The sequence below is a fragment of the Fictibacillus nanhaiensis genome, assembly GCF_023715445.1.
In the GTDB taxonomy this organism is placed as follows: Bacteria; Bacillota; Bacilli; order Bacillales; family Fictibacillaceae; genus Fictibacillus; species Fictibacillus nanhaiensis_D.
Window position 1 is genome coordinate 1 of record NZ_JAMBOD010000007.1, and the last position, 115343, is coordinate 115343.

The window sequence follows — 115343 nt, forward strand, 5'->3', positions numbered from 1 at the left end:
ATCTGTCCCAAATGTAGAAAATCGAGTTGATGTATCCATATGATATCCCCCTTCTGGAATAAAAGATGACTTGATTATCACATGAAAGAACATCCAGAAAGAAGGTGTCATTTAATTGACGCTTACAATTAAGCTCACTTCTGGTGAAATTATTTACCTGACTTCTAAATTGGACACAAAACTCGCTGTGATTAAGTATTAAATTTCAAAACAAACCTCTTTCAAACAAATAAAAAGCTTTTATAGCTTCATTTTTGATAAACTATCTTCAAATACACAAAAAATAGCGGATTACTATCTTAACAGAACTCTCAAATGAGTAGGAGGAAGCACACATGTATCTACCGTCATTCTCGTTAAAAGGAAAAACCGCGCTTGTAACAGGAGCGGGCAGAGGAATCGGACGCGCGATTGCAATCGGTTATGCAGAAGCGGGAGCTGACGTTGTAATTGTATCAAGAACGCAATCCGATTTAGAAGAGGTTGCAGATCAAATCCAGCAAGCGGGCGGAAAAGCGTATACATTTGAAGCTGATGTTACAAACAAAAGACATATCGAAACAATCTTTGAGAAGCTGGACACTCAAAATGTAAAGATCGATATTCTCGTCAACAACGCTGGGATGAATATTCGATCAAAAGCACTCGAGGTATCTGATGAAGAGTGGGATACGATAATGAACACAAATCTCCGTTCCGCTTTCTGGTTTTCACAAAAAGCAGGTGAAAGGATGAAAGAAAACCGCGGGGGTAAAATTATTACGATTTCTTCAGTTGCAGGTCATGTGGCACTCCGTACGGGAGTAGTCTATGCATCTACGAAAGCAGCGATTATTCAGATGACAAAAAATCTGGCGCTTGAATGGGGACAGTATGGGATTAATGTAAACAGTATCGGTCCATGGTATTTCAACACGCCCCTGACAGAAAAGCTGCTCTCAGACAAAGATTACTTGAATGATATTTTAGCTGTAACCCCTCAAAAAAGAGTGGGTGAACTGCCCGATCTTGTTGGGCCGGCTGTATTTTTAGCAAGTGATGCAGCAAGCTATGTTAATGGCCAGACGCTGTTTGTTGATGGAGGTATGACAATTCAAGGATTTTAAATAAAGAATTACTAAACTATATAAATATTTTCGGAATTTTGTATCTTCCTGTATGGAATCTTCATTATCTGTTAATAATGGAGCTACACAAGCAATAATTTTTAATGTTTGAAGGGAGATATCTATAATGAAAAAAATGGATTTAGTAGATGCAGTACGTAATGCAACAAGTATGAACAAAAAGGAATCAGCACTTGCTGTTGATGCAGTGCTAAACGCAATTACAGATGCTTTGAAAAACGGAGAGAGCGTACAGCTTATCGGTTTCGGAACATTTGAAACACGTAACCGCAACGCGAGAAAAGGACGCAATCCTCTGACTGGTGAAGAAATCATGATCCAAGCAAGCAATGTACCTGCTTTTAAACCAGGAAAATCACTAAAAGAAGCTGTAAAAGCCGTATAATTGTAAGTCATTTTTAAGAGACGTCTTCCGTTAGGGAGACGTCTTTTTATACGCCCAACACATCAAAATTTGTCGACATGGTGATGATTGAAGTTATAACAAGTTGAGAATATAGTACAAGTACATTTAAAGATCCATTGAAAAAACTGTCGCAGCTAAGGTGTCTTTGTCATATTTAGGCGAAATACCGAAAAATTTGACGTGCGAATTATCAAAAAATTTGAAGGAAACTAGACCCTTTTATTTAATAATAGAACTAAGAAGTTTTAGTAAAAGGGTGGATAAAAATGAAAGCAATAAGCCAGGACGAACTACCTGCAGTTGCCACTTTTAAAGAGATGATCGATGTCCTGCCTGAATTTGTTTGTATAAAATATCCTGATGGAACATGGGCAGAAGCAAACCAATTCGCGTTAAATATCTATGGAATATATGATAATGAATACAAAGGAAAAAGCCTGGAAGAAATGCAGACCAGACTTTCGAACGAAGTGATAGAAAGGTGCAGTCTATCGGATCAGAAAGCCTGGGAAACCAGAAAACCTACTAAAACAGCAGAAAAGATCCAAATGAAAAGCGGCCGTACGATTATGCTTGAATTGATAAAGCAGCCTACTTTTACAAAAGACGGAAAGCCTCAAGTACTTGTTGTAACTGGGAGGGATATTACACCACATAAGCAAAAGGAAGAAGAGTTGAGTGTTGCGCTGGATCTTTTAGAATCGGTTCTTAAAGGTACGACAGACGCAATTCTAATTTTAAATACAAGACAAGAAGTAATAAAAGTAAATGATGCATTTGTTCAAATGTTTGGATGGGGTGAAGAAGATTTCTCTGAAGAAAATGAAAGTATTCCTGTTATTACGCCTCCAAATCTACAGGATGAATCCAAAGAAATTATTAACCTACTAAAGCAGGGCCAATCTGTTCCTCTTCATGAAACACAGCGAATTCATAAAGATGGAACAGTATTTGATGTGTCTGCTTCTTTTTCAAACATATGCGATATGGACGGAAAAATAATGGGGTTTGTTATCGTTTACCGTGATATTACTTCACAGAAAAAAGTAGAGCGAGCCCTACGTGAAAGTGAGGCGAAATATCGGTTGATCGCAGAACATTCAACGGATTTAATTTCGGTTATCGAGCCTTCAGGATTAATTCAGTATGTATCTCCCTCCCATTTCACAGTTTTAGGCTATGATGACGGGGAAATAAAGGGGGCTATTCTTGAACTTGTTCATCCTGACGATACTGAAGGGCTATCCGATCATTTTATGAAGGCACTCGTTAAAAAAATTCCTTTTCAGACCGAATTTCGGTTGCGCCATAAAAACGGTGGCTGGGTTCTGTTAGAGGCAAGAGGGGTACCTGTTATGACTAAGGAAGGTCATGTAGAAAGTTTAGTTACTTTCGCCAGGGATGTTACGAAAGCAAAACAGACGGAAGAATTGATGCTTAAATCTGAAAAGCTCTCGGTACTGGGGGAGCTTGCTGCGGGAGTTGCCCATGAGATCCGAAATCCGCTTACTTCTTTAAAAGGATTTACGAAGCTTTTATCAGATGCAGATGATGTTATCCGGTTAGAATATTTAAGAATCATGGAATCCGAGCTGAATCGGATCAATGATATTGTCGGTGAATTGATGCTTGTAGCGAAACCACAAGCAGTAAGCTTTGAACATACGAATATAAAAGATCTGATTTATAGCGTTGTAAGACTATTAGAAACACAAGCAATCATGAGAAATATTCAAATATGGGTAAATATCGCAGACAAAATTCCTCCTGTTTACGGAGTGGAAAATCAGTTGAAACAGCTTTTTATCAACTTGTTAAAGAATGCGATCGAAAGCATGGATTCAGATGGGGAGATTCACATTAAGATTGGCACTAATGATGGTAAAGTCACGATTGAATTAAAAGACCAGGGTTGTGGAATTCCTGCTGACCGTCTGAAGACATTAGGAGAACCTTTTTATACGACCAAAGAAAAGGGGACAGGGCTAGGCCTAATGGTATGTTTCAAGATTATTGAAGAACACGGCGGCGCCATTCATTTTTCGTCTGTTGAAGGTCAGGGAACACGTGTAGAGATTGAATTGCCGACAGCTCCAGTTCATATCATTTAAATGTTTAATTCATAGCAAACCCGACCACACTGTGAGTAAGGGAGTGTGGAGGCAATGGGAAAATACCGAATTTTTTTTGTATATCGAATAAAGGATTTAAATTATGTACATGTACATGGTATGAACATGAAAGATAAAAAATTATTTACAGTCTTAGTCGCATCACCCAATGACAAAATCGATTTGGCTCATCATCATGAACAGCTGCCTGATGAGTTGCTTTCCGTGCTCGAAATGGAGAGCAGCCGTATTAATGCAGGACTCTATGATCTGGCCCATTGGGAACCTTATACGTATAGTTAAAACTCCTTTCCATTTTGTTGAAAGGAGTTCTTTTGTGTAAAATGTTCCTAAAAGGATAAAAGGAGATTTCAGATGACACAAGATGAAATCGTCGATCTGTTAACAGGAAAGATTAAGCTTGTCCGGACAGAACTTGGATATACACAGGATAAAATGGCAGATATATTAGGAATTTCGAAAAAAACCTTAGTTCAAATCGAGAAAGAGAGAATTAAAGCCAGCTGGACGGTGATTGTTGCTCTTTGTGCTCTTTTTCGAAACTCTGAAATTCTGTATAACTCACTTGGAGGCGATCCGCTTGATGTGATGGAAGTTGTGGTTCATGAATATGTGGCACCACCAAAAGAAAAGACTTGGGGCGGACATGTCTGGTGGAAAGAAGTACATAAACAAAATGGTTACAGGCTTCAGCAAAATGTCATCACCCAGCATTATCGGATTCTCGATAAAAATGATCATCGAATCTACAGTTCCTTTGATGAAGAAGAAGTAAGGAACCGTTTAAAAGAAATATAAAGTTCATTACTAAAATATTTAATTTTACTGTAAAACTGCCTCTGCTAATTGCTCGGGCAGTTTTTTTATTGTGAGTCCATTTCAGACTGGATGATAGATAAAAAGTTTTGCCTAAAATAATCACTATACTTAACCGATAAAAAGTGTGGGACACGAGACTATCGTTTACCGCCGAAATACCTAGAAAAGGAGCAAGTGTGATGTCACTTAGCACTCAAACTTTGAAAATTGTTATCGTTTCAAATGGAGAAGAAGAGTACGGTTTACCGATTGAGCATGTAGCATCCATTGAACGTGTCATGGATATTACACCAATGCCAGAAATGCCTCAAGAAGTATTAGGGGTTATTCATTTAAGAGGAAATGTTATACCAGTTATTGATTTCGGTCAGCTTATTGGAAATGAAAAAATTTCGATAACCGATTCTTCTAGAATGGTTGTTTTGCAAAATGAGAATGGTTTTTTAGGTCTTTTAACTGAAGCAGCAACAGATGTTATTGATATTGAAACAAGCTCTATACAGACACCAGGCAGCTTCAATCGAAAAGAGGATTCATTGATTCAGGGTGTTGCAAAATATAAAGATCATCTTATTATCATTTTAAATTGCCCGATTATTTTAAATAACAGAAATTTTTAAAGAAGAGGTGACACATGAAACTAACTTTAAGAAAAAAATTAGTAGGTTCATTTTTGACAGTTGCTGTTTTATTTGCTGCTACATGCGGTATTTTCTTCTATTTCTTAAAAGATATGCAGAATACCTACAGCGAACTACTAGACAGAAGAGCAGTCATACATCAAAATGCGAAAGAAATTGAACTTAATGCAACGATCCAAAATAACAGTGTACGTGAGTTTTTATTGGAACAGTCCTCAGACAGTAAAGCAAAGTTGTTAGAGTCTACTGAAAGAATTGAAGCTCTTGTTAATGCAACAATGAAGCTTGTTCAGGATCAAAAAGACAAGGAAAGACTTGAAAAAATCTATTATTTAAACAATGATTACAGAACAGAATCAGATCGTGTATTACAGAATTCGATAAGCAGTATGGAAGCGGCGAATGAGTATGCGAAGACGTCATTGTTTCCATTAGGAAAAGAAATGCGTGATGTTACGTTTGAGATGGCTCAGAGACAATCGAACCTCATGGATGAAGGTGAGATAGAGGTAGCAGCAGAAGAGAAGTTTGTTGTAACCCTAGTAACCATATTAGGCGTCGTAATTGTAATTGCGGCCTTAGCGATTGGATTCATCATTTCACGCATGATTGCCAGACCTGTTGTGAAAATGGCTGATATGCTTAACGAAATTGCAGATGGTGATCTGACAATGGATCCGATCCAGGTAAAAAATAAAGATGAAATCGGTTTGCTTGCAGATGGCATCAATCACATGGGAGCAAATCTGGCGAACCTTATCAGACAAGTAAGAGTAACATCAGAACAAGTTGCAGCCTCTTCAGAAGAATTGACAGCAAGTGCTGAACAAACAAGCCATGCTACTGAACAAATTGCTCAAACGATTCAGCAAGTTGCAGGCGGGTCACAAGAACAAGTTAGAACTGTTGAAGACATTGTAGAAGCGATGAATCAGCTTTCTGCAGGTATCCAGCAAATCGCAGTAAGCATGCAGAACATGTCCGAATCGTCTTCAAGATCTCTCTCAGTTGCTGAAGGAGGAAATGAAACGATTCAAAAGACAATTGGACAAATGGATGCCATTCACACTTCGATCTCGAATACATCGCAAGTAGTTAAAGACTTAGGAGAACAATCACAGGAAATTACTAAGATTGTTGATGTTATCACAAACATTTCCGGACAGACGAACCTGCTCGCGTTAAATGCAGCGATCGAAGCGGCACGTGCCGGAGAACAAGGTAGAGGATTTGCAGTAGTTGCTGATGAAGTAAGAAAGCTTGCAGAACAATCATCTGTATCAGCACAGCAAATCGGCCAGCTGATTATGGGTATTCAGGAACTGACAGAAAAAGCAGTTATAGCAATGGAAAGCGGAACTGCAGAAGTGAATGGCGGAAGAGAACTTGTTTATCGTTCAGGTGAAGCATTTAAGAGTCTGTACGAAAGCGTAGAGGAAGTATCGAATCAGGTTGGAGAGGTATCCGCTGCAACTCAGCAAATGTCTGCTAGTACAGAACATGTAGCAGGTGCGATTGATGTCATCTCCACAATGGCAGAAACGGCAGCGTCTTCTACACAAGAGGTTTCTGCGTCAGCAGAAGAACAGCTAGCAAGCATGGAGGAAATCTCATCATCATCTAATGCTTTATCACAGCTTGCCGAAGAAATGAACGAAACGATCAATCGATTCAAGGTGTAATTAATTAAGGGAAGCCGCCAGTTTGGCGGCTTATTTTCATAAAACTTCGCGAGCGCGGATAAAACTTCGCGAGCGCGCATAAATCTCCGTGAGCGCGCATAAAACTTCGCGAACGCGCAAAAAACTCATCGATCGTGCAGAAATCCCCGTAAAGCCCCGAATATTCCACCAGAACTAGCTATGACGATAAATAAAAACATGCTGGCCAAGAGAAATTGACTCTATGCCAGCAGTTTCACATTATTCTTTCTTATAAAATCTATCCCCAGTATCCGGATTGTAATAGACACGTTCTTTTTTGCCTGTAGCTGGATCAATGGATATTTCTTCCGTCCAAATATAGCCTGAAGGAACTTTTGTTTCGCTTTTTTTATAGCGTTTATCGTAATAAAGCCAAGATAATACCGCAAGAATTATTAATATTAAAATTGAGACCACTTGCCAGCCAATTAAAATATTTAACCAGTTCATATTTTCTCAGCAACAACGGCAGTTCCATAAGCGACAATTTCACTCATGTTATTGCCCATTTCACCTGAGTCAAATCGCATCATAACGATTGCGTTAGCGCCCATTTCAGAAGCATTTTTCACCATGCGGTCAACGGCTTGCTTTCGGGCATCTTCCAGCATGCTCGTATATTCTTTGATCTCGCCGCCCAGGATTCCTCGGAGTCCTGCCATTATATCTCCTCCGATACCGCGGGCACGTACAACAACTCCAAATGCGGATCCTTTTACCTCAGTTATTTCGTAACCTTTAATGTTTTCTGTTGTTACAACGATCATAATGAAGACCCCCTATTGTTTATACAACTTCTTACGAAAGATACAAGCCTATAGTTTCATTATTTATACGATGATTTTACCTGGATTTAAAATGTCATTTGGGTCTAATTGTTTTTTAATACCGGTCATAATTGGCAAGGTATCTGCGTGTTCTTTTGCCAAATACTTAGCTTTTCCGATTCCGATCCCGTGTTCACCGGTACAAGTGCCGCCTTTATGTAAGGCGTATTCCACGATACTTGAATTAACCCTGTCTGCTTTTTCGCGCTCTTCTGCAAGAGAGGGATCATACATAAGGATGGCATGGAAGTTTCCATCACCTACATGGCCTAAAACAGCTCCTGGTACACCGATGGTATCCATGGTCTCTCTTGCATGTACGATTGCACCTGACAGTTCAGATAAGGGCAGGCAAACATCTGTGAACATCATGGCTTTACCAGGGTATCCATGCTTAAAGGCATATGCCAGATGATGACGTGCCTCCCAAAGCTTTGCACGTGCTTTTGAATCACGTTCCTCTACCCATTCGACGCCGCCGAAGCTCTCTAGCAGTTCTTTCGTTAAGGAGGCTTCGTATGTAACACTTGCTGGGTTGCCATGGAATTCTAAAAATAGAGTTGGTGCTTCTGTATATGAGGTGTCACTGTTGTTATTTACCTGTACAATAGAACGTTCATCAACTAGTTCTATCCGAGCGATGCCTGTCCCGGAACCTAAAACTGCTGATGCTGCATCTACTGCAGATTGAACGGTAGGGAACGTACAGCGTGCTGCCAAAACAGCTTCAGGAATTCCATACACTTTCAGGGTAATTTCGGTAAAAACGCCAAGTGTTCCTTCTGATCCTACAAACATGCCAGTCAGGTGATAGCCTGCAGAAGATTTTGCGGCCATTCCTCCTGTTTGAATAACTTGTCCATCAGCTAAAACCACCTGAAGGTTGCGGACCTGATCGCGCATAATACCGTATTTAACGCTTGTTGTACCACTTGCGTTTGTAGCAGCCATGCCCCCAATCGTGGCATCTGCTCCTGGATCCACAGGAAAGAACAAACCATGTTTTTTCAAAGCAAGATTTAACTGGGTACGAGTCACACCTGGCTGTACTTTTACCAAAAAATCATCAGGACGGATTTCGAGAATCTGACTCATCTCTTGAAAGTTGAGGGAAATACCACCTTTAACCGGGATACAATGCCCCTCGAGGCTAGAACCTGCTCCAAAAGGCACAACAGGAATTCTGTGTTCATTTGCGAATGACATAATAGAAGAAACCTCTTCTGCTGAGGAAGGGTATACGACTACATCCGGCAAAACAGGGCTGTGATAGGACTCATCACTGCTATGCTGCCGGAGAATTGTTTCATTTTGTGTGGCACGTTTTTCAGATGTCCGTTTTTTCATTTCTAGCAATAGATCGGCATGTGCAATATTCAAGGAATACACGCTCCCTTTTTGATGTGTTATAACTCTATTTTACATAAACAAAGCCGGAAATCCTTTTTTAACATGAAAATCATCATAAATGCCCAAACTAACTTATGAGGTGATAAGGGTGCCAAAACGAAAACATGTATGGAGTGTTATACTATTCATAATATGCATTTCAATAGTCATGTCGGGCTGCGGAAAAGCTGACAGCTCAAACCAACCTGAGGGGAGAGAAGAAGCTGTGATGGGTGACGGGAAACAAGATGGTAAGAAAAAACGACCGGAAGATGGTCAAAGCGGGATTGTAGCAGGAAGTATAGAATCTTCCTTAAAAGTGCTAGAGCCACAGAATGAAAAAGGCATTTTATTTCGTTATGAATTAAAAAATCAAACCGAAAAAGAAAAGGTATTTGAGTTTTCGACAAGCCAGAAGTTTGATTATGTGATCAAGGACAAAAACGGTAGAATTGTTTATCAGTACTCGAAGGACCATATGTTCATGCAAGTGTTAACTTCATTAAGATTAAAGCAGGCTGACACATTCAAGCAGGATATATTAGTCAAAGACTTAGAAGCCGGAACGTATAATTTAGAGGTTTGGCTGACTCCAAAAGGTGAAACTGAAGATTATCGGCAAAAAATTACTTTTAATTGGAACTAAATTGGGGAAGAGATGAGTTAAGAGCTCATCTCTTTTTAGTTTTATGTAAACTCTGCATTTTGGGAGTGGTTGATTTCCGCTCCAGGTGCTCGCTTTCCGCGGGGTGTGCGGTGAGCCTCCTTGGCACTTTGCACCCTTAGGAGTCTCACCTTTCCCAATGATCCCGCAGGAGTCACACACCTTGCGCTCCAATCAACTTGTCAACGAGGGGTCTTCAAAAAAATATCCAAAAATTGTAGTGAAACAAAATACTTGAAAGTCAAAATAGGTCAAAGTATAATATGAGTAAAGATGAAAGGTCAAAGAAAGTCAAAGTCAAACTTTCATCAAAAAATATAATTTGCAAAGCGTTATCGCAAGTTAAATAAAATAATTTGAGGGGGTTACAAGTATGCGTTGTGAACAATGTGAAGTTAATCCTGCTACGATCCAAATGAGTATTTCAATGAATAAAGAGAAAAAGCAATTTGTGCTTTGTTCTGATTGTTACCATAAAGTAAAACAAGAGATGAACACTGGGGGAGGAATGAATATGAATTTTTCTTCTTTCGATGATATCTTTCAGCAAATGATGAGTGGTCAGGCGTTTACGGACCAGCACGCCAGCCATCATCAGCATCAAACTCAAAAGGGAAAACGAGGCGGAGGCTTCTTAGATAAATTCGGCCGCAATTTAACTGATGCAGCCAAAGCAGGTATTATCGATCCGGTTATCGGGAGAGAGAAAGAAGTACGAAGAGTAATCGAGATCTTAAACCGACGTACAAAAAACAATCCTGTTTTAATCGGGGAGCCAGGTGTAGGTAAAACGGCTATTGCTGAAGGACTGGCTACTAAGATTGTAGAAGGCAGTGTACCGGCAAAACTTTTAAATAAAGAAGTATATCTGTTGGATGTAGCGTCGTTAGTAGCAGATACAGGTGTAAGAGGTCAGTTTGAAGAACGTATGAAACAATTGATTGCCGAACTTCAAAAACGTAAAAATGTCATCCTATTTGTGGATGAAGTACACCAGCTAGTTGGAGCGGGTTCAGCTGAAGGGTCAATGGATGCAGGGAACATTTTAAAACCTGCTCTTGCCCGCGGAGAACTACAGATGGTTGGTGCTACAACCTTAAAAGAATACCGTCAGATCGAAAAAGATGCTGCACTAGAACGCCGATTCCAGCCGGTAATTGTAAATGAGCCAACTGCAGATGAGGCATTAGAAATTTTAAAGGGCCTTGCACCGCGCTACGAAGAATATCATCAAGTTAAATTTACGGAAGATGCCTTAAGAGCTTGTGTGCAGTTGTCACATCGTTATATCCAGGACAGATTCTTACCAGATAAAGCGATTGACCTAATGGATGAAGCAGGTTCTAAGAGCAATCTTCAGCACATTACGATCGAAAAGTCATCTATTGAAGAGCGACTTGAAGAGATTGTTAAAGAGAAAGAAAAAGCAGCTGCAGATGAGAACTATGAATTAGCTGCAAAACTGCGTCAAGAAGAATTAGTGCTTGAGGAAAAACTCAATACACAAGAAGAAGATAAGAAATCAGCAATCGTACAAGTGGAAGACATTCAAAACATTGTAGAGCAAAAGACAGGTATTCCAGTACGTAAGCTCCAAAGTGATGAACAATCAAAAATGAAAGAATTAGCTTCGAAACTTTCTGCACAAGTCATCGGACAAGATGAAGCTGTTGAAAAAGTCGCTAAAGCAATTCGCAGAAGCCGTGCAGGTCTAAAGGCTAAGAAACGTCCAATCGGATCATTCTTGTTTGTCGGTCCAACAGGTGTTGGTAAAACCGAACTAACGAAGACACTTGCAAAAGAGCTATTCGGTGATGAAGACAGCATGATTCGTCTTGATATGAGTGAATACATGGAGAAACACGCTGTCTCTAAATTGATTGGTTCACCTCCAGGTTATGTAGGACATGAAGAAGCTGGTCAGCTAACTGAACAGGTGCGCCGCAAACCATACAGCATTCTGTTATTGGATGAGATTGAAAAAGCACATCCTGACGTACAGCATATGTTCCTGCAGATCATGGAAGACGGAAGGCTAACAGACAGCCAAGGCCGTACGGTAAGCTTTAAAGATACAGTCATCATCATGACAAGCAACGCCGGAGCTTCTGTTAAACAAACGAAGAAACTTGGATTCAACACAGAAGACATTGAAAAAGAAACACACATCTTAGATTCTTTAGGCGGCTATTTTAAACCGGAGTTTCTTAACCGTTTTGACAGCATCGTACAGTTCCAGTCATTAAAAGAGGAGCATCTTGTTAAGATTGTTGATCTGATGCTTGATGAACTATCAGAACAGCTTATAGAACAGAACATCGAATTAACAGTTACAACGGCTGCTAAACAAAAGCTGGCGAAGTTAGGTTACCACCCATCATTCGGTGCGAGACCACTGCGCCGCATCATCCAAGAACACATCGAAGATAAGATCGCTGACGTTCTGCTGGATGAAGAAAATGTAGATAAATTGGCAGTGAATGTAGCAGAAGGTCAGATCGTAGTTAAAAAAGCGTAAAACAGAAAAACCTTGCTTAGGAGTATATCTCCGGCAAGGTTTTTGTTTTACAATTCAAATAGAGGGGCAATTCTATTCCATAGATGTCAATCCGAAAAAATAAGCCATGCACCGCCGGCATGGCAGAATCTGAAAAAAATATTTCTCTATTCTTTAGGAGTTGTCTTTGGAGCGGATAATGGTAAGAACAAGCATTGAAAAACCGATCATTAGAGACATAGCTTCAAATACTGTCATCCCAATCCCTCCTTATAATAATAGGCAAGACTCGTACAAGAAAAAGAGAAGGAAAAGTATTGTATGTTTTCCATTTTATCCCGAATGATGGATTTGAACAAGAATCGGATTAACTATTTCTTATAAATTGAATTAGGTCAATAGGTTTAATTTACCAATATTATAATGCGATATTTCTATTTTTAAATTCTGTTTAGATATCTGACAGGCGAAAAGACCTAGAAATACTACAATTTCAATTTAAAAAACAGGTGAAGCAATAAACATAGTCAGAAGGAAAATGAACACGCCTATTAAAAAGACTAAACACTTTTTAATCATTTTTATTCAATCCCCCTTGTGTAATTCAATGTATAAGAAAACAGGGTCCTTCATGACAATTATTCAAGAAAAATTTTCGAGGAGGAACAATGCTTGGATACATCTTATGTGTGGTACGTAAGTTATGGATCAAATCTGATGGAGCACCGCTTTTTATGCTATATTCTTGGCGATCAGCCGGAAGGTTCTTCACAAAAAGAGAGAGGCTGCAGAAATCCTGCAATGCCATTGAAGAACGGAAAAACAGTTCTTCCATATCCTCTTTACTTTGCAAGAGAACGAACAAAATGGGGAGAGGGTGGAGTCGCTTTTATCGGTCATGAGAGAAACGATAAATTCAAAACGTATGGAAGAAAATATTTAGTTACGGTTGAGCAGTTTATGGATGTGACAGCACAGGAAAACAGCTGTGACGAAATAGAAGCAGATCTCGAAGAAGTGATTGAAAAAGGCTATATCCATTTTGGTACAGGGTGGTACAGCCGCATGGTATACCTCGGTGAAGAAGAAGGATATCCGATGGTAACATTCACATGTAATTTAGATCTTCATGAGCAAAATCTAAACCCTCCGCCAGCGACTTATTTAACGACAATCGCCAAAGGACTCAGTCAGATTGGCCTCGCTTGTGATGAAGCTGTAAAATACTTTGGTGAAAAACCTGGTATATCCGGAAATATGAATGAAGAAAAGATTGAGAGTATTATCTGCTCGCTCTTTTAATGTGCCAAAAGTTTTAGGATTGGGCCGAACATTAGGGGAATTACCGATAATAGGAATGGACATAGGTCAACCGTTATATGACTTATGGAGCTTTTATAAACGTAGTATAGGTGAGATAATAAAGTCCCCTATACATAGAGAGGTGCTTCTAGTCAACGAAGCACCTCTTTTTTGTTGTTGATTCATAAGATGCGAATCTCTTCCTCTATTTGTTCATTTTAATTTCCTTTATAGAAATGATAGCAGCGGGGCAGTTGAATTGTTCCGCAATTAATTTTGTCACTTGATCATGGAGATTTATTTTTCCAGGGTTGATATTCACAATAACGATATTGCCTTGAGTTATTTTTTCCTGGCCTTGGCTGAGTTCAAAGTCTACAAGAATTTTAGCCATTTTATCTCTCCTTTAAATGTTTGGCATTATACTATTTGTAGAGATATTCGACATTATTCTGAAGATTCCGTCTATATGAGCAGGAAAAGGGCGTAAAGTATCGCACTTTTGCATCATTAGTTTACTTTTCTTACTTTTTTCACAGGTAATTCCATCGTCTCATCGAATTTAATAGGTAGATTGTCAGGTGAAGGGGGATACCTGTGGAGGGAGCACTTCAGAAAAAAAATATTCGTAAAAGGATCACATGGAAAAAAAGTTTGATCATGATCGGTGTTGCACTTGTTATTGTATTAGCAGCTGCAGCGGGTACGGCGTATTTTTTATTGCAAAAAAGCAAACCTCAAATAAATGGGACTCTTGCCATTAATGGTTTAACTTCAAAAGTAGATGTATACAGAGACGCTAATGGTGTTCCTCATATTGAAGCTGCCTCAATGAAGGATCTGTTCATAGCACAGGGATATGTAACAGCACAGGATAGAATGTTTCAAATGGATCTTAGCCGAAGACAGGCTTCTGGAAAGCTGAGTGAGGTTATTGGTGAAAAAACACTTACAAGGGATCGTTTTTTTAGAACTTTAGGTTTACGAAGAGCTGCGGAAGCCTCTTATAATGAATACTCTTCTGAAGCTAAACAATATCTACAATGGTACGCAGACGGAGTAAATGCTTATATCGAAAAAGCAAAACAAGATAATACCTTGTCCATTGAATTCCTGCTAGTAGGATATAAGCCGGAAAAATGGACTCCGGTTGATTCTCTTGTTATCGGTAAATATATGGCTTTCGACCTTGGCGGACATTGGGAAGGGCAAGCCTTTCGCTATTATTTAATAGAAAAGTTCCCAAAGGAAAAAGCGCTTGATCTTTTTCCTGGTTATCCAGCGGAAGCCCCAGCGATTTTAGAAGATATAAAGGAGAGCGGTCTTGATTATGAAAGAAGCTTTGCAGACGCTGTGATTCCGAACTTTCATAATGGAAGCAACAACTGGGTAGTTTCCGGCAGTAAAACAGGGTCAGGAAAACCATTACTTGCAAATGACCCTCATCTTCAGCTTGGGACGCCGTCTATTTGGTATCAAACTCATTTAACTGCTCCTGATTATGAAGTCAGTGGAGTTGTTTTTGCTGGCATTCCAGGAATTATTGTAGGTCACAACAAACAAATCGCATGGGGTGTGACGAATGTTGGACCAGATGTTCAGGAGTTGTATGTAGAAAAGAGGAATCCGGATAATCCATATGAATTTCAGTATATGGCCAACTGGGAGGAAGCAGATGTCATAAAAGAAGTCATTGAAGTAAAAGACAAACCTGATGTTGAGCATGAAGTTGTTATTACGAGGCACGGTCCCGTTATTTCCGAATTTGCACATCATGATAAGCCGGGAACCGCTCTAGCTTTAAAGTGGACAGCTCTTCAGCCTTCAAAAGAACTTGAAGCTGTTATTCAGATGAACCGTTCAGAAAATTGGGAGCAGTTCGAAAAGGCTCTTGAATCTTTTCATACACCTGCACAGAACTTTGTTTTTGCAAGTATAGATGGAACCATCGCTTATAAAGCAAATGGATTAATACCTATAAGAAACCAGAAATATTCCTCTTTGCCTGTACCAGGATGGAATGATCAGTATGAATGGAAAGGTTATATACCTTGGGACAAACTGCCGACAACGATTAATCCTGAAAAAGGGTATATCGCGACAGCAAACAACAAAGTAGCATCCGATTCTTATCCATATCATATATCAGATACATTTGCGCAGCCTTACAGACAACAAAGAATTATGGAAGTACTGGAAACGAATCGAAAATTAACGGTAAAAGACATGCAAGCTTTGCAATTTGACCAGGTGAATAAACAAGCTGAGGAATTGCTGCCTATTCTGTTAGAGCAGGTGATGAATACCCCTTTGTCTGAAAAGGAAGAACAAATAGTTTCAGTCTTAAAAAAATGGAACAAAAAAGACAGCAAGGACAGTGCGGCTCCACTTATTTTTCATATATGGATGGAAACTTTCAGCAACGAGCTCTTTAAAGAGGAGATCAGTGAAGATATGATGAAGATGTTTGACGGTCGTGAGCAAGTGGTCGATGAACTGATCCGAAAAGCATATGCAGGAAAACCGGGTCCTTGGATTGAGCAGCACGGAGGACTTGAAAAAGCAGCTCAGAAATCTTTTGCGGATATGGTTGCTAAACTTACTGATAAATATGGCGGCGATATCTCAGAATGGAGATGGGGAAGCTTTCATACTCTTACATTTGAACATCCTTTATCTGCTATTAAACCGCTGAACCTTTTGTTCAATCCTGAAACAGAAGAGATGGGTGGAAGCCGTGTTACTGTCGGAGTTGCTGGTTGGAACCGTGAGACAGGCAACATTACTCACGGCGGCGCATGGCGTATGGTCATTGATATGGATGACACTTCAAAAGCTTATCACGTAGTGGGTCCTGGACAGTCAGGTCATGTTCTAAGTCCCTGGTATAAGGATCAAGTAAAGGATTGGGCAACAGGTAAGTATCATGTTACGAAATTAACGGCAAAGAAGAACGAGAATAACAGCGAACATCTCGTTTTGCAGCCATCGGGAGAAAATTAATTCATCAGGGACACTTGTCTCTGTCAAATTAACGGGTTGGACATATGGTGTAGAGAAAGGCAAAATCAAGCTGGGAGGTTTCCCCTTTGTCCTACCAAATATATCACCTGTGCCGCCAATGTTTAGGAAGATCTGTGTATATCGATTGCCACTGCGGAACAAGGTATCACGGTGTCCTTAAACATGTAGACGATAAGAAAGCATATATACTGCCATACAGTACAGACCAAGATGAAAACAGCGACCGTTTTTTTGCACCTGCATTAATCGGTTTAACACTCGGCACAATTGCGGGTCTGGCGCTGGCACCAAGACCGTATCCGATTTATCCTGTTTATCCCCCATATCCACCGTACCCTTACTATTAATTGCGAAGAGACTGCTCCCAAAAAAAGAAGCAGTCTTCTTTTTATCTATTTTTCTTTAATAATAAAGCAGGAAATTAAATAAGATTAATGGAAAGTAACGTATACACAAAATAGATGCGAATAGAATTTAAGACATACTCATTGAATTTTTTATGAGGGGGTTCTGTTATGAAGCTTGCATTTTTGTTTCACCCGGTAAAAGATTTACAAGAATCACAAAGATATTACGAAGGGCTTGGCATGACGGAGGCATGGCGCGAAGGTAACCAGGTGCTGGGATTATCCATGCCAGATTGTGAAGTTCAGCTAATGATTGAAGAAGATGAACTTGATCTAGGCCCCGGCGGAGTATTTGTAGTCGACAGTGTGGATCAATTTTTTGAGGAAAACGAGACAAGACTCCATTTTGTAAAAGAACCATGCACCATTCCGCCTGGAAGATATGCAATCTACAAAGACGAAGCCGGAAATCCAATACGAATCATTGATTTTACGAATAAAGATTAATAAATGGAAAAGCGCAAGGAATGTAATTCCAGGCGTTTTTTTGTTAGTAATAAAAGTTCTGATCTTCGTTTAAAGCAGGATCATGCAAATCTCCTATGTAATTTATAAGACTTTCACCTTCGTAAAAATAGGGTTCTGTGTCCTCAAGCCAGCCTTGGTATTCTTGAAAATCATGATCAAAGTTTCCTGAATAGAATCGGTGTGCTACTTCATTTGTTAAAGTATCGATAATAACAATGCCGCGATATGTCTGGCGGTCAGGTTCATCATAATCACAAGCTATATAATAAGCCATAGAAATTATCTCCCTTTTAATAATGTACTACTCCTAATGTTGCAATTTAGTACTTTTTTCATACCATTATTTTTCGTTTCTCTCATAAAGATTAAACGGTAAGCTATAAAATTCTTACATGCCGTTTAAACGGTCTTTACATTTTACCTGTAAGATAAAATTGAGGCGGATTGAAAAGAGGGAAAAGAAGTATGAAAACATATTTCATGGTACAAGAAAAAATTAAACCCGCGTGGATTCATGAAATGGTAGCAAAAGCGAATGAATTTGAAAAGTGCCAGATTTTTTTAGAGTGTAATGCCTTGAGAATTAATGCAAAAAGTCATCTGAGCATGAGTTTGTTGAATGGCATGCAAGGAGTATGCTGTGTGTCGGCACAAGGTGAAAATTGCAGGATAGCGGTTGATGAGCTGCGGAGTTTGGGAACAAGAATCCTGAACTAGTTCATACAAGAGTTTTATTCAGAAAAAATTAAAAGGCCGGTTCAAAGAACACATTCGTTCTTTAGAGCCAGCCTTTTTGTCATTATTTTTTATCTCTTTTTTCTTTGCTGGTCCTGCTAGTAGATATAAGTTTTTGCAACAGAACGTCTTGTACCGCTGATCGTGCCAGATCAGCTTCTTTATGCTCCTGCAGCGCTTTTTGTTCAATCGCTTTAATATCAGTTGAGTTGTGATGACTCAATATATTGTCCACCTTTCTGCTTTTTCACATAATGTGTTTTCCCGCAAAAAGAGATGAACAGGGCCCTATTCCTCTAAAAAGGAGAAATTATAATAAATCTATGCAGCGCTATATTAAAATATGTTTCAGACAGTGCCTAAGATATATACTTGCAATCTAATCAAAAGGGTCTAAAATGGATGATGGATATGACGCACTAGGAAAAGAAGGGATTTGGATTGCAAAAAGTAATATGGTTTACAACAGGGGCTTTCTTGCAGGGACTTTCAATGGCTGTCTTTTTATTTCCGCATGCAATACCGTCAGGCGGAGTAGCGGGGATTGCAATTTTAAATAATTATTTTTTTCAAATACCACTGGCCCTGACATTATGGATAATAAATTTTGGTTTGTTATTGCTTGCTGTAAAAAAGCTTGGAAAACAAACGGCGTTATGGACAATATATTGTGTAGCGGTAACTTCTGTCACTGTTGATTGGCTGTCATCACTGATACAAAGTCCTGTTAATAACATGCTCTTTGATGTCATTTATGGAGCCTTAATCTTTGGTACAGGCGTGGGGATTTTATTTCGTTTTGGGGCTTCTTCCGGTGGAATGGATATTCTGGCTTTAATATTGGCAAAGTGGATGGGAAAGAAACCAGGAGTTATTTTATTCTGGATAAACAGTATTGTGCTTCTTTTGACAGCTCTTACAGTGGGGTTTGAAATCATTTTGTTTGCCCTTATGTGCCAGTGGATTGTCACAAGGATCATTGATTATGTACGTACTGCACAATTTCAGAAAAAAACAAAGCAGTATATGTAAAAAGGGTACGGTTATAAAAACCGCACCCTTTATTTAGCGCGTATAAATTAGCAATCTTTGCCTATATGCGCCCATGTCGTACCAACGATAATGAGAAGGATGAATAGAACGACTATGATCGCAAAACTCTTACCATGACCATAACCGCCTCCACAATAACCATATCCGCCACCACCATATATTGGTGCGTTTGCCATTGAAGCATTTACCGGTGAATTTGCATACATTCTAAAACTCCTCCTTACATTTTGTACTTACGACTTCGATACAGTATATGTGGCAGTAGAAAAGCGTGTATGGACAAATGTTTAGTTTTTTAGGAATTAGGCGTATGTAATATTTTTGAAAAGAAAATGAGATGTTAGGTTTTGTGTAAAGTGGGGTAAATTTAAGCAAAGGAGGCGTTATATATGCAAACTGCAACCCAAATGAAAACAACAAACAAATTATTTAAAACTCAATCATGGGCTTTGATCGGCCTTGGTACAGGTGCATTGGTCTGGCTCTCTTTTAAACCAAATCGTATAAGAACTAAAATGAAAATTAAAGACATTAAACGCAGAGTGCGTCCTCATCATATTGAGCGAACTCAGCTGCCAATTAATAAAGCAGGTCATCCAGATCCAATGGATATCGATGACAATAAGATGGTAGAAGAAGGCGCTATGTACTCCGTGAATTACTATAACGACAAAAAGCAATAAAGGATGGGTGCACCCCATCCTTTTTTGTGTTGTATGATTTATGGTGTGAGTTTAGCATTTGCTCAGATGCTAAGTCGATTTCCTCACCGTTTTTTAAAAAAGAAAAGCTGGATTTCTGCCGTTCATTTCATCTTTTTTTTCTTTAGAGAATTTTCTCAGCACTCTTCCTCTCTTTTATGGGTCATTTTCCACTCTAATATTGAAACATGTATTCAAAGGAAAGTTCCAAGAAAGTAGACGAATGTGGCTGAATAATGGTTAACTCTGTACCTAATCTTGGGTCTTTATGACGATATTCGATGTAAAAAAATGTCCACTTTTGTAACATTACTTCTTCTTTTGCGGAAACTATTTTCAAGTCGGAAAAAAGCCGTCATAATAAGCGAGAAGTACTAAAATTACAAAGGGGAGCCGATTTTCGTGGAGAAAAAAGAATGGAATAACTCTCTTCTAATGGAATGTATTAAAGAAAAAAAAGAAAAGCTGGTAGAAGTTGCAGACCGTAAAGGTTTAACCAGCAAGGAAACTGTAAAGTGCAGCCAAGAGTTAGATGTCTTATTAAATGTTTTTCAAAGACAAGCCACTTTCTAATTACCGTTTATTGAAGATGAGTTCATCTGTTAGTTGATCGATACGAAGTAATATGGCCTTTTTTGTTACTAAAGGATAATTGCAGTGAAATTCTGTTAACAATTCTCGAATTTCCCGAATAAGGGTAATTTCCTGATCAGGCAAATGCTTTGTTGATTCTTTTTTTGTTTTAAAATGAATCAAATTGTCCTTCACACTAACACCCCATTTAATAAATTGTGTTGGATACTACTTCCATAGAAGGATTTAAATCCCTTCTAAAAGTCGAAATGTTTCCTTTCTACAGCAGAATATGACAATATCTTTTTATAAGTAAAAAAGATACGTAGAAATGGAGGCTAATAAACAGATGACAGCGATTAAAAGTTTGCAGGATACTACCGTATTACATAACGGAGTAAAGATGCCTTGGTTCGGCCTTGGAGTATTTAAAGTAGAAGAAGGACAAGAAGTCATTGATTCTGTTAAATGGGCAATCGAAGCTGGATACAAAAGTATCGATACAGCAGCGATCTACAAAAACGAAGAAGGCGTTGGACAAGCGATCAAGGAAGCTGGGGTTCCCCGTGAAGAGTTGTTCATTACAACGAAAGTCTGGAACAAAGACCAGGGGTATGAGAGTACGCTTGCAGCTTTTGAAACCAGCAGGGAGAAGCTTGGTCTTGAATATCTCGATCTTTATTTGGTTCACTGGCCTGTTAAAGGAAAGTATAAGGAAACTTGGCGTGCTTTAGAAAAGCTTTATAAAGATGGAAAAGTAAAAGCGATAGGTGTTTCTAACTTCCAAGTCCACCATTTAGAAGACATCTTAGCTGACTGTGAGATCAAACCGATGGTCAATCAGGTTGAATATCACCCGCGTCTTGCACAAAAGGAACTGCTTCTATTCTGTAAAGACAATGACATTCAAATGGAGGCATGGAGTCCTCTAATGCAGGGAGAACTGCTGAATGAGCCTGCATTAGTTGAACTGGCGGAAAAACACGGAAAATCTGTAGCCCAGATCATCCTTCGCTGGGACCTTCAAAACGGTGTTGTTACGATTCCAAAATCAATCAAGCAGCATCGTATTGTTGAGAATGCAGATATCTTTGATTTTGAGTTATCTCTTGAAGATATGGCCAAGATTGATGCTCTGAACGAAGATCGACGCATCGGTCCCGACCCAGACAACTTCGACTTCTAAAAGGGGTCTGACCCCAAACAAATACAAAAGTTTACTTTTTGTCCACGTGGAAAATACATTTCGCGTGGACTTTTTAGTTGGATGCTGCCGTGCCGTTTCCAACTTATGATTAAGGGTAAAGGCTAAGTATGTAAAGAATCGTACATAATTATGATGAGATTAAAGAGGAGTAAACAATTATTTTACATATAAATTTAGTTACTTGACAAAAGTAAGTTAAGTTTTATATACTTAACTTACAAAAAATAAGTGAATTAATTTGAAAGGATGTAATCTATTATGACGATGCATACAACCGGAATACATCATATTACAGCTATTGTAGGTAACCCTCAAGAGAATGTTGATTTTTACGCAGGGATTCTTGGTCTTAGATTAGTTAAGAAAACCGTCAATTTCGATGATCCGGGAACATACCATCTCTATTTTGGTGATGAAGGAGGTAAGCCTGGTACTATCATGACATTCTTTCCTTGGCCGGATGCTTATCGCGGCCGTGTCGGCAGCGGGCAAGTTGGTACAACAACATTCGTTGTTCCAGAAGGAGCACTTTCATTTTGGGGGGAAAGACTTCTTCAATTTTCAGTAGAATACAAGAAAACGGTCCGCTTTCAAGAAGAATATTTGGAATTCATTGACCCACACGGACTTCAGCTTGAGATTGTTGCCCGACGTGAAGGTGAAAACAGCTCGTGGTCATTTGGTAAGGTGACACCAGAATACGCGATAAAAGGGTTTGGAGGAGCTGTATTATTGTCAGCGGCACCTCATCAAACGGAGAAAGTGTTAACAGAAGTTATGGGGCTAGAAAAAGTTGCTCAGGAAGGAGACTTTCTTCGTTTTAAAGCCACAGGTGATCTGGGAAATGTTATTGATATAAAACTGTTTCCAGAGGCAAGAGGTGTGAGCGGGGTAGGAACCGTTCATCATATCGCTTGGCGTGCAAGCAGCTACGAAGAACACAAAATGTGGCAACAACATGTGAAAGAAAGTAATTTTCATGTTACTGAGATCATTGATCGCCAATATTTCAATGCGATTTATTTCCGCGAAGAAGGTCAAATTCTTTTTGAAATCGCAACCGATCCTCCTGGATTCACGAAAGACGAAACAGAAGACGAACTAGGCAAAAGTTTATTGCTTCCGCCATGGCTGGAACCGCACCGTGAACAAATTCAAGGTCATCTTTTGCCAGCAGAGGCAAGAATTCTAAAGGAGGACAAATAAATGAAACATTTGTTTAAAAAAGGGACAAATAAAAGCAAACCAGTCCTGCTTTTATTGCATGGTACTGGAGGAAATGAAGAAGATCTATTGCCACTCGCCCAGATGATCTCTCCGGATTCTTCCGTATTAAGTGTACGGGGGAATGTTTCAGAGAATGGAATGCCGCGTTTTTTCAGAAGGCTTGCAGAGGGTGTATTTGATGAGGAGGATCTGATTTTCCGTACAAAAGAACTCAATGATTTCATTGAGGATTCAGCTAATAAATATAATTTCGACCGAAAGAATATTGTAGCTGTAGGCTATTCAAACGGAGCTAACATTGCAGGAAGCCTTATCTTTCATAATGAAAATGCCTTAAAAGGTGCTATCCTTCATCATCCGATGGTGCCGAGGCGGGGTATTGAGCTCCCTGATCTGGCTAATCTTCCTGTTTTTATTGGAGCAGGGAAGAATGACCCGATCTGTCCGCCTGAAGAAACTGAAGAGCTTGAGAAAATTCTTACAAATGCCGGTGCATCCGTTCATGTAAAGTGGGAGAATATGGGGCATCAGCTTTCAAGAGCTGAAGTAGAGGAAGCTGCAGAATGGTTCAGCCGAAATTTTAGCTAAAGAAGGTGAGATAATTGAAATCTATTGATCCAGAAACATTATCGGTAAAAGAAAATTATAAATTTCTTACTGGAAGCATCATCCCTAGACCAATTGCTTTTGTCAGCACATTATCAATGGAAGGGGTTCTTAATGCAGCGCCGTTCAGCTATTTTAATGCACTGACTTCTAATCCTCCTTTGATTGCGATATCTATAGGCAGAAAAGATGGTGTTCAGAAAGATACCTCACGAAACGCGGAAACGCTCGGAGAATTTGTTGTTCATATACCGGATGAAACCTATATTGAAGCTGTGAATACAACAGCAGCAAACCTTGGGCCAGATGAAAGTGAAGTTGATCTTGCAAAATTAACGGCTGTCGATTCGGTAAAAGTCAAGGTTCCGGGGATTGCGGAATCTAGAATCCGGATGGAATGCGTTGTAGAACAAATTTTGCCGCTTGGCGGAACAGCGGATAAGCCTGCAACCGACTTACTAATCGGGAAAGTAGTTCATTATCATATCGCTGATGAGTTATACAATGAAGGAAAAATAGATGCTGAAAAGCTGCGGCCTGTTGGCAGACTGGCCGGAACAAACTATGTAAAACTAGGAAAAACATTCTCATTAGATAGACCTGAATAATTTAACAAATCTCTCTCTTTATAGAGGGAGATTTTTTTTATGTCATAAAACGACAAAGATATACACAACTAAAACAATAAGCCTACTTAGAGATATATCCTTTGAGATATTAGAGATATATCTTTCCTGGGTAGAATATCTCGTCTTACCAAAAATTTCATAGGTATTTTGTAGAGGATAATTACTCTTGTCAAATTGATAGATATAATTCCACCAAGACTTTAAAGAAATAACAGAAGAAAATATTGGAAGAGTAATAGAAAGTTAGTAGCAAGAAAAGAAGGTCATAATTCACATTTTTTTACAATGGTTCCTTATTTCACAAAAATAAGTTCATTTGACATGTGACGAATGATGGTATTTTGCAAAATAATTTGATGTCTTAAAAATTTTCTTAAACAAAAGTCATAGAAATACGAATATTGTCTCAGACGAAGGATTTATTTTCCAATTATCAGGTAAAAAAGCGACATATTATTACATTTATTTACAGTAGTAATTCTTTATCCTTTAAATAACAACACAGAATTACTTGAATTTATAAAATTACAGGAGGTGTGACAAGGATTTACTTTTAACTGGTTTGATCTGTACGACAAAAAAGAATAGGGAGGGAAAGCAACATGCGCAAAAAACGGAAAAACGTAAGATGGCTATCTATCATTTTAGCTTTTTTAATGGTTGTTCCATTGATGTTCCCGTCTCAAGCTAATGCCGTATCAAAAGACAAACCTTCTACATCAGCAAAAAAGGCAGCACTCGAAGGTGGAAAAAGTAAGGTCTCCGAAAAACTCAATGAACAGTTCAGCAAAAAAGATAAGGTCACTTTCCTTATTAAGTTTAAAGAACAGGTGGACACAACGGAGGTAGCAAAAAAGGCTGCAAAAGAGGCTAAAACTCAAAAACTATCTGCGAATCAATCGAAGCTCATGAAGCGTTCCACAGTTGTATCCTCTCTTCGCGCAAAAGCGCTTGAAACTCAACAGCACACAAAAAATTACTTAGAAAAACAACAAAAAGCTGGAAAAGCAGCAGACATTCAGTCTTTTTATGTCGTTAACGGTATGGCTGTAACGGCTACAAAAGAAGTTATGGAAGAAATCGCAGCTTTTCCTGAAGTTGAAAAAGTCCTTCCAAATGAAACAAGACAGCTTATTCAGCCTGTAAGTACTGTAAAACTTCCAGAGAAACCACAGGAAAAATCATCTTTACAGGTTGAACCGAACAATGAAACATCATCCATAGAATGGAATATCGAACGTGTAGGTGCTCCTGCTGTTTGGAATATGGGAATAGACGGTGCTGGTACTGTTGTAGCATCCATTGATACTGGTGTACAGTGGAATCACCCAGCCCTGAAAGAGAAGTATCGCGGTTTTGATCCATCAAACCCTGACACTGCGAATCACGAGTATAACTGGTTCGATGCAGTTGGCGGACAAGCGGCGGCATACGATGATCTGGGACATGGTACACACGTAACGGGTACGATGGTAGGTTCTGAGCCTAGCGGGGCAAACCAAATTGGTGTGGCACCTGGTGCAAAGTGGATTGCTGTAAAAGCATTCTCTGCGTCTGGAGGATCTGATGTTGATTTGCTTGAAGCAGGTGAATGGATCCTAGCTCCAAAAGATGCAGCCGGAAATCCTCACCCGGAAAAAGCGCCTGACGTTGTTAACAACTCATGGGGCGGCGGTCCTGGACTTGATGAGTGGTATCGAGAAATGGTTGCAGCATGGCGTGCAGCTGAAATATTCCCTGAATTCTCAGCTGGTAATACAACAATCTTTAACCCAGGCGGTCCCGGCTCTGTAGCGACACCTGCAAATTATCCTGAATCTTTTGCAACGGGTGCTACAGATATCAATGACCGTCTAGCAAGTTTCTCACTTCAAGGTCCTTCGCCTTATGACGAAACGAAGCCTGAAATCTCTGCTCCAGGGGTAAATATTCGTTCTTCTGTTCCTGGAAGTGCCTATGAGGGCGGATGGAACGGTACTTCAATGGCAGGTCCGCACGTATCAGCTGTTGCAGCTCTGCTTCGTCAAGCTGATGCAAGCCTAACTGTAGAAGAGCTTGAAGAGATTTTATTAACTTCGGCAACACCATTAACAGATGCAGCTTTCCCTGAATCTCCTAACAATGGCTACGGACATGGGCTTGTAAATGCTTTTACAGCGGTATCCTCTGTTGTTTCAGGATTAGGAAGAATCGAAGGGACTGTTACAAAAGAAGGAGAAGATACAGAAGCTCCTGCTATCACGCATGAAGCGCCAAGTGAATCTTACAAAGAAATGCCTTTAAATCTTGAAGCACAAGCATCAGATAATATTAGTGTAACTTCTGTTCTATTAAGCTACCAAAACGAGGATGGAAGCTGGACACAAGCTGCTGCTGAACGTATAGTCGGCGACTATAAGTCTGGTACGTATACAGCAACGATTCCTGGGTCTGCATTAACCGGTGATCAGATTGTTTACAAGTGGATTGTTAACGACTTCGGCGGTAATGAAGTTTCCACAGATAACTATACTGTACCGTTGCTCCCTGGAGTTTCAACAGGCTACGAGGAAGGTTTTGAAGGAAATCCTGCAGGATGGACTTCTTACGGCGCGAACAATAGCTGGGAAGTTGGTGTACCAACTAGCGGACCAGGAGCAGCACATTCTGGTGAAAAGGTGTATGCGACTAACCTTGCAGGAAACTATGCAAACAGTGCTAACATGACGCTTGTTATGCCTCCAGTTGATCTGCCAGAGGGCAACAGCTATCTGCAGTTCAAACAATGGCATGACTTAGAACGCAACTATGATTATGGACATGTGTTTGTTTCTACAGATATGGAAAACTGGACACAGAAACTGCGTGTTAACTCAACTTCCGGAGGATGGATCGATGGGGAAGTAGACTTAAGCGAGTACGCTGGTCAGCGCATTTATGTAGCATTCAATGTTACTACTGACGGTTCAGTTGTAAAAGCAGGCTGGTATTTGGATGATGTGAAATTGATGGATCAGCCATTAGCCCCTGCGCAAAAAGCAAAATTAGGTAAAGGTTCAATTGATAAAGCTCCTTCTTTAGAGGCGAAGCCAAAGGTAGATCCAGCAAAAATTTTACCAATGAAGCCTACGGAAGAAAAAACACCATCCAAGGACAGTGAAGCAGCACCGATGGCACTTCCAATGCGAGCACAAGTAAGTGTACTCGAGTCTGGAAGATCGGTTTACACTAACCCTCAAGATGGCTCTTATGGGCTTACACATGCAGCAGGAACTTACACTGTTATGGCTGAAGCTTACGGATTCCGCTCAGCGACTCAATCAGTCAATGTTGAACAGGATGGAACCGCAACAGCGAACTTTACGCTAGAAGAAATTCCAAGAGGTACAGTTTCAGGTACAGTTACGAACGAAGTAACAGGTGAACCAGTTGCAGGCGCTACTTTGATGCTCATGGAAGACGCTGCTATAGCTCCTGTTCAAACAAACGAAGATGGTTCATATGAAATTGAAGCTTATGAGGGGGATTACACACTAAAAGTTGTTGCACCTTCATACTATAGTGAAGAAGCTTTAGTTACGATAACTGGTGGAGAAAATGCAGAACAAAACATCGAATTAAAACCTTTCATCGGTTACCCGGGTGAGATCGGCTATGACGATGGAACGGCTGAAAACGCACGTGCATTCTATGATGCAGGAAATGGCTGGGCAGTAAAAATGTCTCTTGCTGAAGGGAATGAAAAAGCAGCCGTAACTGGCGGATTGTTCCGATTCTGGGATACTGAATGGCCGGTTCCAGGCGGAACGGATTTCCAAGTAGCCGTTTATGATGCCAGCGGTCCGGATGGTACTCCAGGCAAGAAGCTTGCAGGACCGTTTGATGCAACCGCACTTCGAAACGGTGAATGGACACATGTTGACTTAAGTGAACATGGCATCATGGTAGAAGGGGATTTCTACATGGTGTATATTCAAAGTCATCCTAATCCGAACACACCAGGTCTTGGAACAGATGAAGATGGAGAATGGTCAGGCAGAAGCTATCAGATGGTAGGCGGTGCATGGTCCCAATCTCCTGAAGATGAAGGAAACTACATGATCCGTGCAACTGTTAACTACGAGGTTACGGCTCCTGTCATCACTTCTCCGGCAGATGGTTCGTTTACAAATGAAGAAAACGTAACAGTATCAGGAACAGCTGCTCCAACAACAACCGTTGAGATTTATAACAATGGAGAAGAAGTGGCTAGTGTGGCAACAACAGATGAAGGAACTTTCTCTGCAGATATCATGCTGGAGGATGGTGCGAATACACTTACAGCAAAAGCAGTTACAGAGCAGGGTTCAACGGATGAATCAGCTCCAGTAACAATTACGTTGGATCAGACAAAACCGGCAGTGAGCATTACTTCACCAGAGGATGGCAAGAAAACAAATCGCGAATCCGTAACGGTAACAGGTACGGTTGATGAGATGAATCTTGACTGGGTAAAAGTAAATGGTCAAAGAGCTCAAGTTGACGAAGAAGGAAACTATAGCCACCGTATGCTCCTTAACGAAGGAGAGAACGTAATTAAAGTAGTTGCGCTCGATAAAGCTGGAAATCGTCATGCAAAGACCGTAAAAGTGTATGCGAAGTTTGAAGCACCAGTCATTGAGAACTTGATGCCTGATACAGACAAAGAGCTGAAGAGCGGGGAGTCTGTAAAAATTGAGTTTGACAGTGAGCCTGGTCTGGATGCAGTATTCGTGATCCATATGCCGCTGACGAATGCAGGTGACGTTGCTAACGCTACAGAACTTCCAATGCGTGAAACGTCAGAAGGGCACTATGAAGGATACTACACAGCAACTTCTAATGTAAAAGCACCGGGAGCTGTTGTTGAAGTTATCGCTTCTGATGAATATGGAAACGAGACACACGAAAGAGCAGCAGGTAAATTGTATATCAACTCCAAAAAGAAAAAGTAATTATAAAAGATTGAAATGCCGGTTCTCCCTATACGGGGGGACCGGTTTTTAAGTATTTTTAGTACCTAGTTATATAATATGTTCTTAATTCGACAAATATAAGTAGATGCTAAATACATAATATGTGTTAAGATAGGTAAGATGTGAAATAAAGGAGACTGATTGAATGAGCGAACATTCGAAGTATGACATTCGTGAATGGAAGAAAAAATTAGCGCCATTTGAGCGCCCGCGTATATCAGCAAGTGTATGGCAGTTAATTAATTCAGTTGGGCCATTCCTGATCTTATGGGTTTTAGCTTATCTGAGTTTAAATATATCGTTTTGGTTAACACTTCTTTGTGCAGTCCCAGCAGCAGGCTTCCTGGTTCGGACATTTATCATTTTTCATGATTGCACACATTACTCGTTTTTCAAAAGCCGCCGTGCTAATCAAATCGTAGGAATGATCACAGGTCTATTTACGTTCTGTTCGTATGAGCAGTGGAAGAACAGTCATGCTACCCATCATGCAACTAACGGAAACCTGGAAAAGCGCGGTGTAGGTGATGTTTGGACGATGACTTTGCAAGAATATGCTGAGGCATCTTGGTTTAAGAGATTGCAATATCGCACATACCGAAACCCAATCATCCTTTTCTTGATCGGACCATTATATATTTTCTTAATTGATTATCGTTTTAATGCAAAAAATGCTTCTAAAAAAGAAAGAATCCATGTTTGGCTTACAAATATTGTTTTAGTGGCAATTGTTTCATCAGTTGGCTTTGCAATCGGCTGGAAAGCATTCCTGTTAGTTGAACTTCCGATCTTTTATATAGCGACATTCTCAGGCGTGTGGCTGTTCTATGTGCAGCATCAATTTGAAGATGGCTACTTTGAGCACAATGAAAAGTGGAACTATGTAGAAGCTGCTTTAAAAGGAAGTTCATTTTATAAACTTCCAAAATTACTGCAATGGTTTACAGGGAACATTGGGTTTCACCATGTCCATCACCTGAATTCCCGTGTACCTAACTACCATCTTGAAAAAGCGCATAAAAGTGACCCAAGGCTTCAGGATGTTCCTACCCTTACACTGTTAACAAGCTTAAAATCGTTAAAGTTTAAGCTTTGGGATGAACAGGCTAATAAATTCATCGGTAACAGAGATATTCGAAACTTTATCCGAAAAAATAAAACAGCATAACGTGTAAGAGTCATCTGCAATCCAATAACGGGTTGATCTGGATGGCTCTTTTTTTTATTGTTCCAATCGCATACATATGTTCATATAGTGGTTATATGCCTACTCACGATAGGAGGAGGGGGAAGATGAAGATAAATGTACAATATATTCCGATGAGTAAAATTAAGCCTAATCTTACCGTTAAAATAACAGAGCATGTTAAAAAACTTAGAAATGTAATGTGGGATTGTATGCATATTTTAGTGGTGAAAAAAGACAAAGATGGAAATTTCACGATAATAAGCGGAAACGACCGCTATGATTATCTCCAAAAACATACTAAAAATAAATTTGCTCCATGTATTATAGATGAGAACAAACTGTCCACCGAGTTCAAATATTGGATTCACCGAGTTTTCAATCTGAAAATCCATGAAAAAGAAAGGAAGGATTTATTCGATAAAATAAGTCCCAAGAGTGTTTCGATTATCCGTGTTTTTTTAAAAGAAGAACCACGCTTTAAAAACTTGTCTCGTTTGGAGAAAACAAAAGTGCTCATTTTAGCTTTACGGTACAAAAAAACCGTAATGACTTCTATGAAATTAAAAGTGGATGAATGTTTGAAAAAACCTATTCAATAGTTAAAAAGAAAGGAAAACCATTCAGAGCATAAGTTCATTCTTTACAAGGATGGGGTTCGTGCACTGAATAATTATCAAAATGATCGAGACAGTGAAATCTTTGATTGGTTTTTAGTATATATAAACAATTAAAATAGAATATAAAAAAAGTGCACTCGTTGTTTCTTGAGTGCACGTTTTAATTCATATCCCATAAATCACTAACTTTTATACTAGGATCTACTCTTTTGACAGCATATAAGATTTTACGAATGGTTATCATTCTTGGACTTTTATTCGGATTCGATGCTAATTCTTCTACTGTTTTTCTTTCTAAACCTGAAGTGCGTGTTAACCAATCAGTATCTCTATTATGTCGTTCGAGCCAAATGCTAAGCTTGCTGCGTTTCTGCTCCACTCTATTCATTTTGATGATACCCCCATGTCATACTCCTTTTTCTATATACTATTTGTTTCCCCCTAGAAAAAAAATAAAACCTTTTTATACCTTTTTCTACAACTTTTGTACTAAAAGGAAGGAAGGATTGGAGTGTGAAAAAGGATTTTTGGTGAAATTTTTATGACATACAGTAAAAAATACCTGCACCAATGTATTTAACAAGATAGCTTAGAATTTTATTAAACCTTGATTCTAAAGGGAATCACCGAGGGACACACTTTGTTATTTTTCTGATAAAACTTTACGGTGACTGATCAAAGCGATGAAAAGGCTTATATCATTTCTTTTTTCTAAATATTCACTTATAGTAAAAGAAAAAGGTGGTGTCTTTAATGGAGGATATTAGAAGCTTACTTCAAGTGTTGAACAGGAGATATAATCTGTTACAGAAAAAATGCTGCCATATAGATGGGCTGGACATTTCACTGGTACATAGTCATATCCTTTATGAGATAGATAAGCACACCGCACCTTCCATGCAGCAGATAGCAGCTTTGCTGGGGATTGATATTACAACATTCAGCAGACAGATCCAAACCTTGCTTAAGATGGGTCTTGTTAAAAAAAGCAACAATCCGGCAGATAAGCGAATTCATTTTCTGTCACTTACGGAAAAAGGAAAACAAATAGCTGATGAAATTGACACAATGATTCAGGAAAACCTAATGCAAATGTTTTCGAGTATGAATGAATTTGAACGGGATACTGTTATACATTCATTAAAGATTTTAACGAGATCTATGGGACAAATAAAAGAGAACAGCAAGATGATGGGATAGATCAGCCAAGCCAAGCTGACCTTGACGCAGAAACATTTAAAAGGTTTTCATTTTTTTAAACAAAAAAGAGTACCTGAAAGATTCAGATCCTCTTTTAACAAAAATATATGTTGAATTATAGCTTATTTGCAATCTATTATCTGCTATCTCATTTTTTCTTTCCTGACCGAAAGAAGAAAGTGAACGAGCAGCTGCTGTAAATGCGGGTCTTGGATGTTTTTCTTGGTGAAATGACGTTTTACCAGATTCCGAATAATCACGTCACTCATTTTCCTTTTCCCCCTTTCTTCGTTTTCTCCATAATTCTCGCCTAATCGATAAAAATCCTCCAAAATGTCGAAACAATAGTACTCGTTCCCTAGATAAGTACCCGAAAAGCAAATAGCAGGAAAAAGGTTGCAGAATTAACTTAGGCAATTTATAGAAGGAAATATTCAGAATATATTGACTAATGCGAACGCTTTCGCTTTGAATTATATTAGAATCTCTATCAACATTTAATAAAAAGACGGCTGAACCAGCAAAATTATTGTGAATAAAGTCATACCAGAACATGTTGAAGGTTCCTTTATGCGAAATCGTAAAGAAGCAGAGCGGCCTTATTTAGAAGAAATTAAACAAGTGTTTAAGGATATAGAAAAAGTGTATGTACCGATGTTTGACCACGACATCGCAATAAGAGAGGGACTTGAGGAATACAGCCAATTCCTCGAAAAAGCAGAACTGCAGAATGGATAAAGAAAAACCAGCGCGGACTTTGTGTCTGATGCTGGTTTTTTTCGTATTTTGAGGAGTGTCTTTTTCAGGAGAACAACTTTATGGATGGAAATGGTAAATGATGTGATGAAGAGTGATTTTTATATGATAAGTTCTATTTTTTATGTGTTGACTGATGTTTTTTATGTGATGATTAAAGATTTTTATGTGTTTAATCATTTTTGAGTTGATTTTGTACTTTTAAGGAGGACTTAGTTACTTTTTCTTTGCTAAAAACAAAGCGACAGCGTGCTGTTTTGTGATTGTTTCTCCATATCTCAGGATGGCATTTTCAATTCCTCTAAATAATACCCTTTTTTTCTCTTGTAGAAGCACTTGATGCCCAGAATGCGTGTTTAATAGACCGATATAGTCGGTTGGTGTGTATTCCTGATCCCATTTGTACGTATGAACCTTAAGTTTATGAAATTCTCCGGATTGCAATGTAAGATTGCTTCGATCTTCAATAAAATCCAGTAACGAAGGGAGGTCACTGTCATCCAAGTGAGGGGCATACATTTTGTACACCTCACGAATTGCTTGATAAACAGGTTCATTTGAAGCTATGTGTGTAAACCAGAAAAAGGCGATCGTTCCGTCTTTTTTCAGAAGTGAAGCTGATTTAGGATATCCAATTTCAGCTGGGATGAAATGAAAAGCTGTACCTGAGAAGGCCAGGGAATATTGCGCTTTACAGGACCAATCCTCAAAAGCAGAATGCACCACCTTCACATTTGGGAACTTTATAAACTTGTTCTGCGTAAGCTTAGCTAAGTTTTCTCCGTATTCAATGCATGTGATATTCATATAGCCTTTGTTTATAAAACCTTCCGTTCCTTTCCCTGTTCCGCATCCGATTTCAAGAAGGGAGTCATCCACCTTCAGATCAGTATATTGAATAATGTCAGTAAACAGCTGAGCGGGGTAAACAGGACGGTACTTTTCATAGGAAGAGGCAACGGAGTTAAACGATTGTTTAAGTAAGTTCATCTGGATCAGCGCCTTAAATTAGATTTAAGGAAAATGATACCAAATAATGATGCGGTTGAATAGAGTGAATTGTGTCTAAATTGTAGGGGGTCTGACCCGGGTCAGACCCCCTACAATTTTCCCCTGTTCTAAAGATTTTGTCTCTCAACATATGATGGGGTGATTAAGTATTTCTAAGGGGGAGATCTAGAATGGATAGGGATTATTTAAGATGGTCTCAAATTCCTTACCCAGGAGAGCAATATCCCCCAATGAATGCTGTAACCCCTGAAGCTGGTTCTTGGCCGATGTTTTTTATCACCAGAAGAGGGCAAGAATTTTTGGACCCTTTTGGTCAAAAGATAACATGGAGGATTAAAAATCCTAATACGATTAATTGGGAACAGGAACTTTTAATTGTAAAACACACCCTTCAGAACTTAACGCCGCAGCAGGTCCGTATTGCCCACGAGTGGGGAACTGGAGAGGTAAGCAAAGTGGTTATTCCAATCATCTACAACATGATGGAGACCTATGATTTAGCATCTACTAAAGCTGCCCGTTTTTTAGGCTTTTACAGTGCAGCTATGAATGATGCTTTCGTTATAACGTGGTATTTTAAATATCTTTGGGATGTCGCGCGTCCATGCCAGTTTGACAGGAGCATAATCCCTGTCTTATTTACCCCGCGTTTTCCTGGCTATCCTTCCGCTCATGCTACAATGGCTGGGTGTTCAGAGTCGATTTTGAGCTACTATTTTCCACAGGAATCGTATCGGATCAATCAATTGATGGAAGAATGCGCTATGTCCCGTCTTTATGCAGGAGTTCACTTCAAGGTTGATAACGATGAAGGGCTTTCATTAGGACGGCAACTCGGACAGATTGTTGTGAATCTGGTGAAATCGCAGAATATATAAAGAAAAACCGGACGCTCTACAGTCCGGTTTTTAATATCCTCTATATACATATTCTTCTTCAGGTTTTTCGATTTCTTTCCAGCTTTTTACTTTTACATAAGGAATATCCGCTTTAAATGGCTGATAGTACATGGTTTCAATGGTCCCATCCACTTCGATCCATTTATCATTAGGAAAGGTTGTTCCTTTAGGGAATTCGACCATCATCCCAAATACGCCGGAATCAGCTATACAGTGAATAACCCCAAAACGAAGCAGGAAGAGTTCATTACTTTTCGTTGTCGATTGATCCTCAGCATTGTAGGTAAAGCCTTTAAACTGAATATCCTTGCCAAGAAAGATTCCTGGCTTGTAGTAAATGCTTTCCATCCCTTTTAAATAATTCTTGTCGTTTAAGACAATATCACCCTTTGTGAAGGGCTTTAATTCTTTATCCATAATCGTGTTATAGCTTTCTTTTCCATAGTAAACACTTGTGTCAGGTTTTAAGAACTGATGCTCTCCAAAATCACCCTCGTTCTCAAGCCCTTTAAAGTGAAAGCCTTTCGTTTTAACGGTTTCAGAGTCAAGTGAGGCAATCGGAAAAAACAATCCTGAGATAATCGGGAATATCAGAATACTGTTTACCGTCATGCTCTTTAAACGAGACGGCTTTTTGTGATGATCGTGACCGCAATCTGGAGCTGCACAGGTTTCATCATGATGATGATCACCGTCTTCACTTTTTCCGTAAATATAAAACTGAACAAGGGTTAAGAAACCCAAAATAAAAATCGCTGAAAATGAGATATAGGAATACTTCATGTTAATGTATTTACTAATATCACCTGTCGCATGCAAATGCATAAACAAAAAGGTAAATCCGATTAAAATCAGAATTCGAATCATGAGTTAGGCACCTCCCTTTTATAAAAACAGTGATCCGATCAAAACGAGTCCTGTGATGTAACCGATCAGACTGAACACAAGCTTCTTTTTAAAAGCTGCAAGCATCATCAGTACGTTTTTAATATCAAGCATCGGCCCATATACTAAAAACGCCACAATTGACCCGATTGTAAACGTGCTTTGGAAAGAAGATGCAATAAATGCATCAGCTTCTGAGCAAAGTGATAATACAAAGGCTAATCCCATCATCACCAACGATGAAGAAACCTCTCCTTGTCCAATCGCTAAAAGAGTTGATGTCTTTACATAAGTCTGCATCCCTGCTGCAATTAAAGCACCGATGACAAGGTATTTTCCAACCGAGAAGAATTCTTCAACGGCATGTACAAACGTTCCTTTTAATTTGTTAAAAAAAGATACAGATGGTGCTTCAATGGCTGCTGCCGTTTCGTTAGCTCCTGAATTCTTTGACAAAATATGAATCTCATTCCTGAGTACTTTCGCATTCTTAAACTGAATCGCAAGAAAGAACCCGACAAGGACAGCAACGATTGTAGCCAGTCCGCCTCTGTAAATCATAACGTCCCATTGATTACCGAATGCGACATAAGTAGAAAACAAGACAACTGGGTTAATAATCGGACCTGTCAGCATAAAAGGAATGGCTGCAAAAACAGGTACACCTTTTGCAATCAGTCTTCTTGTAATAGGAACAATTCCACACTCACAAGCAGGGAATATTGCACCTAAAAAAGCAGCAAATAAGACAGCTAATACTTTATTTTTTGGCATGATGCGTGCCACCATTTCTTCGGTAACAAACATTTGAATAACTCCGGCAATAAGCACCCCTATTAAAACAAAGGGAAGTGCTTCAATGAGGATGCTGATGAATACTGTATTCATCTGTAAAAATGTTTTATCGAGCATCCGAATTCCTCCAAACTTAAAAATTTCTTTAAAGGATGAAAATATAAACTTCAAAAACATAATTTTTTCGATAACAATATTAACACTATAACTCAAAAATGGCAGGAAAATAAATGGTAAATGAAGAAATAGAAGATTGTGGGAAATGGGGTCTGTCCCCCTACCATTTATTTCCCAAGCTGATATGGAGCAAAAGGGGTGGCAGAATGAACCATTTTGACCTTCGTCCGAAGCAAAGATCGGCATTTCGGATTTCACTAGGCAAAAGATATTACACGGTAAAGAGATATATAGAATGGTTTACTGATCAAAAAAAGTATGCAAAAACCATAAATGACGAGGAACTGCCTTTCGTCAGTTCCTCGCACCAAACCATCCTTCTTAGAAAACTCAAAGATGTCGATATGTGGTACCAGCATAATAAAGTAAAAAACCTGAAAATCGCCATAAAACGTTTAAATAACATAATCGTTAAACCGGGAGAGACCTTTTCATATTGGAAATGCATTGGAACAACAACGAAAAGAAAAGGTTATGTGGAGGGGATGGTGCTTTTCTACGGCAAATTTAAGAAAGGCACAGGAGGCGGACTGTGCCAACTGTCTAATTTAATCTACTGGATGACGCTGCATACCCGTTGACCATAACGGAACGACACAGACACAGTTATGATGTGTTTCCTGATTCAAAACGAACACAACCTTTTGGAAGCGGAGCAACTTGTGCCTATAACTATTTGGATCTTCAAATCACGAACAACACGGAACAAACGTATCAGCTGTATCTTTATTTAACAGATACTCACCTTGTTGGCGAATGGAGAACAGAGCAAGTACCTCTACAAAGTTATCAGGTGTATGAAAAAGAACATTGGATTACTCCAGCTTATTGGGGCGGGTATTTGCGCCATAACCTGATTTACAGGAAAGTGTTCAACCGTAAAAAACAGCAGATTGATGATGAGTATGTGACCGAGAATCATGCCATTATGATGTATGAACCATTACTGGAATCAAAACAGATGGAAGCATAAAAAAACCTTGGCCAAAAAATCAGGCAAAGGTTTTTTACTTTTCTTTTAAATACGTTAGACCAGTTAATTCTAATAAAGGTTCAGGTTTCATTTCCTTACGACCTAAATTAGATTTTAGCAAAAGTCTTTTCATCAAGGCCCCAAAATTCATATCACCATCATTTTAGCAAAAAAGGAAAATGAATAACGGTTTTTTAGCTTGAAAATCTCAACTGCCTAACTTACTCTAGGTAAATGCATATATTATTTGTTGAAATACTGACCAAATTTGGGTAATGATAATAAAAAGCAGAGAGAGAAGGAACGGCTTATGATACGCACGATTGCGGTTGTAGATCAAAAAGTAATTATAAATCCGCCGTTAGAGCGTTTAGTGGAACTACAGGCAGACTGGGTATGGGTCGATTTCGACAGCCCTTCAGAGAAAGAAACCAGTTTGCTTCGTACTTTTTTTCATTTTCATCCACTTGCTGTTGAAGACTGCATTAACTCCTTGCAGCGGCCGAAAGTTGAGTTTTATGAAGATCATTTGTTTTACGTTGTGCATGCACTGCACGAACAAACTTTAGAAGCCACTGAGGTAGATATTTTTACTGCAACAAATATGGTGGTTACCTTTCATAAGACGGAAGTTCCCGAGATTGATTTTGTCTGGAGCTATATGAAGGGGTTAAATACGGTGCCGCGAGAGCTCGGAAGGAATGAACTGATCCATAAATTGATAGACAAGCTTGTTGATATGTATTTTCCGATCATGCATCAGTTGGACGAGCGTGTGATTTCCATTGAAAGCAATGAAGATGACGAGGCGCCAAAACTGATCAATCAAATTTTTGATATCCGTGGAGACCTGCTTTCATTGCGAAAAACAGTAGTTCCCATGCGTGAACTTCTTTATCGCATGCTGGAATCCAAGCGGGTTGGTTTAGATGCGGAGGAAAGATCCTACTTCCATGATATATACGATCATCTACTAAGATTAACGGATATGATGACGTCAGCACGTGAGATGACATCAGACATTCGTGATAATTATATCTCGTTAAACTCGTATCGTATGAACAACATCATGAAAACGCTGACCGTAATAACAACCATCTTTATGCCGTTAACGTTTATTGCAGGTGTCTATGGAATGAACTTTGTCAACATGCCAGAACTGCAAACGGAGAATGGTTACTTCTATGTGGTTGGAGTTATGGTCCTATTAGGGGTCATCATGTCGCTATGGTTTAAGAAAAAAGGATGGTTCGAGCAGGATTAAATTTACATGTGAAAAATGTGGAAATGGAAGGTACTAAAGTATTAAGTACATAATAGTATCCGGAAATAACTATTGAATATAAAAAAGAGTAGACTGGAGAAGGTGTATCATCCTTGAACAGGCTGCTCTTTTGTTTTGTAGACTAGTAAAGAATCCTTATTTTAAATTCATTTTAACTTACTACCCTGTACCTAGTTTTAACGCGTTAAAGTAAGGGAAACGAACTACTATTCTTATAAAATGTTCACATGGGGGAAGACACGATGAAAAAAATTTTTGTATGGGCTTTAACACTAATCATGGTTACTGGCTTATTATCTGGATGTTCAGAAACGAGAGAAGAAAGTATAGAACCAAAGAAAACAAAAGACGGAAAAATAATTCTTGATTTTTGGACCTTCTGGGGGTCAGAAACGAGAAGACCAATCATTGAGAAAATCGTAAACGATTACAATGCGTCTCAGGATAAAGTGTTTGTTAAACATACTTTTTTGCCATGGGGGGACATTTGGACTAAAAATCTTGCAGCCATTGCAGCTGGCAAACCAGCTGATGTTGTCATCAATGATATCAATTCTGTTGCCCACAGAGCTAAAAATGGCCAAGCGGAAAATCTGTCACAATACATAAATGACGATGGTTTTAAAGATAAATTTTACCCTGAACTTTGGAAGACGGTAATACATGAAGGGGATCCATATGCTGTGCCTTTCAACACGGATACTCGTTTGTTGTTCTATAACAAGACTGCTTTTAAAGAGGCTGGTCTAGATCCAAACAAACCGCCAAAAACATGGAAAGAACTTGAAACATATGCCCAGAAACTCGACAAAAAAAAGGGTGATCAATACGAACGCATTGGTTTTTATCCACTTTGGGGATCGTTTGGTCCAGAAAGCTGGATGATGAATGCAGATAATGGTCAGGGCTATATTGATGAAAAAGGAAAAGTAAAGGTTGCTACAAAAGAGAAAGTTCAGGCGCTGAACTGGATCAAGGGTTGGAACGACAGGATTGGCATCGATAACATAAATGCTTATAAAGCAGATTTTGGCAGTGAACAATCTAATCCGTTTATCGCAGGAAAAGTAGCGATGATGGTTGATGTAGGAACCTTCTATACCCAAATAAGAGACTACGGAAAGGACATGGAGTTTGGTGTTGCACCTGTTCCAGCGATTTCTGAAAGTGATAAGAACTGGAGTCAAGGTGGAGGATTTGTCGCAGAAATTCCTAAAGGGTCTGATAACCCTGAGGAAGCATGGGAATTTATCAAGTATTTAACTGATAAAGAAGCACAAACGTATTGGGCAACGAAAAACTTTGACAATGTCGCAAACAAAGAAGCTTCGGAAAAAGCAATGAATATGTTAAAAGGAACAGATCAAGAGATCTATAAAGCTACTGTTGAAAATCTTGACGTAACAAAACTGCATCCTGTTCCAGTGGACTCCCCTGATTATCAATCAAAAATTAATCCTATGATTGATTCTGTCCTTTTGGGCGAAAGGAAAGCTTCTGATGCATTAAAAGATGCTGAAGAATCAGTTGAAAGCAGTGTTGGGCAATAAGGACAAGGGAGCAGCCTCCCTTGTTTATTTATGAAGGGGGCAAGAAAATGGATTCGGTTTATGTAAAGAGCGAAAATAAAAAATCGAGTAAAGCGGTAAAGAAGCAAAAAATGGAAAAACGGCATTTTATAAAATCATTGCGGCACAGAGAAGAACTAGCGGGATATTTATTCATCGCCCCGTGGATCATTGGTTTTCTTTTCTTGATGCTCGGTCCGTTATTGTTCTCTTTATACGCAAGTTTTACAAACTATAACATCACCTCGCAGATGAAATTTGTTGGCTTTGAAAATTATAAGAGAATGTTTACTTTTGACGAGCTGTTCTGGACTTCATTATGGAACACGCTTTATTATGTAGTATTCTCCGTTCCAATTACAACTGCGGGTGCCATACTCTTGGCAGTATTTTTAAATCAACGCGTTCCGGGAATAAAATGGTATCGTACCCTTTTTTATCTGCCAGCGGTTCTTTCCGGTGTAGGTGTCTATCTGTTATGGATGCAATTACTCAGCCCGTCAACAGGGCTGGTCAATATAGCACTTTCATGGTTTGGGATAGAAGGGCCAGCTTGGCTGTACAGCCCCGAATGGACAAAGCCGGCGCTGATCTTAATGAAGCTTTGGAGTGTCGGAGGAGGCATGCTTCTGTACTTGGCAAGCCTTCAAGGTGTACCAAAAACGATGTATGAAGCGGCTGAGATCGACGGTGCAGGAACGTTTCAAAAGTTCTTTAAAATTACACTTCCCATGATTACACCTGTTATTTTTTTTGATATCGTGACGAGCTTAATCGGTGGATTTCAAATCTTTCAGGAAGCCTACGTAATGACAGAGAACGGTGACGGCGGCCCGGTTAATTCCCTTCTATTCTATAACCTTCATATGTGGAACAATGCGTTTGAAATGTTTAACATGGGCTATGCTTCATCGATGGCATGGATGCTTTTTGTTATCGTAATGTTGCTTACTGTAATTAATCTGAAGATCGGGAAGAAATGGGTCTACTATGAAGGCGGTGATCAAAAATGAGGAATGTTGCAGAAACGCCATTGTTTCAAAAACGTTCTTTTCGGTTGAAATGTAAGAAGATTTTAGTTTCAATCATCCTTTTAACAGGAAGCCTTGTAATATTGTCACCTATTCTATGGATGCTCTCAACTTCTTTAAAAACACCAGGTGAGATCGCACAATTTCCGCCTACCTTTTTACCTGAAAAATTTCAGTGGAAGAATTATATTGAAGCTTGGAATACAGCGCCTTTTACACGGTGGGCATTAAATACAACTTTTATCACATTTTTTGTAGTGATTGGGAACGTACTCGTAAATTCGTTTGTTGCATATGGATTTGCTAAGATTCGCTTTAGAGGGAAGAATGTACTATTTATTATCGTGCTTTCAACTATGCTGATTCCTGGATTCGTTCTTCTTATTCCGCAATACATGCTTTTTTCTAACTTAGGCTGGGTAAATACGTACTTGCCTTTGATTGTTCCAGCTTTCTTAGGTAACGCATTCTATATCTTTTTATTAAGACAGTTCTTTATGACTTTACCAAACGAAATGATTGAAGCTGCAAAGATCGATGGAGCCAATCACTTTCAGATCTGGTGGAAAATCGCGATGCCATTAATGAAGCCAGCGGTTATAACGATTGCCATTCTTTCATTCAACGGTGCCTGGAACGACTTTTTAGGACCACTCCTCTATATCAATGACGAAAAACTGTATACACTTCAGATTGGTCTTCAAACCTTTAAAGGTACTGTCCAAACCCAATGGCATTATTTAATGGCAGCATCTGTCTTGGTTTTGTTGCCTGTAGTATTGATCTTCTTTTTCTTTCAAAGATATTTTATTGAGGGGTCGAATATCACTTCTGGTACAAAAGGTTAATCAACCTCACTGTTTAAAACCTTTTTAACAGGGGAACCTACTTGTAAAAGAACCCGTTTGGAGGGAAAAAAATGAAAAAAGATATTATCGGTACCTACGCGAGGGAAGAAGAAGCTGTAGGAGCGATTAAAGCACTTGTTGAAAAAGGATACAAGCCTTCTGAAATCTCGATTGTTGCAAAAGATGATGAGATGGTGGACAGTGTAGCAGATGAAACCCATGTAAATGAAGAAAAAGTCCTTGATGATGATATGGATCGTGCCACTTATGGTACAATTGCAGGCTTTTTAACGGGTATCGGAGGCGGAATAGCTGTGCCTGGACTAGGAGTTCCAGGAGTCGGCCCTCTGCTTGCAGCTGGTCCTTTTGCCGCAATGTTTGATGACGGTGAAAACGATATGAAAGAGATTCTTATGAAGATGGACGTTTCTGAAGATGACGCAGAACGTTATATGCAGGATCTAGAGGATGGAAAAATTATCGTGATGGTAGAACAAAAATAAAAATCAGTGAAACTAGAGCGCCTAGCAAGGGGCTCTTTTTTTCGAATAGAATCATGTCTCTCGGAGAAAATAAGCAGAAATATTGATGTAAACAGGGTGATATTTGATATGCTACGGCGACCTAAAAAAACAAGATATACATTTTATCCTTTATGGGGCCTGGTGTTAACCGGGGGGCTTTTTGCCTTTTTGACTTTAATAAGGAATCAAGAACCTTACCTTTCAATCGATAAAAGGTGGAGTCGGGCTATTTATGATAAAGAAAATCTTTCAAATCCTTTGATGGTGCTACTTTCACGCCTTAGTTCAGGTTTTTTTACGGTGCCACTTGGGCTTATGCTGTTCTTGAGTTACAACAAAACGGGGAGCCGTGATAAGAGTAAACTCATTCTATTTAATGTTATTGGTATAAGAATTTTAAATGCTATTTTTAAACAGTTGTTTAAAAGGAAGCCGCCTGGATGGGAAAGACGTATACAAGCCAGCAAGTATGGATACCCTAGTGCTCATACGATGAATGCAGCGGGTTTTTATGGATTAGTTCTCTTTTTATCGGGGCTATGGAAAAATTTCTGGACCTTGTTGGGATCATTCCTATTTCTTTTAATGGTAGGTGTTAGCAGGGTCAAGCTGGGAATTCATTATATTTTTGACATGGTGGCCGGTCTTGCAGCAGGAATTTTCTTGAATTTATTTAGCATTAAAACATACAAAATGATATACAGGCGCTGATTTTTCAGCGTCTTTTTTATTTGTTTTTTTGAAACTTTTACCAGGAATTATTCGTATATATAAATAGAGAAACGGGGGATCTTTATATGGGAGCAGCATTGAATATTGTGTTTGCCATCATCATTCTAGCTGGAATTGGAATGGCCGTTTATAATTTTTGTAAAAACATAAATGATAAAAAGAAAGCCGTACCGGTATTTGGATTATCCTACAGCGGTGAATATACACAAAAAAACTTTTGGACAAATGAAATTGTTATTTTTGTGATTATCACTCAAGGATTTAGCTTTTTAAAATTATCGTTGATCGTAAATATTATGATGATTTGTCTCATTTTAATATTAATATTATTATATTTTACTCAAATCTGGCGCGGTGCTATCGGGAAGAAGGGGATTGTGTCAGCAAAAAAACTTTATAAGTGGAATCAGGTGGATTCTGTTGAATGGATCACCGGACTCCAAGCGGAAAATCCTGGCTACCCAAGCTGGGGATTGGTCCGATTTCACACAGGCGACCGTTATGTCGAATTTATTATTAAGAAAAAGGTTGAAGAGGAAGTGCGTTCGTTTGTTGAGAAACAGCTCACTTTAGCAAAAGCAAATTAGTTCTATGGATTTGTTTTTATAGGTTAAAGGTATTCCGTTTTTTCCCTAGAATAAGTTAAATGTAAAAGGGAAAAGGTGGTTTTCAAAATGAAGCCATGGATTAAAGCAGGGTTAATCACAGCGGGAATTATCGTCCTTATCAGCACATTTTTAATCGGGCAGCAGGTTGAAAAGTTAGCCGTTCAAAGGGAAAGCTTAAATGTTGATTCTCTTTATATCGTAAGTGTTTTATTAGGTGCATCCCTTATAGCCATTGGATTAAGGATAAAAAGCAATAAACCATCAGCCACCGACAACAGTGCAAAATAGCACTGTTTTTTTTACGTTTTTTGTAGGTGAAAGCAATCTTTTGTATAATACGAATAGTTAACTATTATTTGTTCCAGAGGAGACAAACATGAAATACGAAGATTTTAAAGAAATTGTTCACGGCAGAAGAAGCGTCCGCAAATTTACGGATGAAGGTGTTGCAGAGGAAGATCTATATGAAATCATGGATTGTGCCCGGTATGCACCTAGTGATACAAACTCGCAAACATGGGAATTTATTGTGATCCGCAATAAAGATAAAGTGAAAAAGATTGAAGAAATGACGTGGGATGCCATTTATAAGCTTGCAGGCAAGGCAGAAGAAAACGGAAAGACGAAGGAAGCAAAGCTGCTGACACGGTCATTTGGTCCATATGCTACTGCCTTTTCCGGTGCTCCTGTATTAATCATTTGTTTAGCTACTCCATATGAATCAAAGTTCCGAGAAAAGATCTTTGATCCGATCGAGCTTGCAGAGGAGTCCGTTTGGGAAGAAGAAGGCATCAAGAGCAGCTGTCTCGCCATTCAAAACCTAATGCTCGCAGCTCACGCTCGTGGATTAGGATCATGCCCGATGACAGGACCTGTATTGCTTGCGCAGGATGCCATCCGTGAGTATTTAGATATTCCAGCTCAAAAGCAGATCAATATGGTAATCTCACTTGGTCATCCGCAAGATCAGCCAAAAAAATTGGCCAGAAAAGCAGTTGAAGAGATTGTAACGTATATAGATTAATATAGAGACCGGCTTTTCAGATTGTGTTATTAACCTGAAGAAGCTGGTTTTTTTGTTGGTTATAGGATATATGAGCTCATTCGCGAGGATTTATGCTCATTGAACGAGCGCCATCCGAGATTCAATAGGCAGAAAATAGTGGAAAAAGGATTTTTTTCGACAGATACAGAATATATGTAGGGTAAAAGTATTATGAACAAAGAAAGAGGAACATCTATGAAAGAAACATTCGATCTAATAGACTTTGCGCTGCAAAAAAGCGGTCTTGAATCTCTAAAAGATACCACTCAGGTTCAATACTTAGGTGAAGGCGCATGGCATTTAGCTTACCTTGTTCAGCTGCGTACCGGGGAAGCTGTCGTGGTTCGTTTTCCAAAAGGAGAAGCATACGGAAGAAAGATAGATTTTGATGAGTCCGCCTATTATGGAGAATATGCAGGAACGAAAGTCTATTATGAACTGGCAAACAGCGTTAAACCTGGTATCTGTCCGGAGTTTTTCCGCTATCATATTGAAAAGGATAAAACGTTTACAGTTGAATCCTATGCGGGTAAGGCGATTAAGCTTGAGAACTTTACCTTCATGGAAGCTTTCCAGGCTGGTGCAGAGCTGGGGGAATTTTTCCGATACATGAATATTACTAAGCACGGCTTAAAAGGTTTCGGATACTTAAAGTGGAACGGTGTAAACGTTGAGGGGCAATTTCAATCCAGTGTTTCAGCGTTTATAAAAGAAGAGAATGAAGAGTACATCAATGATTTTAAAGGATTTATCGAAAAGTATGATATGCCTGTTCACCCTACTGCTATTCTACAGCTTGAGGAATGTGTAAAGAATAGAAATCTAGAAGAGTCTCGAATTGTGTTTACGAACCAGGATACTTCCCCTGAAAATATTTTGCTTCATACAGATGGAAGGGTAAGTCTTATCGATCCAGTTCCAATCCTTTATAGCGGTGATTCGTTAGCCGCTAATTTTATAAACAATTATCGGTCACTATTCCCGACTTTCTATAATTCACCACGTTATGCCAAGCATCAGTTTGACCGATTTGAGGACAGACTTAAAACGATTGCTGATGGTTTTATTGAGGGTTATTGCAATGGGGATCCAGAAGTGAGAAGACGTGTAAAGCAAGAAGAGTTTATCAAACTGACAAGCTTAACTGCTTCTCAATTTAGCTTATGGCAATCATCTGAATTAACAATTGAACAAAAAATTCGTTATGGTGAGAAGGATGCAATCGCCAACAGAATCCCAGTTCTGGTTAAAAGGATTGATGAGTTTCAATGGGACGATGAAAAAAGTGGAACAAAGCTGGCATAACCGGCATAGCATAGGCATAATCTTTATCTAAAACTGACAGTTGAACTCTAAGTATTTCGTATGACTTTTATGATTTTTCAAAAAACGGTTGACATTTAAAAACCGCATGCTCTATAATCCTATTCAAGAACAAAACAAACATCAGCACGTTAATGTGTTAAACATAATTTGAATATCTCTTATCCAGAGAGGCGGAGGGACTAGGCCCGATGAAGCCCGGCAACCAACAAACCCCATTGGTTTGGAAAGGTGCCAATTCCTACAGATCATTTCGATCTGGCAGATAAGAGGAGGCCCAAAACCCTCTTCTTAGGAAGGGGGTTTTTCTTTTTTCCTCTTCTAAAACTTCACAATAACTTCATTACACCATTTTATTTTTCATTTTTAAAAGCTGGATATCGTTCAAGGGAAAAGTTACAACTTTTATCCCTAGTTTTCCTATACACTTTATTAACAAAAACAAAAAAAGGAGAGATTTATATGACAAAGTCTTTTGACGGATACGATATTGATACATTGCTTTTACACGGTGGGCAAGCGCCTGACCCAACAACTGGATCACGGGCTGTGCCAGTGTATCAAACAACGTCTTATGTTTTTTCGGATACGGATCATGCTCAAAGCTTATTTGCACTTGAAGAGCCAGGTAACATTTACAGCCGAATCGGTAATCCGACAGTGGATGTGTTTGAAAAAAGAGTAGCACTTCTAGAAGACGGAGTGGCAGCAGTTGCCACATCTTCAGGAATGTCAGCGATCGCACTTGCAGTTTTAAACATCGCAGAAGCGGGTGATGAGATCGTAGCTGCGACAAACCTTTATGGCGGCACATACAATCTATTTTCTATCACTCTTCCGAAATACGGAATCAAAGTGAAATTTGTTGATGCTGAAGATCCCGAAAATTTTAGAAAAGCAGTTACTCCGAACACGAAAGCGTTCTTTGCTGAAACAATTGGGAATCCTAGTCTGAATGTACTTGATATTGAGGCTGTTGCAGATATTGCACATGAAAACGGAGTGCCCCTTTTGATCGACAATACATTCGCAACGCCATATGTCACAAAACCTTTAAGCTGGGGAGCAGATATTGTTATTCATTCAGCAACAAAATGGATTGGCGGACACGGTACCGCGATTGGAGGAGTGGTCGTTGATGGCGGACGCTTTAATTGGAACTCTGAAAAATTCCCAGGATTCACTGAGCCAGATCGCAGTTATAACGGTTTGAGATATGCAGTTGATTTTGGAACACTGGCATTCGCTACGAAATTGCGGGTTCAGCTTTTAAGAGATTTCGGTGCTTGTCTAAGCCCACACAATGCTTTTCTTCTTTTACAAGGATTAGAGACGCTTCACCTCCGTGTTGAAAAACATGCGAAAAATGCACAGGAGATTGCGGAATATCTTGAAAAGCATCCAGCGGTTGATTGGGTATCATACCCTGGACTAGAGGCACACCCAAGTCATGAGCTGGCTAAAAAGTATTTAAGCAAAGGTTTTGGTTCGATCGTGAACTTCGGAATAAAAGGCGGTCGTGATGCTGGGCGTAAAGTGATCAACAACATATCACTATGGTCACATGTTGCGAACGTAGGTGATGCAAAGTCATTAATCATCCATCCTGCATCAACCACTCATCAACAGTTAAGTGGTGAGGAATTAAAAGCAACGGGTGTTACAGAAGAACTTATCCGCTTATCCATCGGTCTTGAATCGGTTAAAGATTTAACCAACGATCTTGATCGTGCAATTCAGGCGGCGACGGGAATCGAATCGGAAAATAAAGAGATCACGATAAATGACGAAGGTGTTATCCGCTGGGCATTGCAGTCTTCACTATATAGAGCTGTTGAAAACGGCCAGGAGATCCAGCGCCCTAAGACACTCGCGATCGTGGGGTTAAGTTCCAATCCGGCAAGACCAAGTCATAGACTTGCAAGAAAGATGCAGCGTCTTGGATATAAAATCGTTCCTGTTAATCCAAGAGAAACGGAAGTGCTTGATGAAAAAGCTTATCCGGATTTGAAGTCTATTCCATTTCCAATCGATGTTGTTCAAGTGTTTAGAAGTCCTGAAGCAGCTATTGAACTTGCGAAAGAAGCTGCCATCACTCAGCCAAAAGTATTCTGGCTTCAAGAAGGAGTCATCTCACCGGAAGCAGCAAGAATTGCGAAAGAAGCTGGAATTGATGTTGTTCATAACCGCTGTACCTACAAAGAGGCACAGCGTTTGAGAGGGACGATCGCAACGTATGCATGTGAAGTATAAATAGAGACAAAAAAATAGAGATAACAAATGTGGAGGGAAACATGTATGAAGAATTGGTGGAAAGTGACGCTGTTACTGAGCTTAGCGGTTGCACTGCTGTTAGCAGGCTGTTCGAGCTCAGCGAAAGAAGGAGAAAAACCAGAAAAAATCAGATTGGATTATGCGTTCTATTCGCCAACAAGTCTTGCACTGAAAAAGTTTGGCTGGGCAGAAGAAGCCTTTAAAAAAGAAGGTATTGAAGTAGAGTGGGTGCAGAGCCAGGGTAGCAACAAAGCGCTTGAGTTCCTGAACTCTGACAGTGTTGATTTTGGTTCAACAGCGGGGGCAGCAGCACTTATCGCAAAAGATAAAGGAGCACCGATCGAGTCCGTTTATATCTATTCACAGCCTGAATGGACAGCACTAGTTGCAAAAGACGGAAGTGAGATAAAAGATGTGAAAGATCTTAAAGGAAAAAAGGTCGCTGCTACGTTCGGAACAGACCCGCACATCTTTTTACTTAGAGCACTTGATCAAGCTGGATTATCGGCAAAAGAAGTTCAGATCGTCAACCTTCAACATGCTGATGGTTCGAACGCTCTTCAGAAAGGTCAAGTTGATGCGTGGGCTGGATTAGATCCGCATATGGCAAGAACAGAAATTGAATCTGGCGGAAAGTACATCTACCGAAATCCAGATTTTAATACGTATGGAACGTTGAATGTACGCTCCGAGTTTGCAAAGAATCATCCGAAACAAGTTGAAAAAGTGATTGAGCTTTATGAGAAAGCAAGACGATGGACGATTGACAATCCAGAAGAAGCAGCAAAACTTTTATCAGAAGAGGCGGGGATTAAAGAAGATGTCGCTAAAAAACAACTCGAACGAAATAACTTCTCGGATGCTGTTCCAGGACCACAGCACGAAAAAGCTATATCGGCTGCAGGCGAAGTACTTCAGACAGAAGAGATTGTTAAAAAGGATACAGACATCGAAAAGCTTGTAAAAGAACTTATTAATCCTGAGTTTGCTGAAAAAGTGATCAAAAAATAACGCAGAAGGAAGGAGGAATTGCCAGTGATTTCAGAAACACAAAAATGGAAAGTGGGGCAGAGAGCGGCACCTGAAAAACTATCTTCTCCGAAAGGTTTATTTAAAAAAGGACGCGGTATTTTTCTTGGATCGATTTTACCCATTGTTCTGCTAATTGCTTGGGAGCTGGCTGCGAAAGCTGGATTGCTGGCGCCGCATCTGCTTCCAGCACCAAGCGTTATTTTAGAGAAAATTATAAGCATGTACCGGGATGGTTCTCTTTTCGGCCATGTATCGATTACGTTAACGAGAGTGTTCTTAGGGTTTGCGATTGGTACAGGAGCTGCGGTTGTAATTGGTGCGATCGTCGGATATGCAAAAACGGCTGAACAGCTTTTTGACCCATTGTTCCAGGCGATTCGCTCCATTCCTTCTCTTGCTTGGGTTCCATTGTTTATCCTATGGATGGGAATTGGAGAACCTTCTAAAATTTCATTGATCGCAGTCGGTGTATTCTTCCCTGTTTATTTAAATATCGTAGCAGGCATTCAAGGGGTTGATCGGAAGCTGATTGAGGTAGGAAAGATCTATCAATTATCACCGTTTCAATTAACGAAGCGCATTATTTTACCAGCAGCATTGCCTTCTTTTATCACAGGTATGAGAAGCGGCCTTGGACTTGGCTGGATGTTTGTTGTCGCAGCTGAGCTGATGGGAGCAAGTGAAGGCTTAGGCTACTTGCTTGTAGTTGGCCAGAATACGTATTCACCAGACACGGTTATTGCAAGTATTTTGTTATTTGCGATCTTAGGGAAAGTGACAGACGCGATCTTAAAATGGATTGAGTACCGATCTCTCAAGTGGCAGGACAGCTTAAGCAACCAAGCGTAGAAGGAGGGGAAGAAGAATGCTTCAGGTTAACCGATTAAAACGAACGTTCAACAACAATCAGGCGGGTTTTCAGAACATTGATTTTTCAGTAGATAAAGGAGAAGTCATTGGAATTCTGGGCACGAGTGGGTGCGGAAAAAGTACGCTGCTTCGTGTTCTATCAGGACTCGATCCTAATTATGAAGGAAAGATTTCATCAAAAGACGGAAACGACAATATCGGAATGATGTTTCAGGAACCCCGCCTTCTGCCATGGCTATCAGTAAAGGAAAACATTTCATTCGGTCTAGAAAAGAAAGAGCGGAAATCCCAAAAGTATCAAACGTATTTAGACCTAGTTGGATTAACAGGCTTTGAAAATCATTATCCGAAAGATTTATCTGGCGGGATGGCACAGCGTACAGCAATAGCGAGGGCTCTTATTACAGACCCCGAGGTACTGCTTTTAGATGAACCGTTCAGCGCACTGGACGCTTTTACAAAAATGCAGCTGCAAGACCTCCTTCTATCAATCTGGCAAAAGAAACAGACAACGATGCTTCTTGTCACACATGATATCGACGAAGCTCTCTACCTTTGCGATAGAATCTTTATCTTAAAAGGCCAGCCAGGTGAGGTTTTTGCAGAAGTCCATGTTGAGAAACCAAAGCCGAGAACGCGTGGAGATGCTTATCTATCAAAACAGAAAGCACATATATTGAACCTATTAAATGTTGAAAAGAAAGCAGCAGGTGATCAGCAATGACAAAACTAGCAGCCATTGAGCCTGTAGACGGAACCTATAATGTAGTGACTGATAGAGTAGACGCTCCATTTTCATGGGACTTCATAACTGAAAGGTTCAACAGAAGAGATGATGGTAAAACGAACATGGTTTATGAATGTGTGGATCGCCACGTGGAAGAGGGACGCGGAGAAAAGGTTGCTCTTCATTACTTGGACGATTCTCAGGAGTTTAAAATCTCATATCAGGAACTTAAGGAAACCACAGATAAATGGGCAGCCGTACTTTCTGAACATGGCGTGAAAAAAGGAGATTTTGTATTTGTCTTTTTGCCAAAACATCCTGATTGCCATATTGCGATGCTGGCGGCTATCAAACTAGGAGCAGTTGTGGGTCCATTGTTTGAAGCATTCATGTCTGATGCAGTAAGAGACCGCATCGCCGATTGTGAAGGGACTTTTCTAATTACAGATAATGAGCTCTATAAGCGTGTTCCACGAGATGAACTACCGAGTCTGCAAACCGTCTTTTTAACAGATGGAGCAGGGGAAAACGATGAGATTCCCTTGCAAGATAAGCTGAAGACTGTTGGAAATATCGAGAGTCAGGTGGTGTGGGTTGAACCTGAACACGGACTAAATATTCACTATACGTCTGGTTCAACCGGAAAGCCAAAAGGAATCATCCATGCTCACCGCGCGATGGTACAGCAATATTTAACAGGACGCTGGGTGCTTGATATACAGGAAGACGATGTCTATTGGTGCACAGCGCATCCAGGATGGGTGACAGGAACTGTATATGGAGTTTTTGCTCCGCTATTAAATGGCGCAACGATTGTGATTCACGGTGGACGATTTAAAGCAGAACAATGGTATGAAACGCTTCAAAACGCTGGAGTGACGGTCTGGTATAGTGCTCCTACTGCATTCCGCATGCTGATGGCAAAAGGAAACACCCTTCCGAAGCAATACGATCTATCGAAGCTTCGTCATATATTAAGTGTCGGTGAGCCTTTGAATCCTGAAGTGATTTATTGGGGCAAAAATATTCTTGGCAAAAGAATTCATGATACGTGGTGGATGACTGAAACGGGTGCACAGCTTATCGTGAACCTGCCGAATGAAACGATTAAGCCAGGTTCGATGGGAAAAGCGTTTCCGGGAATTACGGCAACTGTTTTAGACGAAGAAGGAAAAGAACTTCCTCCGTTTGCGGTTGGCCACTTAGCAATCAAAGCTCCATGGCCGGCCATTATGAGGGAAGTGTGGCAGAACACTGAGAAGTATAATTCATATTTTGGTTGGGATGACTGGTACGTATCTGGTGATCTTGCTTATCGCGATGACGATGGCTATATCTTTTTCCAAGGCCGTTCGGACGACATGATCAATTCATCAGGTGAAAGAATCGGTCCGTTTGAAGTCGAGAGCAAGCTTATTGAACATGAAGCGGTAGCTGAAGCAGGAGTGATCGGGAAACCTGATCCGATCCGCGGAGAAATCGTAAAAGCCTTTATTGTCCTGAAAGATGGCTATCCACCAAGCAGTGATCTGTTGGAAGAAATCCGTGTCTATGTTAGAGGAGAGCTCGCTGCACATGCAGCACCGCGCGAGATTGAAGTGGTCGATGAGCTGCCGAAAACGAAGATCAGCGGAAAAATTTTACGAAGAGAGCTGAAGGCCCGTGAGTTACAAAAACTTGCTTGAAACAAACCGTAAAATCGCAAATGTAAGAATCGGTGATTTTGCCTTAGAGTCAGGCCAAGTAATTGTAGATGCTGAACTTGCATATGAAAAAATCGGAAACTCGAAGGGACCCGTGATCATGCTCTGTCATGCTCTTACCGGGAACCAATATGCATATGGTTCAGAAGAGGATCCGGGCTGGTGGAGAGGACTGATCGGACCCGAAGGATATATTAATACAAACCTTTATCAGGTGATTACGTTTAATGTTCTTGGAGGATGCAGTGGTTCAACAGGACCAGGAAAAGTTAATCCTGAAACAGGCGAACCCTATCATATAACGTTTCCTTTCATAACGGTACGGGACATGGTTCGGGCACAGCGCCAGGCATTAGATGTATTGGGTGTACCAAGACTCTTTGCGATTTTAGGCGGTTCACTTGGTGGTATGCAAGCATTGGAATGGGCTGTTCAGTTTCCCTATTTTGCTGAAAAAATACTGGTATTTGCTGCTACTCCATTTTTGAGTGATTACGGTGTGGCTTTTAACCGGATGGCGATTCACGCGATTGTAAATGACCCTGTTTATAGAAGCGGCCGACGCGCAGAAGGGGAAAGGTTAGTAGGTTTGGAAATTGCAAGAATGGCAGGACTTTTAACGTATCGCCAGCCAAAGCTCTTTAATGACAGATTTCAAAGAGAAGTTCGAGAGACAGATGTTGAGGGAAAGCCTTACTTTCAAGTAGATTCGTATTTGAATTATCAAGGGGAAAAATTAACAAAACGGTTTGATGTTGATAGTTATTTAACCCTTTTGTATGCAATGAATGCTCATGACATTGGCGATAAGCTGGGTGGATGGAAACGAGCAGCTTCACAGATACAGGCAGAAGTACATGCTTTCGGATACGAAGGAGACCTGCTTTATCCCCCGGATGTGATAGAAGATTTTGTGAGGAATACTCGTTTTGGAACGTACTATTCAATTGAAACCGATTTTGGACATGATGGTTTTTTAGTAGAGTTTGAGAAATGGGGACCTTATGTGAAGGAAGCATTAGAACAGGAGAGGAGGCTGCAATATGGCACCTGTTAAAGCGGCATTGCTTGGTTTTGGAACGGTAGGGCAAGGTGTTTATGAAGCGTTGAAGACTCACAAGGAACAGCTGAAATCTGTACTTGGTGAGGAGGTCATTATTGAAGCGATCTTAGTAAAAGATGGCACGAAGAAACGCGATGTAGATGAACAAATTCTTGTAACGACTGACTTTGAGGAAGTTTTAAACATTCCAGATCTGCAGATTGTATTTGAAGCCATTGTTGGAGAGGAACCAGGATTTACTTATTTGAGCAGAGCTATTGAAAAAGGGTGCCACGTTATCACGGCAAATAAAGTGATGTTTGCGAGATACGGTAGAACACTGCTCGAAAAGGCTGAAGCAGCTGGCGTTTCAGTTGGTTTTGAAGCCACGACCGCTGGTGGTACACCGATTATCCGCAGCATTTCACAGCTGTTGCAAGTAAACAATATTCTTTCAGTTGAAGCGATATTGAATGGTACCTCGAATTATATTCTGACAAACATGCGTGAAAAAGGGGTAGCGTTTGAAGACGTGTTAAAAAAAGCGCAGGAGCTTGGATATGCTGAAGCGGATCCTGTTAATGACGTAGAAGGCTACGATGCTTTTTATAAGCTGATGATTCTTAGTGAATTGTCATTCGGTTATTCTCCCGACTGGAATGATGTAGAGAGGAAAGGAATTACAGAAGTAACGTCTGAACAGATTGATGTGTTTACCCGCTGGGGTTACAAAGTGAAGCATCTGGCACGGATCCGAAGTGACCGTGACGATTTCATTGCCTCTGTGAAGCCGGTGCTCGTTGATTCAGATCATCCCTTATATGGAGTGGAAGATGTTCAGAATGCCATTATGGTCGAAACAAGTCTTGCAGGTAAAGTGACCATTCAAGGTGCGGGGGCTGGCAAACTGCCAACGGCAAGTGCGATGGTAGAAGATTTGACCTATGTCCTACAATCTCATTCAGCTGCATCTGTTAAAAAGAAGCAGCTCGTTTTGAATAATGATTCTCCGAGAGAAGCACCTGGGCGTTCACTAGTTGGGGAGTATGCCGTAATCGGTTCATCAGTTGGTTTTAATGGTACTGATGATATTCAGTTGTTGAAACAAGATGTGAGAGGAGATTTGGTTTATTTATTACTCAGATGTCACGAAGAAACAGCAGAATCGTTAAAAACGAATTCAGAGCTTGTTGTTTACGAAGTAGCGGGGAAATTAAAACCAGCAGAAGTAAAAGTTGAAGAAAGAGATCTTGTACTTCAAAGCGTGATAAATCTTTAAAATATATGGTTCGTCAAGTGTTGTAAGAACATTGCAGAGTGGCTCCTGCAGTGTTTTTTTATTTTGAGCGGGTCGGGACGAGTATAAAAATTTCTGAAGCGAGCATAAATCTCGGCGAGCGAGCATAAATCTCCGTGAGCGAGCATAAAACTCCGTAAGCGAGCATAAAACTCCGTGAGCGAGCATAAAACTCTGTAAGCGAGCATAATCCCGTTAAAATAATCCCTAAAAAGGATAAAAGCTGGCTTGATAATTGAATTTATCGAGCCAGCTTTATGTTTTTAAACTATATTACATTATTCTTCTTCATAATCCTGATTCACTACAGTAAATTTATCAATTACGTCTCCATCAGAAGATGTTGTCGTAAAGATAATATTATCTTTGTCTACATGAGCACTAATAGAAACTGCAATATTATCTGTGTTGACGAAATCAAAATTTTCATCGACCACAGCATCATAATGTTTGTTTCCTGTAGTTCCTGCAACTACATATACAGTTCCATTTGAATCCTCTTGTCCATTTTTTATTTTCTTTGTTCTGCCATAAGAGTGATCATGGCCGGAGAAGACGATATCAATTCCTAATTCATCAGCCACTGGCGGTATTTTTTCTTTCATTATTTCATTCCCGCCAAATGGATTGGTGTAATAAGGCGGTTTATGTGTGACAAGTATTTTCCATGGCTTATCTGTAAGATTCATATCTTCTCTTAGCCATTGAAGCTGCTGTTCTAGAACATTAGCATCTGTTGTATACCCTAAGACACTAATATGCATGTTATTGTAGTCGACGGAATAGGTTCCGCCTTTATCGATCTCAGGTCCATTCTCAGGGAGATTTAAGATGGATTTCGCTAAAGATCCGTCATCATCTCCCATATATTCATGGTTACCAAGAGCAGCAACTAAATCCGTCGAACTTATCTTTTGGTATTTATTAAAAACCCATAGCGTATTATCCCATTGATTGAACTTTGATGATTCATCAATAATATCCCCAACATGGATCATGAAAGCCAATTCTTTCTTATCCAACTCTTCAAGAATTTTGTCTAAATGACTTAAGTCAGAAGGGGACTGCGTATCACCTAATACGGCAAAATCAAAGGTTTGCTTTCTTTGTAAGGTAGTAAATTCCTTTAATTCCGACCAGTGTTCACCATCTCCGACTCGATAAACATAAGTGGTGTCTTGCTGCAATTTCTCCAAAGTGACTTCATTTACCCTCACAATTCCATTTTTCTTTATATCCAGTTCTCCACCGAAAACCTGATCAGTAGATGAACCTTGCTGCGTTTTTAGTATGGAAGCCCCTTTTCTTTCAAAATCTGCCTTTTTTGCATATTGAATAACGCTTGATTGTTGTGGCGCCAGTGGGCTCGACATCCATGTTAATCCTTTTTTCTGATACGGGTTGCCAGCAGGCGTAGAAATGATATTTTTAAATTCTGCTTCATCAGCAAGAGCCGGGTAGGATTGGGTGTTGATTTTAAAAGAATACTTTCCTTCTTTAATTGCATATAAAGTGATCTTTTTAATTTCATCTGTAATGGAGTCAACTTGGATTGTACCGTTTGAGTCTGTTTCTCCAAGTAAAATCGGATCTTCTTCACCTTCAATAACTGCAAATATTTCCGCATTTTCTATCGGCTCACCATTGTTATCCTTAACTGTTATTCGTGTGGGTTTACCGATTAATACGGGTTCATGATCCATGCTGAATGCTGCTTTAACAGGTACATTTACTGGCTTCATTGAAAAAGTAGAGATAAAATTTTCTTCTTTTGGAGCACTGTAAGTAATGCTTCCATTTAAGAGCTCGTATGCCAGTTGACTGCCTTCCTTCGTTGAAGCTGGAACTCCAACCTTTATTGTTGCGGCATCGGCAATTTCGGCGGTTTCATCCGAATTTACTAAATCTAATGTTAGGATTCCAGTTTCAGCGTCATAGCTCGAAGTACTTGTATTGAATTTGTCAGAGAACAAGACCTCTTTCACAGGATAATTCTTATCAATCTGCAATTTAATTAATGAACTTGAGATTGCGTCTGACTTAGATGTATTCACCACAAGGTTAAAATCACTTCCTAGATATGCTTGTTCTTGCCCTTTGTGAATATCAACTTTTGCAGATCCTGTGTTCACTGTAAAATAACTCGTATGAATCGCCTGGTTACCAAACTTATCTGGGACAATTAAAGTTACCTTATGTGTCCCATCAGCCCATTTGTAGCCGCTTAGAGAAACAGAACCATCCATGTCATAAGAAAAATGTCCTTCTGCTTTTGCGTAGTCTTCTCCGTCTACAAGAAAACGAATTTTCTCCCATTCAATCCCTGTTTTATAAGGGTCTTCTTCATACTCATTTACTTTCGCTGTGATCGTAACTTCGTTAGCTGTAAAGTCTTTTCCATCTGTATTAACAGAATGTATAACGGGAGGGAACAGGTCATCCACTTTTTCACCGTATACTGCCCGGATGTTATCGAAATAGATGGAGCCTTTCGTCATAGGTCCTGTTATTCCTGACTTCGTAGACATCATTCTGATCGCTTGTGTTCCTGAGATTTTAAATGGACCTGTAAAAGAGGACGGAATCTCGGCTTCGATATATTTCCATCCCATCCAGTCGATGCCAGGGTTTTCTTGGGTAAGGTTTATCGTCTGATTTTTACCATTGCCATCAACAATGTACATTCTCAGCCAATACCCCTGTGCTTCAGGAGTTCCATAAACCCACATCCCAATGCTTGATGGATTGCCTTCGATTGCCGTATGTGACCCAGACCCTGCATAAACACCAAGAGTTGTGCCTGTTTGGGCATTTGTAAAATCAAAATCCAATTTTAACGAATGTCCATCGAATCGAACGGGTTCAGGATATTCTGATAGAGTTAACTCTCCTTTTTCTCCGCGGTTTGCAGTCGACGTTTTCCAGCTTCCTAATCCGTTTTCAAAATCATATAAAATAATCGGGAGCTGCCCGACGGATACATCCATACTAGCTTCAAGTGTTGTGTTTTTTAACCGGGCTGTAATTTTTCCTTTTATATTCTGATCTCCGGTATGGAGAACACCATTTTCATCAATGGTTCCCATCCCATCAGGTATATCAAATTCGATATCTTGCAGATTCCATTTCACATTTCTTTTTTGAAAACGTGTAATGAGGTCAACTTTGGTTTCGCTGTTTCTTGCTGCGGTTAGTTCCTTTGAACTGAAAAACATCTCGTCTGGGTTTTCAATTTCAATAATACTTCTGCCAACTTCCTTTGCATCATGTTTTAATACAATGTAGAATTGCCCTGTTTTTCCGCTTGAAATGAACTTGCCATCTGCGATCGTTCCAAAAGAAGGATCAGATAATTCCCATGTCAGGCCACTTTCAGGCAGCGGGGCAGATGCCATGGACTTGTCGCGTCCTTTAGCTGTGAATTCTATGGTTGAGCCTGGGGTAAAAGATTTGTCGTAGGGTTCGATGTGCGCCGAATGGAATACATGATCAGAAGGTTCTTTCGTTACAACTAGCCAAGAGTTTGCGACACTTCTTTCGTTTCTGTCAGAGGGCTGATTGTCGACTTCAAGATCATCACCGCCAAGCTGACGGGTTGTAAAAGTAGATGACCCTCCGCCATCTAGGTTAAGTGCATGAACTGCGCCAAGATCGATCATGAACTGGGCTAAATCTTTCATAGAAATTCCGGCTGAATACGGCTCTTGTCTGCCATCAATAACAGCGAAGAATACATTTCCGTCTTCTTTTATCCCGACAGCCGTTCTCGGTTCTTTATCTTGTCCGGTTTGAGGAGTTTGATAGATTTGACTATTTTTTACGAGGATCGCATTTCCGCCAAGTGCCTCTTTCAGATTAGTTTTTTCTGCTTCATAATCGGATGGGTTACCGATGATAGCCCCACCGTCTTTCTTTATTCCAAAGAAATTCCACGTCCTGCCGTTGTCATCTTTAACAGCTCGTCCATCTTTATAGACAATTCCATGTGGTTCACCTGTAGCCATGTTATAAAAGTCTGCATTTACAGCTGCAACTACTTTGTGGTTTTCTGCATCTGCTGCATTCGCTTGTGTCCTGACCGGCTGCAGGCCAAAAGCATCCCCGTCATTAGGCGTGCCAGCTTCGATGGCAACATTAGGGTTATGTAAGTCTACATCAACTACAAAACTCTCGATCTTCTTACCTTCTTTTCCTTCAAAACTATAATGTTTTTCTTTTACACCTGGTGCCAGATCTGCACGGTATTCGTTGATCGGCGTTTGAACGACTTCAGATGTTAAGTCAAACTCTCCTAAAGCTGAAGTTATACCTGGTGATATCGTGCTGATTATAACGGTTAAGGCCAGGGCAACGGACAAAATTTTCATTTTTAAAATATTTTTCATTTCTTCCTCCTGTGAAAATTATTTGGACTTGCCAGTTTGCTATACAGGTCTACGATAATGGAAAAATATTAATTTACTGTTATTAATTTGTAATTATGTTATATAGTTATACTAAAAAACTAACTTGCTAGAAACAATAGGGCGAAAGTTGTTCAATTTTACTAGGTTAGGAGTCTTATATATGAACTATAGAAAAAAAAGTTGCCAAAACAAAATTGATCGGTAAACACTTTATTTAACCATTCAAGCGATGCCTCAAGAGAGAGGTATATTTAGAACAGGTGCTATTCAAATATAAACATTGTTGTTCCCGAAGGTGTAGAAGTGATCACCTCCTCCGGTGTTATAACCTTTAAAAAACCTGCCCTCATAAGAGTGCAGGCCTTTTTTCTCTCTCTAGTTCTCTATCTCTGTATTCATTCGAGGGGTTGTTCTAAGCAAAAGGTTTTAACGCAATTGATCATGAAATAAATCAGCGCAATACTTCTGGTTAGGAAGCAAAGTGATTAACACCAGCCGCCGCCGTAGCCGCCGCCGTAGCCGCCGCCGTAACCGCCGCCGTAACCACCGCACCAGCAACACCCAACGATGATTAACAAGATAAATAGCACTACGATCAAAGCAAAGCTGTTTCCGTGTGACTTAAATCCCATATAACCCACCTCCTTCTTTACAATGACAGATTATTAAGCGTACAAGTTAAAGGTTTGGGCGGAATTAGCCCATTTTTTCGGGACAAGAGCGGAACAGTTAGAATATGCGGAAAATTCCTTGGAATGTATTTACCAATATTAGGGTTAGTGTATAATTACACCAACAGGAGAGGGGATTTTTAGTGGGTACAGATGGGGGATTCTTCATTTCCGCCGGAGGTAAACATGGATGGGGATTTGGCATTCTTAATCATTGATGTGTTAATCATTTATGGCGTAAATGGTCCTTGTACTATTAATAAAATTTTTTTCAGGAGCTGATTCGATGTATGGGATTCTTGGCTTTTTGGATCGTGAAACAGAAGAACAAATTGATCTTTTAAGGGTTGGAATGAAAAAAGCGGATATAACTGAATATGGGATGAGACCGCACGTAACAATTGCGACTCATAATGAGCTAGAAGTAGAGGTTTTTAAAAAGGAAATGGAAGAGTACTTTTTGACTGAATCTGCTATTTCATTATTTTTCCCGTCAATCGGAATGTTTTTAAACAGCGGCACCTTATATGCAGCTCCCACAAAAGACCCCGCTTTAACCGATTTTCATTTTAGATATCATGAAAGGTTCAAAAAAATAATTGATCCCAAATCTTTATATGCACCCTCACAATGGGTTCCTCACTGTACCATCGCCAGTTATCTAACACATGAAAAATTAGTTGAAGCCTTTGATTGCTCCGTGAAAAACTTGGAGCCCTTTCATGCAAAAATGGAAAGTGTTGCATTACTGGAACTTATTTTTGATGATGATATTTGTACAGATGTGAAGGAGATCTTCACGGTTGAATTAAAGAGGATTTAAATGGTACAGTCATCTTTTAAAAAAGCCTTGTCTCTTTGTTTGTTAAGTTTATTTTGTTTGTTTTTTCTCGGCGACTTTAAAAACTTAGCTTATGAGCAAGTGTTAGGGCTGCCAATAATCATGTTAATCTTTTTTCTTGCCGCGATTTCGTTTATGTTTGCTCTCGTATCGATTGGACATATATCTGGATTTTGGTCTGCGGTTGGAAGAGGGATTGTACTCTTCTTATCATTTGGTGTTGTTTTGTTTTCAGGATTCATCTGGCTATTTGATAACATTATGTCACTGATAAGCTAACGGGAATTCATAGCTGACGTTTTAGAAGAGATGCTGTATGGTTATACATATAAATAGCATATAGAAAGGAATCAATAGGATGTGGAACGAATTTAAGACGTTTATCATGCGTGGCAATGTGATGGATCTTGCCATTGGGGTTATTATTGGAGCAGCGTTTGGAAAGATTGTGACCTCTTTAGTTGAAGATGTTATTATGCCTCCGATAGGGTTATTGCTGGGGAAAGTAGATTTTAGCAATTTATACATAAACTTGGGAAAAGGGGATTATTCCTCATTAGCTGAAGCACAAAAAGCTGGAGCAGCAACGCTGAACTATGGACTTTTTATAAACACACTAATTAACTTTTTTATTATAGCAGCTGTTATTTTCCTAGTCGTAAAGCAAATTAACCGTATGAAAAGAAAAGAAGAGATAAAAGAGCCAGATACAAAAGAATGTAAGTATTGTTTATCCACCATTCCTTTAAGAGCAGTGAAATGTCAAAATTGTACAGCAGATCTAAATGACGATGCAGTAATGAAACAGTCCTCTGAGTAAGAGGGCTGTTTTTTTGTCATGAATCTATCATTGTTTTAACATAGAATGAATGACAATAAATGGATAAAATAAAGAAAACGAAAATAGGAGTATATCGATGAAGAAAATAAGAAGGATGATATGGATATTGACGTGGTTATTCTTAGCGGGATTCTCTATCCTTTTTGGTCCAGATCTTTGGGTGAAAATCCAAGCGAGTCAGCAAGCAACGCAGTTTTTAAAACATGCTGCCAAGCAAGATTTTGAAGAAGCATTTGATCGGATTTATTTTTACAATGGGGCTTATGATGAAGATGTTACCATAACAAAGGATGCAGCAAAAAACAACTGGGTAACAAGAAATAAAATGCTTTTTACTGAGGGCACTTATTTGAAGTCTTATGATAATTTAAGTGTTCGTATAGATGATGGCTTGCCAATTGGGAATGTAGACCTACTAATGATAGAAAAAGGTAAAGAAAAAAGATATAAAAATGTATATATATCATTTAGTAAGAAGGACAAATGGAAAGTAGGTATGCTGCAAACAATGAAAGAAAGTAATTGGGAGAAACCATATAGCGGGCATGTTGTTCAATAAGGAAAGGCTACCTGATTCAACAAGAACAAGGCTGCACGGAAGTACAAGATACTGGAAACAGTTTTGTAATAGTAAGATTCCTTTATGTTACTATTAAACTATTAAATTGTGATTGGAATCGGTAGGTGGACGTATGCCTCAATCTGTTAAAATATCCGTTCGGGCACTTGTTGAATATGTTTTCCGCTCAGGAAGCATTGAAACCGGATTTAAAACAACATCTTCATTAATAGAAGGAACAAAAGCCCATCAAACGATACAAAAAACGTACAGTGAAGCGGATGCAGCCGAGGTGTTCTTGCAGACGAGCTACGCATATGAAGACATCGACTACATAGTGGAAGGACGCTGTGACGGTCTTTTGCTGCAGGATGAAATGGTGACGATTGATGAAATAAAATCAACGGGAAAAAAACTAGAAGATATAACGAGAGATTCTAATCCGGTGCACTGGGCTCAGGCGAAATGCTACGCCTATATGTATTTGAAAAAAGAAGAAAAAGAGGATGTCAGGGTTCAGCTTACGTACGTACAGGTGGAATCAGGCGAACAAAAAAGATTTCAGGAAGAGTGTACGCTGCCAGAGTTAGAAGATTTTATGCTCCATCTCGTTAAAAGCTATGCTCCTTATGCGAAGCTCCGTCTTCATAATCAGCAGCAGCGTAATGAAAGCATCCGTGAACTTCCTTTTCCGTTTGATCGATATCGGAATGGCCAGCGGAATTTTGCAGGTGCTGTTTTTAAAACAATTGCTGATAAAAAAACACTCTTCGCCAATGCACCGACTGGAACTGGTAAAACGATCTCTACCCTTTTTCCTGCTGTTAAAGCGATCGGAGAAGAAAAGGCGGAAAAGATCTTTTATCTTACAGCAAAAACCCTGAACCGGAAAAACGCGGAAGAAGCCCTTCAGCTGATGAAAGATAAAGGATTGTTTCTTCAAAGCGTGACGCTAACGGCAAAGGACAAGGTTTGTTTTAAAGAGGAGACACGGTGTGATTCTTCTTATTGTGAATTTGCAGATGGATATTATGATCGCATCAATGGCGCTGTATTAGATGTTTTGAAGCATGAAACGATAATGGATCGAGATGTGATCTCTGAATATGCGCAAAAACATAGAGTCTGCCCGTTTGAATTTTCGATTGATCTCGCGTATGCCGCAGATAGTGTAATCTGTGACTACAACTATGTGTTTGACCCTCGTGTATCTTTTAAACGGTTGTTTGAAGAGCAGAAGAAACGTACTGTGCTACTGATGGATGAGGCGCACAACCTGGTGGACCGTGCCCGTGGCATGTATTCTGCCGAGATTCAGAAGTCTGTTTTTTTGCAGTTGTCACGAGAATATAAAGGGAAGAATGACGGTCTATGGAGAACCACTAAGGCGATAAATGATGAGATGCTGAAACTTAAAAAAGAGCACGGTGAGAAAAAAGTTGCTGTTTCCGATCTGCCAGAAGCCTTTATCAGCTGTCTGGATGATTTTCTAGTGCAGGCTGAACAGCTGCTCGCGAGCGGAGAAAGTGATGAAAAATTGCTTGAGGCTTATTTTGCTGCACTTCAATTGATAAAGATATCCGGCTTTTATGATGAACGGTTTGTAACGTTTATTGATGTCTTTAAAAGTGAAGTGGAAGTTCGTTTGTTTTGCATGGATCCGTCTCACTTACTTTTTCAAACTGGAAAAAAATACGGCTCCCGTGTTTTCTTTTCTGCGACGCTTTCTCCGCTATCTTATTTTCGGGAGATGCTTGGCGGCGTAGAGGAAGATTATGTGATCCGCATGCCGTCCCCTTATGAAAAAGAGCAGCTTGACGTATTTATTCAGCCGCTTTCCACCCGTTATAAAGATAGAGAAAAGACAATTGAACCTATTATGGAGATGATTATCGAACTAGTTGATAAAAGACCGGGCAACTATCTCGTCTTTTTCCCGTCATACCGCTATATGAGCGATGTGGTTGATCGGCTGCTGGAAGAGGATCCGCCGTTTCATCCGATTGTTCAGCATCCTGCCATGTCAGAGGAGGAGCGTGAGAAATTTCTGGCTAATTTTGATTCTGCTGGTGGAGAGTCACTTGTAGGATTTGCTGTGATGGGCGGGATTTTTTCAGAAGGAATCGATCTAAAAGGAGACCGCTTAACAGGAGCTGTTGTCATTGGAGTCGGTTTGCCGCAAGTGGGGTTAGAGCGTGATACAATGAAAGAGTACTTTCAAAATGCGGGGAAGAGTGGTTATGATTTTGCTTATGTGTATCCCGGCATGAACAAAGTGCTGCAGGCAGGAGGACGGGTGATTCGGTCAGAAGAGGATCGCGGCACGCTCGTGCTGGTTGATGACCGATTTTTGAGCCGTAAATATCTGGAGATGCTTCCGGAAGAGTGGCGTGACTTTGTGGTGCTGAAGGAGTAGGATTTGAAGGCTGATTTTGTCGAAACCATAATTTACGGCCTATAAATTTTTATTACGGCCTATAAATCCGCTCAAAGGCCTATAAATAATTTTTCAGCTTCTCCTGAGCTTACTATCATGACGTTTGGTATCCGCCAAGCTTCCTCTTTTATAAAAAAACATGAAAAAAAACACTTAGAGCGACGCTCCAAGTGTTTTTTTATTTTTTATATAGCCCAGCCCATAAAAATGGAACACCAAATGTGTCTGCTGGCTGCTGAATGTCCTTCATTTTTCGGAGTTCCAACTCTTCAAACTCTGAAAATACTTCATGCATCTTTTCGAGGGTATAACCCAGACCGCCTTGCATCGAACGTTCACGGTAAACTTCCTCATCTGGAATATTCAGCCCCATGCCTTCTGCATCAAAACAAGTAATCGCAAAATGTCCGCTGGATTTTAAACAGTTGTTTAATAGATCCAAATAGCTTACCCGTCTGTGGGGAGGAACATGGTGAAAACAGCCAGAATCATAGATTAGATCGTATGCATGTTGAGGGAAGTCCATCTTAAAGATATTACCTTGGATGAAGTTTACTTTAACGGCCTTTTCATCGGCTCGTTCCCGTGCCCATTGAAGTCCTTCACTCGACAAATCGACCGCATCTACTTCGAATCCGAGTTCAGCAAGATAAATCGCATTTCGACCAGGGCCGCATCCAAGTTCTAAAACGCGGCCGGGCTTGATGATGCCTCGTTCTAAATAGTTCACTAGATTTTCGTCTGGTGCGTCAACAAAAAAAGGAATCTTCTTATTCCGATCTTCATAAAAAGAATTCCAAAAGGCGCCTTCATCACGTAAAAGAGAGTCCAGCATGTCATAAACATGTTCATTTTTCGTTACGATATTCGTCAAAAAATCATCCGCCCTTCATGGTTAAAATAGGCTTTTGACTGACTGAGCTGTATATCTTTATTTTACCAAAAAATAGATTATAATTGGGTGTGAAGAGTGAATAAAAGAGGTGGAAATCGTGATAAATTTATCGGGTCTCACACTTAAAAAAGCAGGTTCTGAACATGTGGGGGGAATCGCTAAAGTTTGTTCAGAGGGATGGAGAGCTACATACGGTTATTTGGAAGATGAAGCGTATGTTGAGCAGGTTATTGAAGAGTATTACAATGTGGACCGCATCTTAAAAGAAGTTACTGAGTTCAGTGAATATTGGCACGGTTATTTTGTTGCAGAAGAAGAAGGTAAAGTAGTGGGTGCAATCGGCGGGGGAACAACAGGTGAGGCGATCGGTGAAATTTTCGTCTTTTACATAGATCCGAATAAGCGCGGAATAGGAATTGGAAGTAAACTATTAAACTTTTATACTGACTATCAAAAAAGCCTTGGAATAAACGAACAATGGCTTTCTGCCCAAAAGGATAACGAAAAAGGCATTCCTTTTTATGAAGCAAAAGGATTCGTAAAGCAATCTGAACAGGCCAGTGAAGGAACCAACCACATTTCATACCGCTATATGAGGAAGATATAAACAAGCAAAGCCGCTCATTTGAGCGGCTTTCAATTTATTCCGAGATCTCTTTTTTTCGTAGTAATAGAGATTGAAAGTCCATGCTGCCTCCAGCTTCAGGAACCACATGGAAGTTCATCACTTCAAATAAAGGTGACACGACCTCTAAGAGATCTTCGTTTGTATAAAACGAAAAGAATCGCTTAGGGATATAAGAGTCATCCTCCCAAACGCCTTCAGAATCTTTGCCGCCGTAAACTCCCATAAAAAACAAGCCGTCCTCTTTAAGTACCGTATGAATGTTTTTAAGCACAGCAGGCAAGCTCACTTTTGGAACGTGAAGCAGTGTGTTCATTGCCCATACAGCATCAAAGGATTCAGCATCAAAGTCTAAAGTATAATAATCCATTACTTCTGCTTTTAATCCTTTCATACGGCATGTTTCAACCATATTTAGAGAAAGATCAATACATGTTACATCAACACCGCGATCCAGCAAGTATTTGGCTTGCTGTCCGGAACCTGCACCAATATCAAGGACGGAACGTAAGCCATCATTGTTCAGAGCGTTTATAAAAGAGGAAAGTTCTACAATTTTCCATTCTTCTATATCTGATTTGTCCCGCAGGTCAGCTTTTTCGTTATAGCTTGCTTTCAGACTTTCTTTTAACAAAAGATCCATGAAGTTCGCTCCTTAAAAAAGATATGTTCGAAAAGCAAAATGATAGATTCATTATAGCGAAAGTTGTCATAGTGGTAAATTTTAAAATAAAAGAAAATTCTGCAAAAGAAAGCCCTTACATTCTTCTAATGGCAGTCTGGATAGGGTTTGTAGTAAAAAAGTTGTGTTCTTATTTCCCTCTTGAAAGTAGGTCGAACTGTCTGTAGAATGTTAAGAAATTTAATATTCAGAAAAATTCTAATACAAGAGGAGGATAGCTATGGCACGTTCAGCGATTAAAGCAGTACCAACTCCAAAACCGCCAGAGCCGAATCATAAGCGTAAGAATATTTTTAACCGGCTCTTAGACTGGGTTGAGAAAAATGGAAATAAACTACCAGATGTGCTTACTTTGTTTGTGATTATTACAGCACTTATTTTGCTAGGTTCTTTTATAGCTGGAGTATCTGGCTGGAGTGCAGTAAATCCTGCCAACAATGAAAGAATTACAGCGGTTAATCTTCTAAACGAAGAAGGCATCAAACGGATGCTGACAGAACTAGTCAGCAACTTTGTTAATTTCCCTCCTCTAGGACTTGTCCTTGTTGTTATGCTCGGGGTTGGACTTGCTGAGTCAACAGGCCTCATATCAGCGTTTATGCGAAAAGTGGTATTAGCCTCACCAAAAGCATTTATCTTACCGATTATTATTTTTATCGGAATCGTCGGAAATGCTGCAGCAGATGCAGCGCTTATCGTACTTCCTCCAGTTGCAGCCATGGTGTTTCTCACACTCGGACGACATCCGATTGCAGGTCTTGCAGCTGCTTATGCAGCAGTAGCAGGGGGCTTCAGTGCAAATATTATCATCAGCATGCTTGATGTCATGCTTGCCGGGTTTACAGAATCGGCAGCACATCTTCAAGATAAGAATTATACAGCGAATCCTGCAATGAACTATTACTTTATGTTTGCTTCCACATTTGTACTTTTACCTGTTGCGGTTTGGGTTACAACTAAGATCGTAGAACCACGACTTGGCGAATATCATGTTCCTGAGAACCTTGAAGTGAAAAAGCAGGCTCTTTCTACAGATGAAAAAAGAGGCTTGAAGTGGGCTACCATTTCACTTCTCATTTATACAGGTATCATCCTTCTTGTTACTGTTCCTGAAGATGCGATGCTTCGCCAACCGAAAACGGGTGAGCTTATCGACTCACCATTCATGGATTCACTCGTACCCATCATGCTTCTATTCTTTCTAATTCCAGCAATGGCTTATGGGTTTGGTTCTAGGGCGTTGAAGAATGACAAAGATGTTGCCGAGCATTTAACAAAAGCGATGAGCGGCATGGGGTATTACATCGTTCTTGCTTTTATCGCTGCACAGATGATTGCTTATTTCAGCTGGAGCAACTTAGGATCGATTATTGCCATCACTGGCGCTGACTTTTTAAAGGAATCAGGATTTACAGGATTGCCGCTATTACTGGCGTTCATTCTGTTTACTGCACTCGTTAACTTATTAATTGCGAGTTCGTCAGCAAAGTGGGCTATTTTAGGACCTGTCTTTGTTCCAATGTTTATGGCTCTTGATTACAGCCCGGCATTTACACAGATGGCGTACAGAATTGGAGACTCTATTACAAACACGATTACACCGATGCTTGCGTACTTTGCAATTTTGTTATCTTTCGCTAAAAAGTTCGACAAGAATATGGGGATGGGGACGCTTATTTCGTCCTTGCTTCCTTACACGATCGCATACATGATTTTTTGGTCAATTTTATTTGCTGTGTGGTACTTGCTAGGACTTCCGTTAGGCCCTGGCGAATATATAAAGATGTAGATCATATAGAAGGAGTGAGCGGGTTTGGAACAATTATTCAGCCGATTGGCAAGCTATCAAGAAGAAATGGTGGAGATTCGCAGGCATCTTCACCAAAACCCTGAACTGTCATTTGAAGAAGTAGAAACACCAGCTTTTATTGCTGCTTATCATGAAAAACTAGGATTAGAAGTACGTACAGAAGTAGGCGGGCGAGGTGTAGTAGCTACACTTAGAGGTGGAAAACCAGGGAAGACGGTTGCGCTGCGTGCTGACTTCGACGCACTTCCGATTCAGGAAGAAAACGATTCTCCTTATAAATCAAAGGTTCCAGGTGTGATGCATGCATGTGGTCATGATGGTCATACAGCGACACTTCTAGTATTAGCAAAGGTATTAAATGAAATGAAGGAAGAACTTGAAGGCAATGTGGTGTTTATTCACCAGCATGCTGAGGAGATTGCACCAGGCGGAGCGATTGTAATGATTGAGGACGGCTGCCTGGACGGAGTTGATGTGATTTACGGCACACACCTTTGGGCAACGATGCCGACAGGAACAATCGGGTATCGTACGGGGCCAGTAATGGCAGCTGCAGACTCATTTACAATAAAAGTTCAAGGGAAGGGCGGACACGGAGCTCAGCCTCACAAAACGAAAGACAGCGTCGTGATCGGGGCACAGCTTGTTTCAAACCTGCAGCAGATTGTGAGCCGCCGAGTAAATCCGCTTGATTCGGCCGTTGTTTCTGTCGGAGCATTTGAAGCAAAAAACGCCTTTAACGTAATTGCTGACTCTGCTAAACTTACGGGAACGGTACGTACTTTTAAAGAAGAGGTACGAGTTGCGATTGAGCAGGAAATCGACCGCATTGCTAAGGGAACCTGTCTCGCTGCGGATGCTGGTTATGAATATGTATTTAAACGGGGCTATCCTGCGGTCATCAATCATAAAGAAGATACAGAGTTTGTAGTGGATGTTGCGAGGAAAGTGCCTGGAGTACTTGAGCTCGAAGAAATTGAACCGCAAATGGGTGGGGAAGACTACGCATATTATTTAGAGAAGGTGCCAGGGACGTTCTTCTTTACAGGTGCAGAAGATGCAGCGTGGGATGAGACCTATCCGCATCATCACCCGAAATTCAAGATCAACGAAGACGCTTTACTAATTGCAGCAAACCTATTAGGAGCTGCAACCCTTACTTATTTAAAACAAAATGCCGCAGAAAAAGTGGAATTAACGAAATAAAGTCAAAAAAGCCCCTGAGAAGGGGCTTTTTTATCGGAAGAATTATTCCCAGCAGTGATCGTCGCATTTTCTGCATTTCTTTGAAGATTTTTTAGACTTCTTTTGTTTAATACCAGAGTCTAAAACACCACGAAGTGCTTTTAAAGCTTCGACAGTGCCTGTCCCGTTTTCAGTTACACCTGCAACAGGAGTAGCTGTACTGTTAGTAGTAATTTTTTTACGTAATTTTTTTTCAAGTAATCCGCCAAGGTCTGAACCATTCGGAGACTCAGTAAGAAGACCTCTTACGCCTTTTCTATTCGGAGACTCAGAACGAACCCCTCTTACGCCGCCTTTACCTTTAGAAGATTTGTTGCTAGATTCGGAATGAGCCCCTCTTACGCCTTTTCCGCGTTGAGAATTAGAAGAACTGGAAGAGGATTCTTCGTTACGCTTTTTACTTTTCTTACTCATTTACTATCACCCCCACTATTACTATATGAAAGGGGGATATGAGTGCTTGTACGAATCACCATTTTTTCTAACTTTTGAATGATTATATGGTAACTCTACTAAAATAGTGGTTTACAACCTTAAGGAAATTTTTTATCGCTGGAGAAACCCACTTATCTTTGTGATGTCCGACATATAGCGGCATGGGCGCAATAGGATCTGGATAAGAAATGACTGCTAATCGTTTATCTTTAATTTCTTTTTCAACTGTTACCAATGGTAAAAAGCCTATCCCAAGACCGCTCATCACACACCGTTTAATGGCTTCAATACTCCATAACTCCATATTATGTGCAAGTTCAATATGTTTTTCTCTTAAGTAGTTTTCAAAATCTGTACGATAACTGCAGCCTTTTTCATTTGTAATCAGGCATTCATTCCAGGATCCGTTATTTATATGGTCGAACGTTGATATTTTTTCTGGCGAACCGACTAAAACCAGTTCTTCTTCCTTTAGTTTCATTCGATTTATATCCTTTTTGAGGCTTCGTATAAGCATGAAACCTACATCAATCTCCGATGAAATGAGCTGGTTCTGTACGTCATAACAATTGATGTTTAAAAGGGAAATCTTTACATGTGGATACTGTTCCCGGAACGTTTTTAATATTTTATCTAAGTGATACACGGTCATGGATTCAGGTGCACCTATCTTTATTTCACCTGTAATCTCACCGTTTTCCAGGTGAAGGTTTTGTATTCTTTCATATTCCTGAAGCATAACAGTTGCGTGTTCCATCAAACGTTTCCCGACATCTGTTAAAACAACCTTACGGCCCATCCGGTCGAAGATAGGTACTCCTACAAACTGCTCTAGAGCCTGTATATGTGAAGTTACCGTTGACTGTGTATATCCCAGTTCTGCAGCAGCCCCTGTGAAACTCCCTTTTTCATTGATTGTTCTTAATGTGATTAACTGTCGTAGTTCCATTCGTTTCACCTCCAGAGTCAATATATTTATAGTATCAAAAAAAATGATGGATATAATCGATTATTTCAATTTTACAAATAGGTAAATCGGGGATTATAGTGTATGAAAGAAGGATCAGGGGGATCAACGGATGAAGAAAATTCATTATGGATGGATTATGGTAGCTGTTGCATTTATTATTTTGCTGACAGGCGCGGGAATTCGTTCTATGCCAAGTGTACTGATGGTACCGTTAGAAACAGAATTTGACTGGAACCGGTCAGTGGTATCGACATCACTTGCCATAAATTTATTATTATACGGGTTATTTGGACCTTTTGCTGCAGCTCTTATGCTGCGGTTCGGTATGAAACGTGTTACAGGAACAGCATTACTACTACTAGTCCTAGGTGTGTTTTCAACACTATGGATAGATTCGCCATGGCAGCTAAATTTGCTTTGGGGTGTGTTAATTGGAATTGGAAGCGGTTCTACAGTCGTACTCAGTACGCTGATTGCGAATAGGTGGTTCGTAGAAAAACGTGGTCTCGTAATTGGGATACTAACAGCGAGCGGTGCAACAGGTCAGATTATTTTCCTTCCGTTTCTGGCTCAGCTTGTTTCAGACAAAGGCTGGAAACTGGCTATTGTAGCGGTGAGCATTGCCGTTGGAGTCGTATTCTTAGTTGTCCTACTTCTGATGAAGAATCATCCCGGAGATATGAAGCTTGCACCTTATGGGGCAAATCAAATCATAAACGAACCCCTTCAGCTAAAATTAAATCCCTTTACAGAACCCATCCGTGAACTAAAAGGGGCATCGCGCCACCTTGATTTCTGGCTTTTGGCGGGGAGCTTTTTTATTTGCGGATTCTCAACGAACGGACTTATTGGTACACACTTTATTCCAGCTTGTATCGATCATGGCATATCTGAAGTGAAAGCGGCGAGTATGCTGGCCCTTATCGGTATTTTTGATATTTTTGGAACCATACTTTCCGGAATCTTGTCTGATCGCTTTAACAATCGCTGGCTATTGTTCTGGTACTATGGGTTAAGAGGAATATCATTGTTGTTTTTACCGTTTGCTCTTGATGCTTCACATTTTTATTTATGGTTTTTTATCATCTTTTATGGTTTGGACTGGGTGGCCACTGTACCTCCGACAATCAAACTAACTACCGATATTTTCGGAAAAGAGCGCGCAGGTATTCTATTTGGATGGATCATGGCCGCTCATCAGTTCGGAGCAGCAATTGCAGCATATAGTGGAGGGGTGGTTCATGACATACTAGGAAGCTATTATTTCAGCTTTCTTTCCGCAGGTGCGTTCTGTGTGCTTGCAAGTTTAATTGTCATGAAAATAGGAAGAACTTCAAAAACGGTAATCCACGGCGGTTATCAGGCATAAGGTCATCCTAATAGAAAAGCTGACTCATAAGGACATCAAATCATGTCCTTTTGATGTCAGCTCTTTGTTTTTTTTAGTTTCGGTATGTCCATATTTTTTTGGGAAAAAATTCTCGTCATAACAAAGAGAGTCATTCTATAATATTAGTGTAAATTTACACTTTTTGATAAAGGGACGGTGGCAAAGAGTTGAGATGGAAGTGGATTTTACTATGCGTATTCATCTATGGATCTGCCCTGTATTCAAGTTTGCACGTTTATTCCGGTCAAAATAAAACGACTGTAGAAGATGCAGGAAAACTTTTACCTGTAAAAATGAAAATCGTTTATGATGTTCATTCCACCAGCGACTTACAACAATGGGTAAAGAAAGCGAATGAAACCGGAGAAACAATCGCTATTGCAGGTATGCAGCATAGCCAGGGAGGACATACATTGTATCCCAATGGAACCCTGTTTGATATGAAAGGCTACAATAAGATTTTAGATTTCAGTCCAAAGAAAAAGAAGATCACGGTACAATCAGGTGTGACCTGGGCAGATATTCAGAAAAAGATTAATCCCTATGGTCTCTCAGTTAAAGTTATGCAGTCACAAAATATATTTACAGTAGGTGGATCATTAAGCGTTAATGTTCATGGGCGTGATATTCGTTATGGATCGTTAATTGACACTGTGGATTCTTTTCGACTATTAACACCAGATGAAAAGATCATAAGTGTAAGCCGGGAAGAGAACAGTGATTTGTTTTCATATGTAATAGGGGGATATGGATTGTTTGGCGTTATACTCGATGTCACGCTGGAGCTTGCGGACGATGAACTTTATCACCACCGGTCAGTTGTAATGAACTACAACGATTATGAAAACTATTTTCGAGAAAAAGTGAAACAAGATGATTCAGTCAGGATGCATCTTGCCAGGATATCAGTGGCACCTGAAACCTTTCTAAAAGAGATGTACGTAACGGATTACGTACTGACCGACCATCAAGATAAAAGAGAAAAATATTTAGAATTAAAAAAGGAAGAAATGATTGCGCTGCCTAAGTTTATGCTCGGTTTATCCCGATACAGTGACTGGGGTAAAGATCTTTTGTGGGAAACGCAAAAGATGTACTTTTTAAAAAACGATGGGAAGTATGAGACAAGGAATAATGTGATGAGGTCAGACAGTGAATTTATGGAGTATGAGAATCCGAATCGTACCGAACTTCTTCAAGAATATTTTTTCCTGTTGAGCATTTTACTGCATACATCGATGATACAAGAGGAGTTTTGGAAAAAAAAGAACTTAATCTATTAAACATTACAATCCGCTACGTGGAGCATGATGAGGATGCTGTCCTGTCCTATGCAAAGGATGACATGTTCGCTCTCGTCCTTTTAATCAACCAAGGACGATCAAAAAAAGATATTAAACAAACAGAACAAGTTTTACAAAAGTTGATTGATGTAACCTTAGAACATAGGGGGAGCTATTATTTGCCTTATTACTCCTATCCGTCTAAGAAACAGCTAAGTCAGGCTTATCCTCGTATTAATGAATTCTTTGAAAAGAAAAGAGAGTTTGATCCTGAAGAACGTTTTCAAAATTTATTTTATGGGAGGTACAGCCGATGAATTATCGAACTTTCATTACATCTCAAAGTATATTAATGACGGCAAGTTCCATGGTGTTTCCCTTCTATTTGCTCCTCATTCGAAACATTGGTGACAGCTACTCACAATTCGGTTTGGCGTATGGTCTATTTGCGCTAACTGCTGCTATGGTTCATCCATTAATCGGGCGGCTTTCTGACCGTATCGGAGACCGGCCACTTTTGCTGTTATATACATGGGGCATGGTTGGCATCATGCTGATTGTTCCCATTATTGAAACTATATCAGCGCTATATATCTTGCAAATTCTGATGGGTGTCTTAGGAGCCGTGCAAAAAACTACTGAAAAGACGACACTTGCAAGGAAAACGGCTGGCATGCAAACTGGACGGAGAATAGGAAACTATCACTTGTGGACGAGTGTTTGGGGAGCGGTTGCTGTAATGGCGACGGGATATCTCATCGATTTCCTTACGATTGGAAGTTTATTCTATATCGCTTCATTTTTGTATATGATATCTGCTGTGGTATTAATGAAGTCTGGTACTCTGCTGAAACAAGTTGAAGATGAGCCCGTACAGGCATGAGCTGCCGGGCTTTAATTTAAAATCCGTTGCAGAGTACACGGCTAAAGATGGTTTCAACGCATCAATAATTACTTCCAATTTATTAACCCCTATTGCATCGATTCTGCAATCTTAATCATATCGTCTTTTGTCCTTGGGTTGTTCGTTTGTGGAACAACAATTAATGTAATCTTATAAGTCAGCTTCTGATCTTTTTTCGACCAGACTAATTCCCTCGTATCCACATGGTGCATTCTCATATCTGCAATGGAGCCATCTTTTAGTTTGAATGACATTGGCAAGTCCGGGTCAATATTCAACTCTATTAAAATATGTTGTAACAGTTAAACTGGCATTTTTGTCCTTTAGGTATACGACTTCTGCAAATGTCGGGTTAAATCCAGAATTCTTTTGAACAGATGAAGAGATGGAATCAGGTAGAAGGGCAAGTGGCTTGGAATTTTCACTTGTGATCGTTCGTCTTCTGGAAGTGTGTGCATCTCTTTTCTTATGTCAGGGTGTTCCTTCATTAAGCTTTCAAGTTCTGGTGAAGGAGAAGAACAACCGAACAAAAACAGTAAAGTAGCTATTCCGGCCAGCCTTTTCATATAAAGCTTCCTAAATGGCGTTAAGAAGCATCATCATCTTTTTCTTTTTTACGCCAATATTTCTGAATGAACGTTTTAACGATGTCTTTACCGGCTAAAAGTGCACCAAGCCAGAAAAAGACTTCCCCCCCGATAAATAATCCACTCACGATAGCTGTTTTAACGGCACCGCTTAAGGATAAGAATGGAATGACAGGAATCAAAATCCATAAAACAAATGAGAGAACGATAAAAACTATTCCGATTTTCTTTTTCATAGTTGAAAACTCCTTCATAAATGTCTAATTAGTGTTTACGAAAAAGTTTCCATAAAAGTTTCCTTTTAATCAAAATTAGCATAGGAACACCGCATTTTTTTTACGACTAGAAAAATAGTTGGTCCAGATTTCCAAGAGTTTCTTAGTTGTAAAAGTTTCCAAGTTTGGATAATGTTAAGAGGACACTGTTATAAAAAGGTGGGGAATGTAATTGAATCGGGAGCTTGTGTATCGAAGTAAAGATAAAGAGATAGAAGTGTTTGAAGATGAGTTTGGCAAGATTACGATTAAGGAGATACCACATGAAGCAGCAGTAATGGTTGCACTTGAGAATAATAGTTTAATATTGATCAGCCAGTTTCGTCCGGCAGTCGATGATATTATTATCCAGCTGCCTGGGGGAGGAATGAATGTTAACGAAGACCCTGAAAATGCAGCTAAACGAGAGTTTCTCGAAGAAACAGGTATCGTTTGCGGGGAAGCGGTATTTTTAGGCAGTATACAGCCAAGTGCTTGTCTTAGCAATACCGTTACGCATGTATATTTTACAAAAGAGATATTGGAATACAGGTCCCAGATGCTTGAGAAAAAAGAAGCATCTATACAAGCATTTCATATTCCTGTGGAGCGGGCGTTCCGCAATATTGAACAGGGCATATGGAAGGACAGCGAGCTGGCACACGGATTATTGCTTGCGCGCTTAAAGGGACTGATCTAATGAGTTGTTTAGGATGCGATCTGGCAAACGCTAAAGAGCCTGTACATACGATTTATGAAAATGAGTTCGTCCGTTGTTTCCTGGACATCGATCCTTTTAATGAAGGTCATACATTAATTTTACCGAAAAGACATGTGAAAGAACTCACCGAATTAACACATGAAGAAACGCTTGCCGTTATGGATGCTGCTAAGATGATCTCTGAAAAGTTAATCACATGCTTAAAACCTGATGGGATTACAATTAACCAAAATGGGGGAAAATTTAGTGACTTAACTCATTTTCACATGCATGTCATTCCCAGGTATGAAAATGATGGCTTTACGTGGAGCGAGTCTGCTATCCAAGACGATGCGCATAAGAGATTGGATGAAACGGCAAATAAGCTCCGAACCGTCTAATCTTTTTATCAGTATGAAAAAATTGTGTCACAATGATGGATAAGGAGGGATTCTTTTATGGCAAGCAGTATTCATGATCGCGCGGTCCTGCATAATGGTGTTCAGATGCCTTGGATTGGTCTTGGTGTTTATAAAGCAGAAGACGGTGATGAAGTTATACAGTCTATTAAATGGGCAATTGATGCAGGATATCGAAGCATCGACACAGCCAGTCTCTATAATAATGAAGCTGGTGTTGGACAAGCTATCGCTGAATCGGATGTACCTAGAGAAGACCTATTCATAACGACAAAGGTCTGGAACACAGATCAGGGCTATGAAGAAGCACTATCGGCGTTTGATGCAAGCTTGGAGCGGCTAGGTCTAGACTATGTTGACCTTTATCTTGTTCACTGGCCTGTTCCAGGGAAGTATAAGGAAACATGGAGAGCGCTAGAGAAAATTTATGAGGATGGCAGAGCAAAAGCCATCGGAGTAAGTAACTTTAAGAAGCATCATCTGGAAGATCTTATTGCTGATGCGAAAATTAAACCTATGGTGAATCAGGTGGAATATCATCCGCGTCTTACACAGGCAGATCTGTTAACCTATTGCAAACAGCAAGGCATTCAGCTTGAAGCTTGGCGGCCCTTGTTAAAAGGCGAAATTTTTGAAGAACCAACTTTACTGGAACTTGCTGATAAGTATAATAAAACAGTTGCGCAGATCATTTTAAGGTGGGATATCCAAAATGGAGTCGTAACCATTCCAAAGTCGGTAACGAAACACCGGATTGAAGAAAATATAGACATCTATAATTTTAAGCTGACGAATGAAGACATGACTCGTATTTCCGCCCTTAATCAGGATAAGCGAAACGGTGCTGATCCAGACGACCCTGAATTTTATAAGCAGTTTGAATAGTCACAAGGCAGTCTTTCCTATCAGGGATGACTGCTTTTTTATCCAAACAAAAGAGGTGAAACCATGAATTTTTCTGTGGGGGAAAGTTTGATCTTTGAAGAAATCAAGGTGAAAGTGGTAGAAGTTAAATCTAATTCTGTTGTCTTTGAAGTTTCCGGAACAGGATATGAAGGGGATGAAGGCGGATTGATGGAAGTCCCAATGTCCTACCTGAAAGAAAACAGGAGTCAGCTTAAAAGATGTACGTAGTTTTAAAACAAAAAAATAGGGAAAAATGATAAGCGTAAATGACAGAAAGGAAGTGATCACATGTCAAAACGTATATTGATTGTCGTAACCAACCATCAAAATATCGGTAACAATAAAACAGGTCTTTGGCTTGAGGAGTATGCGGTACCTTATAATGAGTTCCGTGAAAAAGGATATGACATCACGGTGAAAAGCATTAAAGGAGGAAGTATCCCTTTAGACCCGAACAGCTTAAAAGGTGTTGATCAAGAGCAATACAAAGAAGCTCTATCACTGCTTGAAGATACAGTTGAACTAAGTCCAGATGATGCCGTGAGCTATGATGCGATCTACTTGCCTGGCGGACATGGTACCGTGTTTGATTTTCCGAAAAGTGAAGCTTTAAAAGAGGTGGTCAGCCAGATGGCCCAAACGAATAAAGTAATCGGAAGTGTTTGTCACGGTCCAGCTGGACTGACAACGGCAACACTGAAAGATGGATCATCTATCGTAAAAGGCAAGACGGTTACTGCATTTACTGATGAAGAGGAAGAAGAGATGCAGTTAACGAAAGAGGTACCGTTCTTGCTTGAAACGAAACTTCGCGAGCTTGGGGCGGAATTTCAGCGAGCTGGAAAGTGGGAAGATTTCGCCGTGACAGATGGCAATCTTGTCACCGGACAAAACCCGCAATCAAGCAGAAGTGTTGCACTTAGAATGATTGAAGTTCTTGATAAACAATAAATAGATGGCTTGTGAAACGACCGGCTCCAGCTGGTCGTTTCTTTTTTGGTTATTCACCTATACAGAAAATGTGCGTATTTTAATAAAGACATTTTTAAATGGGAGGAATTCCTGTGGGTTACTATATTCGAGTTGAAGAAAACGTAAGGATTTTTGTGGAAGATGTGAATCCGAGCGGACAAAAAACAATTCTTTTTATTCATGGCTGGCCTGCTAATCACAAGCTTTTCGAATATCAGTTTAACCAGCTCCCTTCCAAGGGGGTTCGGTGCATAGGTATGGATATTAGAGGGTTCGGGAAATCTGACAAACCGTACACGGGTTACTCGTATGATCGATTGGCAGATGACATTTATGCTGTAGTTCAAACGTTGAGATTAGAGGATTTCACCCTGGTCGGACACTCGGTTGGAGGAGCGATTTCCATCAGGTATATGGCAAGACATAACGGCTATGGTGTTTCAAAGCTTGCTTTGCTGGGTGCTGCAGCCCCTAGTTTTACGAAAACACCTAATTTTCCATACGGGCACACAGTTGAAGAGGTGAACACATTTATATCTGATACGTATAAGGACCGGCCGAAAATGCTGCAGGGATTCGGTGATATCTTCTTCTTTAAATATATAACGGCTCCGTTTTCTCAGTGGTTTCTTCAGTTAGGTCTGGAAGCAGCGGGATATTCGACCGCAGCTGTACTAGGCTCTTTAAGGGATGAAACCCTATTTTCTGATATGGGGAAAATTCAGGTTCCGACATTGATTCTGCATGGTGTGCATGATCAGGTTTGTCCTTATCCGTTTGCTCTAGCGATGAATCAAGGTATACGCGATTCAAAGCTCGTACCGTTAGAGAAAAGCGGCCACGGACTTTTTTGGGAAGAATGGGAAAAAGTAAACATGGAGCTCATGCGGTTTATTGAATAAGAAGGAATGGGGAAGGACAGTAGAGAAGAAGGATGAAAGAACAATCAGGAGATATAAGATGAAAATAGATTTGAAGAAAGTAACTCGTGATAACTGGGAAGAAGCTTTGGAACTACAAGTAAAGAAAGGACAAAGTAAGTTTGTACCTACTCCGGCTGTTTCGCTAGCGAAAGTTTATATTAAACCAGACGGACCCAATGTCGAATACCTTCCCTTCGCTATCTATGCCGGTAAGGATATGGTTGGATTCATTATGCATGCGTATGAGGAACATACAACAGATATGTACTGGATCAATGGTTTTTTTATTGATGAAAAATATCAGGGGAATGGTTATGGACGTGCATCCATGATTGAAATGATAGCGTGGATCAGAAAAAAATTTAAACAATGCAAGGAAATCCGTCTCACTGTCTATCAGGACAACTATGCTGCGAAAAAACTTTATAAAAGTATAGGGTTCATCAAGACAACACAGATGTTTGGAGAGGAAGAAGTGTGGTGCTTGTCTTTTGCAGAAACGAATCAGGAGGGTAAGTGATGAAAGACATGAATTATTATGAAACGTTCATAACTGTTGCAGCAGACTGCCCTCTCTTTCATGGGGAAGTCCCTATAGCAAGGAAGTCCGGAACAACGAAACCGCTCCTAGAATATGAATTGCTTTCAAAACAACCGTATACATTTACGCAAGAGGATCTTTTGTTTGAGGTGCACATCCGCCACAAAGCCATTCCTTCTGCTGAGCTTGAAGAGAATGAAAGGCGAATTAGAGACGCATTCTTCGAAAAACCCCAACCATGTTTGCGCGCGTCCATGCTTCCCAAAAAATATGGATGGGGTATTCATTTTAATGAACATGGAAAAATCGCACTCTATGGTGCAGAAACAGCAGAATATAAAGAGTTTATTAGGAATAGTGACGGAGAATTAAAAATTCTTCCGGCCATGCGTAACTCCCGAGAAAAGAACAAAATGTAATTACTTATAATACATTACATGAAGATGTTCTTGATGATCGAGTGTAGCAAGTAATATATCAGGCAGCTTTGTATTCTGTTTTTGGATTTGTTGCAAAAGCCATGTCTCAGTTTTCCCAGTTTCCGAAAGTTCTTTTTGATTGATTTTCCCTTCTTTAATAACGACCTGTGGATAATCAAATGGCTTCGGTGGAAGGTTTAAATCTTTTTGGATAACTGTTTGGTACTGCGGATGCAAAAAAGATGTAATTGTTCCATTTGATTCAAATAAGGCCAAGGCTACTTCTTGGATATCTATGACCCTATGTTTACGGAGTTCTGAGAGAAGGACGTCAATCGAAATACGAGCCTTCTTAAGATTTTTATATTGGATTTGCCCGTTCTTTACTAATGGGATAGGTGCTGGATCAATCAATTTCCGAAGTGCATGCCAATGCAGACCTATTAAGGTTGTGCCCACATAAAGTATGACAAGAACGCTCATGGTTATGAGAGATCCTTTCAAACCAAGATGTTCATCAGAAAGTGGATGGGCAATAATGTTTCCGAAAATGAGAGCCATGATAAAATCCATTAGCCGGAGCTGTGAAAAAGATCGCTGTCCCATTAACTTTACGGCAAACAGCATAAAGAAAAAGGCAACAATGGCCCGTAGGATCCATTCGATAGCTGTTAATGACTCCTGACTTTGGTAAAAATCCAGCATACTTAACCCCCGCGATTTCCTGATGTTGTTAGTATGGTCGAAAAAAATCTCTTTTTAACCAAAAAAGGTTATAAAAATTATTTGACTATTCGCTCATGTATGCTACAATCAATTTTAAATTAAAAACTTAATAGTATTTCTTCTTATCCAGAGAGGTGGAGGGACTGACCCTGTGAAGCCTCGGCAACCAGCACAATGTGCACGGTGCCAATTTCAGAGGAAGCTAATAAGCTCCGAAGATGAGAAGCAAGCGGGTCATTTATCGTCTTTCCAACCCCTTCGCTCTTTTCTTTGAGTGGAGGGGTTTTTTATTTACGAGGAGGTGGATGCAAAAAAAGGAGTGAAAGTATGGCAGTACTTTCACTCCGGCTGCGATTGATTAACCCTTGAGGAGGGCTTCAAATTCGCTTTAACATTTTAACATGTTAAGTGAAATGGAGTCCAATTCAAGGAAATAGACCTTGAGGAGGATTAATAAAATGAGTGATTTGAAATTTGCGTATTGGGTACCAAATGTAAGTGGAGGACTAGTTGTATCAAAACTACCACAGGAAACAGACTGGTCGTTTGAAGCAAATAAACGCTATGCTCAAACTGCTGAAGAGGCTGGGTTCGATTTTGCTTTATTACAAACCCGTTTCTTTGCCAGTTATGGTGCAGAGTATCAGCTGGAGGCGGCTACACTTGCAGCCGCACTGGCGAGTGTGACGAAAAAAATTAATCTCATTTCAGCTGTTCACCCTGGTCTTTGGCATCCTGGCGTATATGCGAAAATGATGGCGACCCTGGATAATATCTCGAATGGCCGCGCTGCGATCAATGTAGTAAGCGGCTGGTTTAAGGGCGAATTTACAGGATACGGAGAACCGTGGCTGGAGCATGACGAGAGGTATCGACGTTCTGAAGAATTTATTAGAGTCATAAGAAGCCTTTGGACAGAAGAAGAGACGACCTTTAAAGGTGATTTTTACAGAATCAACGGTGCCCCTTTGAAACCGAAACCTGTTCAAAAGCCGACACCTCCAATCTTCCAAGGAGGAAACTCAAAAGCTGCTAAGGAAATGGCAGCAAGAGTTTCAGATTGGTATTTTATGAACGGCAACACGACGGAAGGCTTTAAAAATCAGATCGAAGAAGTAAAAGCATTGGCTGAGAAAGAAGGACGCACTCTTAAATATGCGGCAAACGGATTTGTTATTGTCCGAGATACAGAAGAAGAGGGTGTTCAAGTGCTGCGTGATATTGTCTCAAATGCTGATGTTGAAGCCGTTGAAGGATTTGGTGAAGCAGTAAAAGAAGCGGGGCAATCTTCTAAGGAAAAAGAAGGTATGTGGGCAAATTCTACTTTTAAAGATCTTGTTCAGTACAATGATGGATTTAAAACGGGTCTGATCGGAACTCCTGAACAGGTGGCTGACCGAATTATTGAGCTGAAACAATTGGGAGTAGATCTTGTTCTGACCGCCTTCTTACATTATGAAAAAGATTTGAAGGACTTTGGGGAGAAAGTTATACCGCTTGTGAAAGAAAAAGAAGCTCGTTTGAAGAAAGAGGAAGTACTTGTTTGATTTTTGATAGAAAATAACGTGAAAAGCCGCCATGGAGGCGGCTTTTTTCAGTTAAGAAAAAGAGCTTGAATGGATTTATGCGCGCTCGTGGAGATTTATGCGCGCTCGCAGAGATTTATGCGCGTTCTCATAATTCAAGCCCGCCTTTTTTATCGAAACATAGGGTCTTTAGTCCTACTCTCCACTGTCAGCTTTAAAAATAAATGGAAAGAACTTAGGGAAAATTTATCATTGACGATGATAATCATTATCATTTAAGGTTATACATGTAACTAGTAATGAGAATCATTTTCAATAACGTAAATTTAAAAATATAAGGAGGAGCAAACATGAGCACCTTACAAATAGAAATGAATGAACTTTATCTTAAACAGCAGGAAAAACGAGAATCCAACGCAAGATCATATCCAAGACGAATTCCGATTGCGATCGAAGAGGCAGAAGGGATCTATGTAAAAGATGCAGACGGAAGAAAATTCATCGACTGTCTAGCTGGGGCAGGGACACTTGCACTTGGTCATAATCATCCGGTCGTGATCGATGCTATTGAAAAAGTGCTTCATGACAAGCGCCCATTACATACACTGGATTTAACGACGCCAGTAAAAGAAGAATTTGTAAGTGAAGTGTTTGATAGTTTACCAGAAGAATTTGCAAAGCGTGCAAAGATTCAATTTTGTGGACCAACAGGCGGAGATGCTATCGAAGCCGCTATTAAACTGGTGAAAACGGCAACTGGAAGAAGAAGCATTCTTTCTTTCCAAGGTGGTTATCATGGCGCGACACATGGAACGATGGCACTATCCGGTAACTTAGGGCCGAAACAGAACGTGCAAGGTTTAATGCCGGATGTTCACTTTATGCCATATCCGTATGCATATCGGTGCCCGTTTGGAATGGGTGGAGAAGAGACTCATAAGATCAGTGCTAAATATATTGAGAACCTTTTGTATGATCCGGAAAGCGGGATTCTGCCGCCAGCAGCAATGATCTTAGAGGTTGTTCAAGGTGAAGGCGGATCTATTCCTGCACCGGTCGAGTGGCTGAGAGAAATCCGCAGAATCACGAAAGAGCGCAACATTCCGCTAATTATAGATGAAGTTCAAACCGGAATCGGACGTACGGGTGAACTGTTTGCATTCCAGCATGCAGGTATTATACCGGATGTCGTAGTTTTATCGAAAGCAATTGGCGGAAGTCTGCCGTTATCTGTTGTGATCTATGATCGTGAACTTGATAAATGGGGACCAGGTGCACACATTGGCACGTTCCGAGGCAACCAAATGGCAATGGCAGCTGGTACAGCTACTCTCAAATATATCAAAGAGAACAACTTATCACAGCATGCGAAAGAGCTTGGTGAAAAACTCATGCTGGAACTAACCATTCTTCAAAATGAGATTCCGGAGATTGGCGATGTCCGCGGCCGCGGCTTGATGGTTGGAGCAGAGATTGTAAATCCGCGTATTCCATCAGGACTAAAAGGAACATATGCAGCGAATCCTGAGCTCGCCAGCCGAATCCAAAGAGAATGTTTTAACCGCGGTTTGATTTTAGAAGTTGGAGGGAGACATGGAAGTGTAATCCGATTCCTGCCGCCACTGATCATTACTGAAAAACAGCTGGATGATGTGCTCGCAATATTTAAAGATGCGGTAAGAGCCGCTCTCAAATAGAGGTGCAAAATGAACACAACTGATTTTGACCGTTTTTTTCTAAATAATAGTGAAGCCGGAATGCAAAGTTTTCAGCATATCGTTTTTGAAACACAGCACTTGCTGAGCCGATTCTATAAAAACAATACAGATGCTTATAATGGAAAGCTGCCTCAGGATATTGAAAAAGAAATTCTTACAATACCTCTCGCTTCAAAAGAAGGGGATGATCCATTCATTGTCCTTAAGGATGTACAAGAGTGGATCGTAAAAAACAGCATTCATGTTTCACACCCAACAAGCATAGGGCATCTTCATTGCCCGCCTTTAGTTCCGGCAATTGCAGCTGAGCTAATAATCGGTGCTCTTAATCAGTCGATGGATTCTTGGGACCAAAGTTCAGCAGCTACTTATCTGGAAGAAAGGCTGATCAAATGGGTAAGCGAAAAACTGAATCTTCCGCAAACCGCTGATGGTACTTTTACGAGTGGAGGCACTCAATCCAACTATATGGGGCTGTTATTAGCTCGCGATCATTTTTGCGATAAGGAGTGGTGCTGGAACGTAAAGGTAGAAGGTTTGCCGCCAGAAGCACATAAAATGCGCATTCTTTGTTCAGAAGATGCTCATTTCACAGTGAAAAAGTCTGCGTTTCAGTTAGGGCTTGGTGAACAGGCTGTCGTGACCATAAAGACTGATCACAACAAAAGGATGAACTGCGATGTTCTTAGGGCAGAAATAGAACGGTTAAAGTCAGAAGGGCTGTTCCCGATGTGTGTAGTTGCAACAGCTGGGACGACTGATTTTGGAAGCATCGATCCGATTTTGGAAATTGCTGAAATTGCACAGAGCCACAACCTTTGGCTGCACGTTGATGCAGCGTATGGCGGCGCTTTGATGCTGAGTGAAAAGTACTTCAACAGACTTGCGGGCATCGAGCAAGCTGACTCGATCACCATTGATTTTCACAAGCAGTTTTACCAGCCGATCAGCTGTGGTGCTTTCTTTGTAAAAAATAAGGAAAACTTCCTTTATGTTGCACATCATGCTGATTACTTAAATCCCGAAAATGATGAAGTAGACGGTCTCGTTCATTTAGTCAGTAAATCCGTTCAAACAACCAGACGTTTTGATGCGTTGAAACTATTTATGTCGCTTCGTATTATCGGTGAGAAGAATTTTGCATGCATGATTGACTATACACTTCACCTTGCAGATCAAACGGTCAAAGTAATAAGTCAAAAAGAGAACTTTGAAGTGTGCAACAGGAACCCTGAGATTAATGCTGTTGTTTTCCGTTATAAAAAGGACAGCCATGAAACCTGGAATGAATTAAACACATTTATTTATAAAAAACTCCTTCACACAGGAACGGCACTTGTTGCAAAAACAAAAGTGAAGGGTCAAACATTTTTAAAATTCACATTGCTGAATCCACGAACGACCATCGTGGATATTGAAGATATTCTTCATAGCATTTCTCAATTTGCAGCAGAGTACGAAAACAGGGGGATTACCCAATGATAAATCATAAATTACGAGCAGAACATGCAAGCATGCAAAGCTTCTTAAACTGTTATCTAAGGGAAACGCAAAATTTTACAGATGCTAATCCGGAAGACTTGGAGTGCAGCGGTGGAACACCGGAAAGATGGCTGAAGATTTCATTAGCGAATCAAAATACATTCATTTTTGCAGCGGTGAAACACTGGTCATTAACTGGACGCCATTTATTCCACTTTCCGATTCTATGTAAAACGAGTGAAAAAATGGTGCCGCTTGATTATGTAACATTGGTTTCGATTATCTCTAAAGAATTATTGATCGAACAAGGACGGGAAGATGCGGAAGATGAGCTGATGCTGCGCACGGTCTTAAGCTGCCGAAACATTCAGCGTTATTTACAGAAGCGGGTAGCTGACGCTGAAAAATTAGAGAGCAGCGAGTTTACGTTCTTAGAAGCAGAACAATCTCTTCTTTTCGGCCATCTATTGCATCCAACACCAAAGAGTAAGCAAGGAATGAGTGAAGAGCAAGAAGAGCTATATTCACCAGAGTTAAAAGGGTCGTTCCAGCTTCATTTCTTTAAAGCTGACAGATCCATCGTTGAACAAGATTCTGCTCATGAAGTGACAGCGGAAGAGATTACGATGGAACTTCTTCAAAAAGATGAAAGCTTTTTAACCACAATAAAGCCAGATGATCATTCTGTATTTATTCCGGTGCACCCTTTACAAGTCCCGGTTCTTTTAAATGACGAACACATACAAAACTACATAGAAGAAGGAAAGCTGAGCTACATTGGGCCATATGGAGAACCATTTTCAGCAACGTCTTCCATGCGTTCCGTATATAGCTGTAATTTTAAATATATGTTCAAGTTCTCAGTTCCTGTGAAGATCACAAATTCCCTTCGCGTCAACTTAGAAAAAGAGCTGTATAGAGGTGTTGAAGTCACGAGACTCATGCAGTCTCAGATCGGACAGGAACTTACAGAAGTCTTTCCTTCTTTTAAAATCATTCAAGACCCAGCTTTTCTGAACATTCCTGCTGAAAAAGAAACGTCGGGTTTTGAAGTGGTGATCAGAGAAAACCCATTCTATGAGAATGATAAAAATGTGAGTTTAATAGCTGGACTTTGCCAAGATCATGGTTTTGGCGGGTACTCACGTATCGAGGCAATCATAAAAGATCTTGCTGAAAAAGAAAAAAGAACAACAGGAGAAGTAAGCAAAGACTGGTTCTCAGAATACTTAACCATAGCATTAGATCCTATGCTTTGGCTGTATGAAACATATGGTGTTGCGCTGGAAGCACATCAGCAGAACTCAATCGTTCAACTCGAAGGGGGTTACCCTGCTAGATTCTATTATCGCGACAACCAAGGCTACTATTATAGTGAATCTAAGGCGGATCTGTTAGTAAAACAGATTCCTGACCTGAACCGGAAAAGTGTAACGATCTGCAGCGATGAAGTTGCGATTGAGCGATTCCGCTACTATTTTTTCATGAATCATCTGTTCGGACTGATCAACGGATTTGGAGCAGCGGGCCTTATAGAAGAATCAGAGCTTATGAAAATATTAAGAATAAGGCTGCTGCACCATGATAATCTTACTGGCGGTAAATCGCGCTTATTAAGAAGTTTACTAGACTCTGAACAGCTGCCTTGCAAAGCGAACCTCCTTACACGTTTTCATGACATGGATGAGCTAGTTGGTTCACTCGAGACTCAGTCTGTTTATACAAATATACCAAACCCATTGCAGAAGGTGTTGACTTTAGATGCAGCCGGAATTTAGTTTCTATGACTCTACTATTCAGATGACGATTGCTTTTGTAAAAGTGGAACTCGAGAGGGATGTAGAGCTGTTGCATCAGTGGCATCAGCAGCCTTATGTTATTCCATTCTGGAAGCTGGATATTCCGTTTGAAAAATATAAAGTACATCTAAAAACCTTTTTGGAAGATAAGCATCAGACATTATACCTTGGCTTGATCGATGGAGTTCCGATGAGCTATTGGGAGGCCTATTGGGTGAAAGGAGACGTTGTGGAGAATTGCTATAACCCGCATCCGGAAGATCAAGGAATCCACTTGTTGATTGGGGAGGAAGAATATCTTGGAAAAGGATATGCACTTCCAGTATTACGGGCGATGGTTCAATTCCAGTTTCTTGCAAGTGGAACAGAGAAAGTGATTGCCGAGCCTGATATTACGAACGAAAAAATGATTCATGTTTTTGAAAAATGCGGTTTTGAAAAAGCAAAGCCGATCGAGCTGCCGGATAAGACAGGAATGCTTATGTATTGCGATAGAGAAACATTTGAGAGGAGATGGGAAGATGTCTTTAAAACCGCAGCAACCTGAGAAAGTATATGACATCATCGGCGTTGGCATTGGACCATTTAATCTTGGACTTGCTGCAATGCTTGATGAAACAGGCGGAAAAGAAGCGCTGTTTTTTGAGAAAAAAACAGAGTTTAACTGGCATAAAGGAATGTTGATCGACGGTACAACCTTGCAGGTCCCATTCTTTGCTGACTTGGTTAGCATGGCAAATGTCAAAAGCAAGTATACATTTTTGAACTACCTGCAGGAACATAACCGGTTGTATCACTTTTATTTTTTAGAGAATTTTCATATCCCTCGTACGGAGTACAATCACTATTGCCGATGGGTTTCCAGTCAACTTCAGTCGTGCCGCTTTGGAACGGGAGTGGAAGAGATCCGTCCTTTCGATGCGGATGGTTCGTTCTATGAAGTGGTCGTAAAGTCTGAAGATACTGGGGAAACGGAAACTTTTTATACGAAACATCTTGCAGTAGGCATCGGAACAATTCCTTCAGTTCCATCTCATTTGGAAAAGAAATTAGGAAAGAAAGTCATCCATTCATCTCAGTACATGGATCGAAAAGAGAAACTTCTTCATGCAAATTCGATCACCGTGATCGGCTCAGGGCAGAGTGCTGCTGAAGTGTTTTATGATTTAGCACAGCTTCAAAATAATGATACCTTCACATTGAACTGGTTCACACGTTCTAAGGGGTTCTTCCCTATGGAATATTCCAAGCTTGGACTTGAGTATTTTTCACCGGATTATACGGACTTTTTCTATCAGCTGCCAGAATCAAAGAAGGATGAACTTTTGCAGAAGCAAGACCTTTTGTATAAAGGAATCAGCATGGATACGATCGCAGCTATTTATAATCTGCTCTACGAGAAGTCGGTTGGTCAGGAAAAACCCCATATTCATCTTCAGGCAATGACAGAGCTGGTTCATTTAGAAAAAATAGATGATACTCATTTGCTTTCACTAAGACAAAATGTTTCGGGTGATGTGTTTGAACTGAAGTCAGACGTTGTGATATTAGGAACAGGCTATGCACCGTCATTCCCGTATTTCCTTATGAACATGCAAGACAGAATCGAGTGGGATAAAAAGAACAGATACCAGATCACACGCGACTACCGCTTGAAAACAAAAGGAATGGACAACAACCATATTTTTATCCAGAATGGTGAACTTCACACACATGGGGTCGGTGCGCCTGATCTGGGTCTTGGCGCTCATCGAAACGCAGTAATCATTAATAAACTATTTGGTGAGGAAATATATCCGGTCAGCCATAAGAATGTGTTTCAGACATTTGGAACGGAACCGTCATGGAAGCTAGCCGCCGTTCGCTAAATATTTTTCTATTAGCCTGTGTCTTTTTGTTTGTATGTACAGAAGCACTACTGTCTCCGTTCTATCCGCAATTTTTTGAAAAGGTCTACGGAATAACAGACCCTGACAGTACAGGTCTTTACATTATGACATGCCGTTTAGCAGTGGTGATTTTCACTCCTATTTGGGGACTGGCCGCAAAAAAATGGCATAACAGCTCGGTGCTCCTGATAGCCGGACAATGGGGAACAGGATTTTCATGTTTTTTGATGGCAATCTCACCTACCTTTGAAATGTTCATAGCTGCAAGTGTTCTTTTGCTTCTATTTAAAAGCAGTTTCTTCTTGTTATATACCATCATGATGGATCAGAATCCAACAAATACAACTGGTATTGCAGCAAGTTACCATGCCGTATTACAGGGAGCGATTGTTGCGGCGACGGTATGTTCCGGATGGATCATCCAGATGGAAGATCCGCTTTTGATTTTCTGGATCATTGGTTTTCTAGAATGTTTGTTAGCTTTGTTGAGCTATTTAGTATTGAAAAGATTACCAGCCAGCAGTGATGAGTCTGACATTGAAGTGATAGAAATAAGAAGCTGCAGCATGCTGCAGCAATTTCTAAAGTTTGGTTTCATCGTGCTGACACTGCACCTGGCAATCCATATGATTCGTCCGTTTTTTACAACGTACACGGAAACGATGTATGACACAGATACATTTACAAACAGTTTGTTGTATTTAATACCAAGTTTGATGGCCATTGTCGCTCTGCCGTTCATTCAGAAATACAGCGATAGAATAGGCTGGGGAGGTTATATTGCATCAACTGTTCTAATGATTGCCGGTCTGTTCTTGCAAGGCATCGAAACAGGAATTGCAGGCCTAATCCTGTTCCGCTGTTTGTTTGGGATTGGAGCTGCATGGTGTTTGGCAAAACTTGATGTTTTTATTTTTCAGAACAGCCACAATACTCATGGAGATTACAGCAAGATCTCTGCTATACAAAACGTGGGATTGCTGCTCGCACCTGTAGCGGCGTCATCTATTGTAAATATCCGTTCAATCTCAGAAGTATTTAAATATGCCAGTCTTCTCGTCGTGCTTCATTTGGTTGTTTTTTTATGGACCATGTTCATGAGTGAAAGAAACAGAGAGGAAATTCAGCTGCATAAGGAGGAAAAACATGCTTTATATAAATGAAACAGAATCGATTCTGAAAAAAGACACATGGGAAAAGGTGAATAAAAATCTGCTGGCAAAAATGCTTGCAGAGTACATGTATGAAGACATGATTCATCCTGAAGTTATTGATGGAAGCTATGTTTTTTCTGTTAATGAAGAACGTAAATACCGCTTTGATGCTGATAAAAGATTGTTTGACAGCTATGATGTCCATCCTGCATCTATTCAGGTCTTTGATAATGGCCAATGGGTACCGGCAACAAGTGCAATTCGCTTTTTAACTGATATTCAGCCGTTGATCGGAATGTCAGCAGAAACAGCGGGGCATCTCATAAAAGAATTGAATCATACCTTAATCGCAGATGCTAATCTATTAAATAATCATAAAAAATCATCAGATCAATTGGTGGAACTAGATTATGCAGACTTAGAGGGTGAGATGTCAGGTCACCCGTGGATCACATATAACAAAGGACGTATCGGGTTTGGCTTTGATGATTATGCAAAATATGCACCAGAGAACCAGCAGGAGACAAAGCTGTTCTGGGTAGCCGTTCACCGCGACCGCGCACAATTTCAATCCGTGAACGAATTGCACTATGAGAAGTTAATCATGAAGGAATTAGGAGGGGAGATGGTTCAGCGATTTAATGAAATCTTACGGGATAACGGCAGACTTCCGCTGGATTACTACTTCATGCCTGTCCATGAATGGCAATGGAAAAACGTGCTCATTCAAAACTTCCCGGAAGACATCGCAAACGGATGGATCGTGCCATTAGAAGAAGGAACGGATTACTACCTTCCTCAGCAGTCTATCAGGACGTTTGTAAATACATCCAACAAATTGAAATCTCATGTAAAACTTCCGATGAGCATATTAAATACTCTTGTGTACCGCGGGCTTCCTTCTGAACGTACCGTGATTGCCCCCCGCGTTACGGAGCATATTAAAGGAATCTTTGAGAAGGATAGATTTTTACGGGATGAGTGCGAAGTGGTGCTTCCGGGTGAAGTAGCCAGCATCAACGTCGATCACGCTCATTACAGCGTGTTAAAAGGTGCCCCGTATCAGTATTTAGAAATGCTCGGGACAATCTGGCGTGAAAGTATCTATACGTATTTGAAGCCGGGTGAACAGCCGATTACGCTTGCTGCCCTCCATCATGTTGATGCGAATGGAAAGCCATACGTACAAAGCTTAATCGAAAAGTCCGGCTTGACTGCAGATGAGTGGGTGAAGAAATTCTTTGGTGTTGTAATGCCGCCGCTTCTGCACTTCCTGTATCAATATGGAACAGTTTTCTCACCGCATGGTCAAAACACGATTCTAATTTTAAAAGATTATCAACCTGAGCGGCTCGCTGTAAAAGACTACGTGGATGATGTGAACATTTCCGATCAGCCATTCCCGGAGCTAGAGGGTGTAACAGAAGACCTGCGTAAGGTTCTTCGCAGTGAGCCACCTGAAGGTTTGACTCAGTTTATTTTTACAGGGCTCTTTATCTGTCACCTTCGCTACATGTCAAATGTATTAGTACGAAACGGTTTGATTGAAGAGTTGGCGTTCTGGTCACACTTAGCTGAAAGTATTGAGGCGTATCAAGAGAGATTCCCGCATTTAGAAGAACGTTTTAAACTGTTTGATTTCTTTAAGCCTGAGCTGACAAAGCTGTGTTTGAACCGAAACAGAATGGTGGATTACGGATATGGTGATGGAGATGACCGTCCGCATGCATCAGAGTTTGGTAAAGTGAAGAACGCGCTGTTTGAAATCCGAGAACGTAAAGTGACGGGTTAATAAAAAAGAGCAGGTTCCATGGATGGAACCCGCTTTTTTTGATTTTTTTGGACTAAACTCGTTTAGATTTAGCGAAAAGTGAGCTTGTTTTTCGAAATGAAACTGCTATTGAGCGAAAACAGAGGTTGATTGAGCGAAACTCAAAGTGGTTTGAGCGAAAAGTGGTGTTATTTGAGCGAACCATGACCATTACTGAGCGAAACTAAAGTATTTTGAGCGAACGTGTAATAAATAAAAGAACACGTACCGTAAAAAACCGTATTCCAAATAAATAATACTGAAACCTCTGTCTTTTTATTTTTGTATGTAATAATATGTAAAAGAGATGATGGTGGGGGCAAAAAGGTGATCGAAATAAACGAATTTCAAGAACCAGGAATGGGTTCGGGAGTTTGGCTTTTTGAATTTGGACCAATTTCATGACTGCAATCTTTATTATTGTAATAGGAACTTTTATTTTTGTGATTTTTAAGAAAATCAGCCAATGGAATCATAATAAGCAGCCACAAATAATGATTTTGGCCGATGTTAAAACAAAGTGTTCCCAAGTTAGAGGTGGAGCAAATGATACAGCAGCACATACGTACAATTATGTTACCTTCGAAGTGAAAAGCGGTGATCGAATGGAATTTTAAGTTAAGCCTCAGGAATATCGACAATTAGTGGAAGGGAACAAAGGAAGACTCTCATTTCAAAGTACACGCTACTTATGGTTTGAACGAAAAAGACATACAGAATCTATTTAGATAGAGGTGAAAAGATGACAACAGAATTGGAAAACTACCAAGAAAGTGTAATGAAAGCTTTCTTTAATAAAGAAGGAAAACTCAAGAGCATCCCATCACAGAAGAAGAAAAAGCTGATTGTGCTTGAATGCTTAGTGCGTCAATTAGAGGAGAACACTTCTTACAGTGAGGCAGAGATCAACGAGTTTATCAAAACGTATCATGAAGATTTTTGTACGATTCGAAGAGAGTTTATTTTGAACAGATATATGGATCGTGAAGGCGGGTTTTACACAAAGAGAGATGAGTCATTATGGGTAAAATGGCAGGAGTTGAAGTGATTAATGACAGCAATTACTGCCGAGGTTAAAGAGAAAACACTATATGAACATTTAAAAAAGGAAACAGAAGAGCGATTTGATTTGCTTATTCGAACAGCCAACCCAATAAATCGAGGCTGGCTGAATCAAAAATGGAAAATTGAAACGAATCAAGGGACGTTCTTACTAAAACAATATAATAGAGAACGTCTGAAAAAGTATGACCTTGAAACAATTCGGACGGCTCTCAATGCTCAAAATCGGGCATGCACTAGAGGGATTCTCAGTCCCCAGTTGCTGGAGTATAAAGGAATGCTGTTGCAGGAGACTTCCGATGGTGAGCTTTTTACGGTTATGCAGTTTATGGATGGGAATCTAATAAAGGCAGGAGAAGCTAATCCTGAACAAATGTATTCACTGGGTTATGCTGCCGGAAAACTTCACAACCTTTTAAATGATGCGACTCTACCGTCAAATCGAGAAACAATGTTCAATATTCCATCCATTCAAGAGCGTTTACAATATTGGGATTCAGTATTAGCTGAGTGTGAAGAGAAAGGCTTAAATGAATTGATGCCCAGCATCCTTCTTCAGCAAGAAGCAACAAAACGACTGTTTAATGAGGATTTTGAGAACCTGACTCGCGGCTGGTGTCATCGGGATTTATGGGTGGATAACGTATTATTCACCTCCAATTCTGTGACAGCTATCTTGGATTTTGACCGGATGAATTATGATTATCTTGAATTAGATATTGGCAGAATTATTATCTCAGCATGCTTACATAAGGAAACATTAAATAGAGAAGCGGTACATGCATTTATAGATGGTTACTGTAATACACATAAATTATCAATTGAAAGGTTAATACGTTCTCTTAAACTAGTTTGGTTCATGGAAAGCACATGGTGGATCTCCGGTATCTTTCATGAAGGGGAGCCTCCCAAACGTTTTGCACAAGAAATGATCTGGCTGGCACAAAACTTAGAAAATCTAGAAGACATGCTTTCATGGTAAAAAGATGCAAGTTAAATTACGTTTTAATCATTCAGCTTAAGGGAAATTCCTCAATAACAGATAAGAGGAGTGGTTAAGTGGAAACGAAACAATTAAGCTTGCTGACAAAAGAAGATATGACAAATCCAGATAGAGTTCCAGATTGGGTTATAGAAGAATATAAGACATTTCATGAAACAGTAACTGACAAAACGTTTCCTTGTTATTTTGGTATGGCTGCAGAGAAAAAAGGTGAACTTCGGTATGCCTATATGACGCATGACGACTGGTCAAACTTGCCTGAAGCCATTAAAGAATTCAATAAATTATTTGATGCACCCAAATTGATTCGCCATGGTTTATTTGTGTTCGTAGAGCCGGAAAAAGAAGAAAAGGATATTCCGTATTATCGCGAGTATTTCTGGGACATCCTGCAATATCTGCATGAATCAGATGATCAGCCATGGCCTGAACAGATTCCTACAGATCCTGATCATCACTTATTTGCCTTCTCTTTTGATAAAGAACCATATTTCGTATTTGGTAACGCACCAGCATATAAACAGCGTAAAACGAGAGATCTTGGCAACAGTTTAGTTTTAGGATTCCAGCCACGCCGGATTTTTGAAGGGTTAGAAGGAACATCAGATGGCGGAATCATGTCCCGCGAAAAAGTGCGTGAGCGTGTGGAGAAGTGGGATAACTTGCCGAAACACCCGAACATCAGCCATTACGGCGATCCGGAACATCGCGAATGGAAACAATATTTTATTGGAGATGACGTAGAACCAATTACAGGAAAATGTCCGTTCCATCATAAATAAAATATATTTTTTCATAAAAAAGATAAATGAACAAAAGGACTTTAAATGAGTCCTTTTTTGTGTTCCCATTCGTGTTCTAACATACTAAACAACAGAGAATCACGCCATCCATCCTTAAGCAGGATAGATTCACGTATTCTTCCTTCAAGTGTCATGGAAATTTTTGTTTATAAAGAATATAAAGCAATAAAAAAAGAAACAGATTAACTGTTTCATAAGATTTTGCCTAATATAATACCGATTGCAATTCCTAACAAAGTCATCCAAAAGGCTTTATCTTTCATTATTTACTTTCCTTTTCTTGAACCATTTCCAATAATAACGAATGAATAAGAATAATAAAATAGGTGCTGCAATTAAGGCAATGCTTCCCGGTCCAATCACCCCTAAAATCATACTTCACCTTCTCTTTTATTTTGTTTTAAAATTTTATTCTGTTCTTTCAACTGTTCTTCAATACCGACAAGAGTGGTAAAAATAAGCCAAATTAAAATGATTGCTGCAATCGGAATAAGCAAAGTTAAAAAATCTGCATCATAACTTCCAATATTTATTCCTCTTTTCTATAAGTCTTCTTATGAGACTATGAATTAAAGGTATGAAGAAAATCCAAATATAAGTCCAGAACACTTCTGTTATAGATTTTCCTTGCCCGAAATAACTATAAAGCATCAATCCTGCAATCCAGACGATACAAACAATAATGATAATACGATCACGATTCATTACTTCTTTCTCTTTTCTTTATCATCCATAAACCAATCACCAGCCCACCCGAATAAAGCAACAAAAAAATTTATGACCCATTTCATTTGTTAAACACCATCACTTTCTTTGTTGAATTCTCTACACGATCTAAAACGGTATTTAAAAGTTTATTTGAAATCATTCTCGGTACATAACCGATTCTTTCAGCAAACAGACTTTCAACTCAAACATATTGTGGCACGCAAAGAATCATAAGCAGCACATAATAGTACAATATCTTTTCATGAATTGATCCTCCTCAACTTTATAAAAGATTGTTTCTCTATAATAAATAAAAATCCCTACAAGTATTGTAAAATTTTCCTGCAACAACTGTGGCTATGATAATCTAATACATAATCGGATTGCAGAAGATAAAACTTTAAAGGCGGGGCTTTTGGTGATCCTCGTTATGTATCTTTAGCCATCAGTCCAAAACCAAATGCGTTTGAAGATGAAGAAGAAAAGAGATCTTTTTTCAAGGTTACGGAGGAAAAAATTATCACCGGCGAAGATTATAAGTATTTTGAAGAGGGGTTGTACGCCACTTTTTAATCATCATAAGGGGAGAGTACTTAATGAAATTAAAAGATATTGCAATCAAAATGGCATCTATTTTTCAGCAAAATCCTAAAGTAAAAGCTGTATTATTGGCTGGTTCTGTTTCAAGAGGCTGGGAAGATAAACATTCAGACATCGAACTGAATCTCTTTTGGTCAGAAGCGCCGACAGATGAAGACCGGATGAATGCCATTTCAGTTGTCAACGGGTCAGTTATTGAATTTCATTCATTTGAGGAGGAAGAATGGGCGGAGAGTTATTTAACTCAAGAGAACGTGAAGCTGGAGATCAGCAGTTTTCTTGTGGAAACGGCCGAAAAGTGGCTTGATGAAGTTGTAAAAGAGTTTGAGATTGATTATGGCAAACAGTGTATGGCTTCCTCAATCTATTACGGACAACCATTGTATGGGGATGATGTCATAAATAAATTAAAAAACAAGGTTAAAATTTATCCTGATAAACTTGCAGAAAAAATGATCGAAGAGAACTTGGCGCTTTGGTACAGATGGAACAATCGCAAAGCCCTTTTGGACCGGAAAGACTGGCTGATGTTATATGATTTGATGGGGTCTGTTCAAAAGAAGTTAATGGGTACATTATTTGGTTTGAACAAACTGTATATTCATCATCCCTCATTTAAATGGATGCACAAATATAGTGATATTTTTAAAATTAAGCCAGAAAATATGGATGATAGATTTTCTGCTGTATTTATAGGCGATGTACACAACAGTGTACAAGAGTTGGACCATTTGATCCAAGAGGTTTTCCTCCTTGTAGAAAAGCATTATCCCCATCTGCCATTTTTGGAAGACTACAAAGAAAAAATGGCTTTTATCCGGCCTGAGAATGAGTATAATTAAAGAAAAAAATATACAAAATAGTGATAGCCATCCGGGTGGATTCTTCTGCTCGCGTGGTTATTTTAATTTTAAAGATAACTTTCTGCCATTTTTGGAAAAAATAAAAATAGAATAGTTGAAGATTCAAAAAAAGTTTACGGTACTAATGATTTAGGGAAGAGCCTTATATATACCTTAAGTGGAGGATTATGAATGGCTACCGTAATTAAAGGAGAATATAAGCTCGTGAATTGTGATAGTGAATATGGAACATTAAAAAAAGTAATTGTTTGCGAACCTAAATATATGAAAATCGATGAGATCATTAACGAAACACAGCGGCATTTTGCCAAAGATAACATCAACATGAAACGTGCGATGAAACAGCATCAGCAATTTGTAAAGACAATGACAGATCACGGTGTCGATGTTTATAAGCTTCCTGCGATTGAAAAATTCCCGGAGCAGGTTTTTACCCGGGATATCGGGTTTACGATTGGAGATACTGTCTTTGTTTCGAGAATGGGAAGCAATATCCGTGATGGAGAAGAAAAGGTGCTTCGTAATTGGCTACTGGAACATCAGGTGAACCTCTCTCTTATTGAAGGGGACCGTATTGAAGGCGGAGATGTTATTATTCATGGAGATAAAGTGTATATCGGTGTGAGTGGACGAACTTCAGAGGAAACGATTCAAGAGCTCCAATCGCAAATTCCTCATATGGAAGTTATCTCTGTACCGTTTGATCCGATCTTTTTGCATCTTGACTGCGTGTTTAATATTTTATCTGAAAAAGAAGCTCTTGTTTATCCTCATGCGTATGATGAAAAAGACTTGCAGCTGCTTGCATCACACTTTGAATTAATTGAAGTTGAAAAAGATGAGCAGTTTACGATGGGAACGAATGTGTTATCGATTGGAAACAAAAAAGTTTTGAGTCTTCCATGCAATAAAAAGGTAAACAAGGCACTGCGTGAAAGAGGATATGAGGTACTCGAAGTGGATATTTCGGAAATCATTAAATCAGGCGGGTCATTCCGCTGCTGTACGATGCCTCTTTATCGTGAATCTGTTTATTAATCATCATTTGTCTCTGCCAAAAGGCAGGGACTTTTTTTATGGCTCTTCTCTAAAAGATTGTTGTTCAATCTCTTCATTGATAAGTTGATTGGAGTGCAAGGTGCGAGACTACGGCTAGGAGCAGCGTGCCATCTACCTGATTATTCTTGAAAGGCATGCGACGAGGAAGCTCGCTTGAACAAAATTTTCTTGTAGACCCAGGAGCAGTACTTCCTATATCTTCGACCAAAGCTCACCTTACCCCTCGCGGAAAGCGAGCATCCTGTAGCGGAAATCAACCACTTCCAAGAGTAACAAAGTTTGCGAAAACAGACATTTTTGTTGTTCATTTAAAACTGTTTTATATGAACATATTTTTCTGAGTCGAGGGAAAAGAGTAAGTATTCTACATCTAGGAGGTTATTATGAGAGCAGTTACTTTTCAAGGCACAAAAGACATCCAGGTAAAAAATGTGGCAGAACCGGTAATACAAAAAAAGGACGACATTATTGTTCGAATCACTTCGACAGCAATATGCGGTTCAGATCTCCATATTTATCAAGGAGCTCTGCCTACACAGAAAGATTATGTAATTGGACATGAACCGATGGGAATTGTAGAAGAAGTTGGACCTGAAGTAACGCGGGTAAAAAAGGGGGATAGAGTAGTCCTGCCTTTTAACATTTCGTGCGGCCAATGCTTTTATTGTAATCATGATATGGAGAGTCAGTGTGACAATTCCAATCCCAATCCAGCGATTGATACGGGCGGATATTTTGGATTTACAGAAAGGTATGGAAACCATCCGGGTGGACAAGCTGAGCTGCTGCGTGTACCTTATGGGAACTTCATGCCGTTTGTAATTCCTGAATCGTGTGAACTTGAGGATGAAGCGCTGTTGTTCATGTCTGATGTACTTCCAACAGCCTATTGGAGTATCGAAAATTCTGGAATGAAAGAAGGAGACACTGTCGCTGTTCTCGGATGTGGACCTGTCGGCTTGATGGCTCAAAAGTTTGCCTGGATGAAAGGGGCAAAGCGAGTGATCGCCATTGATAATATCCCCTATCGTTTAAACCATGCAGTAATGAAAAATAAAGCAGAGGTCTATAATTTTGATGATTATGACAACATGGGTGCGCATATTAAAGAAATCACGAGTGGCGGTGTGGATGTCGTAGTCGATTGTGTGGGAATGGATGGTAAGAAAACGCTTGTGGAGAAAGTCGAACAGAAGTTGAAGCTGCAAGGCGGTACACTCAGTGCCATCGAGATTGGTCTTCATGCTGTGAGGAAATTTGGAACGATACAGCTTACAGGTGTCTATGGATCTATGTATAACATGTTTCCACTAGGTAATATATTCGAAAGAAATGTAACGTTAAAGATGGGACAAGCACCTGTTATTCATTATATGCCTTTGCTTTTTGATAAAATCATGAATCAGGAATTTGATCCAACAGAAATTATTACACATCGATTACCGTTAGAGCAGGCTGGAAATGCTTATAAAACATTTAATGACCATGAGGATGAGTGTATAAAGGTAGTATTAAAACCTTAGCTACCAGAAAAAGGAGCTTTGTCATTCGAGCTCCTTTTGATTTATAATTGATGTATTTCTTCCTGAACTGCAGCATGTAATGGAAGAACGATTGAGAATGTTGTAACTTCGTCAGATGAAGTACAGCTGATTGTTCCATTATGTTTTTCTATGATCTTTTTGCACACAAAAAGACCTATACCTGTACCTAGCTCCTTTGTAGTAAAAAACGGTTCGAAAATCGTTTTAATTGTTTCGGGAGGGATTGCAGGTCCATTATTTGAAATGGTAATATGTACGTTCGAATCGGATTCTATCTTACTGTAGATCATAATCCGGCGGTCTTGCTTCTTTTGGCGCAAAGCATCGATTGAATTCATGATCAGGTTGAGCAAAACCTGTTTCAACTCATCCTTGTGTGCCAGAAGTGTAATCGTTGGATCAATTCTTGGCACCACATTAACATCTGCATCTACAAGGCTTGGATACATAAAATCCAGTATGTCTGTAAATAAATCCTCAAGCGCAAAATCCTCTGCTTCTCTTTCCTGAACCCCTTTTCTAGAGGCGTGAAGAAACTGTGATATCCGAAAATTCAGCTGTGTTAATTCATGACTGATGATATCAATATATTTCATACGCGGGTTTTCCTGCTGCATCAGCTTTACAAACCCCATAACAGCGGTAAGTGGATTGCGAAATTCATGAACAAAGCTTGATGACATTTGTCCAAGGATCGTAAGGCGCTCTTTATGACTCTGATCAATAAACATGGTCTTTTCTTGAATTTCTGCATCTTTTAACTGCGTGTATTTTTTTACAGCGTGATATAAAAATTCATCAAATAGAGAATTAATGGTTTCAATAACAGGCTGAAGCTGCTCAATAGAAATTCGAGACCCTGTAACAAACCTTACGATTTCACTGCGGCCAAGATTTACGTTATAAACAAATTCTCCGATATTGATTTTTGCTTCCAGTCTTTGAACCGCCACTTCATGTGCAAGCTGTTCAATTTTTTCAGGTGAAAGTTGACACCGTAACGAAAGTTTAACAAGTTCGACCATCTGGAAAGCATTTTCAATCACTTTATCCTTATGTATATCATGTTTTGAAATCACGACTTTCTGGTGCCAATCTTGTAAATATGTGGGTAGATTTTCGTCCATATACGTAATCAGACTTTCAGTTATGTCATCCAACGCTAGCACCTCTTTCAACATTAAATGAAGAAAAATGAAGGGATTAATTGATATGTAAAAGTATTTATACTACATATAGTAATTCAAATAGAGATTAAATGCTATATACTGTTTATATTTTTTCTATTAAAAAGTGAAAAAATAAGGTAGGTAATTTGATAGTTATAAAGAAATCTATAAATGAACTTTCATACCTATACTTCTTCTTTACATATAATTACTATCCTTCAATAGTCGTTGAATTTTCTAACTATTCTAAAAATATTTTCTTGAATTTCACATTATGAAATTAGTCGATTGTACCAAACTATCTTTTCCAATACGATGAACGCATATTGAAAGGGGTGGTTGTCTTTAAGCTGACATTCTATTAAATGTATCCGTTTGAGGGGGAGAATTGGTGATCTCATCTGTTCAAAAAATTTCAAGGATATTAAACTGCTTCACAAAGGATGAACCAGCACTAGGAAACTTGCAAATTGCAGAAAAACTAAATATGAACGCAAGTACCGTTCACCATTTAGTAAGGACACTTTGCTCAGAAGGCATATTGATTCAAGACAGCCAGAAAAAATATAGATTAGGATGGAAGCTTCTTGAGTGGAGTAACCACGTCATGTATCAGCAAGACTTAAACACTGAAGCTCTTCCGCTATGCGAAGGTCTTGTCAGAAGGTTTAATACAACTGTACATATCGGGATGCTTGATAGTGGTGAAGTACGATTTGTTTTACGTGTCGCCTCATCAAATTCAGTAACTGTCCCTACTTTTATAGGTGATACGAAGCCTGCTTATTGCACGAGCACAGGAAAGGTATTGCTTGCTTATAATACTTCCATGATAAAACCAACCATATCGAAAGGGCTCTTGCGACGCGCTCCTAACACGATTACGTGCGTTGAGAAATTAAAAGATGAGCTTGCAGCGATTAGAGCAAACGGGTATGCCATCAGCAACAACGAAAATGAGATGGGATTGTATGGAATAGCAGCTCCAATTAAATCTTATACTGGACAGACGATTGCTGCTCTTAATATGGTAGGTCCCGTGTCTTATATGCTTGGACAGGATACACCTTCCATGATTCATCATGTCGTTAAGACAGCAGAATCTATTTCAAAAGAACTGGGGTATATTAGCGTTTTGTGATAGCGCTTACATTTTGAAATCGTATTGGAGGAGTTAAAATGGCAAAGAAGTTTAAGGTTGTACTGGCTATTTTTTTTACATTAATTCTTCTAACTTCATGTAGCAGCGGCGCAAAAGATTCTGCAAGTTCTGGAAATGCATCAGCTGATGGGAAAACATATAAGTTTAAGCTTGCTCATATTACGCCGCCTTCACATATGTGGCATAAGGCTGCTGAAAAATTTAAAGAAGAGCTTTCCAATCGTTCAGATGGAAGAATCGAGCTTGAGATTTATCCATCATCTCAGCTTGGAAGTGAGGCGGATATGATGCAGCAGATTGAATCAGGATCTGTTGATTTTGGTTTTATTACCGCAGCTTACACTAGTTCTCGTTCTCCTTCATTTGCGGCATGGTTTGCACCGTATGCATTTAAAGATTTGGAAGCAGCACATAAAGCAAGAGAGTCTGAACCAGCTAAAAAAATCCTGGCAACTTTGGACGAGCAGGGTATTACTGGCCTGGACTACTTGTTTGCCGGTCAGCGTGTAATGCTGTTTAAAGACAAGCATGTAAAGAAGCCTGAAGATATGAAAGGCTTGAAACTTCGTGTAACACCGAGTCCGCCGATGCAGGATTTTTACAAATCTACTGGAGCATCAACAGAAGGTCTGCCGCTTCCTGAGGTGTACTCAGCAGTTCAGACAGGTGTAATTGATGGTATGGATATGGATCTGGATGCAGCAATCACGAATAAATACTATGAAGTTGCAAAATATGGAGCGGTTACTAACCATATGGTTTGGCCAGCAGTTGCCATGATGAACAAAGGGACATTTGAAGGCATGTCAGAAGAAGATCAAAAGATTGTGCGTGAATCGTTAAAAGCAGCAGCGGATTATGCGGTTGTAACCCGTGCAGGCCAAGAAGAGGGGTTCAGAAAAGAATTAGCTGACAACGGAATGGAAATCTATGATATTGACCCTGAACTATTCAAACCATATATAGATGAATTTGATAAAAAGTATGGACCTACTGATCCGCTTATTCAGGAATTCATAGATTCAGTAAGAAAGTAGGCTGAGAGATTGGGGTGTATTTAATGAGGGTTAACTACGAAAGGAAAATGAACCAAAGTATAAAACGCCCGATTAAAGGGGAAATCGGCATGATCCAACGCATTAGCGACGGAATTTCTCTTATCGAGAAATTTCTTGCTGCCATCCTCATGACTGCTTTAGCAATAATCGTCGCCCTTTCAGTAGGATTCCGTTACTTTCTGAATGCACCGTTATCTTGGTCGGGGGAAGTTGCTGTGTTTCTTTTGATTTGGATCAGTTTTATTGGCGGGAGTCTGGGGCTTAAAAATAAGTCCCAGGCTGCTGTTACGTTATTACTCGATTATTGTCCGCAAAGAGTGAAAATGTGGATAGCCGTTTTTAGTCAGTTGTTTATCATTATCTTTCTAGTATTAATTTTGTCGTATACGTACACGTGGATATTGTCAGATGGAGTGGCTTTTCAAAAGTCTACGGCCATTTTGCTGCCAATGTGGATTCCTTACAGTGCGGTACCGATTGGCTTAACGTTTGCGTGCATACATGTACTAGCTCAATTAGTTCAAGTTATTAAAACAAAGGGGGCGGAACTATGACCACTGCTCTCATCATCGGTATTTTTATTCTGTTTTTATTGATGGGCATTCCTATTTCACTCGTATTAGGCATGATTACCGTCGTCTATTTTTTCCTAAATGGGAACACAGCTTTGTTAGATTCAACACCAATGAGACTTTATTCTGGGCTTGATAATTTTGGTTTGCTGGCTATTCCTTTGTTCATGCTCGCAGGTGAGCTTATGAACGGAGGAGGAATAACGACACGTCTTGTGAAATTTGCAAAAGTTTTCGTTGGTCATGTGCGTGGCGGACTAGCTTATGTTACGGTAGTAGCCAACATGTTCTTAGCTTCTATCTTAGGATCAGCGAACGCACAAGCAGCGATGATGAGCAAAATCATGGTGCCGGAAATGGAAAAGGAAGGGTATTCAAAAGAGTTTTCTTCTTCCTTAACGCTTGCGTCATCCATCATTGCACCAATTATTCCACCTAGTATGATTTTTATCATTTATGGCACTCTTTCGGGGACATCCATCGGCGGCTTGTTTATGGCCGGGATTGTACCAGGACTGATTTATGGAGCAGCATTTATCAGTGTAATCGCTTATATGGGCTACAAATACAATTTTCCAAAAAGTAAAAGAGCCACAGGAAAAGAAATGTGGGAAAGTACAGTGAAAGTACTTCCGGCTCTTGTGGTTCCGTTTGTTATCATTGTTGGAATTTTGAGCGGTGCATTTACAGCGACTGAATCAGCTGCTGTAGCTTGTGTGATTGCCTTTTTGGTGGGGATGTTTTTCTATCGTGAATTAAGGTGGACGTCCATACCTCAAATTTTGATCAATACGGTTGTAAGCACCGCAACGGTTACATTCTTAATTGCGATGGCCAACATCTTTGGCTGGCTGATTGCTTTCGAACAAATTCCGCAAGTTTTTGCAGACAGCATGTTATCCATCTCTGAAAATCCATTTGTCTTTTTATTGCTGGTTAACATCATGCTGTTAATCGTCGGGATGCTGCTGGATGGAATTGCAGCGTTGATTATATTGGTCCCTGTATTTATGCCACTTGTCACTTCCTTTGAGATTGATCCGATCCACTTTGGTGTAATCATTTGTATTAACTTAACAATTGGTCTTTTAACACCGCCAGTTGGAACAGGATTGTTTATTGTTTCATCGATCGCTGAAGTTCGTTTTGAAAGATTAGTAAAATCTTCAGCACCATTTTTAGTAGTAGCGATCGCTATTTTATTTCTAATCACATATTTAGAAGATGCGGTTCTTTGGATTCCAAGAATGATCGGTCTTTAAAAATGAAAAAGAGCCTTTCTAAATAAAGGCTCTTTTTCATAAGGATTTTCTCTTTAATAAATTCTTGCTTTCGAATCATTGCCTCATTGCCAAGTTGATTGGAGTGCAAGGTGTGAGACTCCTGGGGGATCAGCGGGACAGGTGAGACTCCTAAGGGCGCAAAGCGCAGAGGAGGCTCACCGCACGCCCCCCGGAAAGCGAGCATCCTGGAACGGAAATCAACTACTTCCAAAAACTTTCATGAAATATCTAAAAATATATTAATTTTCTGATAATTTCATAATGTGAAATTTCGCCATTGTGGGATGAAAGCGCTTTCTTATATAGTGATTACAAATTCAAACATCTATTCATAGAGGAGGCAGATGGTATGGGAATAAGAACTGGTGCACAATATATCGAAGGGCTGAGGTCGCGTTCGCCAGAAATTTGGTTAGAGGGCAGGAGAGTTACAGATGTTGTGAACGAACCTGTTTTTAAACAGCCGATTCAAGAGATTGCTAAACTGTACGATATGCAGCACGATCCGCAATATCAGGATTCCATTACACATATTTGTAAAGAGACGGGTGAGAGAGTAAACAACGCGTTCCTCCACCCGACGAGCTATGAAGAAATGATGGCAAGAAGCCAGCTGTTTGAAATTTATGCAAAATCTACATTTGGACTCATGGGCCGTACGCCTGACTTCTTAAACGTTGTTGTAACAGGTATGGCACACAATGGATGGTTCTTAGATCAATATAATCCTGAATGGTCAGTAAATATCAAAAACTATTATAACTACATAAGAGATAACGATCTGTTTCTGACACATGCGATCATCAATCCGCAAAATGACCGAAGCAAGAACTCCCATGGGCAAAAAGATATGTTCACCCATCTTGGAGCTGTAGAGGAAACTCCGGATGGGCTGGTCGTTCGCGGAGCAAAAATGCTGGCAACACTCGCTCCGATCACGGACGAAGTAATCATCTATTCGTTCCCAGGTTTCGCACCTGGAGACGAGCGTTATGCCCTTGCATTTGCGGTGCCGGTGGACACACCGGGACTTAAACTTATTTGCCGCGAACCGATGCAGGACGGGAAGCGTTCTCAGTTTGACCATCCATTGGCATCACGCTTTGAAGAGATGGACGCACTTCTAGTATTTAATGACGTACTGATTCCTTGGGATCGTGTATTCCTTTATAACAATGTTGAGGCTGCTAATCTTTTATATCCAAAAACGGGAATTGCTCAGCAGCCTGCTCACCAGTCTGGTGTAAGAGGCTATGTGAAGCTGGCGTTTGCCACAGAAGTTGCTTGTAAACTAGCAGACTCCATCGGTGTTGATGTATATCTTAACGTGCAAAATGACTTGGGTGAACTCGTGCAGAACGTCGAAGTAATCCGCTCATTATTGAGAGTAGCAGAGTATGAGTATGAAACGACTGCTTCTGGTGAAGTGATGCCGAACGCCGCTGCACTTGAAACGATAAGAGGTATGCTTCCTAAAATGTATCCAAGAGCGATTGAAGTGATCCAGATCATCGGTGCGGGCGGATTACTCATGTCACCTACCGGAAGTGATTTTAACGCGCCTGAAATCCGAAGTGAGATTGATAAATACTATCTTGGCCGTGAAGGCGTGGATTCACTTGAACGTGTGAAGCTGTTTAAGCTTGCATGGGATCTTTGCGGAGAGGCATTCGGGCAGCGTCTTGTTCAATACGAGCGCTATTACACGGGTGATCCAATCCGAAAAAGAGCGATCTTCTATAACAGCTATAAAAGAAAAGCTAAATTCCAAATGGTTGAAGAAGCCCTGTCTGTAACACATGATCTTGTAGCTGACCAGCCTAAGCTGGCTAAATAAAAGGAGGTAATAAGAATGACTACAACCACAACTTTAAAATCTTTTAACCTATTAAAATGGATCGAAGAAAACAAGGATCTTCTTAAGCCGCCGGTTAACAACAAGGTGATTTGGCAGGACTCGGAATTCATCGCAATGATCTTAGGCGGACCGAATAAAAGACGCGATTTCCATGTTGATCCTTCAGATGAGTTCTTCTATCAAATTAAAGGCAGCTGCTATGTAGAAATCATCAACAAACAAGGAAAGCGTGAAGTAGTGGAAGTAAAAGAAGGCGACGTTTTCATGCTTCCTGCAATGGTTCCACATTCCCCGCATCGAGTTGCAGATTCTTATGGATTGGTTATTGAGAGAAAACGTGCTGAAGGTGAGCTAGAAGACTTTGTCTGGTTCTGTGACCGCTGTGATTCTGAGATGCACCGTGTGACGGTTCAGTTAAGTGATATTGAAAAGCAAGTAAAAGAAGCGATTCACAGCTTCAACTCAAACGAGCGTGTTCGATTGTGCAAGGACTGCGGCTATCAGATGCCAGAGAACGTGGAGGAATGGAAGTGCTAAGAATCGATTTTCACACACATATCATTCCAGAGTCGTTTCCTGACTTTGCTGAAAAGTATGGTGGGGAGAGGTGGCCGGTTCTAAAAAGAACGTGTGCATGTGGTGCAGCTATTATGGTCGGGGGCAAAAACTTTAGAGATGTTACGGATCAGGTATGGGATCCGAAAAAGCGGATCGATGACATGGATCGTGAAGGGGTAGACATTCAGGTTCTATCCCCGATCCCTGTAACGTTCTCGTACTGGGCGCCACCAGAACATGCAGAAGCGATGGCAAGAATTCAAAATGATTTTATTGCAGAGACCGTAAATGAATATCCAGACCGATTCGCTGGACTTGGAACGGTTCCGATGCAAGATGCTGAAACGGCGATTCGTGAAATGGACCGCTGTATGAATGAACTCGGTCTTCATGGTATTGAGATTGGGACGAACGTGAACGGTCAAAATCTTGATCACCCTTCATTTATCGAGTTCTTTAAAAAAGCTGAGGAATGGGAAGTTCCGCTTTTTATCCATCCATGGGAAACTCTAGGTAAAGACCGCATGCCGAACCATAATTTTATGTACACGATCGGTATGCCGAGTGAAACAGCATTAGCTGCCGCATCATTGATCTGGAGTGGCATGATGGAGAAGTTTCCGAACCTTAAGATCTGTTTTGCCCATGGCGGAGGATCCTTCCCTTACTTGATTCCGCGCCTGGATCAAGGCTGGCAAGTGTGGCCGCATCTTCGTCTGACTACACACCCGCCAAGTCATTATGCAAAGCAGTTTTATTTTGACTCGCTGAATTACGATCCGATGAATATCCGCTATATGATTGAGCGCTTTGGTTCGGACAAAATTTTTATGGGATCTGATTATCCGTTTCTTTTGCGTGAAGTCAACCCAGGGAAAGTACTAGATGAAACGCTGGAACTGACAGATGAACAACGGAAGGCCATGCTTGGAGGAAACGCAGCAGCCTTTTTAAATTTGGAAAAACGAAAGAGGGGTGCAGCCGTTGCAAGTCATTCAAACACCGGAGGACAAGCTTGAGAGTCTGGGGCTTGTTTTGCCTGAGGTACGCCCTGCTGTTGGAAACTATGTCAGTTGTGTAAGAGTCGGTAATCTTCTTTTCACAGCTGGACAGGGTGTTGATCAATACCACGGAAAACTTGGGGGCAATCTAACGCTTGAAGACGGATATGCGGCTTCAAGGCAGTCCATGCTGAATCTGCTGGCTGTTGTTCAGCATGAACTCGGCAGTTTAAACAAAGTGAAGCGTATTGTTAAAATACTTGGATTTGTTAACTGTACAGAAGACTTTACGGATCAGCCAAAAGTGATCAATGGTGCGTCTGATCTGCTCGTTACTATTTTTGGCGAAAAGGGAAGGCATGCCAGATCTGCAGTTGGAATGGCACAGCTTCCGGGCGGAACAGCAATAGAGATTGAAATGATTGTTGAGATCGAAGAAGAGAAGGGGGACTAGGAAGTGAAGTCAGAAACCCTTGCACAGACAGTAAAAGTTAAAAATGCAAAACTGTTCATCGATGGTGAATACGTCGATGCACTTTCTGGTGAAACTTTTGAATCAATCAATCCTGCAACAAATAAAAAACTGGCGCTTGTTGCAAACGGAAGCGAACAAGATGCAAAACGTGCCATTCAATCTGCAAAAAATGCCTATGACAGCGGAGTCTGGAGCAAGATGCCCGTTGAAGAACGGTCAGATATTTTATGTAAGATGGCCGATCTTATCATGCAAAATGTGGATGAACTGGCGATGGTCGAGACGCTTGACGTAGGGAAGCCCATTAAAGAGAGCCGAGGATTTGATATCCCAAGAGCTGCATCCAATTTCCGTTTTTTTGCCGAGATGTCAAAGTATATGGTAAGCGAGCATTATGACAAACACAACATCATGTCATATGCCAAATATAGTCCGGCAGGGGTAACGAGCCTAATTATCCCTTGGAATCTTCCATTCATGCAAATGACGTGGAAGGCATCTGCTGCCCTTGCGGCTGGAAATACAGTCGTCGTAAAACCAGCGTCATACACGCCTCTTTCAGCTGTTAGGTTTGGTGATATTGCAAATGAAGCAGGACTTCCTCCAGGTGTGTTGAACATCATTACAGGACCGGGAAGCACGTTGGGGGCAGCGATGACGACAGACCCGAACGTCCGCCGCATTTCATTTGTAGGTGAATCAAACACTGGAAAAACAATCATGAAGAACGCTGCTGAAAACCTCATTCCCGTGTCACTGGAGTTAGGCGGCAAGTCTGCAAATATCGTTTTTGAAGATGCTGACCTAGATGAAGCCGTTAAGGGATCCATCGATGCCATCTATCGAAATCAAGGTGAGATATGTCTCGCAGGATCAAGGCTGCTTTTACAAGAAAGTATCTATGATGAGTTTTTAGAGAAGTTTGTTGCGGCCGTTAAAAAAATAAAAGTTGGCGACCCAACTCAGGAAGAGACCGATATGGGAGCACTTGTCTCTAAGAGTCATCTTGAGACAGTAGAAACGTATGTGGATATCGGATTAAAAGAAGGAGCAAAACTAGCTTGCGGCGGTAAGCGTGCAGACGGACTAGAAGCAGGGAACTTCTATGAACCTACTGTTCTTTATGATGTGAACAACAAATGGCGTGTGGCGCAAGAGGAGATCTTCGGACCAGTACTTGTCGTCATTCCATTTAAAACGGAAGAAGATGCTATTCGTATTGCAAACGATTCACAGTACGGATTGGCAGGAGTTGTTTGGACAAACGATATCCGCAGAGCACAGCGTGTTTCTGCAGCTGTAGATTCTGGCTTGCTTTGGGTGAACTGCTGGTATATACGTGACCTTCGTACACCATTTGGCGGTTCAAAAGCGAGCGGAATCGGGCGTGAAGGCGGAAGGCACAGCTTTGAATTTTATTCAGAAGCGAAAACGATAACGATGAAATTATAGAGGGGTAAGATTGTTGCTTTCAAAGAGTTTTGTAAAAACTTCGATGAAAGTTGATTGGAGTGTAAGGTGCGAGACTCCTGCGGGATCAGAGGGACAGGTGAGACCCCGTCAGCGCGAAGCGATAGGGAGGCTCACCGCACTCCCCGCGGAAAGCGAGCAACCTGGAGCGGAGATCAACACCCTTACACTTGGGTTTAGAAAGCATCAAAGTTTATTAAAACACAGCCTTTTAGTAAAACGTGATTGGATTCCAGTCGCGTTTTGCTCTTTGAAGAGAGAAGGGAGGATTTAAAACGATGCAACAGCAAATTATTTCAAAGTTAACAGCAGAACTAATGGAAGCAGAAGAAAAACTGGTCCCTGTTGAACCGTTATCCGTACGGTATCCTGAACTGTCTGTAAAAGACTCCTATGACATCCAGCTGGAATGGGTCCAGAAGAAGCTGGAAGAAGGACGAGTGGTAATTGGCAAAAAGGTAGGACTGACAAGCAAGGCAATGCAGAACATGCTTGGTGTTAATGAACCGGATTACGGTCATCTTCTCGATCATATGAAGGTAGCGACTGGCAGCGTACTTTCCAGAAAAGATTTTATTAAACCAAAGGTGGAAGCGGAGATCGGGTTTATTTTAAAAGAAGATTTGCGCGGTCCGAATGTTACGTATGTAGATGTCCTGATGGCTACAGAAGCCCTAGTTCCAACGTTAGAAATCATAGACAGCAGAATAGAAGATTGGAAGATAAGGCTTGTTGACACGGTAGCTGATAATGGATCATCAGCTCGTGCTGTTGTTGGAGAACCTTTTTACGAGATTGATCAAGTCGATCTTCGTACATTGAGCATGACACTTGTCAAAAATGGTGAAGTGACAGCAACTGGAGCCGGAGCTGCAGCTCTTGGTCACCCTGCATATGCTATTGCTTGGCTCGCTAACAAACTAGCAGACTATAATATTTCTTTAAAAGCAGGAGAGCTGATCCTGCCAGGTGCACTGTCAGCTGCAATAGACATAGATTCAGGTGATGAAGTAACTGCCGCTTTTGGAAAGCTAGGTTCTGTAACCATCTCGTTTCGTGATTAAAATTTGCGCAGAAAGGACCTTAAAAAAGTGAAAAAGATTAAAGCAGCTATAATCGGGTCAGGTAACATTGGTACGGACCTTATGTATAAGCTTCAAAAAAGTGATTGTCTGGAACTGACAGCCATGATTGGGATTGATCCGGATTCTGATGGTCTAAGACGGGCGAACTCAGCTGGCTATCGAGTATTCACGAACGGTATTGATGATTTTATAGAAAGGCCGGATCTTGCTGACATCGTGTTTGATGCGACATCAGCTAAAGCTCATTTACGGCATGCTGAGATTTTAAAAGATATGGGAAAAACGGTGATTGATCTTACGCCGGCTGCAGTCGGCCCGTTTGTCTGTCCGCCCGTTAATCTAGGCGAGCATTTAGAATCACTAAATATCAACATGATCACATGCGGTGGTCAGGCTACGATTCCAGTCGTGCATGCAATAAACGAAGACGCAGATGTTACATATGGCGAAATCGTTGCAACCATATCTTCTTTAAGCGCAGGCCCTGGAACACGTGCGAACATTGATGAATTTACGATTACCACAAGGCGTGGCATAGAAGAAGTAGGGGGAGCTGATAAAGGAAAAGCAATTATTATCTTAAATCCTGCTGATCCTCCTATTCTGATGAGAGCGACTATCTATTGTGAAGTGAAGCATTTGGATAAAGCGAAAATCATAAAATCAATATATGAAATGGAGAAAAAGGTAAAGAATTATGTGCCGGGCTACCGGTTGAAACAAGAACCACTGTTTGACGGCAGCCGTGTTACTGTTTTTGTAGAAGTCGAAGGGGCAGGCGATTACTTTCCGAAATACGCAGGCAATCTGGATATCATGACAGCTGCAGCTAAAGAAGCGGGAGAAATGGTAGCTAAGCACCTTCTTGGTCAGGAAGAATATTTAAACAAGGCGGTGACAACATATGAAACAAAATAGTTCTTTGCCGCTGAAATTTACTGAAGTATGTCTTCGCGATGGCAGCCATGTGATGGCTCACCAGTTTACAGAAAAACAAGTGTATGATGCAGTAAAAGCTCTTGATGAAGCTGGGATGCATTATATAGAGGTGAGCCATGGTGATGGGTTAGGCGGTTCGACCCTTCAATACGGAAGATCACTGGTAGATGAGATGAAACTGATTGAAACGGCAGTTGGTGCATGTAGGCAGTCTAAAGTCGCTGTTCTTTTATTACCTGGCATTGGTACTGTTTCTGAATTGAAGAAGGCACATGAATTAGGAGCGGGTTTAGTCCGTGTGGCAACACATGTCACAGAAGCAGATGTGTCCGCTCAGCATATTCATATGGCACGTGAACTTGGCATGGAGGTAATGGGCTTTTTGATGATGGCTCATTCTGCTCCGGTAGAAAAATTAGTAGAGCAGGCAAAACTCATGCAGTCTTACGGAGCACAAGGTGTGTATGTAACAGACTCTGCCGGGGCTTTGCTTCCTCATGAGGTGAAGGAGCGGATCTCGGCTTTAAGAAAATCCCTTGATATAGAAGTTGGATTCCATGCCCATAATAATTTATCTGTCGCTGTTGCCAACACATTAGTTGCGATCGAAGAAGGAGCGACCAGAGTGGACGGAAGTGTCCGGTGTCTTGGAGCAGGTGCAGGGAATACACAAACAGAAGTGCTTCTCGCAGTACTTGATCGAATGGGAATAGAGACTGGAATCGATCTATATAAAATGATGGACTTGGCTGAAGACGTAATCGGACCGATGCTTCCTGGATCTCAGGAAATCCGGAAAGGAAGCCTCGCGATGGGATATACAGGTGTTTATTCCAGCTTCCTGCTTCATGCAGAGCGGGCGGGCAAACGATTTGGTCTGGATCCAAGAGATATTTTGATCGAGCTTGGAAAAAGAAAAGCGGTAGGCGGACAGGAAGATCTCATTATTGAGGTCGCTGCTGAATTAGCACAGAAAGCGAAACTGGAGGTGTAAAGCATGACTGTAACGAAAAGGTCTGATATGGAAATTGTAGATTATCTTTTACGTGCCGAAAGTGATGTAAAAGAAGTAGTGAAGATCACTGATCAATATCCTGATCTGTCTATTGATGAAGCATATGATCTGCAAAAAAAGCTGATCGAAAGACGGATGGATAAAACGAAAACGAAGCGATTAGGAATCAAGCTTGGATTAACGAGCAAAGCAAAACAGGAAATGATGGGTGTACATGAAGCGATATACGGCTATCTTTTAAGTGATATGCTTGCGCTTGAGTGGGAACCGCTTCAGCAGCACAGGCTGATCCATCCAAAAGCAGAACCTGAAATTGCTTTTATTATGGGAGAAGACTTGATGGGGGAAGAGGTTACGGCAGAAGATGTGATGAAAGCTGCGAAGTATGTTGTGGCAGCGATCGAAGTGATCGACAGCCGCTATAAAGATTTCCGATTTACATTACCAGACGTTGTAGCGGATAACTGCTCATCGGCGAAACTTATTTTAGGAAGCAAAATGGTGAAGCCGGAAGAACTTGATCTGGCCAACATTGGAATGGTCATGAGCAAAAATGGTGAGATGGCCGCGACAGGTGCGGGATCCGCCGTTCTTGGACATCCGGCAGAAGCAGTCGCATGGGCTGTTCAGAAGTTAGCTCAGCGTGGCGAAGGATTAAAAAATGGGGATATCGTACTGAGCGGAGCATTATCAGAAGCCATTGCTTTTGACATGGA

The 115343-nt window shown here is 40.2% G+C and carries 117 protein-coding genes, 2 pseudogenes and 2 riboswitches (1 of these 121 running past the window's edge); of the genes and pseudogenes, 92 read left to right on the forward strand and 27 right to left on the reverse strand.

Features of this window, described 5'->3' with window-relative positions:
* Positions 1-335: 335 nt before the first annotated feature.
* The 7 genes from M3196_RS16435 to M3196_RS16465 all read left to right on the forward strand — a co-directional run bounded on the left by M3196_RS16435 (position 336) and on the right by M3196_RS16465 (position 6807).
* Positions 336-1106 carry an SDR family NAD(P)-dependent oxidoreductase gene (locus M3196_RS16435; protein WP_251323409.1) on the forward strand — a complete coding sequence of 257 codons (771 nt, stop codon included), beginning with the start codon at positions 336-338 and terminating at the stop codon, positions 1104-1106.
* A 127-nt stretch (positions 1107-1233) separates the two neighbouring features.
* Positions 1234-1512, forward strand: coding sequence for an HU family DNA-binding protein (locus tag M3196_RS16440; protein ID WP_066286854.1), 279 nt, complete (start codon positions 1234-1236; stop codon positions 1510-1512).
* 287 nt (positions 1513-1799) lie between these two features.
* Entirely contained in the window at positions 1800-3644 is a 1845-nt protein-coding gene (locus tag M3196_RS16445) for a PAS domain-containing sensor histidine kinase (protein WP_251323410.1), read from the forward strand.
* A gap of 54 nt (positions 3645-3698) precedes the next feature.
* Positions 3699-3947: a hypothetical protein gene (locus tag M3196_RS16450; RefSeq protein WP_251323411.1), complete on the forward strand. Its 249-nt coding sequence runs from the start codon at positions 3699-3701 to the stop codon at positions 3945-3947.
* Between the two features lie 72 nt (positions 3948-4019).
* On the forward strand, positions 4020-4463 hold the full coding sequence (locus tag M3196_RS16455) for a helix-turn-helix transcriptional regulator (protein WP_251323412.1): 444 nt from the start codon (positions 4020-4022) through the stop codon (positions 4461-4463).
* 200 nt (positions 4464-4663) lie between these two features.
* Complete coding sequence (locus M3196_RS16460; protein ID WP_251323413.1) at positions 4664-5104, forward strand: chemotaxis protein CheW; 441 nt, start codon at positions 4664-4666, stop codon at positions 5102-5104.
* 14 nt (positions 5105-5118) lie between these two features.
* Positions 5119-6807, forward strand: coding sequence for a methyl-accepting chemotaxis protein (locus tag M3196_RS16465; protein WP_251323414.1), 1689 nt, complete (start codon positions 5119-5121; stop codon positions 6805-6807).
* Positions 6808-7047: 240 nt separating this feature from the next.
* Here the strand turns inward: M3196_RS16465 and M3196_RS16470 are convergent, their stop codons facing one another.
* The 3 genes from M3196_RS16470 to M3196_RS16480 form a co-directional block, all read right to left on the reverse strand.
* Positions 7048-7278, reverse strand: a complete 231-nt coding sequence (locus M3196_RS16470; RefSeq protein ID WP_251323415.1) for a hypothetical protein — start codon at positions 7276-7278, stop codon at positions 7048-7050.
* A complete protein-coding gene (locus M3196_RS16475) occupies positions 7275-7595 on the reverse strand; it encodes a YbjQ family protein (protein ID WP_251323416.1) in 321 nt (106 codons plus the stop codon). The genes M3196_RS16470 and M3196_RS16475 overlap by 4 nt, the downstream gene beginning before the upstream one ends.
* 63 nt (positions 7596-7658) lie before the next feature.
* Positions 7659-9035 (reverse strand): FAD-binding oxidoreductase, encoded by a 1377-nt coding sequence (locus tag M3196_RS16480; RefSeq protein ID WP_425311021.1) that lies wholly within the window; start codon positions 9033-9035, stop codon positions 7659-7661.
* A gap of 118 nt (positions 9036-9153) precedes the next feature.
* Here M3196_RS16480 and M3196_RS16485 point away from each other — a divergent pair, with 118 nt between their 5' ends.
* Both M3196_RS16485 and M3196_RS16490 read left to right on the forward strand, forming a co-directional pair.
* Positions 9154-9690, forward strand: a complete 537-nt coding sequence (locus M3196_RS16485; protein WP_251323417.1) for a BsuPI-related putative proteinase inhibitor — start codon at positions 9154-9156, stop codon at positions 9688-9690.
* 391 nt (positions 9691-10081) lie between these two features.
* Positions 10082-12226 (forward strand): ATP-dependent Clp protease ATP-binding subunit, encoded by a 2145-nt coding sequence (locus M3196_RS16490; RefSeq protein WP_251323418.1) that lies wholly within the window; start codon positions 10082-10084, stop codon positions 12224-12226.
* A 153-nt stretch (positions 12227-12379) separates the two neighbouring features.
* Here M3196_RS16490 and M3196_RS22265 read toward each other — a convergent pair whose 3' ends face one another.
* Positions 12380-12463 (reverse strand): putative holin-like toxin, encoded by an 84-nt coding sequence (locus M3196_RS22265; RefSeq protein ID WP_226536613.1) that lies wholly within the window; start codon positions 12461-12463, stop codon positions 12380-12382.
* 414 nt (positions 12464-12877) lie between these two features.
* On the opposite strand from M3196_RS22265, the gene M3196_RS16495 reads away from it, so the two are divergent.
* On the forward strand, positions 12878-13507 hold the full coding sequence (locus tag M3196_RS16495) for a hypothetical protein (RefSeq protein WP_251323419.1): 630 nt from the start codon (positions 12878-12880) through the stop codon (positions 13505-13507).
* Between the two features lie 205 nt (positions 13508-13712).
* On the opposite strand, the gene M3196_RS16500 is transcribed toward M3196_RS16495, so the two are convergent.
* Positions 13713-13901: a hypothetical protein gene (locus M3196_RS16500; RefSeq protein ID WP_251323420.1), complete on the reverse strand. Its 189-nt coding sequence runs from the start codon at positions 13899-13901 to the stop codon at positions 13713-13715.
* 266 nt (positions 13902-14167) lie between these two features.
* Between M3196_RS16500 and M3196_RS16505 the strand changes: the two genes are divergently transcribed.
* The 3 genes from M3196_RS16505 (at position 14168) to M3196_RS16515 (ending at position 17385) form a co-directional block, all read left to right on the forward strand.
* Positions 14168-16510, forward strand: coding sequence for a penicillin acylase family protein (locus M3196_RS16505; protein ID WP_425311028.1), 2343 nt, complete (start codon positions 14168-14170; stop codon positions 16508-16510).
* 86 nt (positions 16511-16596) lie between these two features.
* Positions 16597-16878: a hypothetical protein gene (locus M3196_RS16510; RefSeq protein WP_251323422.1), complete on the forward strand. Its 282-nt coding sequence runs from the start codon at positions 16597-16599 to the stop codon at positions 16876-16878.
* 168 nt (positions 16879-17046) lie between these two features.
* Positions 17047-17385 carry a VOC family protein gene (locus tag M3196_RS16515; RefSeq protein WP_251323423.1) on the forward strand — a complete coding sequence of 113 codons (339 nt, stop codon included), beginning with the start codon at positions 17047-17049 and terminating at the stop codon, positions 17383-17385.
* A 43-nt stretch (positions 17386-17428) separates the two neighbouring features.
* Here M3196_RS16515 and M3196_RS16520 read toward each other — a convergent pair whose 3' ends face one another.
* Entirely contained in the window at positions 17429-17680 is a 252-nt protein-coding gene (locus tag M3196_RS16520; RefSeq protein WP_251323424.1) for a hypothetical protein, read from the reverse strand.
* 191 nt (positions 17681-17871) lie between these two features.
* Between M3196_RS16520 and M3196_RS16525 the strand changes: the two genes are divergently transcribed.
* Complete coding sequence (locus tag M3196_RS16525; RefSeq protein WP_251323425.1) at positions 17872-18123, forward strand: HPr family phosphocarrier protein; 252 nt, start codon at positions 17872-17874, stop codon at positions 18121-18123.
* A gap of 82 nt (positions 18124-18205) precedes the next feature.
* Here the strand turns inward: M3196_RS16525 and M3196_RS16530 are convergent, their stop codons facing one another.
* Positions 18206-18364, reverse strand: a complete 159-nt coding sequence (locus M3196_RS16530) for a hypothetical protein (protein WP_251323426.1) — start codon at positions 18362-18364, stop codon at positions 18206-18208.
* Between the two features lie 218 nt (positions 18365-18582).
* Here M3196_RS16530 and M3196_RS16535 point away from each other — a divergent pair, with 218 nt between their 5' ends.
* Positions 18583-19173, forward strand: coding sequence for a YitT family protein (locus tag M3196_RS16535; RefSeq protein WP_251323428.1), 591 nt, complete (start codon positions 18583-18585; stop codon positions 19171-19173).
* Positions 19174-19220: 47 nt separating this feature from the next.
* On the opposite strand, the gene M3196_RS16540 is transcribed toward M3196_RS16535, so the two are convergent.
* On the reverse strand, positions 19221-19400 hold the full coding sequence (locus tag M3196_RS16540) for a YjcZ family sporulation protein (RefSeq protein ID WP_425311022.1): 180 nt from the start codon (positions 19398-19400) through the stop codon (positions 19221-19223).
* A gap of 183 nt (positions 19401-19583) precedes the next feature.
* Between M3196_RS16540 and M3196_RS16545 the strand changes: the two genes are divergently transcribed.
* Positions 19584-19877, forward strand: coding sequence for a hypothetical protein (locus M3196_RS16545; RefSeq protein WP_251323429.1), 294 nt, complete (start codon positions 19584-19586; stop codon positions 19875-19877).
* Positions 19878-20297: 420 nt separating this feature from the next.
* Positions 20298-20468 carry an aspartyl-phosphate phosphatase Spo0E family protein gene (locus tag M3196_RS16550; RefSeq protein ID WP_425311023.1) on the forward strand — a complete coding sequence of 57 codons (171 nt, stop codon included), beginning with the start codon at positions 20298-20300 and terminating at the stop codon, positions 20466-20468.
* On the opposite strand, the gene M3196_RS16555 is transcribed toward M3196_RS16550, so the two are convergent.
* On the reverse strand, positions 20469-20663 hold the full coding sequence (locus M3196_RS16555) for a hypothetical protein (RefSeq protein WP_251323431.1): 195 nt from the start codon (positions 20661-20663) through the stop codon (positions 20469-20471).
* A gap of 154 nt (positions 20664-20817) precedes the next feature.
* Here M3196_RS16555 and M3196_RS16560 point away from each other — a divergent pair, with 154 nt between their 5' ends.
* The 7 genes from M3196_RS16560 to M3196_RS16590 all read left to right on the forward strand — a co-directional run bounded on the left by M3196_RS16560 (position 20818) and on the right by M3196_RS16590 (position 30898).
* Entirely contained in the window at positions 20818-21654 is an 837-nt protein-coding gene (locus tag M3196_RS16560) for an aldo/keto reductase (protein WP_251323432.1), read from the forward strand.
* Positions 21655-21933: 279 nt separating this feature from the next.
* A complete protein-coding gene (locus M3196_RS16565) occupies positions 21934-22881 on the forward strand; it encodes a ring-cleaving dioxygenase (protein WP_251323433.1) in 948 nt (315 codons plus the stop codon).
* Positions 22882-23490, forward strand: a complete 609-nt coding sequence (locus M3196_RS16570; RefSeq protein WP_251323435.1) for an alpha/beta hydrolase — start codon at positions 22882-22884, stop codon at positions 23488-23490.
* A gap of 14 nt (positions 23491-23504) precedes the next feature.
* Positions 23505-24116: a flavin reductase family protein gene (locus M3196_RS16575; RefSeq protein ID WP_251323436.1), complete on the forward strand. Its 612-nt coding sequence runs from the start codon at positions 23505-23507 to the stop codon at positions 24114-24116.
* A 623-nt stretch (positions 24117-24739) separates the two neighbouring features.
* Positions 24740-29089 carry a S8 family peptidase gene (locus tag M3196_RS16580; protein WP_251323438.1) on the forward strand — a complete coding sequence of 1450 codons (4350 nt, stop codon included), beginning with the start codon at positions 24740-24742 and terminating at the stop codon, positions 29087-29089.
* A 166-nt stretch (positions 29090-29255) separates the two neighbouring features.
* Positions 29256-30278, forward strand: coding sequence for a fatty acid desaturase (locus M3196_RS16585; RefSeq protein ID WP_251323439.1), 1023 nt, complete (start codon positions 29256-29258; stop codon positions 30276-30278).
* A gap of 125 nt (positions 30279-30403) precedes the next feature.
* Complete coding sequence (locus M3196_RS16590; RefSeq protein WP_251323440.1) at positions 30404-30898, forward strand: hypothetical protein; 495 nt, start codon at positions 30404-30406, stop codon at positions 30896-30898.
* Between the two features lie 178 nt (positions 30899-31076).
* Here the strand turns inward: M3196_RS16590 and M3196_RS16595 are convergent, their stop codons facing one another.
* A complete protein-coding gene (locus M3196_RS16595; RefSeq protein WP_251323441.1) occupies positions 31077-31304 on the reverse strand; it encodes an XRE family transcriptional regulator in 228 nt (75 codons plus the stop codon).
* 365 nt (positions 31305-31669) lie between these two features.
* On the opposite strand from M3196_RS16595, the gene M3196_RS16600 reads away from it, so the two are divergent.
* A complete protein-coding gene (locus tag M3196_RS16600; protein ID WP_251323442.1) occupies positions 31670-32116 on the forward strand; it encodes a MarR family winged helix-turn-helix transcriptional regulator in 447 nt (148 codons plus the stop codon).
* A 143-nt stretch (positions 32117-32259) separates the two neighbouring features.
* On the opposite strand, the gene M3196_RS22015 is transcribed toward M3196_RS16600, so the two are convergent.
* The gene (locus M3196_RS22015; protein ID WP_276531414.1) at positions 32260-32385 is read right to left on the reverse strand and encodes a hypothetical protein; all 126 of its coding nucleotides are present in this window, start codon (positions 32383-32385) and stop codon (positions 32260-32262) included.
* 262 nt (positions 32386-32647) lie between these two features.
* Here M3196_RS22015 and M3196_RS16605 point away from each other — a divergent pair, with 262 nt between their 5' ends.
* Complete coding sequence (locus tag M3196_RS16605) at positions 32648-32854, forward strand: ArsA-related P-loop ATPase (RefSeq protein WP_338082960.1); 207 nt, start codon at positions 32648-32650, stop codon at positions 32852-32854.
* Between the two features lie 234 nt (positions 32855-33088).
* Here M3196_RS16605 and M3196_RS16610 read toward each other — a convergent pair whose 3' ends face one another.
* Positions 33089-33862, reverse strand: a complete 774-nt coding sequence (locus M3196_RS16610) for a class I SAM-dependent methyltransferase (protein ID WP_251323444.1) — start codon at positions 33860-33862, stop codon at positions 33089-33091.
* Between the two features lie 191 nt (positions 33863-34053).
* Here M3196_RS16610 and M3196_RS16615 point away from each other — a divergent pair, with 191 nt between their 5' ends.
* A complete protein-coding gene (locus M3196_RS16615; protein ID WP_251323445.1) occupies positions 34054-34761 on the forward strand; it encodes a vanadium-dependent haloperoxidase in 708 nt (235 codons plus the stop codon).
* 30 nt (positions 34762-34791) lie between these two features.
* Here M3196_RS16615 and M3196_RS16620 read toward each other — a convergent pair whose 3' ends face one another.
* Complete coding sequence (locus tag M3196_RS16620) at positions 34792-35649, reverse strand: TIGR03943 family putative permease subunit (protein ID WP_251323446.1); 858 nt, start codon at positions 35647-35649, stop codon at positions 34792-34794.
* Positions 35650-35667: 18 nt separating this feature from the next.
* The gene (locus M3196_RS16625; protein ID WP_251323447.1) at positions 35668-36579 is read right to left on the reverse strand and encodes a permease; all 912 of its coding nucleotides are present in this window, start codon (positions 36577-36579) and stop codon (positions 35668-35670) included.
* 206 nt (positions 36580-36785) lie between these two features.
* On the opposite strand from M3196_RS16625, the pseudogene M3196_RS16630 reads away from it, so the two are divergent.
* The 18 genes and pseudogenes from M3196_RS16630 to M3196_RS16715 all read left to right on the forward strand — a co-directional run bounded on the left by M3196_RS16630 (position 36786) and on the right by M3196_RS16715 (position 55503).
* Positions 36786-37612: pseudogene (locus M3196_RS16630) on the forward strand (VanW family protein).
* A gap of 310 nt (positions 37613-37922) precedes the next feature.
* The gene (gene corA / locus M3196_RS16635; RefSeq protein ID WP_251323448.1) at positions 37923-38876 is read left to right on the forward strand and encodes a magnesium/cobalt transporter CorA; all 954 of its coding nucleotides are present in this window, start codon (positions 37923-37925) and stop codon (positions 38874-38876) included.
* Positions 38877-39139: 263 nt separating this feature from the next.
* On the forward strand, positions 39140-40447 hold the full coding sequence (locus tag M3196_RS16640) for an ABC transporter substrate-binding protein (protein WP_251323449.1): 1308 nt from the start codon (positions 39140-39142) through the stop codon (positions 40445-40447).
* A gap of 47 nt (positions 40448-40494) precedes the next feature.
* A complete protein-coding gene (locus tag M3196_RS16645) occupies positions 40495-41478 on the forward strand; it encodes a carbohydrate ABC transporter permease (RefSeq protein ID WP_425311024.1) in 984 nt (327 codons plus the stop codon).
* Positions 41475-42344, forward strand: a complete 870-nt coding sequence (locus tag M3196_RS16650) for a carbohydrate ABC transporter permease (protein WP_251323450.1) — start codon at positions 41475-41477, stop codon at positions 42342-42344. Before M3196_RS16645 ends, M3196_RS16650 begins: the two co-directional genes overlap by 4 nt.
* A 71-nt stretch (positions 42345-42415) precedes the next feature.
* Positions 42416-42847, forward strand: a complete 432-nt coding sequence (locus tag M3196_RS16655) for a general stress protein (protein WP_251323451.1) — start codon at positions 42416-42418, stop codon at positions 42845-42847.
* Between the two features lie 96 nt (positions 42848-42943).
* Complete coding sequence (locus M3196_RS22125) at positions 42944-43579, forward strand: phosphatase PAP2 family protein (RefSeq protein ID WP_251323452.1); 636 nt, start codon at positions 42944-42946, stop codon at positions 43577-43579.
* 86 nt (positions 43580-43665) lie between these two features.
* Positions 43666-44187 (forward strand): hypothetical protein, encoded by a 522-nt coding sequence (locus M3196_RS16665; RefSeq protein WP_251323453.1) that lies wholly within the window; start codon positions 43666-43668, stop codon positions 44185-44187.
* Between the two features lie 87 nt (positions 44188-44274).
* Entirely contained in the window at positions 44275-44496 is a 222-nt protein-coding gene (locus M3196_RS16670) for a hypothetical protein (RefSeq protein WP_251323454.1), read from the forward strand.
* A gap of 88 nt (positions 44497-44584) precedes the next feature.
* Positions 44585-45232 (forward strand): nitroreductase family protein, encoded by a 648-nt coding sequence (locus tag M3196_RS16675; RefSeq protein WP_251323455.1) that lies wholly within the window; start codon positions 44585-44587, stop codon positions 45230-45232.
* A gap of 192 nt (positions 45233-45424) precedes the next feature.
* Complete coding sequence (locus M3196_RS16680) at positions 45425-46558, forward strand: hypothetical protein (protein WP_251323457.1); 1134 nt, start codon at positions 45425-45427, stop codon at positions 46556-46558.
* A gap of 176 nt (positions 46559-46734) precedes the next feature.
* Positions 46735-46848, forward strand: a riboswitch (SAM riboswitch).
* A gap of 190 nt (positions 46849-47038) precedes the next feature.
* Entirely contained in the window at positions 47039-48829 is a 1791-nt protein-coding gene (locus M3196_RS16685) for a PLP-dependent aspartate aminotransferase family protein (protein WP_251323459.1), read from the forward strand.
* Positions 48830-48874: 45 nt separating this feature from the next.
* Positions 48875-49861: an aliphatic sulfonate ABC transporter substrate-binding protein gene (locus M3196_RS16690; protein ID WP_251323460.1), complete on the forward strand. Its 987-nt coding sequence runs from the start codon at positions 48875-48877 to the stop codon at positions 49859-49861.
* 24 nt (positions 49862-49885) lie between these two features.
* A complete protein-coding gene (locus tag M3196_RS16695) occupies positions 49886-50731 on the forward strand; it encodes an ABC transporter permease (protein ID WP_425311025.1) in 846 nt (281 codons plus the stop codon).
* Positions 50732-50747: 16 nt separating this feature from the next.
* Positions 50748-51476: an ABC transporter ATP-binding protein gene (locus M3196_RS16700; RefSeq protein ID WP_251323462.1), complete on the forward strand. Its 729-nt coding sequence runs from the start codon at positions 50748-50750 to the stop codon at positions 51474-51476.
* Positions 51473-53164: an acetate--CoA ligase gene (gene acsA / locus M3196_RS16705; RefSeq protein WP_251323463.1), complete on the forward strand. Its 1692-nt coding sequence runs from the start codon at positions 51473-51475 to the stop codon at positions 53162-53164. Before M3196_RS16700 ends, acsA begins: the two co-directional genes overlap by 4 nt.
* A complete protein-coding gene (gene metX / locus M3196_RS16710) occupies positions 53142-54239 on the forward strand; it encodes a homoserine O-acetyltransferase MetX (RefSeq protein WP_251323464.1) in 1098 nt (365 codons plus the stop codon). Before acsA ends, metX begins: the two co-directional genes overlap by 23 nt.
* Entirely contained in the window at positions 54226-55503 is a 1278-nt protein-coding gene (locus M3196_RS16715) for a homoserine dehydrogenase (protein ID WP_251323465.1), read from the forward strand. Before metX ends, M3196_RS16715 begins: the two co-directional genes overlap by 14 nt.
* Positions 55504-55799: 296 nt before the next feature.
* Here the strand turns inward: M3196_RS16715 and M3196_RS16720 are convergent, their stop codons facing one another.
* Positions 55800-59906, reverse strand: a complete 4107-nt coding sequence (locus M3196_RS16720; protein ID WP_251323466.1) for a phosphodiester glycosidase family protein — start codon at positions 59904-59906, stop codon at positions 55800-55802.
* Positions 59907-60412: 506 nt separating this feature from the next.
* A complete protein-coding gene (locus tag M3196_RS16725; protein ID WP_251323467.1) occupies positions 60413-60559 on the reverse strand; it encodes a YjcZ family sporulation protein in 147 nt (48 codons plus the stop codon).
* 325 nt (positions 60560-60884) lie between these two features.
* Here M3196_RS16725 and M3196_RS16730 point away from each other — a divergent pair, with 325 nt between their 5' ends.
* From M3196_RS16730 to M3196_RS16750, 5 genes are all read left to right on the forward strand, one after another.
* Positions 60885-61421: a 2'-5' RNA ligase family protein gene (locus M3196_RS16730; RefSeq protein ID WP_251323468.1), complete on the forward strand. Its 537-nt coding sequence runs from the start codon at positions 60885-60887 to the stop codon at positions 61419-61421.
* Positions 61422-61718: a hypothetical protein gene (locus M3196_RS16735; protein WP_251323469.1), complete on the forward strand. Its 297-nt coding sequence runs from the start codon at positions 61422-61424 to the stop codon at positions 61716-61718.
* A 79-nt stretch (positions 61719-61797) separates the two neighbouring features.
* Complete coding sequence (mscL, locus tag M3196_RS16740; protein ID WP_251323470.1) at positions 61798-62259, forward strand: large conductance mechanosensitive channel protein MscL; 462 nt, start codon at positions 61798-61800, stop codon at positions 62257-62259.
* A 97-nt stretch (positions 62260-62356) separates the two neighbouring features.
* A complete protein-coding gene (locus tag M3196_RS16745; protein WP_251323472.1) occupies positions 62357-62839 on the forward strand; it encodes a hypothetical protein in 483 nt (160 codons plus the stop codon).
* Between the two features lie 133 nt (positions 62840-62972).
* Positions 62973-65255: an ATP-dependent DNA helicase gene (locus M3196_RS16750; RefSeq protein WP_251323473.1), complete on the forward strand. Its 2283-nt coding sequence runs from the start codon at positions 62973-62975 to the stop codon at positions 65253-65255.
* Between the two features lie 199 nt (positions 65256-65454).
* On the opposite strand, the gene M3196_RS16755 is transcribed toward M3196_RS16750, so the two are convergent.
* Positions 65455-66150, reverse strand: a complete 696-nt coding sequence (locus tag M3196_RS16755) for a class I SAM-dependent methyltransferase (protein WP_251323474.1) — start codon at positions 66148-66150, stop codon at positions 65455-65457.
* Positions 66151-66268: 118 nt separating this feature from the next.
* Between M3196_RS16755 and M3196_RS16760 the strand changes: the two genes are divergently transcribed.
* Positions 66269-66778, forward strand: a complete 510-nt coding sequence (locus M3196_RS16760; RefSeq protein ID WP_251323475.1) for a GNAT family N-acetyltransferase — start codon at positions 66269-66271, stop codon at positions 66776-66778.
* A 34-nt stretch (positions 66779-66812) separates the two neighbouring features.
* Here the strand turns inward: M3196_RS16760 and M3196_RS16765 are convergent, their stop codons facing one another.
* Positions 66813-67439 (reverse strand): class I SAM-dependent methyltransferase, encoded by a 627-nt coding sequence (locus M3196_RS16765; protein ID WP_251323476.1) that lies wholly within the window; start codon positions 67437-67439, stop codon positions 66813-66815.
* A 259-nt stretch (positions 67440-67698) separates the two neighbouring features.
* Here M3196_RS16765 and M3196_RS16770 point away from each other — a divergent pair, with 259 nt between their 5' ends.
* Together M3196_RS16770 and M3196_RS16775 are read left to right on the forward strand one after the other, a co-directional pair.
* The gene (locus M3196_RS16770) at positions 67699-69267 is read left to right on the forward strand and encodes an AbgT family transporter (RefSeq protein WP_251323477.1); all 1569 of its coding nucleotides are present in this window, start codon (positions 67699-67701) and stop codon (positions 69265-69267) included.
* A gap of 66 nt (positions 69268-69333) precedes the next feature.
* Positions 69334-70494, forward strand: coding sequence for a M20 family metallopeptidase (locus M3196_RS16775; protein ID WP_251323616.1), 1161 nt, complete (start codon positions 69334-69336; stop codon positions 70492-70494).
* A gap of 42 nt (positions 70495-70536) precedes the next feature.
* On the opposite strand, the gene M3196_RS16780 is transcribed toward M3196_RS16775, so the two are convergent.
* A complete protein-coding gene (locus tag M3196_RS16780; RefSeq protein ID WP_251323478.1) occupies positions 70537-70947 on the reverse strand; it encodes a hypothetical protein in 411 nt (136 codons plus the stop codon).
* Between the two features lie 82 nt (positions 70948-71029).
* A complete protein-coding gene (locus M3196_RS16785; RefSeq protein WP_251323479.1) occupies positions 71030-71917 on the reverse strand; it encodes a LysR family transcriptional regulator in 888 nt (295 codons plus the stop codon).
* Between the two features lie 130 nt (positions 71918-72047).
* Here M3196_RS16785 and M3196_RS16790 point away from each other — a divergent pair, with 130 nt between their 5' ends.
* The 3 genes and pseudogenes from M3196_RS16790 (at position 72048) to M3196_RS16800 (ending at position 75494) form a co-directional block, all read left to right on the forward strand.
* Positions 72048-73307: an MFS transporter gene (locus M3196_RS16790; RefSeq protein ID WP_251323480.1), complete on the forward strand. Its 1260-nt coding sequence runs from the start codon at positions 72048-72050 to the stop codon at positions 73305-73307.
* 188 nt (positions 73308-73495) lie between these two features.
* A pseudogene (locus M3196_RS16795) lies at positions 73496-74928 on the forward strand (FAD-binding oxidoreductase).
* A complete protein-coding gene (locus M3196_RS16800) occupies positions 74925-75494 on the forward strand; it encodes an MFS transporter (RefSeq protein ID WP_251323481.1) in 570 nt (189 codons plus the stop codon). The pseudogene M3196_RS16795 and the gene M3196_RS16800 overlap by 4 nt, the downstream one beginning before the upstream one ends.
* 89 nt (positions 75495-75583) lie before the next feature.
* Here M3196_RS16800 and M3196_RS16805 read toward each other — a convergent pair whose 3' ends face one another.
* From M3196_RS16805 to M3196_RS16815, 3 genes are all read right to left on the reverse strand, one after another.
* On the reverse strand, positions 75584-75769 hold the full coding sequence (locus tag M3196_RS16805; protein WP_251323482.1) for a hypothetical protein: 186 nt from the start codon (positions 75767-75769) through the stop codon (positions 75584-75586).
* A gap of 69 nt (positions 75770-75838) precedes the next feature.
* The gene (locus M3196_RS16810) at positions 75839-76081 is read right to left on the reverse strand and encodes a hypothetical protein (protein ID WP_251323483.1); all 243 of its coding nucleotides are present in this window, start codon (positions 76079-76081) and stop codon (positions 75839-75841) included.
* A 20-nt stretch (positions 76082-76101) separates the two neighbouring features.
* Positions 76102-76338: a transporter suffix domain-containing protein gene (locus tag M3196_RS16815; protein WP_251323484.1), complete on the reverse strand. Its 237-nt coding sequence runs from the start codon at positions 76336-76338 to the stop codon at positions 76102-76104.
* Between the two features lie 211 nt (positions 76339-76549).
* Here M3196_RS16815 and M3196_RS16820 point away from each other — a divergent pair, with 211 nt between their 5' ends.
* The 8 genes from M3196_RS16820 to M3196_RS16855 all read left to right on the forward strand — a co-directional run bounded on the left by M3196_RS16820 (position 76550) and on the right by M3196_RS16855 (position 81236).
* On the forward strand, positions 76550-77056 hold the full coding sequence (locus tag M3196_RS16820; RefSeq protein ID WP_251323486.1) for an NUDIX hydrolase: 507 nt from the start codon (positions 76550-76552) through the stop codon (positions 77054-77056).
* Complete coding sequence (locus M3196_RS16825; RefSeq protein WP_251323487.1) at positions 77056-77457, forward strand: HIT family protein; 402 nt, start codon at positions 77056-77058, stop codon at positions 77455-77457. The genes M3196_RS16820 and M3196_RS16825 overlap by 1 nt, the downstream gene beginning before the upstream one ends.
* Positions 77458-77514: 57 nt before the next feature.
* On the forward strand, positions 77515-78360 hold the full coding sequence (locus M3196_RS16830) for an aldo/keto reductase (RefSeq protein WP_251323488.1): 846 nt from the start codon (positions 77515-77517) through the stop codon (positions 78358-78360).
* A gap of 63 nt (positions 78361-78423) precedes the next feature.
* A complete protein-coding gene (locus tag M3196_RS16835; RefSeq protein ID WP_251323490.1) occupies positions 78424-78609 on the forward strand; it encodes a hypothetical protein in 186 nt (61 codons plus the stop codon).
* Positions 78610-78669: 60 nt separating this feature from the next.
* Positions 78670-79332, forward strand: coding sequence for a type 1 glutamine amidotransferase domain-containing protein (locus M3196_RS16840; protein ID WP_251323491.1), 663 nt, complete (start codon positions 78670-78672; stop codon positions 79330-79332).
* A 113-nt stretch (positions 79333-79445) separates the two neighbouring features.
* Positions 79446-80255 carry an alpha/beta fold hydrolase gene (locus M3196_RS16845; protein ID WP_251323496.1) on the forward strand — a complete coding sequence of 270 codons (810 nt, stop codon included), beginning with the start codon at positions 79446-79448 and terminating at the stop codon, positions 80253-80255.
* 58 nt (positions 80256-80313) lie between these two features.
* On the forward strand, positions 80314-80796 hold the full coding sequence (locus tag M3196_RS16850) for a GNAT family N-acetyltransferase (RefSeq protein WP_251323497.1): 483 nt from the start codon (positions 80314-80316) through the stop codon (positions 80794-80796).
* Positions 80796-81236 carry a DUF6157 family protein gene (locus tag M3196_RS16855; RefSeq protein WP_251323499.1) on the forward strand — a complete coding sequence of 147 codons (441 nt, stop codon included), beginning with the start codon at positions 80796-80798 and terminating at the stop codon, positions 81234-81236. Before M3196_RS16850 ends, M3196_RS16855 begins: the two co-directional genes overlap by 1 nt.
* On the opposite strand, the gene M3196_RS16860 is transcribed toward M3196_RS16855, so the two are convergent.
* A complete protein-coding gene (locus M3196_RS16860) occupies positions 81237-81938 on the reverse strand; it encodes a DUF421 domain-containing protein (protein ID WP_251323617.1) in 702 nt (233 codons plus the stop codon).
* Positions 81939-82081: 143 nt separating this feature from the next.
* A riboswitch (SAM riboswitch) is annotated at positions 82082-82187 on the forward strand.
* Between the two features lie 233 nt (positions 82188-82420).
* On the opposite strand from M3196_RS16860, the gene sfnG reads away from it, so the two are divergent.
* The 12 genes from sfnG (at position 82421) to M3196_RS16915 (ending at position 96187) form a co-directional block, all read left to right on the forward strand.
* Positions 82421-83509 (forward strand): dimethylsulfone monooxygenase SfnG, encoded by a 1089-nt coding sequence (gene sfnG / locus M3196_RS16865; RefSeq protein WP_251323500.1) that lies wholly within the window; start codon positions 82421-82423, stop codon positions 83507-83509.
* A gap of 329 nt (positions 83510-83838) precedes the next feature.
* On the forward strand, positions 83839-85185 hold the full coding sequence (locus M3196_RS16870) for an aspartate aminotransferase family protein (protein WP_251323502.1): 1347 nt from the start codon (positions 83839-83841) through the stop codon (positions 85183-85185).
* Positions 85186-85194: 9 nt separating this feature from the next.
* Positions 85195-86688, forward strand: a complete 1494-nt coding sequence (locus M3196_RS16875) for a pyridoxal phosphate-dependent decarboxylase family protein (protein WP_251323504.1) — start codon at positions 85195-85197, stop codon at positions 86686-86688.
* Entirely contained in the window at positions 86685-88466 is a 1782-nt protein-coding gene (locus tag M3196_RS16880; RefSeq protein WP_251323505.1) for an IucA/IucC family protein, read from the forward strand. The genes M3196_RS16875 and M3196_RS16880 overlap by 4 nt, the downstream gene beginning before the upstream one ends.
* Complete coding sequence (locus M3196_RS16885) at positions 88450-89034, forward strand: GNAT family N-acetyltransferase (protein ID WP_276531417.1); 585 nt, start codon at positions 88450-88452, stop codon at positions 89032-89034. Before M3196_RS16880 ends, M3196_RS16885 begins: the two co-directional genes overlap by 17 nt.
* Complete coding sequence (locus tag M3196_RS16890) at positions 89009-90355, forward strand: lysine N(6)-hydroxylase/L-ornithine N(5)-oxygenase family protein (protein WP_251323507.1); 1347 nt, start codon at positions 89009-89011, stop codon at positions 90353-90355. The genes M3196_RS16885 and M3196_RS16890 overlap by 26 nt, the downstream gene beginning before the upstream one ends.
* Positions 90331-91539 carry an MFS transporter gene (locus tag M3196_RS16895; protein ID WP_251323508.1) on the forward strand — a complete coding sequence of 403 codons (1209 nt, stop codon included), beginning with the start codon at positions 90331-90333 and terminating at the stop codon, positions 91537-91539. The genes M3196_RS16890 and M3196_RS16895 overlap by 25 nt, the downstream gene beginning before the upstream one ends.
* A complete protein-coding gene (locus M3196_RS16900; protein WP_251323509.1) occupies positions 91523-93322 on the forward strand; it encodes an IucA/IucC family protein in 1800 nt (599 codons plus the stop codon). The genes M3196_RS16895 and M3196_RS16900 overlap by 17 nt, the downstream gene beginning before the upstream one ends.
* A 419-nt stretch (positions 93323-93741) precedes the next feature.
* Complete coding sequence (locus tag M3196_RS22270) at positions 93742-93957, forward strand: DUF2500 family protein (protein ID WP_425311026.1); 216 nt, start codon at positions 93742-93744, stop codon at positions 93955-93957.
* Positions 93958-94082: 125 nt separating this feature from the next.
* Positions 94083-94388 (forward strand): DUF2087 domain-containing protein, encoded by a 306-nt coding sequence (locus M3196_RS16905; RefSeq protein WP_251323510.1) that lies wholly within the window; start codon positions 94083-94085, stop codon positions 94386-94388.
* A gap of 3 nt (positions 94389-94391) precedes the next feature.
* Positions 94392-95384, forward strand: a complete 993-nt coding sequence (locus tag M3196_RS16910; RefSeq protein WP_251323511.1) for a phosphotransferase — start codon at positions 94392-94394, stop codon at positions 95382-95384.
* Positions 95385-95500: 116 nt separating this feature from the next.
* Positions 95501-96187: a YqcI/YcgG family protein gene (locus tag M3196_RS16915; RefSeq protein WP_251323619.1), complete on the forward strand. Its 687-nt coding sequence runs from the start codon at positions 95501-95503 to the stop codon at positions 96185-96187.
* Positions 96188-96460: 273 nt separating this feature from the next.
* Here M3196_RS16915 and M3196_RS22025 read toward each other — a convergent pair whose 3' ends face one another.
* Together M3196_RS22025 and M3196_RS16920 are read right to left on the reverse strand one after the other, a co-directional pair.
* Complete coding sequence (locus M3196_RS22025) at positions 96461-96583, reverse strand: hypothetical protein (RefSeq protein WP_276531418.1); 123 nt, start codon at positions 96581-96583, stop codon at positions 96461-96463.
* 138 nt (positions 96584-96721) lie between these two features.
* Positions 96722-96913, reverse strand: a complete 192-nt coding sequence (locus tag M3196_RS16920) for a hypothetical protein (RefSeq protein ID WP_251323512.1) — start codon at positions 96911-96913, stop codon at positions 96722-96724.
* A 599-nt stretch (positions 96914-97512) separates the two neighbouring features.
* Between M3196_RS16920 and M3196_RS16925 the strand changes: the two genes are divergently transcribed.
* The 3 genes from M3196_RS16925 (at position 97513) to M3196_RS16935 (ending at position 100961) form a co-directional block, all read left to right on the forward strand.
* On the forward strand, positions 97513-98358 hold the full coding sequence (locus tag M3196_RS16925; protein WP_251323513.1) for a DUF4037 domain-containing protein: 846 nt from the start codon (positions 97513-97515) through the stop codon (positions 98356-98358).
* Between the two features lie 192 nt (positions 98359-98550).
* Positions 98551-99417 carry a dimethylarginine dimethylaminohydrolase family protein gene (locus tag M3196_RS16930; RefSeq protein WP_251323514.1) on the forward strand — a complete coding sequence of 289 codons (867 nt, stop codon included), beginning with the start codon at positions 98551-98553 and terminating at the stop codon, positions 99415-99417.
* A 404-nt stretch (positions 99418-99821) separates the two neighbouring features.
* Positions 99822-100961, forward strand: coding sequence for a zinc-dependent alcohol dehydrogenase (locus tag M3196_RS16935; RefSeq protein WP_251323515.1), 1140 nt, complete (start codon positions 99822-99824; stop codon positions 100959-100961).
* A gap of 41 nt (positions 100962-101002) precedes the next feature.
* On the opposite strand, the gene M3196_RS16940 is transcribed toward M3196_RS16935, so the two are convergent.
* The gene (locus M3196_RS16940) at positions 101003-102142 is read right to left on the reverse strand and encodes a histidine kinase N-terminal domain-containing protein (protein ID WP_251323516.1); all 1140 of its coding nucleotides are present in this window, start codon (positions 102140-102142) and stop codon (positions 101003-101005) included.
* A 400-nt stretch (positions 102143-102542) separates the two neighbouring features.
* On the opposite strand from M3196_RS16940, the gene M3196_RS16945 reads away from it, so the two are divergent.
* The 13 genes from M3196_RS16945 to M3196_RS17005 form a co-directional block, all read left to right on the forward strand.
* Positions 102543-103292 (forward strand): IclR family transcriptional regulator, encoded by a 750-nt coding sequence (locus tag M3196_RS16945; protein WP_251323517.1) that lies wholly within the window; start codon positions 102543-102545, stop codon positions 103290-103292.
* A 38-nt stretch (positions 103293-103330) separates the two neighbouring features.
* Positions 103331-104350 carry a TRAP transporter substrate-binding protein gene (locus M3196_RS16950; RefSeq protein ID WP_251323518.1) on the forward strand — a complete coding sequence of 340 codons (1020 nt, stop codon included), beginning with the start codon at positions 103331-103333 and terminating at the stop codon, positions 104348-104350.
* A gap of 89 nt (positions 104351-104439) precedes the next feature.
* Entirely contained in the window at positions 104440-104925 is a 486-nt protein-coding gene (locus M3196_RS16955; RefSeq protein WP_251323519.1) for a TRAP transporter small permease, read from the forward strand.
* Positions 104922-106205, forward strand: a complete 1284-nt coding sequence (locus M3196_RS16960; RefSeq protein ID WP_251323520.1) for a TRAP transporter large permease — start codon at positions 104922-104924, stop codon at positions 106203-106205. Before M3196_RS16955 ends, M3196_RS16960 begins: the two co-directional genes overlap by 4 nt.
* 370 nt (positions 106206-106575) lie before the next feature.
* Positions 106576-108063: a 4-hydroxyphenylacetate 3-hydroxylase family protein gene (locus tag M3196_RS16965; RefSeq protein ID WP_251323521.1), complete on the forward strand. Its 1488-nt coding sequence runs from the start codon at positions 106576-106578 to the stop codon at positions 108061-108063.
* 15 nt (positions 108064-108078) lie between these two features.
* Complete coding sequence (locus tag M3196_RS16970; RefSeq protein ID WP_251323522.1) at positions 108079-108621, forward strand: 3-hydroxyanthranilate 3,4-dioxygenase; 543 nt, start codon at positions 108079-108081, stop codon at positions 108619-108621.
* Positions 108609-109661, forward strand: a complete 1053-nt coding sequence (locus tag M3196_RS16975) for an amidohydrolase family protein (protein WP_251323523.1) — start codon at positions 108609-108611, stop codon at positions 109659-109661. The genes M3196_RS16970 and M3196_RS16975 overlap by 13 nt, the downstream gene beginning before the upstream one ends.
* Positions 109627-110097 carry a RidA family protein gene (locus tag M3196_RS16980; RefSeq protein ID WP_251323524.1) on the forward strand — a complete coding sequence of 157 codons (471 nt, stop codon included), beginning with the start codon at positions 109627-109629 and terminating at the stop codon, positions 110095-110097. Before M3196_RS16975 ends, M3196_RS16980 begins: the two co-directional genes overlap by 35 nt.
* A 3-nt stretch (positions 110098-110100) precedes the next feature.
* A complete protein-coding gene (locus M3196_RS16985) occupies positions 110101-111570 on the forward strand; it encodes an aldehyde dehydrogenase (protein WP_251323525.1) in 1470 nt (489 codons plus the stop codon).
* A 296-nt stretch (positions 111571-111866) separates the two neighbouring features.
* Positions 111867-112652: a 2-keto-4-pentenoate hydratase gene (locus M3196_RS16990; protein ID WP_251323526.1), complete on the forward strand. Its 786-nt coding sequence runs from the start codon at positions 111867-111869 to the stop codon at positions 112650-112652.
* 27 nt (positions 112653-112679) lie between these two features.
* Positions 112680-113591: an acetaldehyde dehydrogenase (acetylating) gene (locus tag M3196_RS16995; protein ID WP_251323527.1), complete on the forward strand. Its 912-nt coding sequence runs from the start codon at positions 112680-112682 to the stop codon at positions 113589-113591.
* The gene (gene dmpG / locus M3196_RS17000) at positions 113578-114606 is read left to right on the forward strand and encodes a 4-hydroxy-2-oxovalerate aldolase (RefSeq protein WP_251323528.1); all 1029 of its coding nucleotides are present in this window, start codon (positions 113578-113580) and stop codon (positions 114604-114606) included. The genes M3196_RS16995 and dmpG overlap by 14 nt, the downstream gene beginning before the upstream one ends.
* Positions 114607-114609: 3 nt before the next feature.
* A protein-coding gene (locus M3196_RS17005) for a 2-keto-4-pentenoate hydratase (RefSeq protein WP_251323529.1) crosses the window boundary here: on the forward strand, positions 114610-115343 show its 5' portion. Its footprint extends 67 nt past the window's final position; only the first 734 of its 801 coding nucleotides appear in the window; it begins with the start codon at positions 114610-114612; its stop codon lies beyond the right edge, outside the window.

Excerpts from the sequence above, each read along its gene's own strand:
- M3196_RS16460 (WP_251323413.1), top strand. The coding sequence starts at position 4,664 with ATGTCACTTAGCACTCAAACTTTGAAAATTGTTATCGTTTCAAATGGA.
- M3196_RS16595 (WP_251323441.1), bottom strand. The coding sequence starts at position 31,304 with ATGAATAGAGTGGAGCAGAAACGCAGCAAGCTTAGCATTTGGCTCGAA.
- M3196_RS16435 (WP_251323409.1), top strand. The coding sequence starts at position 336 with ATGTATCTACCGTCATTCTCGTTAAAAGGAAAAACCGCGCTTGTAACA.
- M3196_RS16885 (WP_276531417.1), top strand. The coding sequence starts at position 88,450 with ATGCAGCCGGAATTTAGTTTCTATGACTCTACTATTCAGATGACGATT.
- M3196_RS16490 (WP_251323418.1), top strand. The coding sequence starts at position 10,082 with ATGCGTTGTGAACAATGTGAAGTTAATCCTGCTACGATCCAAATGAGT.
- M3196_RS16580 (WP_251323438.1), top strand. The coding sequence starts at position 24,740 with ATGCGCAAAAAACGGAAAAACGTAAGATGGCTATCTATCATTTTAGCT.
- M3196_RS16900 (WP_251323509.1), top strand. The coding sequence starts at position 91,523 with ATGCTTTATATAAATGAAACAGAATCGATTCTGAAAAAAGACACATGG.
- M3196_RS16600 (WP_251323442.1), top strand. The coding sequence starts at position 31,670 with ATGGAGGATATTAGAAGCTTACTTCAAGTGTTGAACAGGAGATATAAT.
- M3196_RS16545 (WP_251323429.1), top strand. The coding sequence starts at position 19,584 with ATGCAAACTGCAACCCAAATGAAAACAACAAACAAATTATTTAAAACT.
- M3196_RS16925 (WP_251323513.1), top strand. The coding sequence starts at position 97,513 with ATGAAATTAAAAGATATTGCAATCAAAATGGCATCTATTTTTCAGCAA.
- M3196_RS16960 (WP_251323520.1), top strand. The coding sequence starts at position 104,922 with ATGACCACTGCTCTCATCATCGGTATTTTTATTCTGTTTTTATTGATG.
- M3196_RS16965 (WP_251323521.1), top strand. The coding sequence starts at position 106,576 with ATGGGAATAAGAACTGGTGCACAATATATCGAAGGGCTGAGGTCGCGT.
- M3196_RS16455 (WP_251323412.1), top strand. The coding sequence starts at position 4,020 with ATGACACAAGATGAAATCGTCGATCTGTTAACAGGAAAGATTAAGCTT.
- M3196_RS16975 (WP_251323523.1), top strand. The coding sequence starts at position 108,609 with ATGGAAGTGCTAAGAATCGATTTTCACACACATATCATTCCAGAGTCG.
- M3196_RS16810 (WP_251323483.1), bottom strand. The coding sequence starts at position 76,081 with ATGAAAAGGCTGGCCGGAATAGCTACTTTACTGTTTTTGTTCGGTTGT.
- M3196_RS16690 (WP_251323460.1), top strand. The coding sequence starts at position 48,875 with ATGAAGAATTGGTGGAAAGTGACGCTGTTACTGAGCTTAGCGGTTGCA.
- M3196_RS16700 (WP_251323462.1), top strand. The coding sequence starts at position 50,748 with ATGCTTCAGGTTAACCGATTAAAACGAACGTTCAACAACAATCAGGCG.
- M3196_RS16665 (WP_251323453.1), top strand. The coding sequence starts at position 43,666 with ATGGGAGCAGCATTGAATATTGTGTTTGCCATCATCATTCTAGCTGGA.
- M3196_RS16645 (WP_425311024.1), top strand. The coding sequence starts at position 40,495 with ATGGATTCGGTTTATGTAAAGAGCGAAAATAAAAAATCGAGTAAAGCG.
- M3196_RS16560 (WP_251323432.1), top strand. The coding sequence starts at position 20,818 with ATGACAGCGATTAAAAGTTTGCAGGATACTACCGTATTACATAACGGA.
- M3196_RS16970 (WP_251323522.1), top strand. The coding sequence starts at position 108,079 with ATGACTACAACCACAACTTTAAAATCTTTTAACCTATTAAAATGGATC.
- M3196_RS16855 (WP_251323499.1), top strand. The coding sequence starts at position 80,796 with ATGAAAGACATGAATTATTATGAAACGTTCATAACTGTTGCAGCAGAC.
- M3196_RS16840 (WP_251323491.1), top strand. The coding sequence starts at position 78,670 with ATGTCAAAACGTATATTGATTGTCGTAACCAACCATCAAAATATCGGT.
- M3196_RS16715 (WP_251323465.1), top strand. The coding sequence starts at position 54,226 with ATGGCACCTGTTAAAGCGGCATTGCTTGGTTTTGGAACGGTAGGGCAA.
- M3196_RS16835 (WP_251323490.1), top strand. The coding sequence starts at position 78,424 with ATGAATTTTTCTGTGGGGGAAAGTTTGATCTTTGAAGAAATCAAGGTG.
- M3196_RS16610 (WP_251323444.1), bottom strand. The coding sequence starts at position 33,862 with ATGAACTTACTTAAACAATCGTTTAACTCCGTTGCCTCTTCCTATGAA.
- M3196_RS16570 (WP_251323435.1), top strand. The coding sequence starts at position 22,882 with ATGAAACATTTGTTTAAAAAAGGGACAAATAAAAGCAAACCAGTCCTG.
- M3196_RS16445 (WP_251323410.1), top strand. The coding sequence starts at position 1,800 with ATGAAAGCAATAAGCCAGGACGAACTACCTGCAGTTGCCACTTTTAAA.
- M3196_RS16525 (WP_251323425.1), top strand. The coding sequence starts at position 17,872 with ATGAAAACATATTTCATGGTACAAGAAAAAATTAAACCCGCGTGGATT.
- M3196_RS16955 (WP_251323519.1), top strand. The coding sequence starts at position 104,440 with ATGATCCAACGCATTAGCGACGGAATTTCTCTTATCGAGAAATTTCTT.
- M3196_RS16830 (WP_251323488.1), top strand. The coding sequence starts at position 77,515 with ATGGCAAGCAGTATTCATGATCGCGCGGTCCTGCATAATGGTGTTCAG.
- M3196_RS16815 (WP_251323484.1), bottom strand. The coding sequence starts at position 76,338 with ATGAAAAAGAAAATCGGAATAGTTTTTATCGTTCTCTCATTTGTTTTA.
- M3196_RS16775 (WP_251323616.1), top strand. The coding sequence starts at position 69,334 with ATGGTGGAGATTCGCAGGCATCTTCACCAAAACCCTGAACTGTCATTT.
- M3196_RS22015 (WP_276531414.1), bottom strand. The coding sequence starts at position 32,385 with ATGAGTGACGTGATTATTCGGAATCTGGTAAAACGTCATTTCACCAAG.
- M3196_RS16685 (WP_251323459.1), top strand. The coding sequence starts at position 47,039 with ATGACAAAGTCTTTTGACGGATACGATATTGATACATTGCTTTTACAC.
- M3196_RS16650 (WP_251323450.1), top strand. The coding sequence starts at position 41,475 with ATGAGGAATGTTGCAGAAACGCCATTGTTTCAAAAACGTTCTTTTCGG.
- M3196_RS16750 (WP_251323473.1), top strand. The coding sequence starts at position 62,973 with ATGCCTCAATCTGTTAAAATATCCGTTCGGGCACTTGTTGAATATGTT.
- acsA (WP_251323463.1), top strand. The coding sequence starts at position 51,473 with ATGACAAAACTAGCAGCCATTGAGCCTGTAGACGGAACCTATAATGTA.
- M3196_RS16565 (WP_251323433.1), top strand. The coding sequence starts at position 21,934 with ATGACGATGCATACAACCGGAATACATCATATTACAGCTATTGTAGGT.
- M3196_RS16890 (WP_251323507.1), top strand. The coding sequence starts at position 89,009 with ATGTCTTTAAAACCGCAGCAACCTGAGAAAGTATATGACATCATCGGC.
- M3196_RS16790 (WP_251323480.1), top strand. The coding sequence starts at position 72,048 with ATGAAGAAAATTCATTATGGATGGATTATGGTAGCTGTTGCATTTATT.
- M3196_RS16895 (WP_251323508.1), top strand. The coding sequence starts at position 90,331 with ATGGAAGCTAGCCGCCGTTCGCTAAATATTTTTCTATTAGCCTGTGTC.
- M3196_RS16935 (WP_251323515.1), top strand. The coding sequence starts at position 99,822 with ATGAGAGCAGTTACTTTTCAAGGCACAAAAGACATCCAGGTAAAAAAT.
- M3196_RS16680 (WP_251323457.1), top strand. The coding sequence starts at position 45,425 with ATGAACAAAGAAAGAGGAACATCTATGAAAGAAACATTCGATCTAATA.
- mscL (WP_251323470.1), top strand. The coding sequence starts at position 61,798 with ATGTGGAACGAATTTAAGACGTTTATCATGCGTGGCAATGTGATGGAT.
- M3196_RS16515 (WP_251323423.1), top strand. The coding sequence starts at position 17,047 with ATGAAGCTTGCATTTTTGTTTCACCCGGTAAAAGATTTACAAGAATCA.
- M3196_RS16745 (WP_251323472.1), top strand. The coding sequence starts at position 62,357 with ATGAAGAAAATAAGAAGGATGATATGGATATTGACGTGGTTATTCTTA.
- M3196_RS16675 (WP_251323455.1), top strand. The coding sequence starts at position 44,585 with ATGAAATACGAAGATTTTAAAGAAATTGTTCACGGCAGAAGAAGCGTC.
- M3196_RS16540 (WP_425311022.1), bottom strand. The coding sequence starts at position 19,400 with ATGTATGCAAATTCACCGGTAAATGCTTCAATGGCAAACGCACCAATA.
- M3196_RS16930 (WP_251323514.1), top strand. The coding sequence starts at position 98,551 with ATGGCTACCGTAATTAAAGGAGAATATAAGCTCGTGAATTGTGATAGT.
- M3196_RS16880 (WP_251323505.1), top strand. The coding sequence starts at position 86,685 with ATGATAAATCATAAATTACGAGCAGAACATGCAAGCATGCAAAGCTTC.
- dmpG (WP_251323528.1), top strand. The coding sequence starts at position 113,578 with ATGAAACAAAATAGTTCTTTGCCGCTGAAATTTACTGAAGTATGTCTT.
- M3196_RS16905 (WP_251323510.1), top strand. The coding sequence starts at position 94,083 with ATGACAACAGAATTGGAAAACTACCAAGAAAGTGTAATGAAAGCTTTC.
- M3196_RS16735 (WP_251323469.1), top strand. The coding sequence starts at position 61,422 with ATGGTACAGTCATCTTTTAAAAAAGCCTTGTCTCTTTGTTTGTTAAGT.
- sfnG (WP_251323500.1), top strand. The coding sequence starts at position 82,421 with ATGAGTGATTTGAAATTTGCGTATTGGGTACCAAATGTAAGTGGAGGA.
- M3196_RS16625 (WP_251323447.1), bottom strand. The coding sequence starts at position 36,579 with ATGCTCGATAAAACATTTTTACAGATGAATACAGTATTCATCAGCATC.
- M3196_RS16440 (WP_066286854.1), top strand. The coding sequence starts at position 1,234 with ATGAAAAAAATGGATTTAGTAGATGCAGTACGTAATGCAACAAGTATG.
- M3196_RS16640 (WP_251323449.1), top strand. The coding sequence starts at position 39,140 with ATGAAAAAAATTTTTGTATGGGCTTTAACACTAATCATGGTTACTGGC.
- M3196_RS16950 (WP_251323518.1), top strand. The coding sequence starts at position 103,331 with ATGGCAAAGAAGTTTAAGGTTGTACTGGCTATTTTTTTTACATTAATT.
- M3196_RS16915 (WP_251323619.1), top strand. The coding sequence starts at position 95,501 with ATGACAAATCCAGATAGAGTTCCAGATTGGGTTATAGAAGAATATAAG.
- M3196_RS16850 (WP_251323497.1), top strand. The coding sequence starts at position 80,314 with ATGAAAATAGATTTGAAGAAAGTAACTCGTGATAACTGGGAAGAAGCT.
- M3196_RS16780 (WP_251323478.1), bottom strand. The coding sequence starts at position 70,947 with ATGAGTAAGAAAAGTAAAAAGCGTAACGAAGAATCCTCTTCCAGTTCT.
- M3196_RS16870 (WP_251323502.1), top strand. The coding sequence starts at position 83,839 with ATGAGCACCTTACAAATAGAAATGAATGAACTTTATCTTAAACAGCAG.
- M3196_RS16465 (WP_251323414.1), top strand. The coding sequence starts at position 5,119 with ATGAAACTAACTTTAAGAAAAAAATTAGTAGGTTCATTTTTGACAGTT.
- M3196_RS16475 (WP_251323416.1), bottom strand. The coding sequence starts at position 7,595 with ATGATCGTTGTAACAACAGAAAACATTAAAGGTTACGAAATAACTGAG.
- corA (WP_251323448.1), top strand. The coding sequence starts at position 37,923 with ATGATACGCACGATTGCGGTTGTAGATCAAAAAGTAATTATAAATCCG.
- M3196_RS16920 (WP_251323512.1), bottom strand. The coding sequence starts at position 96,913 with ATGAATCGTGATCGTATTATCATTATTGTTTGTATCGTCTGGATTGCA.
- M3196_RS16590 (WP_251323440.1), top strand. The coding sequence starts at position 30,404 with ATGAAGATAAATGTACAATATATTCCGATGAGTAAAATTAAGCCTAAT.
- M3196_RS16765 (WP_251323476.1), bottom strand. The coding sequence starts at position 67,439 with ATGGATCTTTTGTTAAAAGAAAGTCTGAAAGCAAGCTATAACGAAAAA.
- M3196_RS16805 (WP_251323482.1), bottom strand. The coding sequence starts at position 75,769 with ATGTCATTCAAACTAAAAGATGGCTCCATTGCAGATATGAGAATGCAC.
- M3196_RS16615 (WP_251323445.1), top strand. The coding sequence starts at position 34,054 with ATGGATAGGGATTATTTAAGATGGTCTCAAATTCCTTACCCAGGAGAG.
- M3196_RS16770 (WP_251323477.1), top strand. The coding sequence starts at position 67,699 with ATGGCACGTTCAGCGATTAAAGCAGTACCAACTCCAAAACCGCCAGAG.
- M3196_RS22025 (WP_276531418.1), bottom strand. The coding sequence starts at position 96,583 with ATGATTTTAGGGGTGATTGGACCGGGAAGCATTGCCTTAATTGCAGCA.
- M3196_RS16720 (WP_251323466.1), bottom strand. The coding sequence starts at position 59,906 with ATGAAAAATATTTTAAAAATGAAAATTTTGTCCGTTGCCCTGGCCTTA.
- M3196_RS16520 (WP_251323424.1), bottom strand. The coding sequence starts at position 17,680 with ATGGCTTATTATATAGCTTGTGATTATGATGAACCTGACCGCCAGACA.
- M3196_RS16655 (WP_251323451.1), top strand. The coding sequence starts at position 42,416 with ATGAAAAAAGATATTATCGGTACCTACGCGAGGGAAGAAGAAGCTGTA.
- M3196_RS16730 (WP_251323468.1), top strand. The coding sequence starts at position 60,885 with ATGTATGGGATTCTTGGCTTTTTGGATCGTGAAACAGAAGAACAAATT.
- M3196_RS22265 (WP_226536613.1), bottom strand. The coding sequence starts at position 12,463 with ATGACAGTATTTGAAGCTATGTCTCTAATGATCGGTTTTTCAATGCTT.
- M3196_RS16620 (WP_251323446.1), bottom strand. The coding sequence starts at position 35,649 with ATGATTCGAATTCTGATTTTAATCGGATTTACCTTTTTGTTTATGCAT.
- M3196_RS16785 (WP_251323479.1), bottom strand. The coding sequence starts at position 71,917 with ATGGAACTACGACAGTTAATCACATTAAGAACAATCAATGAAAAAGGG.
- M3196_RS22270 (WP_425311026.1), top strand. The coding sequence starts at position 93,742 with ATGACTGCAATCTTTATTATTGTAATAGGAACTTTTATTTTTGTGATT.
- M3196_RS16470 (WP_251323415.1), bottom strand. The coding sequence starts at position 7,278 with ATGAACTGGTTAAATATTTTAATTGGCTGGCAAGTGGTCTCAATTTTA.
- M3196_RS16725 (WP_251323467.1), bottom strand. The coding sequence starts at position 60,559 with ATGGGATTTAAGTCACACGGAAACAGCTTTGCTTTGATCGTAGTGCTA.
- M3196_RS16990 (WP_251323526.1), top strand. The coding sequence starts at position 111,867 with ATGCAACAGCAAATTATTTCAAAGTTAACAGCAGAACTAATGGAAGCA.
- M3196_RS16505 (WP_425311028.1), top strand. The coding sequence starts at position 14,168 with ATGATCGGTGTTGCACTTGTTATTGTATTAGCAGCTGCAGCGGGTACG.
- M3196_RS16670 (WP_251323454.1), top strand. The coding sequence starts at position 44,275 with ATGAAGCCATGGATTAAAGCAGGGTTAATCACAGCGGGAATTATCGTC.
- M3196_RS16450 (WP_251323411.1), top strand. The coding sequence starts at position 3,699 with ATGGGAAAATACCGAATTTTTTTTGTATATCGAATAAAGGATTTAAAT.
- M3196_RS16500 (WP_251323420.1), bottom strand. The coding sequence starts at position 13,901 with ATGGCTAAAATTCTTGTAGACTTTGAACTCAGCCAAGGCCAGGAAAAA.
- M3196_RS16875 (WP_251323504.1), top strand. The coding sequence starts at position 85,195 with ATGAACACAACTGATTTTGACCGTTTTTTTCTAAATAATAGTGAAGCC.
- M3196_RS16800 (WP_251323481.1), top strand. The coding sequence starts at position 74,925 with ATGAATTATCGAACTTTCATTACATCTCAAAGTATATTAATGACGGCA.
- M3196_RS16585 (WP_251323439.1), top strand. The coding sequence starts at position 29,256 with ATGAGCGAACATTCGAAGTATGACATTCGTGAATGGAAGAAAAAATTA.
- M3196_RS16910 (WP_251323511.1), top strand. The coding sequence starts at position 94,392 with ATGACAGCAATTACTGCCGAGGTTAAAGAGAAAACACTATATGAACAT.
- M3196_RS16825 (WP_251323487.1), top strand. The coding sequence starts at position 77,056 with ATGAGTTGTTTAGGATGCGATCTGGCAAACGCTAAAGAGCCTGTACAT.